Raw genomic sequence first — 113,043 nt, 5'->3', positions numbered from 1 at the left:
CAAGACTCTCTGCGCCGATGGTACTGCAAGGGGGACCTTGTGGGAGAGTAGGACACCGCCGGACTCCTATTACACGAATGGCCACCCCCTAGGGGTGGCCATTCGCTGTTTAAGCATCCATTCACTGCTACGACACGCGTGACCGTGTACCGTGTGTGAAGCATTGGATGAACCAATCAACTACACAGCATTCAGAGCACGCCGCGGAGTCCGCGTCAGCGTGGGGAGATATTTTCGATGACCGATTCACCTGATCGAGGTCCGCAGCGACCTGGCCGACGAGACGATGCTCCCCGCCAGAACCGGGGTCCGCAGTCCGGACGTCCGTCGGGGTCGGATCGTCCCGATCGACCGAACCGCGCCGACCGTCCGAATCGCCCCGACCGACAGGGTGGTACCGACCGCCCTGCACGCGACGGCGATCGACCTCAGCGTGATCGGCCTGTCCGCGGCGGGCGTCCCGACAGGGGCTCCGACCGCAAGCTCTGGACCAGTGGCGGTAAGCCGGCTCGGAACGACCGCGACGCGCGTTCACGCGAGGTGGAACTCAGCGAAGAGGAGAAGCAGGCTCGAGCTCTCCGCGCCGTGCGGCCGCGCCATGACGACCCGGAGATTCCCGAGGGTGTCACCGCGCGGGATCTCGACAAGGGTGCGCGCAACGAGTTGAAGACTCTCAGCAAGGAGAACGCCGAGGGCGTCGCTCAGCATCTCGCCATGGCTGCGAGGCTCATCGAGTCCGATCCGGAGCTTGCCCACCGGCACGCCATCTCCGCTGCGCGTCGCGCCGGCCGCATCGGCATCGTTCGAGAGACCCTTGCCATCACGGCCTATGCCACGGGTGATTACGCTCTGGCTATCCGGGAGCTGAGGACCTACCGTCGTATCTCGGGATCGAACGAGCAGCTCGCCCTGATGGTCGACAGCGAGCGCGGCGTCGGGCGCCCCGATAGGGCCCTCGAGGTAGGCAGGTCTGTTCAGCGATCCGAGCTGTCGTCGGCCACCCAGGTCGCCGTCGCGATCGCCATGAGCGGTGCGCGCCTCGACCTCGGTCAGACCGAGGCGGCGCTCGACGAGCTCGACATTCCCCAGTTGAACCCCGACGTGGCCTACTCGTACAGTGCCGATCTGTTCTCGGCTTACGCCGATGTGCTCGAAGACCTCGGCCGGGTCGATGAGGCGGAGTCGTGGCGTGAGCGAGCAGCACGCGCCGACGCGGCTCTCGGCGGTGATGACGGCGACCTCGTGGAAGTCTACGAAGAGGACATCGTCTTCGATTCCGTCGACGACGTGATCAGCGATGCCGCTCAGCGTGCGCCCGAAGAACAGCGTGCGCCGGAAGAGGAGAACGGCAGTGAGCCTGTTCGCCCGTCGGACTCGTAGCGTGGCAACCCCTCTCGACGGGGTCGACGTGGTCCTCGCGGATCTCGACGGTGTCGTCTATCAAGGGCCCACAGCGATCCCCTTTGCGGTCGACGCGCTGTCTCGTGTCTCGGCATCCGGAGCCCGGGTGGGCTACGTGACCAACAACGCGTCGAGAACCGACACCCAGGTGGCAGAACATCTTTCTAGCTTCGGGTTGAACGTCTCGCCGAGCGACGTCGTGACCAGCCCGCAGGCCGCCGTCAGGCTTCTGGCCGGCCTCGTCGAACCGGGTTCCCTGATTCTCGTCGTCGGCGGCGACGGCCTCATCGACGAACTCGGCAAAGCCGGGTTCCGCGTGACGCGCGATGCCGCCGATCAGCCGGCCGCAGTCATCCAGGGCTTCTCGCCCGACGTGGGGTGGAAGCAGCTGGCGGAGGCGAGTTTCGCACTTCACCGGGGCATCCCGTGGGTGGCGACGAACACCGATTGGACCATTCCCGTGGCCGGCGGAATCGCCCCGGGCAACGGCACACTCGTGTCTGCGGTGCACACGGCGGTCGGACGACTGCCTGTGGTCGCGGGCAAGCCCGAAGTGCCGATCTTCGAGGAGGCCCAGCGCCGCTTCGATGCTGTGTCACCTCTCTTCGTCGGAGACAGGCTCGACACGGACATCATCGGAGCGAACCGCGCGGGAATGCCCGTGGTGCACGTTCTCACTGGCGTCGATAAGGCCAAGCAGCTTCTGTCGGCGAAGCCCGACGAGAGGCCGCAGTTCATACTCGACGACCTGCGCGGCCTGTTCGAGCCCTATCCCGAGACGACCTTCTCCAAGGACTCGCAGAAAGCGACGGTCAATCGCGCTACAGTCCTCATCCGCGGCAACGATGTCGTGGTGGCCTCGGCCGGAGACAATCCGACCGACCTGCTTCGGGCCGCGTGCGCGGTCATCTGGAAGTCCGGACGCGCCATCTACGGTCTGCAGGTACCCGAGGAGCTCTACGCCGGTTGAGCGATGCAGCGACGGTACTCTAGAAGCTGTGACTGACGCCGAACCCGAGATCTCGAACGCGCTCCTCTCGCGCGTACGTGTCATCGAACAACAACCACTCGACGCCCGAGCCGACGCGTACGTGCAGCTGCACGATGCGTTGCGCGTGCGGCTCGAGGGCGGGGACGCCCTACTCGATGACTGAGTCTCGACTCGACGCCGCTCTGTCTGCTGTCGGGCTCGCTCGGAGCCGTACGCACGCCGCGCAGCTCATCACGGCCGGCCTGGTACGAGTCGACGGAGTGGCCCAGGTCAAGGCGTCTTTCCGTGTGCGAGAAGGCCAGGCGCTCTCCGTCGACGGTGACGACGGCTATGTGAGTCGGGCGGCCGGCAAGCTCGTCGCTGCTCTGGATGCCTTCCCCGACGTGGTCGTGGACGGCCGGCTCGCGCTCGACGCGGGTGCATCGACGGGCGGCTTCACCCAGGTCCTCATGGAGCGCGGGGCCCGGCAGGTGATCGCTCTGGATGTCGGTCACGGACAGCTCGCCTCGGTGGTCGCCGACGATCCGCGCGTTCGCGTCGTCGAGGGTTTCAATGTGCGCTTCGCCACGCCGGAGACACTCGCCGCGGCAGCTCGGGTAGACGAAGCGCCCTCGCTCGTCGTGGGAGACCTCTCGTTCATCTCGCTCACCACGGTTCTGCCGGCCTTGCAGACGGTAGCGACGCCCGATGCCGACTTCGTTCTTCTGGTGAAGCCTCAGTTCGAGGTGGGTCGCACCGGTATCAAGGAGGGCATCGTCAAGAATGCCGGCCTTCGCGGCGAGGCTGTGACGCGGGTGCTGTGGAGCGCCTTCGATCTCGGTCTCGGAACGGCGGGAATCGCATCCTCCCCAATCGTCGGGGCCGCTGGCAACAAGGAGTATCTGATCTGGTTGAGCGCGGTTGTCGGTCGTAATCCGACAGAATGGTTGGATCGCGTGACCAGAATGACGGGAGTCTGAGAATGGTGAACCAGCGCAACATCCTCGTGGTGCTGCACACGGGCCGCCAGGATTCGGTCGACGCCGCTGTGCGGGTCTGCGCTCAGCTGCGTGACGCCGGTGTCACTGCCGTGATCGCCCCCCAAGAGGTCGACGACGTCGGAGCGTACCCCGAGCAGCTCGCGGGCATGCCCGTTCTCGGCGTCGATGTCGACATGGCCGATCTTGAGCTCGTCATCGTGCTCGGCGGCGACGGAACCATTCTTCGCGCGGCCGAGCTCGTGCGCGGGTCTGCCGTTCCTCTGCTCGGTGTCAACCTGGGCCATGTCGGTTTTCTCGCCGAGAGCGAGCGAGAAGATCTCACCGAGACCGTGAGGCGGGCCCTCGCGCTGGATTACCACGTCGAGGAGCGCATGACGCTGTCCGTGCGAGTGAAGGTCGACTCCGAGGTCGTCTACGAGACGTGGGCGCTGAACGAGGCGACCGTCGAGAAGGCGAGCAGGGAACGCATGCTCGAGGTCGTGATGGAGGTCGACGGTAGACCGTTGTCGAGCTTCGGATGCGACGGCGTTGTCATGTCGACCCCGACGGGATCCACGGCGTACGCCTTCTCCGCCGGCGGACCGGTGGTCTGGCCGAGTCTCGACGCGCTGCTGATGGTTCCACTGAGCCCGCACGCGCTGTTCGCGCGGCCGCTCGTGGTCGGTCCGGATTCGGCTCTCGCCGTCGAGGTGCTTCCGCGAACCCAGGGCACCGGAGTGCTGTGGTGCGACGGCCGGAGAACCCACGACCTGCCTCTCGGAGCCCGCGTCGTCGTACGCCGTTCCCCCACCCCCGTGCGGCTGGCGCGCCTGCACCTGGGGCCGTTCTCCGATCGTCTGGTGGGCAAGTTCAATCTGCCGGTATCAGGATGGCGAGGCCCCGTTTCCCGTGATTAACGAAATCTCCATTCGAGACCTCGGTGTCATCGACGATGCTGTGCTGCCGCTCGGCGCGGGCTTCACCGCCGTGACCGGCGAGACCGGCGCGGGCAAGACGATGGTCGTGCAGGCTCTCGGCCTCGTGCTCGGCGCGCGCGCCGACTCCGGAACGGTGCGAAGCGGAAGCAAACAGGCTTCGGTCGAGGGGCGGTGGCTGGTGCCTGCTCAGGGCGACATCGCAACGCGGGTTCAGGATGCCGGGGGAGACCTCGATCCTCAGGGCGACGATCTGGCGGAGCTCATCCTGTTGCGCACCGTCTCGAGCGAAGGGCGCAGCCGGGCCGTCGTCGGTGGCCGGGGTGCTCCCGCGAGTCTCCTCGCCGAACTCGGGGAGCATCTGATCGTGGTGCACGGTCAATCCGACCAGATGAGACTCACCTCGTCGACCGAGCAGCGCGCCGCCCTCGACCGGTTCGCCGGCGAGGCCGTCGCGGGCGTCGCCGCTCGATACGCCGACGCGTTCGGTCGCGCCCGTGCCGCTCGAGCCGAACTCTCGCGGCTCGTCGACGAGCGCGATGAGCGCGCACGCGAGGCCGATGGGCTGCGCGTCGCTCTCGCCGAGATCGCCGAGGTCGACCCGATCGACGGCGAAGACGTCGAACTCGCGGAGCGCGCCGAGAAGCTCACCAATCTCGAAGATCTGCGCCTCGCGGCCGAGGAATCCCGCGACCTCGTGTCGAGCGAGGCCATCGACTCTCATCCCGACATCATCGGGCTCTTAGACAGCGCGCGTCGCCAGCTCGAGCGAGTGGCTCCGCACGATGCGGCCCTGGCCCCCATCGTCGACTCGCTGGCCAGCGCCGGTTTCCTGGTCGCCGAGGTCTCCACCCAGCTCTCCAGCTATCTCGCGTCACTCGATGCGGACTCGGCCGCGGAACTCGATTCCATTCAGCAGCGTCGCGCCTCGCTCGCCGTGCTCGCGCGAAAGTACGGCCCAGAGCTGGCCGACGTGATCCGTTTCGGAGAGTCGGCGGGTCCGCGTCTGCTCGAGCTCGACAACGACTCGGATCGCATCGAGCAACTCGGAGCAGAGCTCGAAGATCTCGATGCGCAGTCTGTCGCTCTCGCCGCGGAGCTCACCGCCGCGCGCACAGAGGCCGCCGTCGAACTCTCGGCGCGGGTCACCGACGAACTCGCCGCCCTTGCGATGCCCACCGCGCGACTCGTCATCGAGGTCTCGCCACGTGACGAGCTGAGCGCCTCGGGAGCCGACGCCATCACGTTCCTGTTGCAACCGCACGGCGGCAGCGCTCCTCGACCGCTGGCCAAGGGTGCATCGGGCGGCGAGCTCTCGCGAGTGATGCTCGCCATCGAGGTGGTTCTGGCTGCAACCGACCCCGTGCCCACCTTCGTCTTCGACGAGGTCGATGCGGGCATCGGCGGAGCGGCCGCGATCGAGATCGGACGTCGACTCGCGCTGCTCGCCAAGACCTCTCAAGTGATCGTCGTGACCCACCTCGCCCAGGTCGCGGCATTCGCCACGAACCACCTCACCGTCGTCAAGGACTCGTCTGGCGCGGTCACCGCGTCGAGTGTCACCCAGCTCGACGGCGATGCGAGGGCGGCCGAGATGGCGCGACTGCTGTCGGGTCTTCCCGACTCGAAGAGCGGTCTCGAACACGCCCGCGAACTGCTGGATCTCGCGGCAGCAGGATAGCTCTACTCGCTCGGCGGACCCGCCGGGCGAGAATCACGGGTCGCACCGCCCACCACGACTGTTAGGATGAAACTCCGTGGCAGATGGTCAAAATCCCCAGGTCCTTTCCGGCTCGTCGATGGCATCCCAGGCGGGCACTCCGGTGACCGGCCTCCCCTCGACCTCGAACACCCCGACGAAGCACATCTTCGTCACCGGCGGTGTGGTTTCCAGTCTCGGCAAAGGCCTCACGGCCGCCAGTCTCGGCAATCTCCTCACCGCACGCGGACTGCACGTCGTGATGCAGAAGCTCGACCCGTATCTGAACGTCGATCCGGGCACCATGAACCCGTTCCAGCACGGCGAGGTCTTCGTGACCGACGACGGCGCCGAGACCGACCTCGACATCGGGCACTACGAGCGCTTCCTCGACATCAACCTCGACCAGGCCGCCAACGTGACGACCGGTCAGATCTATTCGACGGTCATCGCCAAGGAACGCCGCGGCGAGTACCTCGGCGACACGGTGCAGGTCATCCCGCACATCACCGACGAGATCAAGCGCCGGATGCGGCTCCAGGCCGAGCAGCCGGCCGACGGTTCACCGCGTCCCGACGTGATCATCACGGAGATCGGGGGCACGGTCGGCGACATCGAGAGCCAGCCGTTCATCGAGTCGGCCCGTCAGGTGCGACACGAGCTCGGTCGTAAGAACGTCTTCTTCGTGCACGTCTCGCTGGTGCCCTACATGGGCGCATCCGGCGAGCAGAAGACGAAGCCGACGCAGCACTCCGTTGCCGCTCTGCGCTCGATCGGCATCCAGCCCGATGCGCTCGTGCTGCGCAGCGATCGCCCCGTCTCCGAGTCGAACAAGCGCAAGATCGCGCTGATGTGCGACGTCGACGAGGCGGCCGTCGTGAATGCCGTCGACGTGCCCAGCATCTACGACATCCCCACGATGCTGCACAACCAGGGTCTCGACGCCTACATCATCGACAGCCTCGACCTCACTCAGGGTGCCGGAGACGTCGACTGGTCTCGCTGGTCGCCTCTGCTCACCGCCGTGCACGAGCCGAAGCACGATGTGACGATCGGCCTGGTCGGCAAGTACATCGACCTGCCCGACGCATACCTCTCGGTCACCGAGGCGCTGAAGGCCGGCGGGTTCGCGCACAAGACGAAGGTCGCGATCAAGTGGATCCCGTCGGACAACTGCGAGACTCCGGAGGGTGCCGCGCGCGAACTCTCGGAGGTCGACGGAATCTGTGTTCCCGGCGGATTCGGCGTGCGGGGCATCGAGGGCAAGCTCGGTGCGCTCCGCTTTGCCCGCGAGAACGGCATCCCGACACTCGGCCTCTGCCTCGGCCTGCAGTGCATGGTCATCGAGTACGCCCGGCACGAGGCCGGCCTCGAGGGTGCGTCGTCGAGCGAGTTCGATCCCGACACAGAGTTCCCCGTCATCGCCACGATGGCGGAGCAGGTCGACATCATCGCCGGGGGAGACCTGGGCGGCACGATGCGACTGGGGCTCTACGAGGCCAAGCTCGCCGAAGGCTCTATCGTCGAGGCGCTCTACGGGGCTCCGGTGGCCAGCGAGCGACACCGTCACCGCTACGAGGTCAACAACCACTACCGCTCGCAGATCGCGGATGCGGGTCTGTGGTTCAGCGGAACGTCGCCCGACGACTCGCTGGTCGAGTATGTCGAGCTTCCGCGCACGGTGCACCCGTTCTACGTCGCCACCCAGGCGCATCCCGAACTGCGCAGCCGGCCCAGCGACCCGCACCCGCTCTTCCGTGGACTCGTCGAGGCCGCGCTCGAGCGGCACGAGGCATCCAGCCTCTTCTCTCAAGACGAGGCTGCGTCCATCGGCGAGGTCGACGGGGTAGTGTCCGGTGTCTGAGAAGCTGCCCGTCGACGAGCTCGCCGATGAGCGCATCGACCTCCCGATCGTCTCGAGTGAGGTCGTCTTCGAGGGTGCCATCTGGGATGTGCGGCGCGAGACGTTCGACTACAACGGCGATCAGATCACCCGCGAATTCGTCGATCACACGGGAGCAGTCTCCGTTCTCGCCGTAGACGACGAGGATCGGGTGCTCCTCATCAAGCAGTACAGGCATCCCATCCGTTCCCGCGAGTGGGAGATTCCCGCGGGCCTGCTCGACGTCGCCGACGAGGATCCGCTCGAGGCGGCGAAGCGCGAGCTGGCCGAGGAGGTCGACCTCTCCGCAGACTCGTGGAGTGTGCTGAGCGACTACGTGACGACCCCCGGGGGAAACAACGAGGCGATCCGCGTGTACCTCGCCCGTGGCGTCACCGACACCGACGCCTTCGCGCGCGAAGACGAAGAAGCCGACATCGAGAAGCGGTGGGTGCCTCTCGACGAGGCCCTCGACGCGGTCGTGGCCCGGCGTGTGCAGAACCCTTCTCTGGTCGTGGCCGTCTACGCGGCGTTCGTCGCTCGGTCTCGCGGATGGTCGACCCTGGCCCCTGCGGACGCGCCATGGCCTCAGCGGGAGGCGCTGCGCAGCTTTCGGCAGTCGTCGTAGCGCATGGCTCTCGAGCCGCAGGTGAACGAGTACCTGCGTCACCTGACGATCGAACGCGGGCTGTCGGTCAACACGCTCGCGGCCTACCGCCGAGACCTCGGCCGCTACACCGATTGGCTCGCGGCTCAGGGCGTGTCGGATGCCCGGCTCATCACCCCGGCGCAGATCGGTCTGTTCGCTGGGTCGCTGCGCACCGTCGAGAGGCAGGACGAGACTCCGCCGGCACCCCTCGCGGCCTCGAGCGTCGCGCGCGTGCTCTCGTCTGTGCGCGGCTTCCATCGACATCTCGCCGATGAGGGGGCCGTCGAGAGTGATGCAGCGCGGGAGATCAAGCCGCCGAAACTCGCCAGCAGGCTCCCGAAGGCCATCACGATCGACCAGATGAGCACCCTCCTCGGCGCCGTCACCGGAGACGATGTGCTAGCCCTCCGCGACCGTGCCCTGCTCGAGATGCTCTATGCCACCGGCGCCCGCGTGTCGGAGGCCGTGGGGCTCAACGTCGACGACGTGATGGACGACGCCGAGATCGTTCGTCTGATCGGCAAGGGCAGCAAGCAGCGGGTCGTTCCGGTGGGCAGCTTCGCTCGCGAGGCGGTGGATGCCTATCTCGTGCGGGCGCGACCGGTGCTGTCGGCCCGTGGTCGGGCCACACCGGGACTCTTCCTCGGCCAGCGCGGCCAGCGGCTGTCACGCCAGGGGGCATGGCTGGTGATCCAGTCCGTCGCCCGCCGTGCGGGACTCGAAGCACACGTCTCGCCGCACACCTTTCGACACTCTTTTGCAACCCATTTATTGCAGGGCGGGGCTGACGTGCGCGTGGTGCAAGACCTGCTCGGCCACTCGTCTGTGGCCACGACACAGCTCTACACTCTGGTCACCGCCGACACGCTGCGGGACATGTACGTGACGGCTCACCCGCGGGCGCGCTGAGCCGCCTACACGGCCGGGCGTCGCAGGGCCGGTACAGTTGAGTTCGTTCCGGTGACACTTGCCGGGAGGAATGGGAGCAGCGTTCGTGGCGGGCACTAAGAACACCGGTCGGTCCGAGCTTCCGGGACTCGAGACACCGAAGTTCGGCCCCACGGGGCGACCCCTGCGCGAGTTCGCAGATCCTGCACCGCTCAAGTCGCACGGCCCCGCTCGAATCATCTCCCTCTGCAACCAGAAGGGTGGAGTCGGCAAGACGACGACCACCATCAATCTCGGTGCGACGCTCGCGGGCTACGGCCGCCGGGTTCTCGCCATCGATTTCGACCCGCAGGGTGCTCTGTCGGCCGGCCTCAACGTGAACACGCACGACGCGCTGACCATCTACGACCTCCTGCTCGGAAGCGCCAAGGATCCGTCCGCCGCGATCCAGCACACCTCGGTCGAGGGACTCGATGTGATCCCCGCGAACATCGACCTGTCGGCCGCCGAGGTGCACCTCGTGAACGAGGTCGCACGAGAGACGATCCTGGCTCGGGTTCTGCGAAAAGTCAGCGCCGACTACGACGTGATCCTCATCGACTGCCAGCCATCGCTCGGGTTGTTGACGATCAATGCCCTGACCGCGAGCCACGGTGTGTTCATTCCCCTCGAGTGCGAGTTCTTCGCCCTCCGCGGTGTCGCGCTTCTCGTCGAGACCATCGACAAGGTGCGCGACAGGCTCAATCCGGCCATCGAGCTCGACGGCATCCTCGCGACGATGTACGACCCGCGCACGCTCCACTCGCGCGAGGTGCTCGAGCGAGTCGTGGATGCGTTCGGTGACGCCGTACTCGAAACCGTGATCGGTCGCACGGTCAAGTTCCCCGACGCGTCCGTCGCCGGCCGTCCCATCACTCAGTTCGCACCGGAGCACTCCGCGGCGAAGGCGTACAAGCAACTGGCCCGAGAACTGGTCGCGCGTGGCGCGGTCGCCTAGCCCAGACCTCTACGCGGGCGAGAACGCGCCCGCGTTCCAACTCCGCCTCGAGAACTTCGAGGGTCCGTTCGACCTGCTCCTGTCGCTCATCTCGAAGCACGAGCTCGATATCACCGATATCGCGCTGAGCAAGGTCACCGACGAGTTCATCGGCTTCCTCCGAGGTCTCGACTCCGCCGAAGAACTCGATCGTGCCTCGGAGTTTCTCGTCGTGGCCGCCACTCTGCTCGATCTGAAGATCGTCGGTCTGCTGCCGCAGGGCGAACTGGTCGACGCTGAGGACGTCGCGCTCCTCGAGGCCCGCGACCTTCTCTTCGCCCGTCTGTTGCAATACCGAGCGTTCAAGCAGGTCGCCGAGTGGTTCGGCGAGAGCTTCGACGCTGAGTCGACCCGACACGTGCGTCAGGTGCGACTGGAAGAGAAATACCGTCAACAGACCCCGGAACTCGTGTGGACGTTGACGCCGGACGACTTCGCCGCGCTTGCTGCCCTGGCACTTTCCCCGCGCGAGATTCCGACCGTGGGACTGGAGCATCTGCACGCGCCGCTGGTGAGCATCCGGGAACAGGCGGCCCACGTCGTGACCCTGCTGCGTTCGAGCGCGGGCCCGGTGTCGTTCCGTCAGCTCATCGCCGGCATCGCCGAGAAGGGTGTCGTGATCGCCCGGTTCCTCGCGGTACTCGAGCTCTATCGGCACGCGTCGATCTCGTTCGAGCAGATCGAGCCGCTCGGAGAACTCACGCTCAGCTGGACGGCCGAGTCGTGGACCGAGGAGAACCTCTCTAATCTGGGAGCGGACTATGACAACTGACACCTCGATCGAGGACCTCCCCGCCGCCGACGACCCTGCCGCGCCCGCGCCCGTCGTGGTCGCCGATGTCGACCGCGCGCTCGAGGCAATCCTCATGGTCGCCGACGAGCCGCAGAGCCTCGTCGCTCTCGCCACGGTGGTCTCACGCCCCGTAGCCGTCGTGCGGCAGGCCATCGAACGACTCGTCGATGATTTCGACGGCGTGGGCGGATCGATCCGGCGTGGCTTCGAGTTGCGCGAGGTCGGTGGCGGGTGGCGGCTCTACGTCCGCGCCGATTACGACTACGTGGTCACCGACTTCGTCTCGACGCAGAACCCGTCACGGCTGAGTCAGGCCGCCCTCGAGACTCTTGCCGTGATCGCTTACAAACAGCCGATCTCTCGCGGGTCCATCGCCTCGATCCGTGCGGTGAATGTCGATTCCGTCGTGCGAACCCTGCTCGGCAGAGGGCTCATCACCGAGGTCTCGACCGATGCCGAGACGCACGCGATCCTCTACGGCACGACCGATCTCGTGCTCACCCAGTTGGGCCTCAACTCCCTCGATGAACTCCCACCGATTTCGCCGCTGCTCGCAGACGGCGCGGAAGGCTTTGATGAACGACTTTGACGATGCACAGGCGCCCGCCACACCCGACGAGACGGGCATCCGTCTGCAGAAGGTGATGGCGGCTGCCGGAGTGGCCTCGCGTCGCGCCTCCGAGGAGCTGATCGCCGCCGGCCGTGTGCGGGTGAACGGCCAGGTCGTGCGCGAGCCGGGGCGACGGATCGATCCGGCCGTCGACAAGCTGGCCGTCGACAATGTCGCCATCCAGCTCGATCAGTCGAAGCGCTACGTCATGCTCAACAAGCCCGTCGGGGTCGTGTCGAGCCTCGCCGACGAGAACGGCCGGCCGGATCTGCGCGAGTTCACAGAGCAGTACGAGGAGCGACTGTTCAACGTGGGCCGCCTCGATGCCGAGACGTCTGGTCTGCTGATCCTCACCAACGACGGTGATCTTGCGCATGTTCTCGCCCATCCCTCGTTCGGCGTGATGAAGACCTACATCGCCAAGGTCCGCGGGGCCATGACGCCGCAGACGGTGCAACGACTGACGAGCGGTCTCGAGCTGGAGGATGGCCCGATCGCGGCCGACAAGGCGCGATTGCTCGAGACCTCGAACGGGTTCAGTCTGATCGAGATCACGTTGCACTCCGGTCGCAACCGGATCGTGCGGCGCATGCTCAAAGAGGTCGGTCACCCTGTGGTCGACCTCGTTCGGCGCTCGTTCGGCCCCCTTCACCTCGGCAACCTCCGATCCGGGGCGATGAGGGAGCTCAGCGGTGCAGAGTTGGGCCAGATCCTCACCCTGTCACGCTCCAACGACTCGATCCCGCCCGCTGCGTCGCCGGAATCGGGGGAGTAGACCATGGTCGAATCGCGCCTCGACGGCCAGGTCCGCGTCGTCGGCGTCGGACTGCTCGGCACCAGTATCGGCCTCGGGCTGCGCGCCCGGGGCGTCGACGTGATCCTCGCCGACGCGTCTCCGACGAACCTCAGCATCGCCATCGACTATGGAGCCGGTCGCGGTGCCCGTGCCGACGATGCGCCCCGGATCATCGTCGTCTGCGTTCCACCCGACGTGACCGCGCAGATCATCGCGGCGGAACTCCTCGCCTACCCCGACGCTCTCGTGACCGACGTCGCCAGCGTCAAACTCGCGCCGCTCGAGGAGCTGCGTGCATCCGGAGCCGACGTCTCGCGGTACATCGGCTCGCACCCGCTCGCCGGACGCGAGCGGGGCGGCCCGCTGTCGGGTCGGGCCGATCTGTTCCTCGGGCGGCCCTGGGTGGTCGCCGATCACGGGGGAGTGTCTTACCAGCGGGCGGCGCTGCTCGACGACCTGATCCTCGATCTCGGTGCCACCCTGGTCGAGATGAGTCCCGAGCAGCACGACGCATCGGTCGCTCTGGTATCGCACGTTCCCCAGGTGATCTCGAGCGTGATGGCCCGCAGACTCTCCGATGCGCCCGACGCCGCAGTGAATCTCGCGGGGCAGGGCCTGCGCGACGTGACGCGGATCGCAGCAAGCGATCCCGAGCTCTGGGTGCAGATCCTCGGCGCCAACGCGGGCCCCGTGCTCGACGTGCTGCGCGACTTCCGTGCCGACCTCGACCGCTTCATCGACGCCCTCGAGCACCCCTCGCAGGGCGCGTCGCGGCGCCGCATCAACGAGGAGCTCGCCGGAGGCAACGTGGGAGTCGCTCGCATTCCGGGCAAGCACGGTCTCGACCGGCGATACTCGTCGCTCGTGGTGATGGTCGACGACAAGCCGGGCGAACTGGCGAGGCTGTTCCTGGAGATCGGCGAGGCGAACGTGAACCTCGAGGATCTGCGCCTCGAGCACTCGCCCGGAGCGCAGATCGGCCTCGCCGAGATCTCGGTGCTGCCCGAAGCGGTGCAGCGCCTCACCGATGAACTGTCGCAACGCGGCTGGAGGATTGCAGGATGACGATGCCAGATCGTACGAACACGCAGCACGAGAATGCCGATGTCAACGAGAGCACGACGTTCGTCGTCGCCGTCGACGGCCCGGCCGGCAGCGGCAAGTCGAGTGTGAGCAAGGCCGCCGCCGCCGCACTCGGATACGCCTACCTCGACTCGGGTGCCTGCTACCGCGCCCTGGCCTGGAGTCTGCTGGAGCGCGGCATCGACCTCGAGGACCCGGCCGCCGCCATCGAGGCGCAGAAGACGTTCGACCTCGACATCGGCACGGAGCCCGACGACTACTTCGTACGGGTAGGCGAGATCGACGTCACCGACGCCATCCGGGAACCGCGGGTGACGAACGCCGTGCGCCATATCTCGAAGGTTCCCGAGGTGCGGGCGGGGCTCACGGCTCTGTTCCGGCACATCATCCGTGCGACCCCGAATCCCGGGATCGTGGTCGAGGGTCGCGACATCACAACGGTGGTCGCGTCGGATGCGCCCGTCAGAATCCTGCTGACGGCGTCAGAAGAGGCTAGAATGGCGAGGCGTTCCAAGGAACTGACCGATCAGAGTGCTGCCGTCGTGGGTGAACAGCTCCGGTCCAGAGATCAGGCCGACTCCCGAGTCGTCGATTTCATGAACGCCGCCGATGGTGTTCTCACCCTCGATTCAACCGAACTCGACTTCGACCAGACCGTTCACGCGGTGGTCGAGATCGTCCACACTCAAACAGCGAGGATCTCGCATGGCCGATAAAAAGGCTCCCAACCCGTCCAGCCCGATGACCGACTCCGAAGACGACTTCGAGGGCACCGATCCGACCCTGCTCGACAGGCTCGGCACCCTCGACGACGAGCTGATCTCGGCGCGCACCGAGACGCTGCGCGCGGGTCTCGCCGACTTCGACCTCGATGACGACGACCTCGAGATCCTCGAGGCCGCCACCGACGACCCCGACGCCATCACCTACCTGCCGGCGCTGCCTGTGCTCGCGATCGTGGGACGGCCGAACGTCGGCAAGTCCGCGCTCGTGAACCGCATCCTCGGACGCCGCGAGGCCGTGGTCGAGGACACCCCCGGTGTCACGCGCGACCGCGTCTCGTACAAGGCGGAGTGGGCCGACCGCTTCTTCACGATCGTCGACACGGGCGGCTGGGAACCCGACGCCAAGGGCATCAACGCGTCCGTGGCCATGCAGGCCGAGATCGCGATCGACCTGGCCGACGCCGTTCTCTTCGTCGTCGACGCGAACGTCGGTGCCACGTCGACCGACGAGCACGTCGTCCGCCTGCTACGCAAGGCGAAGAAGCCGGTCTATCTCGCTGCGAATAAGGTCGACGACCTGCGCCAGGAACCCAACGCCTCTGTGCTGTGGTCGCTGGGCCTCGGAGAGCCGTACCCCGTGTCGGCTCTGCACGGTCGCGGTGTCGCCGACCTGCTCGACATCATCATGAAAGACCTGCCTCAGGTCTCCGCCGTCGCGAAGCAGGAGGTCGGCGGCCCGCGTCGTGTGGCCATTCTCGGTCGCCCCAACGTGGGCAAATCGTCGCTACTGAACAAGGCCGCCGGCGAGGAGCGCGTCGTCGTCAACGAGCTCGCCGGAACCACGCGCGACCCGGTCGACGAGCAGGTCGAGATCGCCGGGCGCATCTGGCGTTTCGTCGACACCGCCGGCATCCGCCGTCGGGTGCACCTGCAGCAGGGTGCCGACTTCTACGCGTCGCTGCGCACCTCGGCGGCGCTCGAGAAGGCCGAAGTCGCTGTCGTGATGATCGATGTGACCGAGCCCATCAGCGAGCAGGATGTGCGGATCATCGACCTCGTCCTCGAGTCCGGCCGCGCACTGGTGCTCGCCTTCAACAAGTGGGACATGCTCGACGACGAACGTCGTCGCTACCTCGAGCGTGAGATCGAACAGGATCTGGCGCACGTGTCGTGGGCTCCCCGCGTCAACATGTCGGCCAAGACCGGTCGTCACCTCGAGAAGCTCGTCCCCGCCCTCGAGCTCGCGCTCGACTCGTGGGACACGCGCCTCCCGACGGGCAAGTTCAACGCGTTCCTCGCTGAGCTCACCTCGGCCCACCCGCACCCCGTGCGCGGTGGAAAACAGCCCCGCATCCTGTTCGGAACGCAGGCGTCGAGTCGCCCGCCGACATTCGTGCTGTTCACGACGGGGTTCCTCGACCCGGGCTACCGTCGCTACATCCAGCGCCGACTGCGCGAGGTCTACGGCTTCGAAGGATCGCCGATCATCGTCAGCATGCGCGTGCGTGAGAAGCGCAAGCGCTAGCCGTCAGGCCCCGACGCCGTCACCCGATTCGATTCGGGTGGCGGCGTTTGCGCGTGCGGGGTCAGTAACCGGTGGGCGACGCGTCGCCTTCGAAGAGCGCCAGTGCGAGCGCGAGATCGTGAATGCTGCGTTCTGCTTCGTCTCCGTCGTCATGCGTCCCCCGCGCCAGCCACGCCGCGATGATTCCCCGCATGCCGGCCACGACGAGAACGGCCAACCGTTCTGCCCGGTGATCATGCGTTCCGACCCAGGGAACGAGGTTTTCGCGAACGATCTGCAGGTAGCGATCATGCTCCCAGCCCGGAAGCTGTGCGAGGGCCGGCATGCTGTGTGCTGTGGCGGTGAGATCGAGCATCACGCGTTGTCTGTCGGGGTCTCGCTTCACCCTGTCGAGTTCTGCTCTGAGGGTGAGCTCGAGGCTCTCGCGCAGTGTTCCTGATGTCGGAAGGTGAGAAGCGAGCTGCGTGGCGACGTCGTTCACCTCGAGTCTGAAGAGCTCTTCGAGCAGCTTCTCCTTGGTGCCGAAGCAGTAGTGAAACGAGCCGTGGGGCAACCCCGCCTCCGCCGTGATGGCCCTTGTCGATGCCGCGGCCACTCCGATGCGTCCCATGACCCTGACGGCCGCTTGCAGCAGTTGAGTGCGCCTCGCCTGGATCGACTCATAGGAACGCCGCGTCGATTCTGGGGAAGTCATGGAAGAAACCTACACACTCGTCCTGATTTGGCCAAGTGGCCAAATCAAGACGCTAGCGTCGTTGCATGACCACACCTTCCTCGTCGACTACCGTTATCCCTCCCTCTGACCTGAGCGTCACCGTCAGTCGCGCAGAGGCTCATCACATTGCGAGCGCCGGCCGTGTTCTCGCCGCAGCCTTCGTGGACGACCCCGTGATGAAAAGCATTCTTCCTCCGGGGCCTGGCCCCGAGCGCGAACGTCGGCTCAGGAGTCTGTTCGAGGCGATGATGCTCAGCGGTCCGCTGAAGCACGGCACGGTGGACGTCGCCACCGACGCGACGGGCGACGTGCTGGGCGTGGCGGTCTGGGAATCGCCGTGCGCGGGGTCGCTTACGCTTTTTCCGCTACAGTTGCCACGGTTTGTTCGTGCCCTTGGATTGCTCGGCCTGGTGAATGGTGCCGTGATGTTGCATGCACTCCGCACGTGTCGCCCCGGTATGCAGCACTGGTACTTGGGCGAGATCGGCGTGTCTGTGTCGGCCCGCGGGCGCGGAGTCGGCTCTGCGCTGCTCGCGTATGGACTCGCTCGTGCCGATGCCTCCGGGCACCCCGCCTATCTCGAGTCGTCGACGGAGAAGAACCGCGCCCTCTATCGGCGCAACGGTTTTCACGAGCTCGGCCTCATTCCGGGATTACGCGACGCCGCGCCTGCCGCCATGATGCGACCGGCGAAGACGAACGAGCACTCGGTCGCTTCGTAGACTGATCGTGTGAATAGACCAGCAGGTGCTCCCATGATCGTTGCTCTGGCGGGCGTTGCGGATCTCGTTCTCGTGCTCGTCTTCGTTCTCATCGGTCGAGGCAGCCACGACGAGGGTTTCTCTGTTGTCGGAAGCCTGAACACCGCGTGGCCATTCGTCGTCGGCCTCGCGATCGGCTGGCTCGTCACCCGCGCCTGGCGATTCCCACGAGGCGTGACGTATCCCGGCGTCGTGATCTGGGCATCCACCGCGGTCGTCGGTGTGGCCCTGCGCGCCATCAGCGAGCAGGGGGTCGCCGTGTCGTTCGTGATCGTGACGGCCATCGTGCTCGCTGTCTTCTTGCTGGGCTGGCGCCTGATCGCCGCCGCGGTCTCACGTCGGCGGACGAACCGCTAAGACAGGATGTCTTTGCTCGAGAATCGCCCGTAGGCGAGCGCTCCGACGACGACGACGTAGCCGAGCTGCAGCAGCGCGTTCTGACCGAACGACGACCACTCGATGGGTTGACGCAGCATGTCGGCGAAGTTCAGCCAGTAGTGACTGAAGAGCCACGGATGCAGCCACGCGGTCTGGGAGAGCGAGTCCAGTACCTGGGCCACGATCGAGAGCACGACCGTGGCGGCCATCGCTCCCACTGGCGCGTCGGTGAGAGTCGAGATGAACAGGCCGATCGCCGAGAGCCCCAGCAGCGACACCGTCGCGTAGAGGGCGATGAGCAACGATCGCACGAGGGAGTCGCCGATGCTCACGGTATCTCCCGACAACAGCGTCACCGGTCCGACCGGAAAGAGCGCGATTCCGATGAGAATGCCCGCGACAGCCAGAGTAAGCGTCGCCGCAAGACAGAAGACGGCGGCCGCCAGATACTTCACCACGAGCAGCCGGATGCGCCCGACGGGCGACACCAGCAGATAGCGCAGCGTCGCCGTGTTGGCCTCGCCCGCGATCGAGTCTCCAGACACCACACCGACCGTCAGAGGCAGAAAGAGCGGGATGGCGATCGTGAGCCCGGCGATTCCGACGAAGAGGCCGTTCTGCGTGATGCTGTCGATGAAGGCCGGCCCGCGGCCGCTCGATCCCGACGACGAGAGACGCACCGCGACGGCGATGAGAACGGGAACTGCAGCGAGAGCGAGCAGCATCGCCCACGTGCGTCGGCGGCGAAACAGCACGGCCAGCTCGGAGGCGAGAAAGCCCAGGCCGAGGCTACGGCGGGCTCGGCGCTCTGCGACGCCTCGTCGGGCGGCTACAGCACCGTTATTGGACGACATCGAATCCCTCGCCGGTCAGCGCCACGAAGAGGTCTTCGAGCGACGCGTGATCGACGCTGAAGCCGCGCACGCGCACCTGCGCGGCGACCAGCGCGGCGACGATGTCCTCCGGTGCGACGGCCTCGGGCAGCGTGGCAGTGACGACGGTGCCTGGCAACGCTGTCGAAGCGGGGCCGACGGTTGATCCAGCGACCGGGCCCGACGCATCCGGATGCCCGGTGTCGAGCCCCAGCGCGAGCAGGACTCGGGCGGCGGCCTCGGCATCGGGCGTCGTCACGCTCACGCGGGTCGTGCCGGCCGAGCGCAGCTCATCGAGCGTTCCCTGCGCCATGAGTCGGCCCGCACGCATGACCGCGGCATGGGTGCACATCTGCTCGATCTCGGCCAGCAGGTGGCTCGACACGAAGACCGTCGTTCCCTCGTCGGCGAGCGACCGGATGAGACTGCGCACCTCGCGGGTGCCCTGCGGGTCGAGCCCATTGGTCGGTTCGTCGAGCACGATCAGATCGCGCGGGGCGAGGAGTGCGTTGGCGATTCCCAAGCGCTGCTTCATTCCGAGTGAATACGCCTTCACCTTCTTGTCGGCGGCGTGGCTCAATCCGACCCTCTCGAGGGCCCGAGCGACGCGATCGGAGCGCGTTCGACTCGGGGCGAAACCGTCTGCGGAATCCAGACGACGCAGATTGGCCGCACCGGAGAGAAACGGGTAGAAGCCCGGACCTTCGATCAGGGCACCGACCTGCGGCAGCACTGCTCCTAATCGCTGCGGCATGCGCTCGCCCAGCAGAGAGATGTCGCCGGCGCTGGCCTGGGCCAGGCCGAGCAGCATGCGGATCGTCGTGGTCTTGCCCGAGCCGTTCGGACCGAGAAAGCCGAAGACCGACCCACGAGGAACCGACAGCGCCAGGTCGTCGACCACCGTCTGACGCCCGAACCGCTTGGTCAGCGCTGTGGTCTCGATCGCGAGCTCAGACGGGTTCGCGATGGAACGTGAGGTCACTGCGCGGCTGCAGCCAGGAGGCTGTCGACCGGCACTGCGCCGGCGAGAACGCGGCCGTCATCGGTGATGAGCACGGTGAGCAGCGTGGTCTGCAGCACGCGACCGCCCTCGACCGGAGTCAGCAGCTGGGACAGCATCGACGAGTCGCTCGGCGCGGGTGCACCGGCTGTCGCGGGCAGTTCGACGATGGTGTCCCATCCCGTTCCCGTGACGGTCGGCTGCGGGTGCGAACCGGCATCCGGTGTGGCGCCATCGTGTGAGGCCGCCTCATCGCGGCTCGGGAGCGTCTTCTCTGCGACATCGGTGCCGGCCGGGGGAGTGAAGTCGAACAGGTCGGCAGAAGGAGTATCGAGCGAGAGCGAGCTGAAAGCTACGCGGAATGCCGGGTCGGACGAGCCCTGCGCGAAGACGTCGACGCTGAGCGGAAGCCCGGTGTCGGCATCGACGGCGATGTCGACGCGCGAGACGAGAGTCGCCGAGCTGTCGGGGGTGAGGATCAGGTCGTAGGCGGCGCGGCCGGCGACCTTCACCGGATCTCCGACCGTGACATCGGTGCTCGGGTCGACCGCGTCGAGGAATCTCGTGGCGAGTTCTGCGGGGGTGAGCTCTTCTGAGGGCGTCTCGGGCGACGTGGATGTGTCGGCCGGCAGAGTGGAATGCGCGGCCGAGGCGTCACTCGAGTCGTAGAGCCAGAGATCGTCGCCATTGCGGATCGCGTCGCGCTCCGCCATGTCGTCAAGGATCTGCACCCGGCTCTTGGTGGGGCCGTCGACGTAGACACGCAGCGTGTGCGAGGCGGTGAGCAACTCGAGTGCTGAGGAGAGTTCGCTGTCGTCGGATGCTCCAGACGAGCCGGCGCCGCCGAGCCCGGATGCGTCGGGCAGGCCGAGGTTCGACGACTGCTCGATCGTGCCCGAGAACGTCTCCACCGTGCTCGAGGCGGCGAGCTCGAGAACCTGCTGCGGCGTCTTGTCCGCCGGATCGGCGGACGCACTGCTTGCGAAGACTCCGCCCAGGACGACGGCGCCCACCACGACGGGAGCTGCTGCTGCGGGGATCCAACGGTGCCAGGTGCGAGGCATGGCGTGCCACCTTTCGGGTGAAGCGAGCGTCGGAGTCGAACACCACGGCGCGTTCTCTTCACGGTACGCCGAAAGTCCGTGAATTGCGTCCGATTCCTCGGACGGGCCGCTGTGTTCGCGGGAGGGTGAAAGTCAGGCTAATATGGACAAGTTGTCTTCGCGGGCAACAAGCCACGGGCTGTGGCGCAGCTTGGTAGCGCACTTGACTGGGGGTCAAGGGGTCGCAGGTTCAAATCCTGTCAGCCCGACAGATAAGCCCTGATGAGAAGCAATTCTTGTCAGGGCTTTCGTCGTCTGCGGACTGCGCGTTGCCCCGGCTTCGCGTGCCGAACCTGTGCTGGAAGGAGTCGACCATCATGACCGACACCGCGCCGAACGGCCGATGGCGCACCTGGGCGTCCGCCATCCGCACGGCGACCCGCCAGGCAACCGCGCCCGCGCGACTTCTTCTCGTGGCCAAGACGGCCTTGGCGGTGGGCATCGCCTGGCTGGTGGCGCCTCATATGCCCGGTGTCGTCAACGACTATCCCTACTACGCCCCGCTCGGCGCGCTGATCAGCATGTACCCGACGCTGATGGGGTCGGTGCGATCGGGGCTGCAGACCATCCTCGGTCTGGCCGCCGGCATCGGGCTCGCGACACTCGTCATTCTGACGGTGGGCCCGACATGGTGGAGCATCCCGGCCGTGGTCGGCGTCGCCGTGCTGGTCTCCGGAACCGGATGGTTCGGCGCGGGGCGCGAGTACGTTCCCATGGCCGCCCTGTTCGTTCTCATCATCGGCGGGCAGAAGGCCGACGACTACTCGCTCGGCTACCTGGTGCAGACGGCGGTGGGGGTGACGATCGGCCTTCTGGTCAACGTGCTGATCGCTCCCGCGCCGCTCACCGCTCAGGCCTCTGCGCGCGTCGACGCGTTTCGCGCTCAGCTCTCCTCGCATCTGCGTGACATCGGCGACGCCGTCTCGGCGTCCTGGCCGCCCGAGCGAGACGGCTGGGCCGGCGACGCGGCATCCCTCGCCGACACGACCCGGGAGATCCGTGTCGCCCTGCTGGAGGCGGACGACAGCCGTCGCGGCAACCCGCGAGCGCTGCTTCGTCGCGCCGATCCGAGAGACGTCTGGGCCGAGATGGACGCTCTGGACACGATCGCGCATCACATCCGAGACATCTCGGTCACCATCGCCGACACAATCTGGGACGGCCCGGCAGCCCTCGACCTGGACCCTGCGCTCCCGAAACCGCTGACGGCGGCCTGCCGCGCGGTAGCCGATGCGCTCCCCGTCGGCGCGGACGACGGCGCCCAGGCGCATCGCCTGCGGGCCGAGGCTGCTCGAGCCGTGCGACACCTGCTCGAGACGGTCGACGACCGCACTCTGCAGCAGGGCCGATCCATGGGGCCGGGCGTCCTCACCGCGATGCATCTGCGCCGCATTCTGATGCTCGCCCGACCGGAGTCGATCAGCGCGGAGTGATCTGTTCGGCGTCGGCCTCGGGTCGGGGCGCCCACGACCGGTGGCTCAGTCGATCGAAGACACTGCGGGCTGCTGCTGGGTGATGCAGTGGATGCCTCCACCGCGGGCGAAGAGCTCGCGGGCGTCGACAGTGACGACCGTGCGACCGGGGTAGGCGTCGGAGAGGATGCCGCGAGCGCGGGCGTCGGCCTGTTCCTCGCCGAAGCCGCAGGCGATGACACCTCCGTTGACGACGAGGTGGTTGACGTAACTCCAATCGACGAAGTCGACATCGTCGCGGAGCGCCGTGGGCGCGGGAAGGTCGGTGATCTCGACGGAGCGGCCCAGACTCGCGAACGCCCGCTCGAGTTCGCCGCGCAGCAGATCGCTCACCTCGGCGTCAGGGTGTGCGGGGTCCTGTTGGGCGTGCAGCAGGACCCGGTCGGGCGACGCGAAGGTCGCCACGATATCGACGTGGCCATTGGTGCCTAGCTCGTCGTAGTCACGGGTGAGCCCCCGAGACAGCCAGATGGCCTGCGTCGAGCCGATCGTGCGATTCATCTCCGCCTCTACCCGCGCCCTGTCGGCGTACGGGTTGCGTCGAGGGTCGAGTTGAACGGTGTCGGTCAGGAGAACGGTGCCGGAGCCGTCGACGTGCAGGCCTCCACCCTCGGCGACCAGCATCGAGCTGAGAATCTCGGCGCCGACGTGCTCGCCGACGATCCGCGCGATCTGAGCCGACTTCGTCCACTCGGCCCATTCGGGCGCGCCCCAACCGTTGAAGATCCAGTCGACCGCGCCGAGTACCCCGGGCCGCTCGTCGTCGAGAACGAACGTCGGGCCCATGTCGCGCATCCAGAACTCGTCGAGCGGCGCCTCGACGATCTCGATCGACGAGTCGAGCATGCGACGTGCTCGAGCGATCTCGGTCGGATCGACGACCATCGACACGGGTTCGAAGGGGAGGATCGCGTGCGCGACCGCGGTCCAGGCGGCGTAGCCAGCCTCCCGCTCCGATGCTTTCGAGCCGAGGGTGAAGCCCTCACGGGGGAAGGCCATCCAGGTGCGCGTGTGTTCGGCTGTCTCAGAGGGCATGCGCCACATGACGGGCTCCTTATAGTGGTGTTCGTAAGGGGAGAGGAAGGGGAATGAGGTGGAGCGTCACCATCCCGTTGCGAGCACCCGGGCGAACTGGTCGGCGAAGTAGTCGACCGACTCGCGGGTGATGCACAGGGGAGGCTTGATCTTCAGGACGTTCTGGTGATCGCCCGTGGGCTGCATGATGACGCCGAGATGGAGCAGACGATCGCAGATCGCGGCGGTCTCCTCTGTCGCGGGCTCGAGCATGTCGCGATCCCTCACGAATTCGAGACCGAGATACAGGCCCGAACCGTGCACGGTGCCGATGATGTCGTGCTCCGCGCCGAGGGCCTCGAGCCGGCTCTTGAGATGTGCGCCGACCGTTCGAGCGTTCTCCTGCAGGTTCTCGTCCTCGATGACATCGAGCACGGCCATGCCGATGACGGCAGATACCGGCGAGCCTCCTGTCGACGAGAAGAAGTACCCCTGCGTGCGGTAGCGGTCGGCGATCTCGCGACGGGTGATCACGGCCCCGATCGGCTGCCCCGCTCCGATCGATTTCGCTACGGCGACGACGTCGGGCACGACGCCCTGCTGTTGGAAACCCCAGAACCACTCGCCGAGCCGACCGAATCCCACCTGTACCTCGTCTGCGATGGTGATTCCCCCGTGACTGCGGATGGCCTCGTAGACCTCGGCGAGATAGCCATCGGGCAGCGCGACGCCGCCCGCGTTGCCGAAGTACGGTTCGCCGATGAATCCGGCTGGCGGTTTTCCCCGTGCGGCGAGTTCGTCGATGACCCGAACGGCCTCGCATGCGTAGCCGGCCGCGTCGGCGCCGCGCAGTTCGCCGCGGTAGGAATTCGCGGCCGCGACGGTATGCACCCAGTCGGGGCGGGTCGAGAGGGCGGCCGGGTTGTCGGCGATGGATGTCGACACGGCGTCGCTCGCGAACGTCCAGCCGTGATACGCCTCGCGCATCGCGACCATGTCGGAACGCCCCGTCGTGGCCATGGCGAGCCTGATCGCGAGGTCCGCGGCCTCGGAGCCGGAGTTGACGAAGAATACGGTGTCGAGCTCGTCGGGCAGCGTTGCGGCGAGACGCTCGGCATAGTCCGCGATCGCGCGGTAGTTGAATCGAGAATTGGTGTTGACCAACCGCAGCTGCCGGGTAGCAGCCTCGACGACGCGCGGATGGGCGTGCCCGACGGACGCGACGTTGTTGACCATGTCGAGATACACCCGGCCGTCGACGCTGACGAGGTATTCCCGCCACCCTCGTTCGATCTGCGGTGGTGCCGAGTAGTAGTGCTCCTGCACCTCGGCCAGCACGGCTTCCCGGCGCGCGAGGACGTCGTCGTGCGACGGCGATTCGGCGACCGGTAGTCCGAGTGCGGGGGCGGGATCGCCCAGCACCGCTCGCCATGCCGCCGCGAGGTCGGCGGAGACGGCGTGCGGCGCATCCGGTGTCTCTCGGCGCCCACGCTGAGCGAAGAGTCGGGTTCGTGGGGGCAGCATGCCGACCGTCGTGTCTACCCCGGAGCCGGAGATCGTGAGCGTCTCGTCACCGACGGTCAGCGCGATCACACCGGGGCGGACGACCGAGATCTCGACCGATCCGATAATCGGCGTCTCTGACGAGAGCCAGAGAGTCGTTCCGGTGGGGACGGTGTCGGGTGCCGACGGCGTGCGAGTCGGAGCCCCGGCGAGCACGGCGTTCCACGCCGGCAAATACACGGCCTCGGCTCCGGAGCCGAGGTGAGCTATCGCTTCGTCGTCGATGCTGCTCGCCCTCAGCCAGGCGCCGTCGTCGTTCACCGGCGAGACGGTGCCGCCGTCGAGCGCAACGGCTCGATCGAACGAGCGGAGGACGGGGGCAGCGCTCCACGATCGAACCGGACTGGGGCCGAGCCCCAGGGCGTCGCGAATAGCGCCGGCCATGACCTCCGAGGGCACGGATGCCGCGACCGTCAAGACGCGGAACTCGCGGTCGAGCGCGGCGTCGGCATAACTGTTGGCCTCGTCGAGTCGCACCTGCTGGCGACCGCTCAGTACGAGAACGGCGCCGCGCAAGATGACGAGTGGCCAGAGCGCCGTGATCTCGTCGTCGTCGAGCGGGCGCAGAGCGTGGAACGCCCGAACCGCGGGCAGGGCGGAGGCGGGAGTCGCTCCGTCGTGATGCAGCAGCGACGAGACGGTGATGGCGATCTCACCGACGCGCCACGAGGCTGACACGTCACCGAAATCGATCACCGCGTCGGGCAGTCGCTCGCCCTCAGGGCGCAGCATGTTGTCGTCGGTGATGTCGAAGTGGCCCGCCTGCACGGGAAGAGCGTCCTTTACATCGTCGAGAGCGCGCAGCGCCCGCCGCGCCGCGTGCTGCACGAACGTTCTCACGGATGCGTCGGGTTCGAGGGGCAGGAGGGTCTCGATGACGCGTCCTGCGTATCGGAGGTCCCATTGCAGCACTCGACTCGTCGCGACATGCTCGAATGTCTCGAGCGCGCGACTCACCCGGGCCGAGAGCTCGCCCATGCGCTCGACCACGTCGGGTGCCAGGTAGTCCGAACCCATGAGCGTGCTGCCGGCGATGTTCTCGATCACTCTGGCGTGGAAGCGTCCCTGCGAGGTGTCCCACCAGCCGGACATCGGGCCGAGGGGTCCCGTGACGATGCGGGGGATGCGCAGCGTCGGGTCGTGGTCGGCCACCACCTCGGCGGCGCGATCCTGCATGTCGATTTCGGTCTCGCTGAACGCGGGGTTGCTGATCTTGAGAATCCCCAGCGCTCGGCCGGATTCGGGGGAGAGCAGGCGGAAGTTCTGATCCTGCTGGCTGCCGAGCGATCGGGCGTCGGCGTCGATGCCGAAGTGGGTGGAGACGAGCCCCAGCACTTCGTCGACCTCGAGGGTGGGCGTCGGCAGTTCGACCTGCGCGAAGTAGTCGAAGATCGTGCTCGACATGGGTGCTCCTTGAGTGGTGATGAGAACGGCGGTGCCAGAGTCAATGCTCGGGCGTCAGAGCGGCGCGGCGGCAGTCGTCGCGATCGCCCCGGCGACCGACCCGTCGGCGCTGCGCACGACGACCGTCACGAGGGGGCCGTAAGGCGGTCTCCATTCGCTGTGGGGCTGATCGTACGTGTCCGCATCCACCCGCCGACTGCCGACGATGCGATCGCCCTGTCTCGTCGCGGTGATCGAACGACCGTCGACGAACGCAGCGCACAGGTCCGCCGCCCCATCGGTGACGGTCGCCACGAACCGGACCGTGGCGTGGTCGTCGTGTCGCTCGACGTCGACCGAGTCGATGCGTACCGCGAGCGCGCTCGCGGAGGGCGCACTCTGGCTGGAGAACAGGGCCTCGTCATCAAGAGCGGGTGTTCTCGGTGGGGCGACCCGGCGCGGTCGGAGATTCTCGATGGCAGAGGCCAGCTGAAGGATCCGGGGATCGGTATGAGCCGAACCGGCCACCGTGACCCCGACCGGCATGCCGGTGTCGGTCATGCTGCCGAGCGGAACGGTCACGGTGGGGATACCGAGGTGACGGGGCACGAGATTGCCATTCGACACCCACACGCCGTTGCGCCAGGCGATGTCGGCGGAGGCCTCGGTGAGGTCCGCGTCGGCAGGGCCGACGTCGGAGGCGGTCGGAAAGATCACCGCGTCGAACATCTCGTTCGTCAGCCACTCCTCGACGTCGACCTGTCTGGTCTTCTCGAGCCCCCGCAGTCCCGCCTCGAGTGTCTCGATCTCCGTCCAGGGGGCGACGCCCTCGTGCGCGTCTGCGACGACATCCGACATGTCGTAGGCGATGTCGAAGTCGAAGACGCCGTAGCGGTCGCGGAGTGCCCCGCGGGGGTGGGGGAAGACGAGCGAGGCATCCGCATCGGCGAGCCGGTCGAGCGCCGGATCGCCGTTCTGGCGCAGGAAGTCGTCGAGTGCCCAGGCCGACAGCCTTCCGAGTTCGTCGCGCAGAAACTCTTCGCTCACCCACCCTCGATCGACGAAATCGCGGTCGCCCTCGTGAAGCTTCTCGTAGTTGTCGACTGCCGGGAACGACGTCTCGACGACCTCGGCGCCCGCCTCCTCGAGATCGTCGCGCAGCTGCGCCCACAGGTCCATGATCGACTCACGTGTCTCGATCGGGTATCTGCTGTCGGGGTCGGCATTGACGTAGATTCGCGGAACCGCGAGGCGAACGCCGGCGAGGGGAAGATCGGGAAGGGCCACGAACGACACCGGTCGTATGTCCGACGGCCGCGGCAGGGTGATCCAGGGTTGGATGCGCCACAGGTCGCCGTCCGAGCGGGGATCATCGGCGACGACAGCGTCGAGGACGTGCTTCAGGTCGTCGATCGATCGTGTGTGCGGAACGACCACATCCATCGTCGGAACGAGGGGCCAGTTGCCGCGAACCGAGATGACTCCGCGCGACGGGGTGTAGGCCACGAGCGAGTTGTTCGACGCGGGCGCGCGACCGGACGACCAGGTCTCCTCGCCGAGTCCGAACGCCGCGAAGCTCGCCGCCGTCGCCGTGCCGGACCCGTTGGACGAGCCGGATCCGAAGGCCGACGTCAGATACTCGGCGTTATACGGCGACTCGGCGCGTCCGTAGACACCGCGCTGCATGCCGCCCGCTGCCATCGGCGGCATGTTGGTGAAGCCGAGGAAGATCGCCCCAGCCTCACGGAGACGTTCGACCGCGAAGGCGTCGTCGTGAGCGATCAGCTCGGCGAAGGCCGGCGAACCGGAGGCGACGGGCAGACCCTTGACCCGATAGCTGTCCTTCGCGGTGAACGGGATTCCGTCGAGAGGCCCGCGGGTGGTGCCGAGCGCACGTCGGACGTCGGACTCCCGGGCCTCGTCGAATACCGCGGGGTTGATGATCGGAACGGAGTTGAGCCGGATGCCCGACCGGTCGTAGAACGCGATGCGATTGAGATATCGAGCCACGAGCTCGACGCTCGTGACCTCGCCCGACCTCAGAGCGGCGTGCAGCCGGTCGATGTCCGCTTCGACGACCGTGAAGTCCCGCGATTCCATGTTTCTCGCTTTCAGGGGAGACCTGTCAGGGGAGACCTGTCGGTGCTACGCCGGTGGCGCGACACCTGAAACATACACTGTTTGTTTTAGCTGCGCCAGAGACGGGTTCGACGGCAGGTGGCGTCGTGGTCTCGTCCAGTGTTCAGCGGCGCTGGTGATGCTCCGGCCTCGCCGACGAGACGAGCATGGAGAGTCCCAGTTCGAACGCGCGGGAGGCGACCGGATCCTCCGGATCCTCGTGCTCCAACGAGGAGAATGCCGCCGCGAAGCGCGGAAACCGCTCTTCCTGGCCGGTGGGATCGAAGACGACCTTCGGCCCGGACATGTCGAGGACGCTGCCGAGGATGAAGGACTCGAAGGCGGTCAGGAGTGGCAGCACGTCCGCGCTCGTCCACCCGACGGACTCTGCGGCGAGGGCGAAGTCCTCGTATTCGGCGAGAAGAACCGGTGCCGAAGCCCGTGTCGTCATCAGGAGTGGAATGGCGCGGGGGTGGCCGGCGAATGCCGAGCGATACGAGCGCGCCCACGCTCGGAGGCCGTCCTCCCACACCAGTTCGCGAAGGGGCCCCGAGTCGATGTTGGCCGAGACCATCGCTCGCACATCTTCGATGATGGCTGCCCGGTTGGGAACATGGTTGTAGAGAGAGGTCGGATTGACGCCGAGCTTCGCGGCGATTCGGCGCACACTCGCGCCGTCTGAGCCCTCTCGGTCGATGAGACCGAGGGCGGTGCGACCGATCAGTTCCCGGTTGAGCAGGGGGTGAGGAGGGCGAACGATGGCGGGCCTCCTTCTTCAGTCGTCGAGGGCATCGATGTAGCGGAGCACGATTCCCTCGCGCAGGGCCCACGGCGAGATCGTCATGGTCTGAACGTCGAAGACCTTCATCGCGGTGCGAAGCACGACGGCCCCGGCGAGGATCTGATATCCCCGCTCGGGGGTGATGCCGGGCAGATGCTCTCTCGTCGATCCGGTCATCGCCCTCAGCGTCGGCTCCCATTCGCGAAGGCCCGCGTAGTGCAGCTGCGCCAGGTCTCCGGTGACGGGATCGGACGGACCGCCCACCAACCGAGCGAGCGAGCGGATGGTCTTCGAGGTGCCGACGACCCGCTTCGGTCGAGGGCGGTCTGCGAAGAGCTCGTCACGCAGCTGCGTCAACTCGGCGCGGGCGTGCGCTCGCAGACGCGAGATGTCCGAACGCTGCGGCGGGTCCTCCGCGAGAAACCCGACGGTCGTTCGTCCCGCGCCGAGGGGGAGCGAGGCTTGCACATCGGGGTACTCGTCCGCGCCCTGGGCGATCTCGAAGGAGCCGCCACCGATGTCGAACAGCAGGATCTCGCCCGCCGACCAGCCGAGCCACCGTCGCACGGCGAGCATGGTGATCCTCGCCTCGTCTTCTCCCGACAGCACGACCAATTCGACGCCGGTCTCGTGCGCGATCCGGCGCAGTACGTCATCACCGTTCGTGGCCTCACGGATCGCGCTCGTGGCGGTCGAGATGAGATCGTCGACCCCGATCGTGCGGGCGGTGTCCGCCGATTCCTTCACCGCGGCCACGATGCGCAGCACGCCCTCCTCGGCGATGGCACCATCGGCATCCAGGTAGCGCATGAGACGCAGCGTCGAGCGTTGGGAGTGGTAAGGCACCGGGCTCGCGCCGGGGTGGGCATCCACGATCAGAAGATGAACAGTGTTGGATCCCACATCGATGACGCCAAGTCGCATGACGCGGAGTCTATTGGGTGTTCTGCTGTGCCGGACGACCCCGACGGCGGGCGCGCCACGCCTGCCATGCCCCGCTCGACCACAGGGCCCAGATCACCAGTACCGGTTGGAAGAGCAATCGGATGGACCGGGCCAGGTCTGTGTTCAGGCCGAAGGAGTCGGTGTGCGTCACGAGCTGGGAGATGTTGCCCGGGAAGATGGCGACGAAGAACGCGGCCACGATCCAGCCCACCTGAACGCGATAGCGGCCCAGAACGACGAGCGAGAGACCGAGCACGATCTCGACGATGCCGGATGCCACGACCACGACATCGCCGTCGATCGGCAGCCATGTGGGCACCTGCGCCAGGAAGGCCTCACGGTTGACGGTCAGATGACTGATACCGGCAAGCAGGAGGAACAGGCCGAGTGCGATGCGGAACACCGTTCGCACGAGGGAGGTTCGAGCGGGGCGCGGGGGAGTCGTGGCAGGGGTAGTCATGGAACAGCTTTCGAAAGAGTGGAGAATCACGGTGAGCGACCTCTCAAGACTCTCATCGATCCCTGATCGCCGATCGAGCACTCCCCGGCAGATCACAGCTTCGACGATATATCGTTGAGTATCGTTCGCGATCAATCCAGGAGGTCATCATGGGCAACTCATTCCCCGCAGGCGGATTCAACTTCGGCAATCTCGGCTCGCACACCGACGGCATGTGGCAGGCGATGGAGCAGCTCCGCGCCTCGTTCGACAAGAAGGCCGGTGCGGGAACCCGGATGGGCAAGGGCGACGTGCGCGCGGCGGTGCTCGCGCTGCTCGCCGAGCAGCCCATGCACGGGTATCAGATCATCCGCCAGATCGAAGAACGTTCGGGCGGCAGCTGGAAGCCGAGTGCCGGCAGCGTCTACCCGACCCTGCAGCTCCTGGCCGACGAAGGTCTCGTGAGCGCGGAGGAGTCGAACGGTCGCAAGACCTACGCGCTCACCGACACGGGCCGGCAGGTCGTCGACGCAGACGGTACGTCGACGCCGTGGACGTCGACCGACACGAAGGAAGACGCCCCCGCGTTCGGCGCCCTTCCCAAGGCCGGAATCGAACTCGCACAGGCCGCCGCACAGGTGGGTCGCACCGGAACGCCGGAGCAGGTGCAACAGGCCGTGGCCGTTCTCGAAGACGCTCGCCGACGTCTGTACTCGATCCTCGCGCAGGACTGACCGGAGTGTCGTCACTCAGGCCGGCCCGGGCAGATTTTTCGTCCGGCGCCGGCAACACGCGCGCGCGCTATCGCCGCATCCTGCGTTTCTCGGCCTGGCACCTGGCGGTCACGTGGTGGTACGAGCTGTTCCTGCCGCGCATCGGGCTCCTGAAAGTCGCCGAACGCACGCGAACCAGGCGCATGCGCCGATTCGCTCGAAGCTTTCACGTGCTCGCCGTCGATCTCGGCGGGCTCATGATCAAGGTCGGCCAGTTCATGTCGTCGCGCCTCGACGTTCTCCCTCCCGAGATCACGAAAGAACTCGAGGGTCTGCAAGACGAGGTGCCCGCCGTGCCCTTCTCGGCCATCCGGGCGCTCGCGGAGGCCGAGCTGGGTGTGTCGCTCGACACGGCGTTCGCGCGAGTCGACGAGACGCCGGTCGCCGCAGCATCCCTCGGCCAGGCCCACCGTGCCCTTCTCGCACCGGCCGCGGCGGCGGACACCGGCCTCACGGCAGTGGTGCTCAAGGTGCAGCGCCCCGGCATCGACGAGATCGTCGATGTCGACCTCGCCGCGCTGCGCAAGGTGGGCGGCTGGCTGAGCCACGTTCGACTCGTGTCGGATCGTGTCGACATGCCCTCGCTCGTCGAGGAATTCGCGGCCACGAGCCTCGAGGAGATCGACTACCTGCACGAGGCGGAGAGCTCCGAGAGATTCGCCGCCGACTTCGCGGGTGACGAGCGCGTCTCCGTTCCCGCGATCGTGTGGGAGCGCACCACGCGCCGCGTTCTGACGCTCGAAGACGTGACCGCGATCAAGATCACCGATGCGGCTGCTTTGCACGCGGCGGGCATCGATCCCGCCGACGTCGCCCCGGTCTTCGCCGCGGTCATGTTCGACCAGATGTTCACGAACGGCTTCTTTCACGCAGATCCGCACCCAGGCAACATCTTCGTGACGCCGACCGGCCAGGTATCGGATGCGACGGGCGGGGCGGGCTTCAGGCTCACCTTCATCGACTTCGGCATGATGGGCGAAGTCCCCTCGAACACCCGCAGCGGGCTTCGCAAGCTGCTCATCGCCGCCGCGTCGCGCGACGGCAAAGGCCTGGTGGATGCGATCCGCGACGTGGGCGTGCTGCTCCCGTCGGCAGACACGAGGGAACTGGAGCGCGCCATGACGCAGCTGTTCGCTCGATTCGGCGGCATGGGATTCGCCGAGCTGCGCGAGGTCGACCCGCGGGAGTTCCGCGAGTTCGCAGATCAATTTGGACATGTCGTCAGATCACTGCCGTTCCAGCTGCCGGAGAACTTCCTCCTGATCATCCGCGCGATGTCGCTCACGTCGGGGGTCTGCAGTGCGCTCGACGCGTCGTTCAACCTCTGGGATTCCGTCGAGCCCTACGCGGCCCAGCTGATCCGTGACGAACGCGGCAACGTCGTGAGCGACCTGGGTCGACAGGCGCTCGACAGCGCAACCATCGCGTTGCGACTCCCGAAACGCATCGACGGCCTGGTGACGCGAATCGAGGACGGCTCCATCGCCGTCTCCAATCCGGGACTCGAGCGGCGGGTGATCCGGCTCGAGCACGCGGCGCGGAGGGTAGTCTCTGCCCTTCTGTTCGGGGCACTGCTCGTCGCGGGCGCGTTGGTGCGGTCGGACGACACGGTATTCGGCACGGTGCTGATGGCGATCTCGGCGATCCCGCTGCTGCATGCGCTGTTCTCCGGGCGCCGCGCCGGCTGATCGGCTTCGCTCAGGTCACCTGTGCGGGCGGCGCGGTCGTGGCGCGGGCGACCAGTCGAGTGGGCAGCAGCACGTGGGTCGATGCGAGCGTCTCCCCATCCATCAGGCTGGTGAGCATGCGCGCCGCCGCCTGACCGATTCTCTGCATCGGCTGGCGAACGGTCGTGAGAGGCAGAGCCAGTCGGGATGCCTCGGGCACGTCGTCGAAGCCGACCACCGACAGATCGCGGGGCACCTCGAGGCCCAGCGACTGCGCGACGTCGATGATCGCGATCGCCGAGAGGTCGTTGGCGGCGAAGACCGCGGTGGGCCGATTGCCTCGTGTCAAGAGATCCTGGGCCGCGCGACTCGCGGTGTCGGCCTCGTAGAATCCGACGCGCACGAGAGCTGGATCGAATGGGATGGATGCGGCGGCGAGAGCCTCGCGATATCCCGTGTCACGCAGACGCGACGACTTGAGGTCGGGCCGACCTGATACGAAACCGATGCGTCGATGCCCCAGGCTGATCAGATAGGTGGTCGCCTCGAAAGCGCCACCCCGGCTGTCGGCTTCGACCGTCGGCAGATCGGCTCGACCGGTGTGTGGATCGACCGCGACGATCGGCACATCGGCGGCGACATTGACGATCGTCGGCGTCACGATGATGGCGCCATCGATGAGGGTGCCGCTCAGGCGGCTGAGTGATCGCCGCTCCCACCCGTCACCTTCTCCGCGCCGTGATCCGCTGTAGGCGAGCAGGTCGTACCGCGAGTCGCGCAGGCCGGCGGCGACGCCCTTCAAGACCTCTGCGCTGAACGGTTCGAATCCGGCGACGAGCACCCCGATCACGCCCGTGCGACGCGAGCGCATGCTGCTCGCGACGAGGCTCGACTCGTATCCGAGAGCCGCCACCACCTCGAGAACCCGGTCTGTCGTGACCGCGGATACGCCGTACCTGCCGTTGACCGCCTTCGACACGGTGGCGACGGAAACACCCGCCGCCGCCGCGACGTCGTGGATCGTCGCCCTCGCCATCATGGGCCGAGCATAGTCGCCGCGAGGGGCGTGCGAAAATGATTTCGAAAACGTTTGACGGTCTACAAGGGCTCACGCACACTGATCACGCCCGACCAGACAGCGTTGCCTCGGATGACGATCATTCCGGGTACTCGGTGGGACGGCACGACGCACCACCCGTGCACCAGCCAAGCGCCCGCACTGCCGCGGACGCCCCTCAATGAAGAGAGCAGGTACGAATCACATGAGACTCACCAAATTCGTCGCTGGCTCGGCCGCCATTCTCCTGAGTGCGCTCGCACTCAGCGGATGCAGCGCCGGATCGAGCGATTCGTCCGACGGAAAAGTCACGCTCACGATGTGGCACAACTCCACGACCGGAGACGGAAAGAAGTACTGGGCCGACACTGCCGCGGCGTTCGAGAAAGCGAACCCCAACGTCACGGTCAAGATCCAGTCGGTGCAGAACGAGGAGATGGACGGCAAGCTTCAGACCGCCCTCAACTCCGGCGACGCGCCCGACGTCTTCATGGCTCGCGGTGGTGGCAAGCTCGCCGACGTGGTCAAGGCCGGCCAGGCCATGGACATCAGCTCCGGTCTCACCGACGCGACCAAGACGGCCGTCGGAAACAGCCTGTCGGCCTTCGAGGTCGACGGCAAGAACTACGGAGTACCCGTCGCGGTGCTGCCCTCCGGCTTCTTCTACTCGTCGGATCTCTTCGCTCAGGCGGGGATCACCGAGACGCCGAAGTCGATCGCCGACCTCGAGGCCGCCGACGAGAAGCTCAAGGCCGCCGGCATCGACCCCATCGCGGTGGGCGCGAAGGACGCCTGGCCAGCAGCGCACTGGTACTACAACTTCGCGCTGCGAGCCTGCTCGCAGGACGTTCTCAACGACGCAGCGACGAGCCGCAACTTCGACGACGACTGCTGGTTGAAGGCGGGCGAGAACCTCCAGTCCTTCATCGACACGGAGCCCTTCAACAACGGCTTCCTCACGACCGCTGCCCAGCAGGGCGCTGGTTCCTCAGCCGGTCTGTTGGCCAACAAGCAGGCCAGCATGGAGCTGATGGGTGCATGGGATCCCGGAGTGATCGCGTCGCTCACCCCCGACCAGAAGCCTCTGGCCGACCTCAAGTGGTTCCCCTTCCCCTCGGTCGAGGGTGGCGACGGTGAGGCCGGAGCCATGATGGGCGGCGTCGACGGCTACAGCTGCTGGGTGAACGCTCCCAAGGAGTGCGTCGACTTCCTCAACTTCATGGCCGAGAAGAGCAATCAGGAGGCATACGCGACGGCCTTCCAGACTGTTCCCGCATCGACCGAAGCTCAGTCGACCGTCTCCGACCCTGCACTGAAGGACGTTCTGACGGCATACAACGACGCACCCTACGTGAGCGTCTGGCTCGACACCCTCTACGGACAGAACGTGGGCAACGCGCTCAACGTGGCCGTGGTCGACATGTTCGCCGGCAAGGGCGACGCACAAGGCATCGTCGACGCAGTGAACGCTGCGGCAGCGAAGTCGTAGGGAAGAACCGATGGCTGTCCTGCGCGAAGAAACGCACACACAAGACGCTGCGCGGGGCAGCCGTAGTCCTGCCGGGGGAGGCGCTCCAGCGCTGCCCCCGGTGGGGACACCCCCACGGGCACGATCCCGCTGGCCCAAGCGAGCAGAACTCCTTCTGCTCATCGGGCCCGCCCTGGTGGTCTTCGTGGCTTTCGTCATCCTGCCGGTGGTACTCGCCGCCTACTACGGATTCTTCAGCTGGTCGGGGTACGGAGCGGCGACCGACTTCGTCGGTCTGCGCAACTACGTCACGATTCTCACCGACCCGGCCTTCCTCGAGGCTCTCAGCCACAACGCGTTCATCGTCGTGATGTCGCTCGTGCTGCAGGGCCCCCTCGCCCTCGGCATCGCTCTGCTCCTCAACCGCAGACTCCGCTTCCAGTCGCTCATCCGGGTGCTGATCTTCGTGCCCTACGTCATCTCCGAGGTCGTGGTCGGTCTCGGCTGGAGCCTGATGCTCCAGTCCAACGGCGCACTGAACGGTCTTCTCGAGAAGGTCGGTCTCGGTGGCCTCGCCACCGACTGGCTGAGCGACCCGAGTGCGGCGATCTGGACTCTGCTGGTGATCATCACCTGGAAGTACGTCGGCTTCGCCGTGATCCTGTTCCTCGCCGGTCTGCAGGGCATTCCCGATGAGATCACCGAGGCCGCACGCATCGACGGTGCCAGCTACTGGCAGGTTCAGCGCTACATCGTTCTGCCGCTGATGGGACCGACGGTTCGCATCTGGGCGTTCCTGTCGATCATCGGCTCGCTCCAACTGTTCGACCTGGTCTGGATCGTCTGGGGCCAGTACGTCGCAGGCACGGCGGGCACGTCGACCATGGCGACGTACATGGTGGCCAACGGTCGCAACGCCGGCAGCTACGGCTACGGCAACGCTGTCGCGGTCGTCATCTTCCTCATCTCACTCGTCGTCGCGCTGCTCTATCAGCGCTTCATCCTGCGCCGCGATTCAGCGGTCACCACTACCGGAGGCGCACACTGATGGCCATCGCAGCACCGGTCGCATCGCGACCTCGCCGTAACCGGCGCGTCTCGGAACAGACCAGGCGCTCGAGCCTCGTCTCCTACTTCGTGGCCCTCGTCCTCATCGGATTGATGCTGGCGCCCGTCGCGTACATCATCCTCGGCGGCTTCCGCACGAACTCCGAGATCACGGTCGATCCCTCCGGATTCCCTCAGGCCTGGGCGTGGTCGAACTTCGGCGATGTGCTCGCCAGCGGTTCCTTCTGGACGCAGGTTCTGAATTCGACGGTCGCCGCGGTCTGCACCACGGCGTTCGTCGTCGCCTTGGGGCTCATGGCTGCATACGGTCTGTCGCGCTACGCGTTCCGCGGTCGGGCGGTCGTCTATGCGCTCTTCACCGCCGGGCTGATGTTCCCCCTCACGGTCGCCATCACGCCGCTGTACATCCTGGTTCGCAACCTCGGCCTGACGAACTCGCTCGCCGGCGTCGTCATTCCCCAGATCGCGTTCGCGCTTCCGTTGACCATCATCGTGCTGGTTCCCTTCCTCGCGGCCATTCCGAACGAGCTTCAGGAGGCCGCCGCCATCGACGGGCTCGGCCGTCTCGGTTTCTTCTTCCGCATGGTTCTTCGGCTCTCGCTGCCCGGTGTCATCACCGTCGGAATCCTGGCGTTCATCGGCAGCTGGAATGCCTATCTCCTTCCCCTGTTCATCTTGAACGGCGAGGCGTCGTACACGCTGCCGCTCGGAACACAGGCCTTCGCATCGCAATACGCGGTCGACACGGCCAAGGTGCTCGCCTTCACGTCCCTGTCGATGATCCCGGCGCTCATCTTCTTCAGTCTGTTCGAGCGCCGCATCGTCGGCGGTCTCACCGGCGCGGTCAAGGGCTGAGGGCATGAGCGTAGAACACGTGGAGATCGCCATCGCGACTCCCGAGGCATCGAGTCGCGTGCTCGAGCTGCTCTCGCAGATGACCCTCGAAGAGAAGCTCGCGCAGTTGGTGGGGTTCTGGGTCGACCAGGGCGACGAGGTCGTCGCGCCGATGGCCGGCGAGATGGCGTCGTCGACGAGATACGAGGATGCGACGGTGCACGGGCTCGGGCATCTCACCCGGGTCTACGGCACGCGTCCGGTCGACCCGGTCGAGCGCGCCTCCTGGCTATGGTCCGAGCAGCGTCGGCTGCAGACGGAGACCCGGCTCGGCATCCCCGCTCTCGTTCACGAGGAGTGTCTGACCGGACTCGCCGCCTGGAAGGCGGCGACCTTCCCGACGCCGCTGGCCTGGGGAGCGGCGTTCGACCCGCAGCTCGTCGAGCGTATGGGGCACGCGATCGGCCGCTCGATGCGCGAACTCGGTGTGCACCAGGGTCTCGCCCCCGTGCTCGATGTCATCCGCGACCCGCGCTGGGGACGGGTCGATGAGTGCATCGCCGAAGATCCATACGTCGTCGGCACGATCGGCACCGCCTACGTGCGGGGCCTGCAAGACGCCGGCGTGCACGCGACCCTCAAGCACTTCGTGGGGTACTCGGCCTCGCAGGCGGGCCGGAACCACGCCCCGGTCCACGTGGGTCGACGCGAACTCGAAGACGTGCTGCTTCCGCCCTTTGAGATGGCGGTGCGCACAGCGGGTGTTCGCAGCGTGATGAACTCCTATGCCGAGATCGACGGAGTGCCCGTCGCGGCGACTGCCGAGTACCTGACGGGCATCCTGCACGACCGCTGGGGTTTCGACGGCGTCGTCGTCTCCGACTACTTCTCTGTCGCTTTCCTCGAGACGATGCACGCCGTGGCGACGGATCGCGGCCACGCCGCCCACCTCGCCCTCGAGGCCGGAATCGACGTCGAGTTGCCGGGAGGAGACGCATATCTCGAGCCCCTGGCGCAGCGCGTCCGAGACGGTCGCACGCCCGAATCTCTCGTCGATCGCGCCGTAGCCCGCGTGCTGGCGCAGAAAGAGCAACTCGGCCTGCTCGACGCGACCTTCGACTCGCCCCCCGCATCCATCGATCTCGACGACGACGAGCACCGGGAGATCGCCCGCGAGCTGGCGGAGAAGTCGATCGTGCTGCTGTCGAACGATTCGACGCTGCCTCTCGGCGCTCCAGCGAGCATCGCCCTGATCGGCCCGAACGCCGGCAGCGCAGAGGCGCTGATGGGCTGCTACTCGTTCGCCAACCACGTGCTCGCGCACCACCCGGGCGTTCCTCTCGGATTCGAGATTCCGACGGTCGCCGAAGAGATGCGTGCACGGTATCCGGATGCCCGCATCGCCCTCCAAGAAGGCTGCGCGGTTGAAGGAGACGATCGCTCCGGTATCGCAGCCGCCGTCGAATCCGCTCGATCGAGCGATGTCGCCATCCTGGTCGTGGGCGACCGCGCCGGACTCTTCGGGAGGGGAACCGTCGGCGAGGGAAACGATGTGGAATCGCTCGAGCTGCCGGGTGTCCAGCGCGAGCTGGTCGAGGCGGTCATCGCGACGGGGACCCCCGTCATCGTCGTGGTCCTCTCGGGCAGACCATACGCGATCGGCTGGGCGCTCGACGGAGAGGGCGCCGCGGCCGCGGTCGTGCAGTCGTTCTTCCCCGGCGAGGAGGGAGGAAGGGCCCTCGTCTCGGTCCTTTCGGGCGACAGCGATCCGTCTGGCCACCTGCCGGTGTCGCTTCCGCGCTCGGCCGGAGCTCAGCCCTTCAGCTACCTGCATCCGCTTCTCGGCGGCCCGAACGAGGTGACCAGTTCAGACAGCACCCCCGTGCGCCCCTTCGGCTTCGGGCTGGGCTACACGACATTCGATCGCACAGAGCTGCGGGTCGAGGAGAGCGTTCCGACCGATGGCGTCATTCGAGCGAGCGTGCTCGTGCGCAATACCGGCCACCGGGCGGGCAGCGACCTGGTTCAGCTCTACGGGCACGATGTGGTCGCGAGCGTCACCCGCCCGGTCGCCCAGCTGCTCGGCTACGCGCGACTCGATCTCGAGCCCGGTGAGCAAGCGCGCGTTGTGTTCGAGGTTCCCTCCGCGCGGCTGGGCTTCAGCAACCGCGACTTCGTTCGAGTCGTCGAGCCCGGCGACGTGGAGTTGTGGGTGGGAGGATCGTGCGCCGAGAAGCAGGCCACAGCCACCGTGCGTCTGACCGGCGGCGACTACCTGTTCGGTTCGGATGCGCCGGCCGTCTCGGCAGTGACGATCGCCCGCGATCGGTCGTGAGTCGACGGGTCAGCCATGCGCCGCGAGGTGCTCGCTGACCCAGAGACTGTAGTCGTTCCATGGATCGTCGGCTCCGTGGCGGAGGCCGTCGATGTGCGCGAGCAGGTCGTCGTTGACGTCGAACCACTCGCCCACGCCGATGCGATGCTCGGCGAACTGCCGGTGGCGCCGCTGCTCGAGAACGCGCGTGCCGCGTTCGAACGCCAGAACCTCGTCGAAGCTCAGCTGGGCCAGTCGGGCGCGCGGATTCGCCGAGGTGCCGATCTTGATGCGATCGCCAGCCCGCAGGTAGTACACGACATCGAGGCGAGTGGATGCGACGACCCCGTCGGGCAGTTCGCCCACCTTCCACTCGCACACGCCGCACAGCCAGCCCGACGGGTAGCGTACGCCGAGCCGGGAGCCGCACGCCATGCAGGGCGAGGGGAGCACATCGGTGACGCCGACATCTCGGGCGACCCAGTCGTAGGCCGCGAGGTGATGGCGCAGGCACAAGCTCAACTCGGCGTGCGGAGGAACGGCGGCTCCGCACGTGCCGTGCGAGTCGATCGCGCTGCACGACAGGGGGATCGGCGAGGAAGCCTGTGGTCGGGATGCCGCATTCATGGCCACACGGTATCGCGTACCGGCGACATCCCGGCTAAGTTAGGGTTGCCTAAGTCGAGCGTCGACTCGGCACGATCGGAGAAGACGACACGATGAAACGAGCCTCGACCGCGTACCTGCTCACCTGCGCCGTCCTCGGTGTGGCGGGCGGACTGCTTCTCGCGCCCGCCAACTGGCTGTCGACGGCGCTCTACGCCTCGGTGCCGTTCTTCTCCGTCGCCATCGCCGGCCTCTGGCTGCTGCCGGCCGTCATCGCTTTGAGGTTGATCCAACGTCCGGGTGCCGGCCTTCTTGTGGGCGTCATCTCCGGGCTCGTACTCGCCCCGTTCTCGGGCTACGGCTTTGCGACCGTCGCGACGAACGTCTGGTGGGCGTTCTTCGCCGAGGTCGGCTTCCTCCTCGTGGGCTATCGGTTCTGGACGATCTGGCAGCACTACGCGGGTGCCGTCGTCGTCGGAGTGGCGTATCCGATCCTCGCGCGCCAGTCGTTCAACCTCGAGGCCTATCCGTTCGGTGTGCAGGCCGCCTTCTTCGCCTTGACCCTCGCCAGCTGCCTCGCCGGTACGGCGATGGGCATCGGAATAGCGTCGGCCCTTCGCCGCGCGGGTGTCGGAGCCGCTGCGCGCCGGCGCCCGGGCCCGGGCCCGGGCCCGGTCGCGGCCGCGGCCGCGGCCGAAGTCGCTTAGCGGACGGGATCTTTGTCCGTCGTCGCTGATGAGCTGACACGGTCTGTAGAACGCGACCTGATCTGCTCGAGTAGTTCGTCGTGTTGCACGCAGGCGCCGCAGGGGCAGCCGGACCACGCGTGCGGTCCCGCGAAGGACGCTGCCCGAGGCAGGTGCCCGAGACTGGGATAGTCGCGAAAGCTGTGGCGCGGAACCGTCGAGAAGTACCCCGTCGGGTCGAACACGATATGACCGAGAAGCTCGTGGCCGGCGAGAGCGGGATGATGCGTGATCACCTGGTCGAGCTGGAAGAGCCAGTCGTCATCGTCGCATCTCTCCACCGTGGTGGTGTGTGCGAGAACGTCGTAGCGCGAGCAATCTGGCTCTTCGTTCAGCGTCCACGCGATCTCGTCGATGAGCAACTCCACGATGTCGTATCCCGCCTCGATGATCATGCTCGACGGTAAATCGGCCGCCTTCGTATCCGGGTTTGGTCTAACTCGACGGGGGAGAAATGGAGCCGTCCCTCGCCTGGGGAGGACCGCTTGTGTTCTGCCGTGGCAGAACAAATGCCCGACCCCCTCCCGATCGCGCGGAGGAGTGTCGGGCATTCGTCAGTCGCCGGTGGCGTCGATCAGCCCAGCGTCGACACGTCGATCACGAAGCGGTAGCGCACGTCTGAGGCCAGGACCCGCTCGTACGCCTCGTTGATGTCGTCGGCGCCGACGAGTTCCGTCTCGGGTGCGATGTCGTGCTCCGCGCAGAAGTCGAGCATCTCCTGGGTCTCGCGGATGCTGCCGATGCCGGAGCCGGCGAACGAGCGGCGGTTGCCGAACAGGCTGAAGACCTGAACCGGCAGGGGCTCGGGCGGGGCTCCCACGCTCACCAGCGTTCCGTCGAGACGGAGCAGCGAGAGGTAGGCGTTGATGTCGATTTTCGCGCTGACCGAGTTGACGATGAGGTCGAAGGTGTTCTTGAGCTTGTCGAAGGTCTCGGGATCGCTCGTGGCGTAGTAGTGGTCGGCGCCGAGGCGCAGGCCGTCCTCCTGCTTGCTGAGGCTCTGAGACAGCACCGTGACCTCCGCGCCCATGGCATGGGCGATCTTCACGGCCATGTGGCCGAGTCCGCCCATGCCGACGACGGCTACCCGCGATCCGGGCCCGACCTTCCAATGAGCGAGGGGAGAGTACGTGGTGACACCGGCGCACAACAGCGGCGCGGCCTTCTCGAACGGAATGGCCTCCGGCACGCGCAGCACGAAGTCCTCGACGACCACGATGTGGGTCGAGTAGCCGCCTTGGGTGATCGAGCCGTCGCGGTCGACGGAGGCGTAGGTGCCGGTGTTCCCGTTGAGGCAGTACTGCTCCTCGCCGGCGAGGCAGTTCTCGCATTCGCGGCACGAGTTGACCATGCAGCCCACGCCGACGCGGTCGCCGACCTTGTGCAGAGTGACCTCTGAGCCGACCTCGGTGACGGTTCCGACGATCTCGTGACCGACAACCTGCGGATACGTGATGTCACCCCACTCGCCGCGGACGGTGTGGATGTCGGAGTGGCAGATGCCGGAGTAGGCGATCTCGATCAAGACGTCTTTCGCGCCGACGTCTCGGCGCTCGATGGTGGTTCGGGACAGGGGTTCGCTGGCGGAGGTCGCGGCGAACGCATTCACTGTAGGCATACTTGATTATCTCCCGCCGTTCCCGTGCTCGGGCTGGGCGCGAGACTGTGCTAGTCGGCGTCCGGCGGCGTCCGCCGGGCGTCTATGCCTCGAAGTGCGCCAGCCACGTGGTCAGCAACGATTCGAGCTGGGCGAGTTGCTCATCCGTGAGCCCGTCGAGCAATCGCCGCTCGTTCTCCATGTGCTCGGTGAATGCTCTATCGATGACCTCTCGGCCGGCCTCCGTGAGAGCCACCACCCGAGAACGGCTGTCGTGCTCGCTGACTCGTCGGGCGACGAGCCCGGCGCGCTCGAGGCGGTCGACCCGTTTGGTGATCGCTCCCGTAGTGACCATGGTGTGAGCGGCAAGCTCGCCCGGCACACGTTCGTAGGGGGCGCCCGCGCGACGGAGAGCGGCGAGCACATCGAACTCGCCCTCGCCCAGATCGTGCTTCGCGTACACCTCGAGGATGGAGTCGGTCAGGTGCATACCCAGGCGATGCACACGCCCGATGACTCCCTGTGGCCTCACGTCGACATCGGGTCGCTCACGAGCCCACTCCTGCTGGATGCGGGCCACATGATCGTGGGTGGGGAGCGGCTGGCCTACTGACATGATCCCCATCTTACCTTCCGTGGAAGCTATACTAGCTTCCATGGAAGCTAAATCATCGATGAGCGATCGAAACGGGCCAGGCTCGTGGGCCCTGCTCACGGCGATCGCTCCGATCGCCTGGGGCACTACCTACTTCGTCACTCGGGAATTCCTGCCCGACGGGTACCCGCTGTACGGCGCCCTCATTCGAGCGCTACCGGCCGGAATACTCCTTCTTTTGCTGGCTCGGCGGCGGCCGAGAGGATCGTGGTGGTGGAAGTCGGTGGTCCTGGGCACGCTCAATATGGGCGCGTTCTTCGTGCTTGTCTACCTTGCCGCGCAGCTCTTACCGACGAGCATCGCGTCGACGGTCATGGCGGCCGGGCCGGTGGTCATGCTGATGCTCGCCTGGGCCATTCTCGGCGCGCGACCGCGTGTCGTCCAGGTCATCGCGTCGGCCATCGGCATCCTCGGTGTCGCTCTTCTGCTGCTGACCGGAGCCCAGGCTGTGAATCCCGGCGGCGTCGCGGCATCCGTCTCTGCCCTGCTGATGTCGTCGCTCGGCTACGTGCTGGCGAAGAGGTGGGGGGACGATGTCGACGCGCTCTCGTCGACCGCCTGGCAGCTCATCGCAGCCGGTGTGCTTCTCGCCCCCGTCGCCGTCATCGTCGAGGGTGCGCCGCCGACGATGGATGTCACGATCATGCTCGCCTACGGCTACATCTCGATTGTCGGCACGGCGGTGGCGTTCGTCGCCTGGTTCACCGGCCTGCGGCATCTCGGCGCGGGAACGGTGGGACTGATCGGTCTGTTGAACCCGGTAACCGGGGTGCTGCTCGGAACGCTCGTCGCCGGCGAGCTCCTCACGCTCAGGCAAGCCGTGGGAGTCATGATCATCCTCGCCGGGGTGCTGCTCGGGCAGCCGACATTCTCAGGCGCCCTGATGTCCGCGCGTGCTTGGATGAGGACATGACTGACATCATCCCCACCGGCTACGCGGAGCTGCTCGAGAACCCGAACTACGGTCATCTAGGAACGGTTCGACCCGACGATACGGTGCAGGTGAATCCGATGTGGTTCCTGCGCGACGGAGACACGCTGAGGTTCACGCACACCACGAAGAGGGCCAAGTTCAGAAACCTCCAGCACAACTCCTCGATGAGCCTGTCGGTCATCGATCCCGATGAACCGTTCAGATATCTCGAAGTGCGCGGGCGTCTCATCGCCGTCGAACCCGACCCCACGGGCGCGTTCTATGTCGTGCTGGGCAAGCGCTACGGCAACCCGGCGCAGACGCCGCCGCCCGACTCTGCGGATCGTGTCGTTCTCGTGATGAGTATCGAGAAGACCACGAAGCAGTAGCCGGGGGCGACAGCGGCAGGGTTCGCTCAGTCGCGGCCGTAGCGCGGTCGATCTTCGCGCTTGGCCGAGTTACCTGCGCGATCAGGGCGCAGCTCGATCAGCTTGCCGCTGATGCGGGTGTTCTGAAGGCGGTCGAGCACGTCGCCGGGCAGGTCGCTCGGCAGTTCGACCAGCGAGAAGTCGGGCCTAATCTGGATGGCACCGAAGTCTCCGCGGTTCAGGCCGCCCTCGTTGGCGATGGCACCCACGATCTGCCGGGGCTCGACCTTCTGCCGCTTGCCGACCGCGATGCGGTAGGTGGTCTTGGGTCCACCGGAGCTGCGCGGCGCACGGTCGGGGCGATCGCCGCGCTCGGGGCGCTCCCATTTGTCGCCGTGGGTTCCTCGCTCGGCGCGAGCGGGACGGTCGTCGCGGAACCGATCGTTTCGCTCGGGCCGCTCCCGCGAATCGCGCTCGAATCGCGGCGTGCGCACCGGCTCGGGGTCGAGCAGCAGGGGAGTGTCGCCCTGCGCGACCACGGCGAGCGCCGCGGCCACGTCGGCCTCGGGTACGTCGTGGTGCTCCACGTAGTGTCCGACGATGTCTCTGAACTGCTGGATCTGCTCCGGCTGGCTGAGGGCGGCGGTGATCGCGTCATCGAAGCGCGTGAGGCGCGTCGCGTTCACATCGTCGACGCTCGGCAGCTTCATCTCTGTCAGCGGCTGGCGGGTCGCCTTCTCGATGGCCGTGAGCATCCGGCGCTCACGCGGGGTGACGAAGCTGATCGCGTCGCCGGTGCGCCCCGCTCGCCCCGTACGGCCGATGCGGTGCACATACGACTCGGTGTCGATGGGGATGTCGAAGTTGACGACGTGGCTGATGCGCTCGACGTCGAGACCGCGCGCGGCGACATCGGTCGCGACCAGGATGTCGAGCTTGCCCGACTTGAGCTGGTTGACGGTTCGCTCACGCTGAGCCTGGACGATGTCGCCGTTGATGGCCGCTGCGGAGTAGCCGCGAGCGCGCAGCTTCTCTGCGAGTGTCTCTGTCTCGTTCTTCGTGCGGGTGAAGACGATCATCCCCTCGAAGTTCTCGGTCTCGAGAATGCGTGTCAGAGCGTCGACCTTCTGGGGGTACGACACGATCAAGTAGCGCTGCGTCGTGTTGACCGACGTCGTGGTCTTGTTCTTGACCGTGATCTCTTCGGGGTCGTGCAGGTACTTGGCCGAGATACGCCGGATCTGGGAGGGCATCGTCGCGGAGAACAGAGCGACCTGCTTGTCTTCGGGCGTGTCCGCGAGGATCGTCTCGACGTCTTCGGCGAAGCCCATCTTGAGCATTTCGTCGGCCTCGTCGAGAACCAGGTACTTCAGCTGCGAGAGGTCGAGCGTGCCCTTTTCGAGGTGGTCCATGATGCGACCGGGCGTGCCGACGACGATATGCACGCCGCGGCGCAAAGCGGAGAGCTGCACGCCGTAGCCTTGGCCGCCGTATACAGGCAGCACGTGAACTCCCCGCAGGTGTGAGGCGTACTTCTCGAACGCTTCGCAGACCTGCAGGGCGAGTTCACGGGTGGGTGCCAGGACGAGGGCCTGAGGGGTCTTTTGCGCGAGATCGAGGCGCGACAGAATCGGCAGGGCGAACGCCGCGGTCTTGCCGGTACCCGTCTGGGCGAGTCCGACGACGTCGCGGCCGTCGAGAAGAAGGGGGATCGTTGCGGCCTGGATCGCGGACGGGGTCTCATAACCCACGTCTTTGAGTGCCTTGAGAACCGCGTCGTCGAGCCCGAGATCGGAGAATGTCTGCTCGACCTGCGCGGTGTCGGCCTCGGTCGGGCCGGAAATTGTAGAGGATGCCATCCTCCAACGGTAGCCCAACGAGTGGGCGCGGGCGTCAGGCGGGCCGTTTGTCGCGGGGGAGCCCTGCGACGACGAGCTCGTACGAGTTCACGATCAGGTCTGTGACGAGCTGGGGATCGACGTCGGGGCCGATGGTCACGGTCACCCAGTGACGCTTGTTCATGTGGTAACCGGGGGTGATCCATCCGTAGTCCCTGACCAACGCCTCGGCGTGCGGCGGATCTGCCTTCAGCGTCACCGTGACAGGCTCGCCGTCGAGGTTCGTGATGGCGAACACCTTGCCGACGACCTTGTACACGCTCGTCTCAGGCCCGAAAGGATTCTCGTCGCGCGTGGCCGGCAGCGCGTCGCACACGGCGAAAATGTCCTCTCGTGCGAAGTGCTGCTGCATGATCCGAGCGTACAGTTGGCGTAGTCGCCATGAACAGCTATCACCAGCCCCCGTCGAGGCCGGTCGCCCGGCCCGCCTCCCGACGCTCACGAGTGACGCGTCGCGTCCTCGGCGTCGCCGCGGGCGCTGCGGTTCTCGCTCTCGCCTCGCTGACGGCGCTTGCTCCTCCGCCTGCACCGGCTCAGGATGACCTGGCGGCCGCGAGCTCCGCGTCTGGATACTCGGCTTCGGAGCAGGTGCTGGACCTGCCCGCTGGGCTCAGCCAGGCATCCGTCACGCGTGATTCGTTCGCCACGGTGGCCGGGGTTCAGGGTCTGGCCAAGGGGAGCACGAACCGCGATTGGGCAGAGCTCGTGCTGCTGCTCGGCGACTTTCCGCGCACCGACGACAACATCACGGTCATGATGCGATGGATGAGGCAGGAGAACGGCCCCGACGACTGGTGGAACCGAAACAACCCGCTGAACAACGGCTGGGGATCCGGGGGCAACAGCGGTCTGGGAAGCTACGACAACCTCGTCATCGCCGCCGAGAATGCGGCCGAGGCGCTGCACGGCAACCCGGGCTATTCCGCTATCGTCGCCGGCTTCTCCTCGTCGGCTCCCACTGCCCAGATCGAGCAGGCGATTTGGGCGTCTCCCTGGGCCACGAGCCACTACGCGAACGGTGGCCACTGGTCGTATGCCCCGGTGCCGGTGATCGAATCTCCCGCCGGCACCTGGTGATCGACGTGCGATCGGCTAGACGGACACCCTGTTCATCGCTTCGGCCGTGAGTTCGATAGAACGAAGCCGCCCGCGCAACTCGGGGGACTGGTGCGCGATGATCAATTCGTCGGCCTGCGAGTGGCGAGCGAAGTCCTCGAGGTAGTCCCGCACCTCTGAGGGGGTGCCCACTGCGGAGTAGGTCATCATCGAGGCGAGCTGGCGACCGTTCGGCGTGGTGAGGAACTCGTCGATCTGAGCGTCGCTGTAATCGGGGGTCGCGGGGCCTCGGGAGATCATGCCGCGCACTCGGGCGCGCCGCGTCGTCGCGGCCTGCTCGACCGCGTCATCGTGATCGTCGGATGCCACGACATTGACTCCCGCGATGACGTGCGGCTCGGCGAGTTGCTCCGAGGGTCGGAATCCGCCGCGATATGCGGCGACGGCCTCGTGCAGCGCGTCGGGCGCGAAATGCGACGCGAACGCGTAGGGCAGCCCGAGCTGCGCTGCGAGCTGCGCGCCGAAGAGAGACGAGCCGAGGATGTAGAGCGGCACGATGCCGCGAGCGCGGGGCACGGCTTGCACGCCCGGGATGCGCGAGTCGCCGCTCAGGAATCCCTGGAGTTCGACCACGTCCTGGGGAAAGGATTCCGCCGACATGGGGTCACGACGGAGAGCGCGCATCGTATTCTGATCGCTTCCGGGTGCGCGCCCCAGGCCCAGGTCGATGCGCCCCGGGTAGAGCGTCTCGAGGGTACCGAACTGTTCGGCGACGGTGAGAGGCGAGTGGTTCGGAAGCATCACCCCACCCGACCCGAGCCTGATCGACGACGTGTGCGCCGCGACGTACCCGATCAGAACGCTCGTTGCGGACGACGCGATGCTGGCCATGTTGTGGTGCTCGGCGTACCAGACCCGACGGTATCCCGTGCGTTCGGCCGCCTGGGCGAGGGCGACGCTGCCCTCGAAGCTCTCGCGCGCGGTCTGGCCGGGTGCGATGGGGGCGAGATCGAGAATGGACAGCGGAATCGACATGGTGTGACAGCTTTCGTTTCGAGTTCTCGGATGGTGCTTGGAGCTAGCCATCCTGTTCACTCAACGACTCTCAGGCCCCGGACATTCCATGGGTGATGAAGATGATCACGGTGACGGTGATCGCGATCAGGTAACCGAGCAGAGTGAGGTAGCCGATGACGAGCCCGATGATCGCCATGACGCGACCCTGTTCCCGGGTGCGTCTGATCTGCGCGATCGAGACGTGCCCGAGGATGATCGGCACGATGGCGAAGCCGAGGATGCTCGTGACGAGCGTCACGATGGAGAGAACGTTCGTGCGGGGATTCTCTCCGTGTGCATCCATGGTCCACACGTTACCCGAAGGTAACGAAACGGCATCGTTCGCAATCGCTGTCGTGTAGCGGATCGCGGCGTATCGTTCGTGCCATCTCGAGCAGAATACCCCCGTTCGAGGGTGGCATGAGTTTCAACGGGCATCGGATAGCTGTTACCGTTGTGCCCGGTCCATTGGCCAATCACCCCCAAGACGCGCACCCTCAGGCCACTTGCCGTGGGTTCGTACGGTAAGCCGTGACAGCGACTCTCGGTGGCTTCCGCCCGCGCTGTTTGATGCGTCGAGAGCGATCACGGCAACCCGTCTGCGAGTACGGAACACGTCTGGCGACCGCCTTTAAGCTGCGCTGCGCTGCCAGTCGTGATGGAGATTCCTCACGTGACACTGACAACCCCGGCATTGAAGGCCGAACACCTCTACAAGGCATTCGGTCGCCGATCATCCGACATCGTCGACAGGCTGAAGGCCGGCAGTACCAGAGCGGAGCTGTCGTCTCTCGGAACAGCCGCCGTCATCGACGCGTCCTTCGACGTACAACCCGGCGAGATCTTCGTGGTCATGGGCCTGTCCGGCTCTGGCAAGTCGACGCTCATCCGCATGCTCAACGGACTGCTCGACGCCAGCAGCGGCAGCGTGACCATCGGCGGCTCTCCCATCACGGGCGTGCCGAAGGCCAAGCTGCGCGAGGTCCGTCGCCAGAAGGTGTCGATGGTGTTCCAGCACTTCGCGCTGCTTCCCCACCGCACCGTCATCGACAACATCGCCTACGGCCTCGAGATCCAGGGCGTGTCCAAGGCCGAGCGCACTCAGCGCGCCCGTGACATGGTCACGACCGTCGGTCTCGACGGCTGGGCCGACTCCCTGCCCGGCGAACTCTCGGGCGGCATGCAGCAGCGCGTCGGTCTGGCCCGCGCTCTCGCCGCCGATACTGATGTCCTGCTCATGGATGAGGCGTTCTCAGCCCTCGATCCGCTGATTCGCCGCGAGATGCAGGAGCAGCTCATCGAGCTGCAGCAGAAGCTCGGCAAGACCATCGTCTTCATCACCCACGACCTGAACGAGGCGATGTTCCTCGGCGACAGGATCGCGGTCATGCGCGACGGTCGCATCGTGCAGATCGGTACGCCGGAAGAGATCCTCACGGATCCGGCGAACGACTACGTCGCCCAGTTCGTGCAGGACGTCGACCGGGCCCGAGTGCTCACTGCCTCGAGCGTGATGGAACAGGCGAAAGCAGTCATCCCCCTGTCGGCCGGACCGCGCGCCGCTCTCCGCATCATGCGCGACCTCCAGACCTCCGCCGTCTTCGTCACACGACGGGACCGCAGCCTCGCAGGGGTCGTGCGCGACCGCGACGTGCTTCGTCAGGTCAAGTCAAACCAGAACGACCTCGAGGCGATCCTTCGTCATGAGGCCACCGTCGTCCCCACCGACGCACATCTCGTCGACTTGGTCGAGCCATCCGTCGGCAGCGACCTCCCGATCGCGGTCGTCGGCGACGACGGACGGCTGCTGGGTGTCATCCCTCGCGTGACCCTGCTTGCCGCGCTCGGCAATGTGTCGACCGGCACGGGAGATGTCCCCGTGCAGCTTCCGCCGACGACCCTGACGATGGAGGTCATCGCGGAGACTCTCCGCGAGCCCACGACGGAAGGGGCTGTCCTATGAGCGACTTCCGTCTCGACCTCGGAACCTGGGTCGCCGGGTTCATCTCGTACGTCACCGACACCTTCGGTGGGGCATTCGATGTGGTTCGCGCCATATTCCTGGCCGCATACGATGTGGTCGACCTGCTGCTCGCGTCGCCGCCCTTCTGGGCGGTGATCCTGATCGCCGCCATTCTCGGATACTTCGCCCGAGGCTGGAAGTTCGCACTCGGCACCGCCGTCGGCCTGCTCGTCATCGTGAGCGTGGATCAGTGGGAGAACGCGATGGATACGCTCGCGCTTGTTCTCGTCGCGAGTGTGCTGGCGATCGTGGTCAGCATCCCGTTGGGCATCTGGGCCGCAACCTCGTCGGTGGCGTCGAGGATCATCCGCCCGGTTCTCGACTTCATGCAGACGATGCCCGCCTTCGTCTACCTGATCCCCGCGCTCATCCTCTTTCGCGTCGGTGTCGTTCCGGGAATCGTGGCGACCGTCATCTTCGCCCTCGCCCCCGGTGTGAGACTGACGGAGCTGGGCATCCGTGGTGTCGACAAGGAGATCGTCGAGGCCGGTCAGGCTTTCGGCGCATCGCGCTGGCGCATCCTCAGGCAGATTCAGTTGCCCCTTGCCCGTCCCACGATCATGGCCGGCGTCAACCAGGTGATCATGCTCTCGCTCTCGATGGTCGTCATCGCGGGCATGGTCGGTGCCGGGGGACTCGGTGCTCAGGTCGTCGCGAGCCTCAACCGGATCGACGTCGCATTGGGCTTCGAGGCGGGCCTCTCCGTGGTCATCCTCGCGATCTTCCTCGATCGTCTGACCGGCGCGCTCGGTGACGGCGACACGGTGCTCGGCCGGATGCTGGGGGCCCGTGCCGCACGACGACGCGCCTCGGCCGCGCCCGCGGCGCCAGAGCACCACACCGAACCGGCGCCGGAGCGCGCCGACCCGGCCCTCGTCTGACCGGCGGCGGCTCGCACACCTCTCTCACCCGACGGGTGGCCCATCCGGTCGCCCAGAACAGGAACACTCATGAAGAACAGCACCCGCATCATGTCTCTGCTCGCCCTCTCGACCGCGGGAGTCCTCGCGTTCGGAGGCTGCGCGGCCGTCGAGGCCGAGACCGTCGGAGACGGCAACGACGACAAGAAGGAACTCAGCCTCGCCGTCTTCAACGGCTGGGACGAGGGCATCGCCGCCTCGGAACTGTGGAAGGCCATCCTCGATGAGAAGGGCTACGACGTCGAACTCGAGTACGCCGACGTCGCACCGGTCTTCTCCGGCCTGTCGACCGGCGACTACGACCTCACCCTCGACGTCTGGCTGCCCGACACCCACGCGTCATACCTCGACGAGTACGGCGATGACATCGTCGACATCGGGGCATGGAACAACGAATCCAAGCTGACCATCGCGGTCAACGAGGACGCCCCCATCGACTCGCTGGCCGAACTGGCAGACAACGCCGACAAGTTCGACAACCGGATCGTGGGTATCGAGCCAGGAGCCGGCCTCACGAAGGCCACCACCGAGCGGGTCATCCCCGCCTACGGTCTCGAGGACATGGAATATGTGACGAGTTCGACGGCCGCGATGCTGACCGAGCTCAAGAGCGCGACCGACAAGGACGAGAACATCGTCGTGACCCTGTGGGAACCGCACTGGGCATACTCCGATCTGCCGATCAAGACCCTCGAGGACCCCGAGGGAACGCTCGCGTCCGTGGAGAGCCTGCACGCGTTCGCGCAGTCGGACTTCGCGAAGGAGTTCCCGCAGGCCGCGAAGTGGATCGGCGACTACAAGATGGACCTCGAGCAGCTGTACTCGCTCGAGAAGGCCATGTTCGTCGACTACGACGGCCAGGACTTCGGCCCCGTCGTCGAGAAGTGGATCTCGGAGAACCGCGACTACGTCGACTCGCTGACGGCCGAGTAGCCATCACGTCGTTCGGGCGGCGGGGGAGTGACTCCCCGCCGCCCGGACGAGTAGCCTGCCCCTATGGCGAGCGAAGCGGCAAGCATCACTGTTCCCGGCCCTCACGGCGATCGGGAGGTGCGGATCTCCAGCCCTTCCCGGGTGATCTGGCCGGAGCCCGGCATCACCAAGCTCGATCTGGCGCACTATCTCGTCGCCGTCGGTGAGGCCTTCATCGCCGCGAACGGCGATCGACCCGTGTCATTGCAGCGATTCTCCGGCGGCATAGACGGCGAGCAGTTCTTCTCGAAGAACCCTCCGAAGGGCGCACCCGACTATGTACGCAGTGAGATGGTGGTCTACCCGAGCGGTCGAACGCATCCGCAACTCGTGCTCGATGAGCCCGCGGCGGCCGTCTGGGCCGCGCAGATGAACACCATCGTGTTCCACCCGTGGGCGTCGCGCGCCACATCGAGCGACTTTCCCGACCAGTTGCGCATCGACCTCGATCCTCAACCGGGCACCGACTTCGACGATGCGAAACCCGTGGCGCTCGAGTTGCGGGCCGTCCTTGCCGAGGCGGGGCTGGAGGCATTCATCAAGACCTCGGGAAATCGCGGGCTGCACGTGTTCGCGCCCATTCGACCCGATCACGAGTTTCTCGACGTCAGGCACGCGGTGATCGCCGCGGCCCGAGAACTGGAACGGCGCATGCCACGCCAGGTCACCACCAACTGGTGGAAAGAGGAGCGCGGTGAACGCATGTTCGTCGACTACAACCAGGCCAATCGCGATCGAACGATGGCCGGTGCCTACAGTCCACGAGCGCTCGCCCACGCACCGGTCTCGTGTCCCCTCGCCTGGAGCGAACTCGACGCGGCCGACCCGACGGCTTTCACGATCCTGACCGTGCCCGAGCGCCTGTCGACGACCGGAGACCCGTGGGCGCAGATGCAGTCGTCGCCCGGCTCCATCGAGGTTCTCCTGGAGTGGTGGGCGCGCGACATCGAGAGCGGTCTGGGCGAGCTGCCCTTTCCTCCCGACTATCCCAAGATGCCGGGAGAGCCGCCGCGGGTGCAGCCGAGCAGGGCGAAGAAGCAGCCGTGACGCGTCTCGTCGGTGTAAAGATCGGGTAACAACCCGATACCCCCTCTTGGGGGCACGCGGCTGTCTCCATAGGCTGGCGCAACCGGCCCCAGCGAATCCAGCGGGGCCAGATCCGGGGGGATTTTCCGATGACACAACGACGTACATTTTCGCGCTCCGCCCTTGCCGGAGTCGCCGCTACAGCGCTCACCGGCGCGATGGTGTGGGGCGGCTCTTCGGGGGCGTGGGCCGCCCCGCCGCTCGAGTTCGCCGACACGGTCACCGTCGAGGCGATCATGGAGCGCCTCGGTGCTCTGCAGAGCATCGCCGACGCCCCCGGCAACGGCGGCAACAGGTCCGCCGGCAGCCCTGGCTATGAGGCCAGCGGCCAGTACGTGGAGAGTGTCCTCCAAGAGGCGGGCTACGTCACGACGAGACAGGTCTTCGATGTCACGACGCAGACCATCGTGTCGCAGTCGGTCGCGGTCGACGGCGAGACGCTGACCGCGGAGCAGGCGATCCCCATGACCTACACACCGGGCACCCCGTCGATCACCTTCGATGCGGTCGCACCCACCGTGAGTACGGGCTGCACCGCCGACGAGTGGGCGGGCGTCTCGGCTACGGACCGGATCGCCGTGGTGAGCCGGGGAGTCTGCTCGTTCACCGAGAAGTCTCTCGTGGCCGCCGCGGCAGGCGCGCGGGCCGTCCTCATCTACAACTCGGAACCGGGACCGCTGAACGGCACGTTCGGTGAGGTGACCGCGGGTACCGTGCCGACCTTCGGCATCGAGGCAGACAGAGGAGCCGCGCTCCTCGCCGAAATCGGAGAAGGGCCCGTCCCCATCTCCGTAGCGCTCGAGCAGACCGTGGATACCGTCTCCACATTCAACGTCATCGCCGAGACCGGCACAGGGCGCCCCGACAACGTCGTGATGCTCGGCGCCCACCTCGACAGTGTTCCGGAGGGGCCGGGGATCAACGACAACGGAAGCGGCTCGGCCACACTCCTCGAGGTCGCCGTGCAGCTCGCGAAGCAGGGCGAGCTCAACAACATGGTGCGCTTCGCCTGGTGGGGCGCTGAAGAACTCGGGCTCGTCGGATCGACTCACTACGTGGACGACCTCGCCGTGAACGACCCTGATGCGCTCGGCCGAATCGCGACCTACCTCAACTTTGACATGGTCGGTTCGCCCAACTACATCATCGGAACCTATGACGCCGATGAATCGAGCGTGCCTGCCGACGTGGAGATCCCGGAAGGGTCCGCCGAGACCGAGGACGTCTTCGAGAACTACTTCACGTCTATCGGCCAGCCGTTCGTCGGAACGTCGTTCGACGGCAGAAGCGACTACCAGGCCTTCATCGACAACGACATTCCCGCGTCGGGCCTGTTCACGGGTGCCGACGACGTGAAGACCGAGGAAGAGGTCGCTCTGTTCGGTGGCATCGCCGGCGAGACCCACGATCAGAATTATCACCAGGCCGGTGATGACCTCGCCAACATCAACCAGGAGGCGTTGGGGATCATGTCGCGCGCGATCGCCTTCGCCACGGCATCGCTCGCGAATGACACCGTTCTGATCAACGGTGTCGCCGCGCCCGTCGATGAGACGCCCGGCCCGCCGACTGCACCTGCGCCCGCTCCGAAACCCCAGCCGGCGCTCGCCGCCACGGGATCGAGCGAAACCGTTCCGCTGGTGATCGCGTCAGCCCTCACCCTGCTCCTCGGTGCGACGATCGTCACCGTCCGAGCGGGCCGCCGCTACGAGAGGACGTCTCCGAGGTCGTAGGCCACGGGCGTCTCGAGCTGGTCGAAGGTGCACGAGCTGGCGTCCCGATCGGGGCGCCAGCGGTAGAACTGCACCGTGTGACGGAATCGAGAGCCTTCCATCTGGTCGTAACGCACCTCCGCCACCATCGTGGGCTCAAGCCGTATGAAGGACACGTCTTTGCCCGACGAGAACCGGCTGCGTTCGCCTTCGCCCCTCACAACCGCGCCATCGGCGCTCCGCATGACGGCATGGTCGAGCTCGGCGACGAGCTCGAGGCGTCGGGCGGCGGTGAAGGCCGATGCGCCACCGACGCTCCGGAGCTCGCCCGTGTGGTCGTAGAGCCCGAGGAGAAGGGAGCCCACGCCCTCGCCGCTCGCGTGCACGCGATAGCCCAGTGCGACCACATCGGCCGTGCGGTGATGCTTCACCTTGAGCATGACGCGCTTGCCTGGGGCATACGCGGCCGACAAGGGCTTGGCCACGACACCGTCGAGCCCGGCCCCCTCGAAGTCGACGAGCCAGCGCCGGGCGACCTCGACAGAGAGCGTGAGTTGGCTGAGGTGAAGGGGCGCGACGGCCGTACTGAGCAGCTGCTCGAGTGAGCCTCGACGATCGGCGAAAGGTGTCTCGAGCAGCGATTCTCTGTCGCGGTCGATCAGATCGAAGGCGATGAAGCTCGCCGGTGTCTCCTCTGCGAGGCTCCGGATGCGGCTCGCGGCCGGGTGGATCCGTTGCGAGAGCGCATCCCAGTCGAGCCGTTCCGCCCCGGCGGAACCTCGACGCACGACGATCTCTCCATCGATGACACAGGGCTCCGTGAGCTGAGAGCCGAACGCCTCGACGAGTTCCGGGAAATATCGGGTGAGGGACTTGGCTCCGCGGCTGGAGATCTCGACGGATTCTCCGTCGAACGACACTATTCCGCGGAACCCGTCCCACTTGGGCTCGTAGCCGAGACCGCCGACGACGCTGGCCGGGTCGGGAAGAGAGGTGACGGCCTTCGCGAGCATGGGCGAGGGAGCGGGAGGATGTGCCATAGCAACGATCCTGCTCCGCCGTCGACGTGCAGCCAACCCCTTGCCGGGATGGAGGGCAAGCCCCATGTAGGGCGAGACGGCGTCCCTACCATGGAGGAATGACGAACGACGATACGCCCGACAACAGTCACCGACGACCCGACGGGGTCGACGACGCCACGGTCGAGGCCCTGGGCAAGTTGTCGGAGGCACTCGAGACCGTCGAGCACGCACGAGGCCAGCTGTACGCCTTTCACCGTCTGACCGGAGCGGCCGATCTGGCCTTGGGTGAGGCCGTCGACCTTCTCCGTGCAGCAGGGCACGACGAGATCGCCTCAGAGCTGAACGAGGAACTCGTCGGTCGAAACGTCATCGAGGGCCGGTGGACGTTTCAGATCGTCGAGGACTACGACGACGGGTACTACTCCGCCTTCCGTCAGGCGGAGGCATCTGCTCGAGCGCTGCTCGCCGACGGGCGCCGCCACCTCTTCGAAGCGGAGATGAAGGAAGACAGGCGCACTCACGGTCGACGCGGGCACGAAGCGCGACCGTCGGGCACGTGAGTCAGTTCTCGACGTCTTCTTCGTCTGCCAGAGCGAAGTCCTCGAGTTCGACTCCCTCTGCATCCGCCGCACGGTCGGCGCCCGGTGTGCCTGCAGTGCCCTCGTCGAGCGTTCCCGTCCCGTCGGGGTAGCCGGCGGCGTCCGGATACTCTTCGTCGGCGCCGGGGCGAGCCGCGGATTCGTTCTGTGACATCGATGATCTCCTTCGTCTGCACACTCAGAATGCCACGTCCGCGTTCCCGAGAACAGGTCGCTCGAGAAACGCCATGCACGTCTTGCACAGAGGTTTAACCGAGAAATCTCAGGGTGGCTTCGCATACTGTCGGCTTCGCCCGCGCGCAGGATCAGGCCGCGGGCGCACCCGACACCGATCGTCACGCCACGAGGCCGCGCCCCCGCTTACCCGGTTGCGATGATGGCCTCGTCCCCTCCGGACAGACAGAGAACCACGGGGCAACGCGAGCACCTGCCACGAGCGCGCTCGTTTTCGGCGTGCCGGTCGTAGATCCATTGGACGACATGCACCAGGCTCCACAATCCGTTTCCACCCGAACTGCGTCTACTCGACGTGAGCTGGCGAAGAACCGCCGGCAGACCACCCGCAAGCGGTACCTCGCCGCGACCGCCATCGTGGCCGTCGCAGGCTCGCTCGTCGGCACAGGTCTCATCGTCCAGTCCAACTCCGCGTCGGCCGAACGCGCCGCGGCGACAGCGCAGCTGTCGAGCGGCACCGGCCTGCAGCACGAGCAGTTGGGCGTCTACGCGACCATCGCCAAGGCGCAGACCGACCAGAAGGCCAAGGCGACCATCGACGACGCGAACCAGGTGATCGCATCCGTTCAGAACAAGGTCGACACGACCCCGCTGTCGACCACGGTGGCGTCGCTGGCGTCGTATCAGACCCTCGACAGGGACACGGTCTTGTCGCTGATGAAACAGGCCTCTGAGGCGAAGGCGAACGTGCAGGCGGCCGCCAGTCAGGCCGACCAGGCTGCCGCCGAGGCGGCTGCCGCAGCGGAGGCCGCTGCCGCCGAGGCTCTGGCCGCGGGCAACACCGTGGCGGGTGCGAAGGCGACCGCCCAGTCTCTCGCCGCCTCGAAGTACGGCTGGGGCGACGACCAGTTCTCGTGCCTGGTCTCGCTCTGGACGAAGGAATCCGGCTGGAACTACCAGGCCGAGAACGCATCGAGCGGAGCGGCAGGAATCCCTCAGGCTCTTCCGGGAAGCAAGATGGCCTCGGCCGGCTCCGACTGGGAGACGAACGCGGCTACGCAGGTGAGCTGGGGACTGGACTACATCAAGCGTGGCTACGGAACGCCCTGCGCTGCCTGGTCGCACTCGCAGTCGGTGAACTGGTACTGACCCTCTCCGTCGCAACCCCCGGGTTGCCCTAGACTGGCGACACCCACTGTCGATCTCGTCGAAGGAGTGCTTCGTGGCCCACGATCTCGAACATCTGAGGCAGGTCTGCTCGGCACTCGGCGAGGCCACGAGATGGCAGATTCTCGGCAGGGTGGCGGGCGCCGAACTCTCGGCGTCGGCCCTCGCCGAATCGGTTCCGGTCAGTCGGCAGGCCATCGCCAAGCACCTCGCCGCCCTCGACGCCGCCGGATTGGTGTCGTCGAAGCGGGTAGGCCGTGAACTGCGGTATTCGGCGCGACCCGATGTGCTGAGAGAAGCATCCCGGCACCTCGGCGAAATCGCCGCCGCCTGGGCTCAGCGAACCGCGGAGTGACCGTCGGCGTCCGCCGAGATCACGATGAGCGGATCGCGAGAAGACTCTTCATGTACTCGATCTCGCCGGACTGAGCGAACACGATCGCGCGGGCGAGCGTCGTGACGAGCGGATGCGTGCTTCGCTCGAGGACCGCGTCGGCCATGCCGACACCACCACGATGATGAGCGATCATCAGGCTCAGAAAGAGCGACTCGGCCTCGGCCCCGTTCGCTGCGCGCAGCCGCTCGAGATCGGATTCGCTCGCCATGCCCGGCATGGCGACGGATGAGGAGGAGGTCTGCTCGGGCGAGACGGAATCGGTCGTGGCCGGTGTTTTATGGTCGTGGCCCTGTCCGGCACCACCTGCCAGCGTCGGAGCAGACATCCACTCCATGATCTCGCCGGGACGGGCCTGGGGAACGCCCCAATCGTTCAGCCATGCGTACATCTGACCCGACTGCTGAGCCTGGCTGGTCGCGATGTCGTATGCCAAGCTTCGGATGTCGGGGTCATCGGTGCGATCCCGAATGATGAGAGCCATCTCGACGGCTTGATCGTGATGCGTCTGCATGTCACGAGCGAAACCGGCCTCGACACTCGACGAGGTCGGGTCGGCGCCCCGAGCGGCGAGCATCCAGCCCCCGGCCAGACCTACCGTGAGAACGAGCGCGCCCGCGATGGCGCCGGCTGCGATGAGGCGCCAACGACCATTCCCGCTCGCGCGCTCCATGGCGGTCACGCCACGCGGCCCGGCGCGTTGATGCCGCCCGTGCAGGCGGCTCCGGGTTCCGGAGCGTCGTTCGAACGCCAGAATCTGTCGAGGAACGATCCGAGGCGCACATCTGAGGGATTGTCGAGGGCGACCTGGGCACCCCACGCGCTGGCGACGATGGGGGAATCGAGTCCCTCGACGGGGGATACCACGATGTAGGAATCGGGCAGCTCGGAGCGGAGAGCGTCGACACCCTCGGCGTCGAGCTGCGCGGGGTCGTACGCGAGCCAGACGGCACCGTGTTCGAGCGCGTGCACGGCGTTCTCGTTCGGCACGGGCTCAGCGTAGACGCCGCAGTTCAGCCAGGCGGCAGCGTGGTCGCCGCCGACCGGAGGATTCTGGGGGTAGTCGACAGGCGTCGTGACGTGGTTCGCGGTGAGCCCCGGGTAGGTCTGCAAGCCTTCGATGGCGATAGTCGACGGATCGGGCTTAGGAGTCGCCGAGGTGACGACGAATCCGATCAGGAGTCCGATGACCGCGACGGCTGCCACAGATCCCGTGACGATGCCGATCACGCGATTGCGTTTCTGTCGAGCCTGCGCCTGGCGGAATGCCGCGAGCTTGGCGTCACGATCCGCGGCGCGCTGCTGCTTCTCCGTCAACTTCTGAGGGCGGTCGGATGCTCGGGCGTCTTCGGGCGGCGGGGTCACGTCTCTCGATTCGGTCGGATTTTTCGGTTGTAGCTACAACCTGTCACGAGCGGGCTGGATGAAGACTGTGAATGGGGGATCATCAGGCTTCGTCGTGGGCGAGGCTGGTCGCATCGGCCCACGCGGGAGAGGTGAAGGTCGAATTGCGAGCGAGGAGCGCATCGACGACTTCGACCGAGTAATCGAGGCGAACCTGGTGGGCGCCTCGGAGAAGGACCCAGGGGAGACCGCGGGCGGTCAGACCGTCGATGATCCATCGGGTCATCTCGGGGCGTATGTGCTCGCCGTCTCTCCAGCCGTCCTGATCGAACGGCACGTCGACATGATCGGTCACGAGATAGAGATCGCGACGGGGGAGATCCGTCGTCGCCGCGTCGAGCGCCGCATGGCTGTGCGTGCCGACATAGCGGCGCTCCCATAACGAAGTGGCGAAAGCATCGGTATCGGCGATCACGAGGGCACAGTCGACGGCGGCCGCGTGCTCCATGCGTGTCTGCTCCCTGGCGATGTGCGCGAAATGCTCGGGCAGCCAGACGAGGTCGTCGACTGCCGGAACCGGCTCGCCGGTCGCCCGGGCCTCCGCCATGGCGCGGGCGTGCAGCTCATAGGTGAAGCGCCGACCGTACTCGTCGACGTCGGCGATTCGCTCGAAGCCCGGCCGAGTACGGTAGTGGCGTCGGAGTGCCTCAGCGAGGGTCGTGGTGCCGGTCGACTCGGCGCCGATGACGACGATGCGAGTCGCGAGCTCGAGACGTGCCGGTTCGACGATCTGAGTCCAGCGTTCGGCGAGGTTCTCTCTCGCCGCGGTTCCGCTCATCGGAACGCGACGCCGTTCGGGGTCATCGAGCACATGCTCAGCCGATAGCCGGGTGGCCAACTCTCGTCCGTAGTTCTCCGAGCTGAAGACCACATCGATCGCGTCGATCCCGGCGTTGCGAAGAGCGGCGACGGTGACCTCCTGGTGGGCCACCCAGGCGATCTCGCTCTCGTAGTGCACGGGCGCGTCGTCGAGCACGCCGAGAATCGTCACACTCGTCAGGTGCCTCGTCGCGTCGGTCAGCCAGGCCACGCGGCGCTGGAGCGGGATGGTCTCGATCTGCGTCGCCATCACCAGCACCACCAGCCGGTCGGATTCTCTGGCGGCGCGCTCGATTAGGGCCAGGTGCCCGAGGTGAGGGGGGTAGAACTTGCCGATGATCAGGCCGGTGCGCGTCGTCACGTGGCCGACACCCGACGATCGGCGACATCGCTCGAGCCGCGCTCTGCTGAACCTCGCCGCAACTCGATCCTCCATCGACGGAGGCCGTCGATGCACAGCGCGAGGAAACCGGTGTACAAGATCGCGGTGAGCCAGAGGCCTTTCGAGGCGTAGAGAGGAATCGACACCGCATCGACGACGATCCAGACCCACCACTGTTCGATGATCTTCCGGGCCTGCCCCCACGTCGCCAAGAGAGAAGCCGCCAAGACGAAGGCGTCAGGCAGGGGCACGTTCGAATCCGTCGCTGCACCCAGGAGCAGCGCCGCGGCTGCGGTGAGCGCAACCGTGCCTCCGAGCCCCCAGTACCGCTCGCCCCGCGTGGCTCGACGTATCTCGACGACCGTCCGGGACGTGCTCGACGTCCGGCGTGTCCAGAGAACCCACCCGTACACGGCGATCGCAGCGAAGATCACCTGCAGAACGGCATCGGCGTAGAGGCCGGCGCCCACGAACAGGATCAGAAACGCGACGTTGTTCGCGATACCGACCGGCCAGTTCCACACGAATTGACGCGTGACGGCCCACACACAGAGTGCCCCCGTGACGAATCCGATCACCTCGATGACGGTCACGTCCTCGCCGAAGACGGAGAAGGCCGTGGCCTGGAAGACGTCGAGCAGATCGAACATGACGAAGCGCGGCCTTTCTCGGGCATTGGACAAGCGGGGAGAATTCAAGAGTAACGATCGCGCGCACCGCGGAGGATTTGGCCTGCACGGCCCGGCTTGCGAGCATGGATGAGGTCATTCGGCCCGATCAGCCACATCCCGGTCGCACCATCAAAAGGGGAACACGAATGCTCACCGATATCCTGCAGTCCGAGGTCGTGCGAAGCATCCTCGGTGCGCTCATCGCGGTGGCGGCCGCCGTCGTCATCGTCGTCGTCACCGCGATCGTGTTCCGAGTCACCGCTCGCCGCCGGCCATGGGCGGGGCAATTGATAGACACCGCACGGAGGCCGTTCAGGGCTGCCCTCGTCGTGGGCTTCGTCTGGGCGTCATTGGTCATCACCGTGACAGATCAACAGCTCGCCTCCGCCCTCGGCCTTGTGATGCGGATCCTCACCATCGTCACCGTCGCGTGGCTGGTCGGCGCGATCATCGTGTTCCTCGAGAATCTCGGGCTCGCGCGCTATCGCATCGACACTCCCGACAACCGTGTCGCTCGGCGGGTGCGCACGCAGGTGCTCATTCTCAAGCGGCTCAGCATCGTGGTCGTGGTGGTGGTCGCTCTCGGCGCCGTCCTCCTCTCCTTTCCCGGTGCTCAGACCTTCGGTGCCAGCCTTCTCGCGTCTGCTGGACTGCTCTCGATCATCGCGGGCCTCGCAGTCCAGTCGAGTCTCTCCAATGTGTTCTCGGGAATGCAGTTGGCCTTCAGCGACGCGATCCGCGTCGATGATGTCGTGATCGTCGAAGGCGAGTGGGGCCGAGTGGAGGAGATCACCCTCACCTACGTCGTCGTCCACATCTGGGACGACCGGCGCATGATTCTGCCCTCGACGTACTTCACCTCGAAGCCCTACCAGAACTGGACGCGGCGCAACTCCGAACTCCTCGGCTCCGTCGAGTTCGACCTCGATTGGCGGGTCACTCCGCAGCACATGAGAGAGGAGCTCGACCGGGTCCTGTCACGCACCCCGCTCTGGGACGAGCGGGTGAAGGTGCTGCAGGTGACGGATGCGGTGGGAGGCTACGTGCGGATCCGCATCCTGGTGAGCGCGGTCGACGCTCCCACGCTCTTCGACCTGCGCTGCTTCGTGCGAGAGGAGCTCGTGACCTGGTTGCACGAGCAGAGCCCCGTCTCGCTTCCCCGCGTGCGTGTGCAGGACACGAAGGACGCCGACATGCGCCGTCCCTCGCTCGACCCCGAGCCGAACCCGGGAACGGGTGGTCTCTTCTCGGGCGATCCCGATGCGGTGGACAGAGCGAACCTCTTCACGGGCCGGATCGACGTGATCCGCCCGCCCGAGGTCGACTAGGAGTCAGGATGAAGTCCTAGCACCGTCTCGCGGGGCGATCAGTCCGGCGGCGCCGCGTCGCAGGTGAACCGCGACGACGATGAACATCACACCGAAGATGATCGCGTAGACGCCGACGATCCAGACGAGGCTCAGCACGGTGGCACCGGGGGTCACGAGAGTGACGATGGCGAGCAGGATGCCGAACACCAGGGTCAGCACACCGGATACGATTCCGATCGTCCTGCCCCGACCATGGTGCAATCCTGCGGCGGATCGGAGTCCGATGGCACCATGCACCACCGCGTAGATCACGATCGTCCACAGGGCGAACAGGCCGCCGACGAGCCCGGCGAGAGCCGGCACGACGAGAGCCACCAGCCCCGCGATGATCGAGACGGCGCCCTGGAAGACCAGCCATCCCCAGCCGCTGCCCGGAACGCGCATCTGCAGGGCGTGCGCGACCGCCGTCACACCATCGACGATGGCGTAGGCGGCGAACACGATCACGATGCCTGTCAGCGCGGCGCCCGGGGCAGCGATGGCGATGATGCCGAAGATCACGGCGAAGATACCGCGGAGAAGCACGGCCCACCAGATGCCCTTGGCGACGGTGGCGAGCGGATTATTCGTCATGCCGCATAACGTAGTCCCGCACGTCCCCGTTGCTCAAGAGGGCTGCGTCAGGGCGTGAGGACCACCTTGATGCATCCGTCTTCCTTCTTCTGGAACACGTCGTACATCGCCGGTGCTTCTTCGAGCGACACGCGGTGGGTGGTCAGGTCGAGCACCCCCAGGGGATCCCGAGAGTCTTCGACGAGGGGGAGCAGATCGTCGATCCAGCTGCGCACGTTGCACTGCCCCATACGCAGCGAGACCTGCTTGTCGAACATCGACTTCATCGGCATCACATCGGCCTCTCCGCCGTAGACGCCACTGAGCGACACCGTTCCCCCTCGACGCACGACGTCGAGTGCCGTGTGGAGTGCGGCCAACCTGTCGATGCCCGCCTTGTCCATCGCCGGCCTCGCGAGCGCGTCAGGCAGGATGCCCACCACGGCCTGGGCGAATCCGGCACCCGGCGACCCGTGCGCCTCCATGCCGACGGCATCGACGACGGAGTCAGGGCCGCGGCCCTCTGTCTGATCGCGGAGGACGTCGACGATGTCGTCGTCGAGATCCCAGACCTCGGCACCGTAGCGAGCGGCCAGCTCACGCCGCTCGGGCACGGGATCGACGGCGAGCACTCGATAACCGAGGTGGGTGCCGACGCGCGCGACGAACTGGCCGACCGGCCCCAACCCGAGCACACCCAGGGTGCCGCCATCCGGCACATTCGCGTACTTCACGCCCTGCCAGGCCGTGGGCAGGATGTCGCTCAGGAACAGGTAACGGTCGTCCGGCCCTTCCGGCGAGACCTTCACGGCGTTGTAGTCCGCCAGGGGAACGCGCAGGAGTTCCGCCTGCCCTCCCGGTACCTGTCCGTACAACTTCGTGTAACCGAACAGCGACGCCCCGGATCCCTGGTCTCGGACCTGAGTTGTCTCGCACTGCGACTGCAGGCCGCGTCGACACATGTAGCAGTGGCCGCAGGCGATATTGAAGGTCACGACGACGCGATCCCCGACGGCGATGTTCCGCACGTCGGACCCGACCTCCTCGACGATGCCCATGGGTTCATGACCGAGGATGTCGCCGCGGTCGAGGAAGGGCCCGAACAACTCGTAGAGGTGCAGATCGGAGCCGCAGATCGCTGTCGACGTGATGCGGACGATCGCATCGGTCGGGTCCACGATCTTCGGATCGGGGACCGTCTCGACGTGCACGTTTCGTTTTCCTTGCCAGGTGAGTGCTCTCATGTATCCATCGTGCACAGAAACTGCCGGGTCGAGTCGACGGGTGGACAGGCGTGGAGCGACCGTGTACCGGGCGGGCCGCCACGGGGCGCGGCCTCAGGATTGGCCGGTATTCTCGTGCTCGGGGGGGTGTGAGTCACACCCTGATCAGGAAGGTTCACGAGCGGCATGTCTGACAGTCCGGCCTCGGCCACTCCTTACGAGGTGCTGGGGATCACACCCGCGGCGAGCGTCGACGAGATGCGCCGCGCTTACCGGCGGCGTCTGCGCGAGACGCACCCCGATACGGGTGGGTCTCCGGCGAGATTCCACGCGGTTCAGGCGGCCTGGGAGGTGCTGGGCGACCCTTCCTCTCGCTCGGCCTACGACCGGGGATCGTCGGCGACATCGGCCCGTAGTGGCTCCGCCCGTCCTGCGGGCTCGTCCTGGACCGCCCGAGCCTCGGCACCGTCCAGCGCATCCAGTTTGAAGGCGCGCTCGTATGGGCACCCCGGGGGACAGGCCAGGGAGCGTTTCCTCACTCTCATCAGGGAGTGGGCGGGGCGTGGAGCGGATCTGGCGGATCCCTATGACGCAGCTCTCGTGCGAAGCGCACCGCGCGAGATCCGCTGGCTTCTCGGCAAGGCGCTCGCGGAGGAGCAGACGGCTCGCGTCCTCTCCGACCTCGGAATGGGATTCACCGTCTGGAACGACGTCGCGACCCCCACGGGCAACAAGCTCGATCACATCGTCCTCGGACCCGCCGGTCTCTTCGCCGTGATGTCGGAGGACTGGGGCGAATCCGTGCGCCTTCACCGGGGAGAATTGTCGGGCGACGCGATTGGCGACGGGGAACAGCCGGTCCGTGATCTCGTTCGGTCGGCGCGCAAACTCGGTAGATCGCTCGGCGTGCGATTCGATGGCCAGGTGATCGTCGTTCCCGACGGTGCGCTCACCGACGCGTCGGCAGAATCGATCGAGCGAGGCCGCAATGCGGGCACGGTCGTCATCGAGCGATCGCGGCTGTCGGACGTGATGCGTTCCGGTGTGTCGAACGGAGATGCGCGCCGCGGTGACGTCTTCGAGGTTCGAACGCGACTGCAGCAGGGTGTGCAGCTGGTCTGACGCTCGGCAGCAACCGAGGAGCTCCTCGACGGCGTCAGTGGCCCCGGAGCTTCTCAATGTCTCGTCGCTCGCGCTTGGTCGGTCGTCCGGCTCCTCGATCGCGGATCGGCACGAAGGGCACGTCCTCGCGCGCGGGCGGCGGGGGAGTGTTGTCGGTCATGCTCTCGGCGGCGACGGTGGCGCTCACCCGCTTGGCGAGGATCCTCGTGACGACGACGATCCGCTCGGCGTCGGGCGTTCGGAGCCTGACCTCGTCGCCCACGCGAACCGCGTGTGCCGCCTTCACCTTGTCGCCGTTCACTCGCACGTGCCCGGCACGGCAGGCCGCGGTGGCGAGGGAGCGTGACTTGATCAGGCGAACGGCCCAGATCCAGCTGTCCACGCGGATCGACGAACCTGCTTCCATGCCTCGACTCTACGAGACCCGGACCGCAGTGAAGGTCGACTAGAACATATGTTCGAATATCCGTATGCTCGAGATATGACTCTTGCGTACCAGGCCTCACTGTTCGATGATCCGGGCGCCCCGCCTGTCGTGGGTGCGCTGGGTGACGAGGTTCGCCGCATCTCGCTCGAATCGGGTGCGTGGATCGATGTGAGGCCGGGGTGGGTCGCCAACTCCGACTCGCTCTTCGAAGATCTCGTCAGCGCGGTCGAGTGGCGAGCCGACACCCGCGAGATGTACGACAGGGTCGTCGAGGTGCCGCGGCTCGTGAGCTGGTTCGGTGCTCGGGATCGACTGCCGCACCCGACGCTCGACGAATCGATGCGTGTGCTGAACGAGCACTACTCCCGTCTCGATGCCGAGCGATTCGCGACGGCGGGCCTGTGCTTCTATCGAACCGGCGACGACAGCGTCGCCTGGCACGGTGATCGAGTGGGCAGGTCGGTGCAGCGCGATACCCGAGTGGCGATACTCTCTGTCGGCGCCGAACGTGTGCTGTCCGTGCGTCCGGTCGGCGGCGGTGAGATCTCCCGCTTCCCGGTTGGCCACGGTGATCTCATCGTCATGGGTGGCAGCTGTCAGCGCACCTACGAGCACGCGATTCTCAAGTCGGCCAAGGCCGTGGGTCCTCGCATCAGTGTGCAGTTCCGCCGGGCCTGAGCGACCGCTACGCCGAAACGGCGAGGTTCGCTAGCTGCTGCGCGAACGGGATGACGGGTTCGTCGACGGGGCGCGTCGCGGGGCGTCCGTCGACGATCTCTGCCAGTTCGCCGGCCGCCCTCGTGATCCGTACGGCGAGATCCCCGTGCGTGCCGCCGGTGCTTCCCCAATCCTCAGACGCGGCGAAGACCGATGTGGGCACGACGACGGACTGCAAGTACGCGAAAAGCGGGCGGACCGAATACTCCAGGGCGAGCGAGTGTCGAGCCGTGCCGCCGGTCGCCGCGATGAGCACGGGCTTGCCGGCCAGGCTGCGGGGCTCGAGGATGTCGAAGAACGACTTGAAGAGTCCGCTGTACGACGACGAGAAGATCGGAGTCACGGCGATGACGGCATCGGCCTCGACGATGGTCTCGATGGCGGAGGCGAGCGCACCCGAGGCGAAGCCGGTGAGCATCGTGTTCGTGATCTCGTGCGCCAGGTCGCGCAGTTCGATCGCCGTGACCTTCGCGTCCGAGCCGGCGTCTGCCAGCGCCCGTGCGGTCGCCTCGCCCAATCGGTCGCCGAGCAGGCGGGTCGACGAGGCCTGGCTGAGTCCCGCCGAGATGATTGCGATCGACTTGTTCATGATGATCTCCACTCCGACATTTCTATGCGTTTGCATCTACATTGATTCGAAACCCTACGGGCGCGCTGAATATTCCCGGCAGGTGGTGGCGGTGGCTTCTCGTCGAGATGAGGCAGAATCGGGTCATGGATACCCTCGAGCCCGGTGCGTACATCCACTACAAGGGCGGCCGCTACGACGTCGTAGGCGATGCGCGGCACAGTGAGACAGAAGAGAGGCTGGCCGTCTACCGATCGGCGGACGGTTCGCTCTGGGTCCGGCCGCTCGACATGTTCCTTGGCGAGGCCATCGTCGATGGCGTAGCGGTGCCGCGCTTCACCAAGCTGTGATGGCGACGAACCCGCTCGATGCGGCAGATCGTCGGCCCCACGGGAGCGGAGACGCGTGGGTCACCGCCCCCGATGGTCGGAAGTTCTGGGGGACCTTCGGCGCAGCAGGTCTTCTCGTGCACGACGACCGGGGTGTTCTCCTGCAACTCCGAGTCGAGTGGAGTCATCATGGTGGAACCTGGGGCCTGCCCGGGGGAGCGCGCCACGAGGGCGAGTCGGCTGTGCGCGGTGCCCTCCGGGAGGCCTCCGAGGAGGCCGGGGTGCCGGCCGACGCGCTCGTGCTCGAATTCACGAGTGTGCTCGATCTCGGGGTGTGGAACTACACGACCGTCGGCGCTCGAGCCACTCGCCCGTTCGAGGCTGTCATCGGTGACGCCGAGAGTATCGAGCTTCGCTGGGTCCCGATCGACGAGGTCGACGCGCTGCCCCTGCACCCCGGTTTCGCCGCGCGCTGGCCTGTGCTCAAAAGCCTTGTAAAGGAATCGACCACTGTTGTCGTCGACGCGGCCAATGTGGTCGGCTCGCGTCCTGACGGCTGGTGGAAGGATCGGGCCGGGGCAGCCACGAGCCTGCTCGAGTCCCTGGCCGTTCGGATCGACAAGGGAATCCCGGGCGAGTATCTCGGTCTCGACGTCGACACGTACTGGCCGTCGATCGTCGCCGTCCTCGAAGGGCGGGCGAGAGAGGCGCACGGTCCGCCCGTCCGGAGTTCGGTGCGCGCTCTCGCCGACGGCGTTCGTGCGCCGGAACTCGTCGTCGCCCGAGCCGAGGGTGAGGGAGACGATCTGATCGCCGACGTCGCTGCATCGCTCAGGGGTTCCGGTGATTCCGTTCTGGTCGTGACGGCCGACGCGGGTCTTCGACGTCGCGTTGAATCGTCGAGCTGCGTGACGAGAGGCCCGCGATGGTTGACCGACATTCTCGAGAGACCGACGGACGCGCCCACGTGACCGGCGATCCAGTCGTTCGACGCGCCCACTCGTGCAGTCGTACGGCGGATTCCCTGCTCGCGAGCAGACTCGCATCGGCTACGCTGGACACCCTAGGAGGTCACGAACTTGGCTGATGACACGAACGCACACGAGTCCGCGAACCGCGCACGCAATGAGACTGACACGACCCTGCACTTCACGGCGGAGTTCGCGGCCCAACTGGCCGCCCTCGAGGGCGGAGTCACGGCAGAAGAACTCGAGGCGATCGCTGCATTGCCCTCGGGTTCAGCGCTGCTGATCGTTCGCCGCGGGCCGAACAACGGCGCTCGCTTCCTCCTCGACTCGGACAGCACGATCGCCGGGCGTCACCCTGAGGCGGACATCTTCCTCGATGACGTCACGGTGTCGCGTCGGCACGCGTCGTTCACCCGCCGCGCGAATGCATTCGAGGTGACCGACCTGGGTTCGCTCAATGGAACCTATTTCGATGGCGTGCGGGTCGACCGGGCGCTCCTCAGCGACGGAGCCGAGGTGCAGGTCGGCAAGTTCCGCCTCACGTTCTACCCGTCGCGACTCGACGTCGTCACCGCTCCCGGCGAGTAGATGGCGGCCACACCCGCATCGGCGCGCGGATCGGCATCGGCTCAGCTTCTCAGCATCGGCCAGGTGCTGGCGCGGCTGACGCCCGAGTTTCCTGATCTCACTCCCTCGAAGCTTCGTTTTCTCGAAGAGCGGGGTCTGGTGCGGCCCGCTCGAACCGAATCGGGCTACCGCAAGTTCTGTCAGCAGGATCTCGAACGGCTTCGACTCATCCTCACGATGCAGAGAGATCGCTACCTGCCCCTCGTCGTCATCAAGTCCTATCTCGACGACGTCGACGCAGGTCGAGGTCCGGTTCTTCCTGGTTCGACGGCCGAACACGGCCCATCCATGCTGCCGAGCGGACGCCGCCTGAGTCGCGACGAACTGATCCGTGATGCCGGAGCAACCCCGATGCTGCTCCAGGACGCCGTCTCGGCCTCGGTCATCACTCCTGGTGAGACCTTCGGAGACGACACCCTCGCCGTCTTGAAAGCTCTCGTCGAACTGCAGCGCTGCGGCATCGAACCGCGCCACCTGCGCGGCTTCCGCGTCGCCGCCGAGCGTGAACTCGGACTCATCGAGAGCGCCCTCGTGCCGGTGTCGAGACGCAACGATGCCTCGAGTCGAGCGCGGGCGGCAGAGCTCGCCGTCGAGATTGCCGGCCAGCTCGAAATCGTCAGGGGAAGTCTGATCAGATCTGCCCTGGGGCGACTCGTTCCCTGACGGATGCGCGCCGTAGACTGACTGCAGCTCGTCTCTGCACGACACGCCGACTCTTAAACGCGGATGTCATTGCCGCCGGTCGATCCCCTCGATAGCGTGGACTGAGTAGACACACACGGTTTTCACCAGCCGACAATTTTTCTGGAAGAGGCGCGTTTCTTGAGCGAGAACATCGGGACCGGTGCCGGACCAGGCACCAAGCGCAGCGACGATGCTCGCTTCGACGGCCTTCTCTTCACCGACGGTATGGCCGAACTCGACGCCGACTCCGGATACCGTGGGGCAGTTGCCGCTCGTGCAGCGGGCATCACCTACCGCCAGCTGGACTATTGGGCTCGCACTGCGCTGGTCGAGCCCACAGTGCGTGGCGCGGCCGGGTCCGGCTCGCAGCGTCTCTACGGATTCCGCGACATCCTCGTACTCAAGCTGGTCAAGCGACTGCTCGACACGGGCATCTCTCTTCAGCAGATCCGAACGGCGATCGAGCAGCTCCGCGAGGCCGGCATCAACGACCTCGCCCAGACGACTCTGATGAGCGACGGAGCAAGCGTCTACCTCTGCACATCGAACGACGAGGTCATCGACCTGGTCAGTCGCGGCCAGGGCGTCTTCGGCATCGCTGTCGGCAAGGTGCTGCGAGAGGTCGAGACAACGCTCGTCTCGATCGATTCAACCGTTCCGGATCCGATGGATGAACTCGCCGCTCGCCGAGCGAACCGCAAGATCTCCTAGATCCGACCCCACAAACACCACAAGCTCAGCGAACGGTTCCCGTTCTCTGAGCTTGTTTGTGTCGGTGCTTGTGTTCGGTGAGGCTTGTTTGTGGTGGAGCGTCCTCTAACCGCGGGAGGTCTTGGCCTCGGCGTATTCGCCGAGTCGACCTGTGCGCATTACGCGCTCCAGAAGGAGGTCGAAGTTGCGAGCCATCTCCTGGGCGCCCTCGCCCGGCCAGACATGCAGAGGCTTAGCGGCTCCCTGCGCCTGCTGGAGCGACGTGCGCTCGGGCAGCTGAGGACTCAGAACCAAGGGGCCGAACATGTCGCGCAGCTCCTTGATGCGGAACTGGTGCTCGAGTGACTGCGAACGCACGCGGTTGACGATGATGCCGAGGGGCTGCAGGCGCGGACTGAGGCCGCGACGAATCTCCTCGATCGCTCGGAGCGCTCGGTCTGCCGCGGCGACGGAGAAGAGGCCGGGCTCGGTGACGACGCTGACACGGTCGCTCGCGGCCCACGCGGTTCGCGTGAGGGCATTGAGCGAGGGCGCGCAGTCGATGAGCACGAGGTCGTAGTCGGCCTCGACGGTGGCCAGGGCCTCTTCGAGCTTCCAGATGTCTCGGATGCTCGGGTGGGGCCCGTCGAAGTTGAGCGCAGACGGGCTGCCGATCAACACATCGATCTTGCCACCGCGATCCTTGGTCCAGCCGCTCGGAGCGATGGCCGCGCGAACGACCTTCTCCTTCGGGCTGGCCAGAACATCGGCCACATTGAGGTGACCGGCGACACGGATGTCCATGCCGGTCGAGACATCGGACTGGGGGTCAAGATCGACGACGAGGGTACGCAGGCCCTTTGCAAAAGCGGCCGAGGCGAGCCCGAGCGTCACCGTGGTCTTGCCCACTCCTCCCTTGAGGGAGCTGACGCTGAGTACATGCACGGACACCACGTTACCTTTACTAGGCTGAGACAACCTAACCGTGCGCTGTATGCGCGCGTATTTGTGAAAGGCCCCCATGTTCTCCAAGATCCTCGTCGCCAACCGTGGAGAGATCGCCATCAGGGCATTCCGCGCCGCGTATGAACTCGGTGCTAAGACCGTCGCGGTCTTCCCCTACGAAGACCGAAACAGTATGCATCGGCTCAAGGCCGACGAGGCGTATCAGATCGGCGAGATCGGTCACCCGGTGCGCGCTTACCTCGACGTGGCCGAGATCATCCGCGTCGCCGTCGAGAGCGGCGCCGACGCCATCTACCCCGGCTACGGCTTTCTGTCGGAGAACCCGGATCTCGCCGAGGCTGCTCGTTCCGCGGGCATCACGTTCATCGGGCCTGGCTCCCACGTGCTCGAGATGGCCGGAAACAAGGTCACGGCGAAAGACCACGCAATCGCAGCCGGTGTTCCCGTACTCCGATCCACGCCGGCATCACGCGACCTCGACGTGTTACTGGAAGGCGCTGACGAGATCGGCTTTCCTCTGTTCGCCAAGGCGGTCGCCGGTGGCGGAGGACGCGGCATGCGCAGGGTCGAGTCGAGAGGAGACTTGAGAGAGGCGCTCGAAGCAGCGATGAGAGAGGCCGACAGCGCGTTCGGCGACTCGACCATGTTCCTCGAGCAGGCCGTCCTCCGCCCCCGGCACATCGAGGTGCAGATCCTCGCAGATTCGACGGGGGAGACCCTTCACCTCTTCGAGAGGGACTGCTCCGTTCAACGGCGCAATCAGAAGGTCATCGAGATCGCCCCCGCGCCGAACATCAGCGACGAATTGCGCGAAGCGCTGCACCGCGACGCGATCGCGTTCGCCCGATCGATCGGGTACGTGAACGCCGGAACGGTCGAGTTTCTCGTCGACACCGTGGGGGAGCGCGCGGGCGAGCATGTCTTCATCGAGATGAATCCGCGCATCCAGGTCGAGCACACCGTGACCGAAGAGGTCACCGACGTCGACCTGGTGCAGTCGCAGATGCTCATCGCTGCCGGGGCGACCCTTGCCGAGATGGGCCTGTCGCAAGAGAGCATCGTGCTTCGCGGCGCCGCCCTGCAGTGCCGCATCACGACAGAAGACCCGACTGCCGGGTTCCGGCCCGACACGGGCAAGATCACGACCTACCGCTCCCCGGGTGGCGCCGGTATCCGGCTCGACGGCGGAACCATCAACCCGGGCGCACAGATCAGTCCCCACTTCGACTCGATGCTGGCGAAGCTCACCTGTCGCGGACGTGACTTCTCGGCCGCTGTGCGGCGTTCGAAGCGAGCCCTTGCCGAGTTCCGCATCCGAGGCGTCGCCACGAACATTCCGTTTCTGCAGGCCGTGCTCGAGGATCCGAGCTTCGAGGCGGGTGACCTGAGCACCTCCTTTATCGACGAGCGACCCGAACTGCTTCGAGGGCATGTCTCGAAAGACCGCGGAACGAAGATACTCAACTGGCTCGCCGATGTGACGGTCAACCAGCCCAACGGGCCCCGCCTGTCGAGCGTGAACCCTCTCGACAAGCTTCCCTCGATCGATCTCGACGCTCCTGCGCCGAGCGGCTCGCGGCAGCGGCTCCTCGAGCTCGGCCCGCAGGGTTTTGCGAGCGCCCTTCGCGCCCAGACCGCCCTCGCCGTGACAGAGACAACGTTCCGAGACGCGCATCAGTCGCTGCTCGCCACCCGCGTGCGCACCCGTGATCTGCTCGCCGTCGCCCCCTACGTGGCTCGTATGACCCCCGAGTTGCTCTCCGTCGAGGCTTGGGGTGGCGCGACCTACGACGTCGCGCTCCGATTCCTGGGGGAGGACCCCTGGGAGCGCCTCGCTTCGCTGAGGGAGGCGGTTCCCAACGTCGCCCTGCAGATGCTTCTGAGAGGACGCAATACCGTCGGCTACACCCCCTATCCGACGGAGGTCACCGATGCGTTCGTGCGCGAGGCGGCGAAGACGGGCGTCGACATCTTCCGCATCTTCGACGCGCTCAACGATGTCGGCCAGATGCGTCCCGCCATCGACTCGGTGCTCGAAACGGGTCATTCCCTCGCCGAGGTGGCGGTCTGCTACACCGGAGACCTGCTCGACCCGGCCGAAGATCTCTACACGCTCGACTACTATCTGAGGCTCGCGGAGCAGATCGTCGCCGCCGGCGCGCATGTGCTCGCGATCAAGGACATGGCCGGCCTACTGCGTCCGGCCGCGGCCGAGAAGCTGGTCACGGCATTCCGAGCCAACTTCGATCTGCCCGTGCACGTGCACACGCACGACACCCCCGGTGGTCAGCTCGCGACGCTCCTCGCGGCAAGCCGGGCGGGTGCCGATGCCGTCGACGTGGCGAGCGCCCCCATGGCTGGCACGACGAGCCAGCCGTCGGCATCCAGTCTTGTCGCCGCCCTCGCGCACACCGATCGGGACACGGGTATCTCGCTGCCCTCGGTGCTCGACCTCGAGCCGTACTGGGAGGCAGTGCGTACCGTGTACCGCCCGTTCGAATCGGGCCTCGCCGGGCCCACCGGCCGGGTGTACAGCCATGAGATCCCGGGCGGGCAGCTGTCGAATCTGCGCCAGCAGGCCATCGCGCTCGGTCTCGCAGACGACTTCGAGCGCATCGAAGACCTGTATGCGGCCGCGAACAAGATCCTCGGCCGGGTGCCGAAGGTGACGCCGTCGTCGAAGGTGGTCGGTGACCTCGCTCTGCATCTCGCGGCTGTCAAAGCCGATCCGAAGGACTTCGAGGAGAATCCTCAGAACTACGACATCCCCGACTCGGTCATCGGGTTCATGGCGGGCGAGCTCGGCGAGCTGCCGGGCGGATGGCCGGAGCCGTTCCGCACCAAGGTCTTGGAAGGCCGCGAGGTCAAGATCGGGGTCACCCCGATCGACCAGACAGACGCCGCGACCTTGGCGGGAGACGACAGTGCGGCAATCAGATCGACGCTGAACAGGCTGTTGTTCGCGGGGCCGACGAAGACATTCGAGCAGGTGCGCGAGCAGTACGGAGACCTGTCCGTCGTCGACACGGTCGACTATCTCTACGGCCTGCGCGAGGGCGTCGAGAACGTCGTCGAGATCGACAAGGGCGTCAAGCTCTATGTGGGGCTCGAAGCCATCGGCACGGCCGACGACAAGGGCATGCGCACCGTCATGACGATCCTCAACGGTCAGCTCCGCCCGGTGTTCGTGCGAGACCGCAGCATCACCGTCGACACCACATCGGCTGAGAAGGCCGACCTGTCGAAGCCGGGGCAGGTCGCTGCTCCGTTCTCGGGTGTCGTCACGCTGAAAGTGTCCGAGGGCTCGATCGTTGCGGCGGGAGAGTCGGTCGCGACCATCGAGGCCATGAAGATGGAGGCTGCCATCACGGCCCCGATTGCCGGGCGCGTGAGCCGTGTCGCCATACCGGTGACGCAACAGGTCGAAGCGGGCGATCTGCTCGTCGTGGTGGTCGCCCCGTGAGCGCTCGTGAGATCCGCCTGTTCGGCGACCCGGTTCTGAAGACCGTGTCCGATCCGGTGACCGAGATCGACGATCGCATCCGTGGTCTCGTCGAGGATCTACTCGACAGCGTGCGCCTGCCGGGCCGCGCCGGAGTCGCCGCATCGCAGATCGGCGTCAACCTGCGCGCCTTCAGCTACAACGTCGACGGCCGAATCGGCTACATTCTCAACCCGACGATCGTCGAGTTGTCGGGTGAGCCCGAACTCGTCGACGAAGGGTGCCTCTCCGTACCCGGGCTCTGGTTTCCCACGCTCCGGCATCCGTTCGCCCGGGCCACGGGCATCGATCTCGACGGCAATGAGATCGAGGTGTCGGGCACGGGCGTCATGGCGCAGGCGCTCCAGCACGAGACCGATCACCTCGACGGCCTGCTCTACCTCGATCGGCTGGACAAGCCGGCGCGGCGAGAGGCCATGAAGCAGGTTCGGGAGTCCGACTGGTTCTAGAGCTCTTCGGTGTCGGGCGCGGGGTGGCCGACCAGGGAGGTGTCGATCGCACTCACCCGCTCGACCCGCAATGCCGCGTCGGCGATTCCCCAGGACTCGAACAGCGGCGCCCACAGCGTCTTGAGCCGGATCTCGAACTCCTCGGCGCTCACGGTCAGCGATCCGCCCAGAAGGCCGAACGTCGCACTGAGCAGAAGACCGACCGTTCGTTCGGGCAGATCATCGGGGTTGCCGCCGGAGTCGCGAATGGCTACCTCGAGTTGCTCTCGCACGGTCGATGCCCAGTCGAAGTCTCGTGGAACCTCGATGCCCGCCTCCAGGAGCTCGTGCAGCAGCCGGGTCGCGCCTCCCGCAATGGGGCATGAGCGAGCGTCGAGAGACGTCGTCAAGAGGAATGCGGTGAGTCGCTCGAGACCCGGCTGCTGAGGCAGCTGTTCGTACAGGCTCCTCCACCGGTGCTGCTGCTGTTCGATCACAGCGGTGGCGAGGGCGAGTTTCGAAGGGAACAGATGGTAGCCGATGGCGGATTTCGGCTTTCCCATGGCCTCGGCTACACGAGAGAAGGTCGTCGCCTCGTAGCCGTAGGAGCCGAACTGTAGACCCGCGGCCTCGATAATGGCCGCCTTCGAGGCTTCCATCGCCTGTACTCGCCGGTTCATTGCCCTCCTCTGCCGCTGCTGTGGCACTTCGCAAAAGACCAATTATACGAAAGATGGAGTGTCTCTACCAGCTCGAGGACATGGTCGCGGACCGAGGGGTCAGCGGGCGCAGAAAGAACCCCAGGCTGCTTTGACGGCCTTCCGTTCGAGGGAATCCATGCCCGGGTAGGTGCGATCGCGCTCAGAGTCGACGGCGTGTGAGCAGCGCGCGTCACTCGCGACGGAGGATGCGTCGCCGATGGCCGTCACGAGCGCCGTATCGATGGAGTCGAGCTGAGACCGGATCGTCGCCAAGTCGGGCGCCGTGGTCGGAGCCTCCTGCGCGTTGTGCGTCCATTCCGTGAACAGGCCGTTCTGCACTACTTTGCTGGCACTGATCTGAGCCCGCACGACCCTCGCCACCAGGTCTGTGTCGACGCCGTCCTTCGTCGCGAGCGCGACGGCCTCGTCGACCACGGCCTGCTCGCGAGCGGGGTCGGTGATGGGCTTGCCGCTCAACCACTTGGACTGGGCGACGGGGGTCGCGAGCGCGAGCCGCTGGGCCACGAGGGTGCCGATCGGATCGAGCCTGGAGGCGTCGTCGATCCGGTGCTGCGCAGACGCGGAGGACTGTTCGACGGGCGAAGACATGTCGGCGGCCATGGCACCCGGCCCTGAGCCGACGATCGCTGTGAGGGAGAGGCCGATGATGACCGCCCCGGCGAGCGAGCGGGGGATGGCGCGGTGAGGCGCCGAGGACGGTGTCGTCGAGTGTGTGCGTGGCATGGTGATCTCCCTGGTCGAGTGGGTCAACCGCGTCGGCGACGTGCCGCTGCGGTTCGTCGGATGAAGCTCGCCAGGGAGTGAGCCAGGTCGGCGCTGAGTGAGTAGCTTCCGAGATGGTCGTGACCGATCAAGCAGTCGCACTCCATCACGAGCGGTTGATCGACGTACGCGACGTGACAAATCGCGTTGTGCGTGACTCGGGTCTCGAGCTCGTCCATACCTGTACCCACCTCCCTAGACGATCGTCTATGAAGATGATTCCCGAGCTGCACCGCACCCGTCGTGCAACGGGGCAAGTTGCCAGCGAACGAGGAGCTAGACGGGAGGTAGCGCGAGCGCGCCCGGGCAGATCACAGGATGAGCGACTGACCCTCGGTCGCTGGAGCAGCCTGATAGATGCGCTCGACGTCGTCGGCGAAGTCTTTCATGATGACGTGCCGCTTGATCGTGAGCTTCGGCGTCAGATGGCCCGAGTCCTCTGTCAAGTCGTCGCTCAGTACGACGAACTTGCGAATCGACTCTGCTCGTGAGACCGCGCTGTTCGCCTCGTCGACGGCCCGCTGGATCTCCGCGAGGACAGCCGGGTTCTGGGCCGCCTCGGCGAGTGACAGGCCGGCCGACTGACCGTTGTTGCCGAGCCAGACGGGCAGCATTTCGGGATCGAGCGTGATCAGAGCCGAGATGAAGGGCTTCTGATCTCCGACGACGATGACCTGCCCGACCAGGGGATTCGCGCGAATCGGATCCTCGAGAACGGCGGGCGCGACGTTCTTGCCGGCGGCGGTCACGATGATCTCCTTCTTCCGACCCGTGATGGTGAGAAAGCCGTCGGAGTCGAAAGCGCCGATATCGCCGGTCTTGAACCAGGCGCCGTCCATGGCCTCGCGAGTCGCCTCGTCGTTGTTCCAGTATCCGGCGAACACGTTGACGCCGGTGACCTGGATCTCGCCGTCGTCGGCGATGCGGACACCGACCCCCGGGAGCGCGGGGCCGACGGTGCCGATCTTGAACTTCGATACGAGGTTGACGGTCGCAGGCGCAGTCGTCTCGGTGAGACCGTACCCTTCGAGGATCTTGATACCGAGGCTGCGGTAGAAGTGGCCCAGGCGGTGTCCGAGCGGGGCCGAGCCCGACACGGCGTACTCCACACGACCGCCCATCGCCTGTCGGATCTTCGAGAGGACGAGGCGGTCGAAGAGGGCGAATCTCAGACGAAGGCCCAGAGAGACCTTTCCCTCATCTAGTGCGACGGAGTGCTCGATCGCCGTGGCCGCTGCCTTGCGGAAGATCGCGCCCTTGCCGCCCGTCTCGGCCTTCTGCTCCGACGAGTTGTAGACCTTCTCGAAGACACGGGGCACAGCGAGCAGGAACGTGGGTCGGAAGCTGCCGAGCGAGGTCAGCAGCTTCTTCGTGTCTGGTTGGTGCCCGACCTTGACGCCGGCGTGCACGCAGAGAACGGAGATGAACCGCGCAAAGATGTGCGCCGTCGTGATGAACAGCAGGGTGGATGCTCCGGGCTCGAGCATCTCTTTCATCGCGACCCCGGCGTTGCGGCTGAGCTCCACGAAGTTGGAATGCGTGAGCATGCACCCCTTCGGTCGGCCCGTGGTTCCGGAGGTGTAGATGAGTGTGGCGAGGTCGCTGCCCGACGCGCTCGATCGTGCGGCCTCCAGAGCCTCATCACTCACGGCGGCTCCCGACGCGACGATCTTGTCGAGATCGCCGAGGTCGATCTGCCAGACCTGGTTGATCAGGGGCAGGTCGGGGTGCACCTCATCGAACTTCGCGAAGTGGTCGGCGGTCTCGAGGATGACCGCGACCGCGCCGGAATCGCTCAGGTTCCACTGCACCTGGCTGGGAGCCGATGTCTCGTAGATCGGCACGAGAATCGCGCCGGCGAACCACGTCGCGAAGTCGACCACGGTCCACTCGTAGCGCGTCTTGCACATGAAGCCGATCTTGTCGCCCGGCTTGATGCCGTTGGCGATGAGGCCCTTCGCGGTCGCTCGAACGCGATGCAGGAACTCGGCGACGGTGATCTCGCTCCATCCGTCGTCGCCATCGGGAACGGCGAACAAAGGGGCATCCGGCGTGGCCGCGGCTCGAGCCAGCAGCAGGTCGGTGGCGTTCGCGTCAGGGTCAGCTTTCACGACGGCGGGTACAGAGAATTCTTCCACGTCAACTCCTTCGTCAACAGGTCTATGTGCTCGTCGGCGCTTGAGGCCGATGCTCCGGCCAAATGGTGCTGATCGGCGCCGGATAACTACACTCTACTTGGCGCATTCGATCCTTTGTCGGAACGCGCATCGTAAGCGACGTCTTCGCCGAGCGGCCGGCGACGTGGAAGGGCACGGATTCAATGCACGCCATCGGCATCGACATCGGCGGAACCAAGATCGCCGGCGCGCTGGTCGACGACCTCGGACAGATCGTGCGCTTCGACCGTCGCCCCACCCAGGCCGTCGACATCCAGAACATCGAGGATTCGGTGGTCGCGATGATCACCCAACTGGCCGAGGGCTACGACGTGGCAGCCGTGGGCGTGGCCGCGGCCGGATTCATCGACGCAGCGCAGTCGACCGTGTACTACGCACCGAACATCAGCTACCGCAACGAGCCGTTCCGCGAGAAGCTCGAGCGTCGGGTGCCCTACCGCGTCATCATCGAGAACGACGCGAATGCCGCCGGTTGGGCGGAGTTCCGCTACGGCGCGGGCCGACTCGTGAGCGACATGTGCATGCTCACCATCGGTACCGGAGTGGGAGGAGCCATCGTCTCGTCCGACCGCATGTTCCGAGGCGGATTCGGCGCCGCCGCCGAGCTCGGGCACATGAGAGTCGTTCCCGACGGCTTGCCCTGCGGCTGTGGCGCCCGTGGCTGCATCGAGCAGTACGGCTCGGGCCGCGCGCTCCTGCGCTACTCGAACGACTTGGCGGATGCCGGGGGCATCGGCATCGCGTTGGCGGCCGCGCGGAGTCGCGTGGGCGTGCTCACCGGCCACGAGGTGAGCGAGCTCATCCAGGCGGGCGACCCCGGCGCCCTGGCGGCCTTGCGCGAACTCGGCCACTGGATCGGGCAGGCGAGTGCCAGCCTCGCCGCGGTGCTCGATCCTCAGCTCTTCGTGATCGGCGGGGGAGTCGCTCAGGCCGGGGATCTGCTGCTCGATCCCATCCGGCAGTCGTTCTTCGACAATCTGCCCGCTCGTGGGTACCACCCAGAACCGGAGTTCAGGATCGCCGAACTCGTCAACGATGCGGGAGTCGTCGGCGCCGCCGACCTCGCACGTCTCTACGCCGCGCAGATCTGAGCCGAAGGCACACGATGTTCTACTGGATCATGAAGAACCTGATCGCCGGGCCGATCGTGCTCACGGTGTTCCGCCCCTGGATCAGAGGACTCGAGAACGTGCCCCGCACGGGCGGAGCGATCCTGGCGAGCAATCACCTGTCGTTCATCGACTCGGTGATCCTTCCCCTCGTGCTGTCCCGGCGCGTGTCATTCCTCGCCAAGAGCGACTACTTCACGGGCAAGGGAATCAAGGGCGCCCTGGTTCGCGGCTTCTTTCTCGCGACCGGACAGCTGCCGATCGACCGTTCCGGAGGTAAGGCCTCCGAGGCCTCTCTGAACACGGGGCTGGGCGTGCTGGGCAGAGGCGACCTCCTTGGCATCTACCCCGAGGGCACGCGGAGTCCCGACGCGAAGATGTACCGAGGCCGCACGGGCGTGGCGCGGATGGTGCTCGAGGCGGGCGTTCCGGTCATTCCCGTCGCCATGATCGACACGCACAAGGTCATGGCCATCGGCACGAAGGTCCCCAAGATCAGGAGAGTTGGCGTGATCATCGGCGAGCCGCTAGATTTCTCTAGGTTCGAGGGGTTGGAATCCGACCGATTCATCCTTCGAAGCGTCACCGACGAGATCATGTACGAACTGCAGAGGCTCTCGGGCCAGGAATACGCAGATGTCTACGCGACTTCGGTAAAGGAGAAGCGGACGAACGTCGTCCGTTGACGCGGCCGGCCCGTGATGGCCGGATTCGCACCCGAAAAGAAACAGATACGGAAACCCTCACGTGGTAGATCCAACCGAACTGGTCGTTCAAGCAGATGAGTCTGTGATCGCCGGGTTGGACTATTGGCGAGGACTCCCGGTCAAGCAGCAGCCGAGCTGGCCCGACAGCATGGCCGTCGAGTCGGCCTCGGCCGAGATCGCGGGTCTGCCCCCTCTCGTCTTCGCGGGCGAGGTCGACAACCTGCGCGACAGACTGGCCGTGGCGGCCCGTGGAGAGGCCTTCCTCCTCCAAGGAGGCGACTGCGCCGAGACCTTCTCCGGCGCTACGGCGGAGCAGATCCGCAACCGGGTCAAGACGGTGCTGCAGATGGCCGTCGTGCTCACCTACGGCGCCTCGATGCCCGTCATCAAGATGGGGCGCATGGCGGGGCAATTCGCCAAGCCGCGCTCGAGCGACACCGAGACGCGAGGATCCGTCACGCTGCCTGCGTACCGTGGCGACATCGTCAATGGATACGACTTCACTCCTGAGTCCCGCGAGGCAGACCCTCGTCGACTCGTGCAGGGGTACCACACGGCGGCGTCGACCCTCAATCTGATCCGCGCCTTCACCCAGGGCGGCTTCGCCGACCTCAGGCAGGTGCACGACTGGAACAAGGGCTTCACGTCGAACCCGGCCAACGTCAGATACGAACACCTCGCCCGTGAGATCGACCGCGCCGTCAAGTTCATGATCGCTTGCGGAGCGGACTTCGAGGCGCTGAAGCGCACCGAATTCTTCGTGAGCCACGAGGCGCTGCTGTTCGACTACGAGCGCCCCATGACGCGTATCGATTCGCGCACGGGCACTCCGTACAACACCTCGAGCCACTTCCTGTGGATCGGTGAGCGCACCCGCGACCTCGACGGGGCCCACGTCGACTTCCTCAGCCGCGTGCGCAACCCGATCGGTGTGAAGCTCGGCCCCACCACGAGTGGCGACGACATGCTCCGTCTCATCGACAAGCTCGACCCGAACAGAGAGCCCGGCCGCCTCACATTCATCACACGCATGGGCGCCGGCAAGATCCGCGATGCGCTGCCGCCCCTGCTCGAGACGATCAAGTCTGCCGATGCGACGCCGCTGTGGGTCACCGATCCGATGCACGGCAACGGACTCACGACTCCCACGGGATACAAGACGCGCCGTTTCGACGACGTCGTCGACGAGGTGAAGGGCTTCTTCGAGGCCCACCGTGCCGCGGGCACCCACCCCGGTGGCATCCACGTCGAGCTCACGGGCGACGACGTCACCGAGTGCCTCGGTGGTTCGGAGCACATCGACGAGGCCGATCTGGCCACCCGGTACGAGTCTCTGTGCGACCCGCGCCTCAATCACATGCAGTCTCTCGAGCTCGCGTTCCTCGTAGCCGAAGAACTCGGCGAGGCTCGCAAGGCCTAGTCGCGCCAGACGGCGGCGACGCGCCCGCCCGGATGCCCCACGCATCCGGGCGGGCGCGTCGCGTTAACGCCGCCGATGTCGTGTCAGGCCGAGTGGCCTAGAAGCTGACGCTGACCGTCAACTTGGATCCACGCGGAACGCTCGTGCCGGCGACCGGGTTCGTCGCCGTGACGGTCACGAGCGCCGGGACGATGTCCGCGCCGGCCGGGTAGCTGAGATCGAAGCCGGCTGCGACCAGAATCGATTTGGCGTCGATCCACGGTTTGCCGACGACGTCGGGAACGGTGACCGGCTCGGGACCTCGGGAGATCTGGAGCGACATCGTATCTCCGGGGCGCACGGTGTCGGAGGGTGCGATCGCCTGGATCACCTTGCCCTCCTTGATCGATTCGCTGTAGACCTGCTCGCCTGCGGCGGCGGCGAGACCGACCGCCTGCAGGGTCGCCGTGGCTTCGTCGACGGTCTTGTCGGAGACGTCGGGGATCGCACCGGCGGACACTAGGAGTGAGATCGGTTGTGCCTCGCTGTAGAGCACTCCCTCGGTCGACCCGTTGGTCGCGAGGCTCGCGCCATCGACGTTGTACGCGTCGAGGACTATTCCGGCCGCGGCATCGCTGGAGAAGACCTGCGACTCGCTTCCGAGGGTGAACTTCGCCTGCTCGATGGCCTGTTGCGCGGCGGCCTTATCGGCGCCGATCAGCTGGGGGAGCGGTAACTGCGCTGGACCGGTAGACACGATGACGCTGACCGTCGAGTCGCGCGCCACGTGAGCACCAGATGAGGGATCCGTGCCGATGACCGTGCCCGCAGGAACAGTCACGCTCGACTGATCGGCCCGGGTCACCACGACGCCGAGCTCCTCGAGGGTGGACTGCGCCGCGTCTGGCGCTTGACCGGCCACGTCGGGGATCGTCAGCTGCGCCCCCGGACCGATGCCGAAATACCACCCGGTGCCGCCGGCCAGGGCGACGAGGAGGATCACGATGCCGACCAGCCAGAAACCACGGCGGCGGCGAACGGCGGATGAGGCTTTCAGACGAGCGGCGGGTGCCGAGGCGACGGCGCTCTGGGGGGCCGCCGTGCGAGGTGCCCTCTGCGGCGCGGGAGCGCGTGTCGGAGTGGTCAGCGCCGAGGTCATTCCGGTCTTCTGAAAGGCCTGGGTCTGTGCTGAGGTCATGTCGGGGGTGAGAGCCGCGGGCATCACCACGGTGCGCTGGATGCCCGTCGTCGCCGCCTGGGTGGCCGACATGCTCTGCTCGGTGAGGCGAAGCTGTTCGAGCATGGCGCGGCCGTCGGTCGGACGGTCGACAGGGTCTTTCGCCGTCGCCCACAGCACGAGGTCGTCGAGATCGCGCGGTACAGAGGGATTCACGGCGCTCGGCCGGGGAACCTGGTCGTTGGCGTGTTGGAAGGCGATCTGCATGGGCTGATCGCCGACGAACGGCTGCGCGCCGGTGAGCATCTCGTACATCATGATGCCGGCGGCATAGATGTCGCTTCGTGCATCGGCTGTGCCGCGGGTCAGCAGCTCGGGGGAGAGGTACGCGATCGTTCCGAGCAGCGCCTGGCCGGTGGCCGTATTGGCCGAGGTCGCCCTCGAGAGTCCGAAGTCGCCGATCTTGATCCGGCCGTCATCCGCCAGGAGAACGTTCTCGGGTTTGAGGTCGCGGTGCACGATACCGGCCTTGTGCGCGGCGGCGAGCCCGCCGAGAACGGCATCCATGATGTCGAGGGTCTGCTCGGTGGTGAGCGTTCCATAGTCTTTGAGCAGGTCGCGGAGCGTCATGCCCGGCAGGTACTCCATGACGAGGTACGCCATGTCCGAGTCCTGTCCCTGATCGAAGACGTTGACGACGTTGGGGTGCGCGAGCCGCGCCGCGGAGCGAGCCTCCTGCACGAAGCGCTCTTTGAAGTTGGACTCGTCGGCCAGGTGGCCGTGCATGATCTTGATGGCGACGCGGCGCTCGAGTCGGAGGTCTGTCGCGAGGTAGACGGTGGCCATGCCTCCGCGAGCGATCCGCGACCGCACCTGGTACCGACCGTCGATGAGACGTCCGATCATAGGGTCAGTGGGCGCGGTGGTCACGAATGAAGTTTAGAGAGCAGTGGCCGAGGAAGTCGGCATAGACACCACGAAGATCGAGACCCGCCGTTCTGGTTGCGCGGGTGATCAGTCGACGCGCGGGTCGCGTTTGTCCGAGGCTTCCGCGGCCGGCCATTCGAGATCGTCCGGGATCGGCTCGAGACGGAGCATCTGGCCGGGGAAAATGGGGGTTTTCCAGCTCAGGCCGTTCTGGGCAAGCACGTGGGCGGTCGGCAGGCCGTGGCGAATGGCGATCTCGCTGACGGTGTCACCCAATTCGACGCGATACGACGGCTCCACCGATGGTGATTGCGTCGCTTCTGCACTCTTCGCGGCTGACTCCTCGACCGGGGTCCGGTCTCGACGGCGATTCGACGATGCAGCGACCTTCGAGGCGGCAAGACCCAGGAGAACGAACGGAACGGCGACCAGCGCGATGAGCGACCGAGGTTGGGGCCGTGCTCGTCCGCCAGGGCGGCTCGGCAACCTCGTCATAGCGGCCGTGCACCTCGCAAGTCTCGTTTCGTCCGTGCGTCAACAGTTCCACGGATGCCCGTGATCGTCAACGATCTGATCAAGCGTCGATCGTGTCGTGGATAACGATGCGATATCGGCGCCAGGGTGCCGGGCGCGGCCCCGATCGTGGCAGGCTTGGTACGTGAGTGAAAACACCCCCGCAAGAACCTGGTTGACCATTCCCGACGTGGCCGAGATCTTCGGCTCAACCCCGGGTCGCGTCCGCAAGATGATCGAAGAGCACTCGCTGCTCGCAACCCGGCGCGACAAAGTCCTCGTCGTGCCGGATGTGTTCATTCGCGACGGCGAGCCCCTTCCCGAGTTGAAGGGCACGATCATCGTGCTCCTCGACTCCGGATTCGTGCCCGATGAGGCGATGCAGTGGTTGCTCGAAGAAGAGGAGTCGCTGGGTGTCGCTCCCATCGATGCCCTGCTCGCCGGCCGCAAGGCCGAAGTGCGTCGGGTGGCCCAGGCTCTCGCCTGATCCATGGATGCTCAGGACGAGCGCTCGGTGAGAAGCCGAGCCAGCTCCTCCAGTTCCTCCGTGGCGTGAGCGTCGAGGTGTGCGGCCTGAAGCGCCTTCAACGCCTCGGCGGTGTACGCCGAGATCGATCGCTCGGCGCTCTCGAGTGCCCCCGTGAGCTCGATCTGCCGCTGCAGGTCGGCGATGGCGGCGTCGTCGAGTTCCGGTCGACCGAGCGCGTCGTCGAACGCCTCTCGCTGAGAGGCAGTCATGCCCTGACGGGCAAGCGCGACCAGAACCGTGCGCTTTCCCTCGCGCACATCATCGCCAGCGGGTTTTCCCGTGATGGCCGCGTCGCCGAAGACTCCCAGAACATCGTCTCGAAGCTGGAACGCGAGCCCGAGCGGGAGTCCGAACGCCCGTAGCGCCGAGACGTGCGTCGCAGAGCCGCCACCGATCAGGGCACCCAGCGCGAGGGGTGCTTCGACGCTGTACTTGGCCGACTTGAAAGTCATCACGCGTTCCGCGCGACGAATCGTGTCGCTCTCCGGCACGGTGGGCCAGGCGTTCTCCTCCAAGATGTCGAGGTATTGGCCGACGGTGACCTCGGTGCGCATGCGATTGAACTCCGCGCGCGTCGATCGTGCGTCGTCTTGATCGACGAGGAGGTCCAACGCGGCGTCGACGAGCTCGTCACTCCATCCCAGAAGAAGGTCGCCGTGCAGGATAGCGCTGGCGCGGCCGAACGTGTCGGCCGAGCCGACGAACTGCTGATCTCGGTGAAGAGCGGCGAATCGCACATGCGCCGCGGGCATGCCTCGGCGCGTATCCGAGTTGTCGATGATGTCGTCGTGCACGAGTGCCGCGGCGTGGAAGACCTCGAGGGCTGCCGCCAGGGTGATCACCGCTCGTTCCTGCGCGGAATCAGTGCCGTCCGACGTCGCCTGCCACCCGGCGATGCAGAATCGTGCGCGGAACCGTTTGCCGCCGCTGAGAAGATCCCGGGAGAAATCCGTGAACGCGGACAGTTCGTCCGCGACAGCGGCGAGAATAGGTTCACGAGAGGCGAGAAACTCGGCGATTTCGGTGTCGACCCGGCTTACCAGGTGCGTGCTTTGTATCACGCACCTAGCCTAGCCAGATGCTGGGCACTACAATCGCTTCAAGAACGACGCGTGTGACAGAGCCTGAGGTGAATAGGATGCCGCTTTCCGAGCAGGAGCAGAAGCTTCTAGATGAGATGGAGCGCAGTCTCTATCACAACGATGCCGATTTCGTCTCGGCGGTCAACGCCGGTAGAGGCAGACTCAACTACGGCGCGCTCGTTCTGGGCATCCTCCTCGCCATCGCGGGCCTCGTCGTCGTCATCGTGGGCGTCATCACCCACCTCCTGATCGTCGGCCTGGTGGGCTTCGTGGGAATGTTCGCCGGGGTGCTCCTGGCTCTCCGGCCCTCGACGTCATCAGCAGCCCGTCCGGCCTCGGGCCCACGCACCGGTTCATCGCCCAACGCTTCCGCATCCAACAAGACCAATCTGATGGACAAGCTCAACGATCGTTGGGATAAGCGCCAAGATCGCGAGGAGTAGGCCCAGAGCCGCTTCTCCACACACCTCCACACAAGGGGGCCGACCTTCGGGTCGGCCCCCTTTTTTTTGTCGTTCCTCTCCTATGGGCACGAGTTTTCCTCCTGCGCGCGGCATGAATCGCTCTCGAAACGCCGAAAGCCCTCCATTTCCCTCCACTCAGATAATTCCCGTAATCCCGCCGGAGTCTGGGCCGATTCACGGCTTCGATCGGATAATTCCGTTGTTTGGTGGTGTGAAGTGGAGTAACGTGGAGGAACACCCAACACCTGGCCGGATTCGAGGGGGAGAAAGGACGATGTTCCTTGGCACGTACGCTCCCAAACTCGACGACAAAGGTCGCATCATCCTCCCGGCGAAATTCCGAGACGAACTCGAAGGTGGAGTCGTGTTGACACGGGGGCAGGAGCACTGCGTCTACGTGTTCAGTTCGTCCGAATTCGAAGAGCTCCACAACAAGATCCGACAGGCTCCCGTCACCAGCAAGCAGGCCCGCGACTACATGCGTGTCTTCCTGTCTGGCGCCGATGCATCCGTGCCCGACAAGCAGAACCGGGTCAGCATTCCTGCCCACCTGCGCAGCTACGCAGGACTCGAGCGAGAACTGGTCGTCATCGGCGCCGGATCGCGCGCCGAGATCTGGGACGCCGAAGCATGGAACACCTACCTGGCGGCCCAGGAGGCCGCGTTCTCCGAAACCGACGAGGAGGTGATTCCCGGCCTCTTCTAGTCGTTCCGCGTGACTCCCAGCCGTTCCTCGCCCTGACACACTTCCCCGGTGCCAGGTCGGAATGGATGGGGATCAGGCAGAACGAACAGGTCGATACACCATGGACGACGTCACGCGCATCCACACCCCCGTCATGCTCGAGCGCTGCATCAGCGTCCTCGGCCCGGCGCTCGAACGACCCGGAGCCGTTCTTGTCGACACCACGCTCGGCCTGGGCGGTCACGCAGAGGCTTTCCTCACGCGTTTTCCCGAACTGACGCTCGTCGGTCTCGACCGCGATCTCCAGGCTCTCGCCCTTGCCGAGGGCAGACTCAAGCCCTTCGGCGATCGGGTGCGCCTGGTTCATTGCGTCTACGACGAAATCGCCTCGGCTCTGCAGAAACTCGACATCGACTCGGTCGACGGCATCCTCTTCGATCTCGGTGTGTCGAGCATGCAGCTCGATAGAGCCGAGCGCGGGTTCGCCTATTCCAAGGACGCACCGCTCGACATGCGCATGGATCAGGACGCGCCGCTGACGGCGGAGATGATCCTGGCCGAGTACTCGGAATTCGACCTCCGCCGCATCTTCCGTGACTACGGAGAAGAGAAACTGGCCGACCGCTATGCGCGACGCATCGTGCAGCGGCGCGCAGAACAGCCGCTGGTACGCTCCGCCGATCTCGTCGATCTTCTTCAGCAGGCCACGCCGGCCGCCCTCTCTCGGGCGGGTCATCCGGCCAAACGCGTCTTCCAGGCTCTGCGCATCGAAGTCAACCAGGAACTGAGTGTGCTGGAGCGTGCGGTGCCCGCGGCCATCAGCACGCTCCGGGTCGGCGGTCGCATCGTCGTCATGTCTTACCAGTCACTCGAGGACCGCATCGTCAAACGCGCGCTTCAGGCGTTGAGTGTGTCGACCGCACCTCCGGGCCTTCCTGTAGAGCTGCCGCAGCACAAGCCGGAGCTGTCGCTTCTCGTGCGTGGCGCCGAACTGGCGACCGATGAAGAGAAGGCCGAGAACCCTCGCGCCACCCCTGTCCGTTTTCGAGCTGCCGAACGCATCAGGAGTGCCTCATGACGAATCTGGCCACCGTGCCCATCGCGCGACTCGGTGCGCCGGCCTCCGCCCCCGAGGCGGAGCCGCGGCGCCGCTGGCTCAGGCCGGCACCCGACGCGGTGCCGCGCGCTCGTCGCCGACCGCGGATCGTCTACGCGGCGGTCGCCATCGGTGGAATCGCGATCATTGCGCTCGCGCAGCTCCTGCTCACGATCGGCCTCTCCGACGGTGCCTACCAAGTCTCGGCGCAGCAGGCGAAGCTGAAAGATCTGTCGCGAACGAATCAGGCCCTGAGCGAGCAGCTGACGGCCTTCTCCTCACCGCAGAACCTGGTGCAGAACGCACAGGCACTCGGGATGGTCGCCAACGGCAACACCGTCTATCTTCGACTCTCCGACGGCGCGGTTCTGGGCTCGCCTGCCCCTGCGACCTCCGCCAACGCACCGATCACCGCCAATCAGGCGCTCGTCCCGAACTCGTTGCTGCAACCCGAACCCGTGAAGGCCGCGCCCATTCCCGATGCGTCGAGCGCGCCTCCGGCGGCCGCGCCGGACCCGAGCGTACCGTGGCAGGGTGCTCTTCCTTCTCCACAGACGCACTAACCGACCGGTGAGCTGCTCATCAGCCGAATGAAAGGCCGCACGTGACCCCGACGACAGCCAGAACAACTCGAGGACGCGTGACCATCGCGGTGCTCATCATCGTCGCCGTGGTCTCCGTCTTCTGTGTGAGGCTCGTCGACATACAGATCGTGCAGGCAGACAGCCTGAACGCGATCTCTCTCGCGAGCAGGTCCGACAGCACGGTCACCTTGGGAACGCGAGGCGACATCGTCGACGCCAACGGCGTCGTCCTGGCCACCAGCATCCTGCGGTACGCCATCGAGGCCGACCCGTCGGCCGTCGCCGAGTTCGAACGCCCGGGCCCTGACGGCACCGGCGAAGTGAAGGTCAGCGCAGAACAGGCCATCGGCGAACTCGCGTCGGTCATGGGATTGGAACCGTCTGTGGTCACCGCCATCGTCACCGCGGACCCGACTTCGCGCTACGCGCTGATCTCCAAGTCGGTCGATGTCACGACGTACAACGCGATCCGCGCCCTCGACATCCCGTGGCTCTACTACAAGGCCGATCAGTCGCGCACCTATCCCGATGGAAGCGTCGCCGGCAACCTCGTGGGCTTCGTGGGGGCGGATGGATCGGCCCTGGCCGGTACCGAGCTGACGCAGAACGCCTGTCTCGCCGGCAGCGATGGCAGCGAGGTGACCGAGACCGGTGAAGACGGAGTGGCGATTCCCGGGTCGACCGTGACCCTCAAGAAAGCTGTCGACGGCGGCAAGGTGCAACTGACGATCAACGCCGACCTGCAGTACTTCGCGCAGGAGGCTCTGGCGCAACGCGTCACCGAGGTCGGCGCCGAATCGGGCACCGTGGTCGTGACCGAGGCCAAGACGGGCAAGATCCTGACGGCGGCCGAGTACCCCACGGTGGATCCGAACAACGTCGACGCCACCGACCCGGCCTTCCGCGGAGCGAAGGTGTTCAGCGACCCCTTCGAGCCCGGATCGACGTTCAAGTCGATCACTGCCGCCTCGCTGATCGACGCCGGAGCGGCGACTCCCTCGAGTCAGGTCATGGCTCCATACGAGTACAAGTCCGGCAGCGCCGTCATCCATGACTCGTTCTTTCACCCAGACATGCCCTGGACCTTGACCGGTGTCATCGAACAGTCGTCGAACACGGGCATCTCCATGCTCAGCAACAACATGTCGGTCGATCAGCGCTGGGACTACATGAACAAGTTCCATCTGGGAAAGCCGACCGAGGTCGGCTTCGTCGGCGAGGACTCGGGCGACATTCTTCCCGGAGGTGTCAGCGGGCCCACCCAGCTCGACGATCAGACGATCTACAACACGACCTTCGGCCAGGGGCTCACCGTGACCGCCGTGCAGATGGCGAGTGCCTACCAGGCGATCGCGAACAACGGCGTGCGTATGCCCGTGCAGCTCTTCGAGGGGTGCAAGCACGAAGACGGCACGGTGACGGATGCTCCGCCCACGTCGACCGGCGAGCAGGTCATCTCGCCTCAGGCGGCTCAGGACACGGTGCACATGATGGAGTCGGTCGCCACCACCGGTTACGCCGCAGACGCCCTGAAGATCCCGGGATACCGAGTGTCGGCAAAGACCGGAACGGCCGAGATGAGCAATGGTTCGGGTGCATATGGCGGGGCATACCTCACCTCGATGGCCGGTATGGCACCATCGGACGATCCTCAGTACGTCGTTTCGGTGACCATCAGGAAGCCCGTTACCATTACATCTGGACTGGCCGCCGCGCCGGTCTTCCAGAAGGTGCTGTCGCAGGCGCTGAAGACGTATCGGGTGCAGCCCTCCACGGTTCCCGCCCCCGATCTACCCACTACTTACTGAATGAAGGAGTCATCTGTGCCGGATCGGGTTTCGCAGGGACTGCGCCCGGAACATCCGATCGCACGATCGCTTTCACAGCTCGTCGCAGACTTCGAGCTGGAGCAGATCGGCGAATTCGCACCCGACTCCGTCACCGGGATCAGCCTGACGTCGCGAGACATCGTGCCCGGTGATCTCTATGTCGGTCTGCCCGGACGCAATGTGCACGGAGCGACGTTCGCCTCGGCCGCCGCTCAAAGCGGCGCGGTGGCGATCCTCACCGATGCGCAGGGCGCCGAGCTAGCCGCAGACAGCGGACTCCCGGTGATCGTCACGCCGCAGCCTCGCGAGGCTCTGGGTGCTGTGTCAGCCTGGATCTATCGCACGCTCGACGACCCGCCCACTCTCTTCGGGGTCACAGGCACCAACGGCAAGACGAGCGTCACGTACATCCTCGACGCGATCCTGTCGCAACTCGGCATCGTGGCGGGCTTCAGCACGACGGCCGAGCGCGGCATAGGCGAGCTCCGAATCACGAGCACCTTGACGACGCCGGAGGCGACCGAGGTGCATGCTCTACTCGCTCGCATGCGCGAGGCGGAGGTGCGGTCGGTCATCATCGAGGTCTCGGCGCAGGCTCTGACTCGTCACCGCGTCGATGGCATCGTCTTCGACGTCGTCGGGTTCACGAATCTCACGCACGACCATCTCGACGACTACGGCCGCATGGAAGACTACTTCGAGGCCAAACGCGCCCTGTTCGAGCCCGATCGGGCTCGGCGCGGAGTGGTGCTCGTCGACGGCGAATGGGGTGCCCGCCTCGCTGACGAGTCACGGATTCCGGTCGCGACGATCTCGACCAAGACCGGCGTCCCCGCAGACTGGCAGGTCACGATCCTCGAAGAGACCGTCGACTTCACGCGGTTCAGCATCGAGGGCCCCGATCACCGTTCCCTCACCACGAGCATTCCCATCCTCGGCCGCTTCATGGCCGAGAACGCGGCACTCGCGATCGTGATGCTCGTCGAATCGGGGTACGACCTCGAGGCCATCGCGCATGTGCTCGATCGAGACGGAGGAATCGACGCCTTCGTGCCAGGTCGTGCCGAGAAGGTGTCCGCCGACGCGGGACCGCGGGTCTACATCGACTACGGGCACAGTCCGGATGCGTTCCAGAGTGCGCTCGAGGCGCTCCGGCGCGTCACCGATGGCCGGGTCATCATGGTCTTCGGTGCCGACGGAGACAGGGACACGACCAAGAGGGTCGACATGGCGTCGATCGCCGCCAGGCTCGCCGACGTCGTCGTCATCACCGACTACAACCCGCGGTTCGAAGACCCGGCGTCTATCCGATCGGTTCTTCTGGATGCCGCGCGAGCGGCCCGAGGCGACGTCGAGCTCTACGAGGTTCCCGACCCCCGGCTCGCGTTCCGCAAGGCACTTTCCGTGGCCGGCGAGGGCGACGTGATTCTGCATGCCGGTCCGGGCCACGAGGACTATCAGGAAGTCGCGGGCGAGAAGATTCCCTATTCCGCGCGCGACGAGGCACGGCTCGCCCTGCAGGAATACGGATGGCTCTGACCCATGCTCCAACTCACACTTCAAGACATCGCCGGCATCATCGGCGGCCGACTGGTCATTCCCGACGCCATCGCGGCTGCGGGCATCTCGTCCGACACCGTCGTCTCCGGGGTCATCGACACCGACTCTCGAGAGATTCGCGACGGCGGCATCTTCGTGGCGAAGCCCGGCGAATTCAGCGATGGATTCCTGTTCATCGACAAGGCAGTGTCCGCCGGTGCGGCCCTGGTGATCGCCGAGCGCACGTCTGATGCGCTCGTCGCTCAGATCGTCGTCGATGACGCCGTGCTAGCGCTGGGAGCACTGGCGACCGAGGTGGTACGCCGTGTTCGGCAGCACGGACTGCTGCGCATCGTGGGCATCACGGGATCGAACGGCAAGACCACCACGAAGAACCTCCTCCGCTCGATCCTCGATGCCGAGGGCGAGACGGTCGCGCCCCGCGACTCGTTCAACAACGAGGTGGGCGCTCCGCTCACCATGCTCAAACTGACGCCGTCGACCAGGTACCTCGTCGCCGAGATGGGCGCATCCGGCCCGGGGGAGATCACGCGGCTGGTCCGCATGGCCAAACCCGATGTCGGTGTGGTGCTCACAGTGGGGCTCGCCCACGCGGGAGAGTTCGGCGGGATCGCCACGACGTTGGCCACGAAGACCGAGATGGTCACCGATCTCGACGACACGGATGTCGCGGTGTTGAACATCGATGACCCTCGAGTCGCGGGGATGGCCGACAAGACCGCGGCGCGAGTCGTCTGGTTCGGCCTCGACGAGCGGGCCGCCGTGCGGGCGCACGACGTGTCCGCGCACGCCGGCGGCACGGAGTTCACGTTGACTCTCGCGTCGGGCGAGAGCCGAGCTATGCGGTTCAGAGTGCTCGGCGAACATCACGTCATGAACGCTCTGGCCGCCGCGGCTGCAGCAGAGAGCCTCGGCGTCGGCATCGACCGCATCGTCGATGGACTGCAGGCGGTGACGCGTGCGGAGCGTTGGCGCATGGAGGTGCTCGGAGGACGCGACAATGTGACCGTCATCAACGACGCCTACAACGCGAGCCCGGACTCGATGGTCGCGGGGCTCAAGACGCTTGCCCAGATCGCGACGCCGACATCGCGCAAGATCGCGGTCCTCGGCGAGATGAGCGAGCTCGGTGAATTCTCGCTCGAAGAACACGACCGCATCGGTCGCATGATCGTGCGGCTCGGCATCGAGAAGCTGATCGTCGTGGGAGAGGGCGCACGAGCCCTGCACCTCGCTGCGACGCACGAAGGATCGTGGGATGGCGAGTCGCAGTTCGTCGACACCGCCGACGAAGCCTACGACGCGCTTGCTCCCGAGCTGAGACCGGGTGACATCGTGTTCGTCAAGTCGTCGAACTCCGCGGGGCTCAGGTTTCTCGGAGACCGACTGGGGGAGCTCTTCGCATGAAAACCCTTCTCGCAGCCGGGGCCATCTCCATGGTTTTCACACTGCTCATGACCCCCGTCTTCATCCGGCTCTTCAAACGGCTGGCGTGGGGCCAGTTCATCAACATGGATGGCCCGGAGACGCACCACGTGAAGCGCGGAACGCCGACGATGGGCGGAATCGTCATCGTGCTGGCGACCCTGTTCGGCTACTTCGTCGCGCTGCTCCTGACTCAACGCGGCATCTCGATCTCCGCACTCCTCGTGCTCTTCCTGATGGTCGGTCTCGCCGTCGTGGGATTCATCGACGACTTCATCAAGACGCATCGGAAGCGCAGCCTGGGTCTCGGCCCGGCGGCCAAGCTCATCGGCCAGATCGTGGTCGGCGTCGCCTTCGCGATCCTCGCGTTGAACTTCCCTGACGGCAACGGCGTGACACCGGCCTCGACGGCGATCTCGATCGTGCGCGACACGCACATCGACTTCGACATGCTCGTCATCCCCGCCGTCATCGTCATCGCCTTCGTCGTCTGGGTCTGTGTGATCGTCATGGGCACGTCGAATGGCGTGAATCTGACAGACGGTCTCGACGGTCTGGCGCCCGGATCGAGCATCCTCGCCATCGGAGCCTTCATCTTCATCGGGTTCTGGCAGGACAGTCAGAACTGCTTCAACCCGAATCTCGCCTCCGATGTGCTCGGCAAGTGCTACGAAGTGCGGGACCCTCTAGATCTGGCGATCGTCGCCGCCGCCATTGTCGGCGCTCTCATCGGATTCCTGTGGTGGAACACCAACCCGGCGAAGATCTTCCTCGGCGACACCGGCTCGCTCGCACTCGGTGGCGCACTCGCTGCGCTGGCCATCCTCAGCCGCACGGAACTGCTCCTCGTCGTCATCGGCGGTATCTTCGTGATCGTCGCCGGTCAGGTCGTCATCCAACTCACGTACTTCAAGCTCACCAAGGGCAAGCGCATCTGGCTCGCCAGCCCGCTCCATCACCATTTCGAGGTGAAGGGGTGGGCAGAGGTCACCATCGTGGTGAGATTCTGGATCATCGCCGGAATTCTCGTCGCCGCCGGCGTCGGGTCCTTCTACCTCGAGTGGATCTCGCGATGACCGATCCCGCTTCCGGCAGGGCGCTCGATCTCACCAGCTGGCACCACGACTGGTCCGGACTCCGTGTCGGAGTCCTCGGACTCGGCGTCACGGGCTTCTCCGTTGCGGACACGCTCGCCGAACTCGGCTCGCGCGTTCTCGTGGTCGCAGAGAAGGTCGACGACCGCTACCGGCTCATGCTCGAGGTGATCGGCGCCGAGCTCGTGCAGGCCACGTCGCTGGACTCGGTTCCCGCCGAGCTCGAATCGCTCGATCCCGAACTGCTGGTCGTCTCGCCGGGGTTTCACCCGGACCACTCGGCGATCACCTGGGCGATCGAACGGGGCATCCCCGTATGGGGCGACGTCGAGCTGGCGTGGAGACTGCGAGACAAGGTCGGCGTCTCGGGCGCCGGCAGCGCTCCGGCTGAATGGATCGCGGTCACCGGCACGAACGGCAAGACGACCACCGTCCAGCTGACGGCCGCCATGCTGGCCGCCGGTGGGCTGCGCGCGGCGCCGTGCGGGAATATCGGAGTGCCCGTTCTGGATGCCGTGCGCGATCCGCAGGGTTTCGACGTCTTCGTGGTCGAGCTGTCGAGCTATCAGCTCCACTCGACATCGAGCATGTCGCCGTGGGCAGCCGTCTGTCTCAACGTCGCCGAAGACCATCTCGACTGGCACGGATCGATGGAGGCCTACGTCGCCGCCAAGGCTCGGGTCTACACGAACACTCGCAGCGCCTGCGTCTACAACCGCGCCGACGAGCTGACCCTGAAGATGGTGGAAGGCGCAGAGGTCGTCGAGGGTGCTCGCGCCATCGGATTCGACCTCGGTGTGCCCGGCCCCAGCGATCTCGGTATCGTCGACGGCATCCTGGTCGACCGGGCTTTCCACGACGACCGGCACAGCTCGGCTCTCGAGGTCACCACGGTCGCCCGCTTGGCCGCTGCCGGTCTGGGCGCTCCGCACACGGTGGCCGATGTCCTGGCCGCTACGGCGCTCGCACGCAGCGTGGGCGTCACGATTCCTGCGATCCGCTCGGCCCTCGACACGTTTCATCTCGACCGGCATCGCATCGAGGTCGTCGAGATCCGCAACGACATCACCTGGGTCGACGACTCGAAGGCCACGAACCCGCACGCGGCCGCCGCATCGCTCTCGGCGTATCCGTCGGTGGTCTGGATCGCGGGAGGACTCTTGAAGGGCGTCGACATCGAGCCGCTGGTGCGCGCACGCGCGGCCAAGATGCGCGGAGTCGTGCTGGTCGGCGAGGATCGAACCGCGCTTCGGGAGGCATTCCAGCGACACGCGCCGCACCTTCCCGTGCGAGAGGTGACGGGCACGGAGACTAAGAGTGTCATGTCGGTCGCCGTCGAACTGGCTGCTGCTCTCGCGGTGGCTGGCGACGTGGTGCTTCTGGCACCGGCGGCCGCGTCGATGGATCAATTCACCGACTACTCCGACCGTGGCGACCGCTTCGCACACGCCGTGCGAAACTACCTGGGAGGCGATCCGACTGACGACGACACGACCGGGCGTTCGGCCTCACACGCTGCGCCCGCAGACGCTGAGACCGACCACGACGCCGGCCTCGACGGTGAAGCCCCGAACGAGCGCCCCCACCTCCTCGACTGAGCAGGCTCGTTCTGCCCGCACCGCGCGGATCTCCCTCGGCCGGGCCTTGCAGCCCGAATCGCGGAGCTACTTCCTTCTTCTCGGAACGACCCTGTTCCTTTTGCTCTTCGGCCTCGTTATGGTGCTCTCCTCGAGCTCGGTGTCGTCGTACGCGGGCTCGCAGGGATCGTTCGGGGTGTTCTGGCGCCAGGCCATCTTCGCGGTCATCGGCGTTCCCCTCATGCTCATCATTTCCCAACTCCCCGTCCGCGTCTGGCGGCGCTGGGCCTGGCTGCCGTTGGTGGCGGGGATCGTTCTCCAGCTGCTCGTCCTCTTCACTCCGCTCGGCATCGAGGTCGGCGGCAATCGCAACTGGATCGGCATCGGCGGATTCAATGCGCAACCGTCGGAGCTCATCAAGGTCGGTCTGGTCGCCTGGCTCGGAGTGATCCTGTCGAAGAAGGAGCCGCATCTGCATCGGTGGGGCCACGTCTTGATTCCCGCGTTGCCCGTTGCCGGGCTGGGTATCTTCGTCGTGATGCTCGGAGGCGACCTCGGCACCGTCATGATCATGACGGCACTCGTCTTCGGTGCGCTGTTCTTCGCGGGCATCAAGTTCCGTCTCCTCGTCATCCCCGTGCTCATCGGGATCGCCCTGACCCTCGTGATCGCTCTCACGAGCTCGAACAGGTTGTCGCGCATCGAGAACTTCCTCGGCATCGGTTCGGGTGACCAGACGGGTCTGTCGTACCAGAACCAGCACGCCGACTGGGCCATGGCCGCCGGGGGAGTGTTCGGAGTCGGTCTGGGTAACAGCAAGGCCAAGTGGCTCTGGCTGCCCGCCGCGGATAACGACTTCATCTTCGCCATCATCGGTGAGGAGCTGGGGCTCGTCGGCGCGATCGTCGTGCTCGCACTCTTCGTCGTCCTGGCCGTGTCGTTCCTGCGCATCGTGAGGTCGTCGACCGACCTCTTCTCGAGAGTCGTCACGGGGTCGGTCATGGTTTGGCTCATCGGCCAGGCGTTCGTGAACATCGCGGTGGTCCTGCAGGTCGTCCCGGTCCTCGGTGTGCCCCTACCGCTCATATCGTCGGGAGGCTCGGCGCTCGTGACCACCCTGGTGGCGATCGGCATCGTGCTCTCGATCTCGAGGCACAGCGAGGCCACAGCCGACGGGCTGTCTCAGAAGAAGGTCCGATGACCACGTATCTCCTTGCCGGCGGCGGAACGGCCGGGCACGTGAACCCTCTCCTCGCGACCGCCGACGAGTTGATGCGCCGCGAGCCGGATGCATCGATCATCGTGGTCGGCACGGCGGAGGGACTGGAAGCGCGTCTCGTCCCGTTGCGCGGCTACGAGCTCGTGACCATTCCCAGACTTCCCTTTCCTCGCAGGCCGGGAAAGGCTGCAGTCGCCTTCCTTCCCCGCCTCCTCGGTGTCATCACGCAGCTGCGCTCGCTCATCGCCGAGAGATCCGTCGATGTCGTTGTGGGGTTCGGGGGTTACGCGGCGGCGCCCGCCTACCTGGCGGCACGTCGCGCCGGCGTTCCCATCGTCATCCACGAGGCCAACGCGCGGCCAGGCTTGGCGAACAAGCTCGGCGCCCGGTTCACCCCCTACGTCGGCGTCGTCTTCGCGGGCACGCCCTTGCCCCACGCCCAGCTCACGGGGCTGCCTCTCCGAAGCGAGATCGCCACACTCGACACGACCGCGGCGGCGGAGCCCGCCAGGCGGAATTTCGGCCTCGACGCCATGGCACCCGTGCTCCTCGTCACCGGCGGATCGCTCGGGGCGCAAAGACTCAATCACACGATTCGGGATGCCTACGGCCAGGTTCTCGACGCGGGGTGGCAGATCCTTCATATCTGGGGCGACAAGGCAGACCTCGTCGATCCCGGTGTCGACGGCTACGTGGTCGTGAGGTATTCCGACCGCATGGATCTCGCGTTCGCCGCGGCCGACCTGGTCGTCGCACGAGCGGGGGCGGCGACGGTCTCCGAGCTGGCGGTGCTCGGTCTGCCGAGCGTCCTCGTTCCCTACCCGGTCGGCAACGGTGAGCAGAAGGTCAACGCCCACGACCTCGTCGAGGCCGGCGCGGCCATTCTCGTCGACGATGCCCGGTTCACTCCGAGCTTCGTCGCCGACGAGCTGCGTCGCCTGCTCGCCGATCGTTCGCGTATCGCGACGATGGCTCAGGCCGCCCGCAGCGTCGGCATTGACGATGGCGATGCTCGCCTGGCCGAATTGATCCGGCGCGCAGTGGCGAGAGCGTAACCTTGTTCACTGATCCGGCGCACTGTGCCGGGTTCCGTTCGAAGAGATGAGTCGTACCCGTGATCAAGCCAGACCTTAGTCAAGAGATACCCGCCGAGCTCGGTGCGGTGCATTTCGTGGGCATCGGCGGCTCCGGCATGAGCGGCATCGCACGGCTCATGATCGACGCCGGCATCCCTGTCTCCGGGTCCGATGCCAAGGAGTCGAAGGGCACGAAGGCTCTGCGGGAGCGCGGCGCGCGCGTCAGCATCGGTCACGCGGCCGAGAACCTCGGTGACGCAGACACCCTCGTGGTCACGAGCGCGCTGTGGCCCGACAACCCCGAATACCTCCTCGCCAAAGAACGCGGCATCCCCATCCTCCACCGCTCTCAGGCGTTGGCCTGGGTAGCCGGCCGGCATCGCCTGATCGCGGTCGCGGGCGCGCATGGAAAGACCACCTCGACGGGCATGATCGTGACGGGACTCATCGAGCTCGGTCAGAAGCCCGGCTTCGTCAACGGCGGAGTGATCTCGGCGCTCGGCACGAGCTCGGCGAGCGGGGAGGGCGAGATCTTCGTGCTCGAGGCCGACGAGTCCGATGGATCGTTTCTTCTATACGACAAGGTCGTCGCGCTGATCACGAACGTCGATCCAGACCATCTCGACCACTACGGCTCGGTGCAGGCCGTCGAGGATGCGTTCGTGACATTCGCCGACGAGGCCTCGGAACTCGTCGTCATCTCCGCCGACGACGCCGGCGCGATCCGGGTGTCCGAGCGGCTCGGCGCTCACCGTGTGTTGAGCTTCGGCGAAGACGTCGACGCCGACGTGCGCCTGCATTCGGTCGAGACCGGCGACAACGTCACGTTCCAGGTGCGGTATCTCGGCAATGACTATGCGGGATCGCTGCTCGTCCCCGGTCGGCACAATGCGTTGAATGCAGCGGGGGCCTTCGCCGTTCTGGTCGGCATGGGTTTCGCGCCCGCCGAGACACTGGATGCGATCGCCCGATTCGGCGGGACCGGTCGCCGATTCGAATTGCACGACACCGTGAGGGGAGTCAGCGTCTACGACGACTACGCCCATCACCCGACCGAGGTCGAGGCGGCGCTCACCGCCGCGCGCACCGTAGTGGGGGAAGGTCGCATCATCGCCGTGCACCAGCCCCACCTGTACTCACGCACTCAGCTGATGGCCGGCGAGTTCGCCGAGACTCTCGAGCGCACGGCTGATTTCACCATCGTGCTCGACGTCTGCGGAGCGCGTGAAGATCCGGTGCCCGGCGTGACGGGAGCTCTGGTCTCCGAGAGGTTCGCCGATCCCGAGACCGTCCGTTACATCGACGACTGGCAGACGGCTGCCGACTTCATGGCGTCGATCGCCCGACCCGGCGACTTCGTCGTGACCCTCGGATGCGGTGACGTGAACTTGATCGTGCCGCAGCTGCTCGACGCGCTCGCCCGTGAGACGCAGGCGCCCCCGGCGGCATGAAAAGACCTCCTGGCGTGACCCCGCCGCCTGCCGGGCCACCGGAGGCCGAGCAGCCGTCGGCATCCCGCGACGCCGGTTCTCGCAGGCGTGCGCCGGGTGGCGTGCGTCGTTCGAAGAAGACTCCGGCATCCGGCGTCGAGGCGATCACCGAGCCGATCGCTGTCGTCCCGACGTCAGCAACGCCGCCTGCCCAGTCTCCGGCCGCATTCCGCCCCCTGCCCCCTCTGCCCGAGGTATCGCCTCTGCCCGAGGTATCGCCTGGCGACGACCGCGGACCGGTGGGCGTCGACGGCGACGAGTCGGGCTCCAAACCGTGGTGGCTCACCCGGCGAACCGACCCGACCGTCGAGAAGGCGGCCGAAGCCGAGAAGAGTCTCGCCCACGCCGAGAGGCGTCGTCGAAAATACGAGCGGGCTGAGGCTCGGCGGTTCACGCAGGCGACCCGCTCGCGTCGCCGCAAGTATCTGGTGGGTTTTGCCGCGACCGTGGCGCTGGTTCTCGTCGTGGTTCTGACCGCCTATTCCCCCCTGCTCGCCGTGCGCACGATCACGGTCGAGGGCGCATCGCGTGTCGATGCGGGCGCGGTGTCGACCGCGCTCGGCGATCAGCTCGGTCGGCCGCTCACACTGGTCGATTTCGGTGAGGTCAAAAAGACTCTCGAGACGTTCCCTCTCATTCAGAGCTACGTCACCGAGGCTCGCCCGCCGGACACGCTCGTCATCCGGATCGTCGAAAGGCGCCCTGTCGTGACCGTCGCCGCCGACGGCGCCTTCAATCTGGTGGATGCCGCCGGCGTCGTCGTCGAAACCACGCCGGCCCGGGCGCCCGGGTACCCCACCATCGATGTGGCGGCCAACCCGATCGATTCGCCCGGCTTTGCCGCCGCGAGCCAGGTGCTCCTCGCCCTCAGCCCTGAGTTTCTGGCCCAGGTCGACTCGGTGAGCGCGGCGACACCGGATTCCGTGACGCTCGCTCTCACGAATGGGCAGAGGGTCGTGTGGGGGAGCGCCGAGGATTCGGCTCTGAAGGCGCGCATCGTCGCGAGCATGATCTCGAATCCGGGCATTCCCGACGTCACCGAATACGATGTGTCCTCGCCCGAGGCTCCGATCACCCACTGAGCGCGCGGTCGACCCTCGGCATCCCGTCATTGCGCGCTCAGTTCGCGACACGCGGGGCGTGTGGAGGAGCAGGACCCAGCCACGCCCTTAGGTTCGAAACAAAGAAATGCATACTCGATATAACTTTAAGTCTCAGCTAGAGGTTTAGGGTTCCAGCGGAGGCCGGACGTGACAACCAACCAGAACTATCTCGCAGTCATCAAAGTTGTCGGAATCGGCGGCGGTGGCGTCAACGCCGTCAACCGCATGATCGAACTCGGACTGCGGGGTGTCGAGTTCATCGCCATCAACACCGATGCTCAGGCGCTGCTGATGAGCGACGCCGATGTGAAGCTCGACGTCGGTCGCGAACTCACCCGCGGACTCGGCGCCGGCGCCGACCCCGAGGTGGGCCGTCGAGCCGCCGAAGACCACGCGGAGGAGATCGAGGAGGCCCTGTCCGGCGCCGATATGGTCTTCGTCACCGCGGGCGAGGGTGGAGGAACGGGAACGGGCGGTGCTCCCGTCGTCGCGCGCATCGCGAAATCGATCGGCGCGCTGACCATCGGTGTCGTCACGAAGCCCTTCGGTTTCGAGGGCAAGCGCCGCGCGGCTCAGGCAGAAGACGGTGTCGCGACCCTGAAGAACGAGGTCGACACTCTCATCGTCGTTCCGAACGACCGCCTGCTCGAGATCAGCGACCGCGGTATCAGCATGCTCGAGGCCTTCTCGACGGCAGACCAGGTTCTGCTCGCCGGTGTCCAGGGCATCACCGACCTCATCACCACTCCCGGTCTCATCAACCTCGACTTCGCCGACGTCAAGAGCGTTATGCAGGGTGCGGGCTCGGCTCTGATGGGCATCGGGTCGTCTCGCGGAGCCGACAGGGCCATCAAGGCTGCCGAGCTCGCCGTTGCTTCGCCTCTTCTCGAAGCGAGCATCGAGGGAGCCCATGGGGTGCTCCTCTCGATCCAGGGCGGATCGAACCTCGGAATCTTCGAGATCAACGATGCTGCCAAGCTCGTTCAAGACGCCGTGCACCCGGAGGCGAACATCATCTTCGGTGCCGTCATCGACGACACGCTGGGCGACGAGGTGCGTGTCACCGTCATCGCCGCCGGTTTCGACGGCGGCGACGCCACGGAGCAGAGGCGTGGAAGCTTCGTCGCATCGGCAGACGAGAAAGATCCATACGGTGCAGGTGGAACCGCCATCTCGACCCTGGCCCCGGTGCGTCACGCCGAGGAGCCGGCCACCGAGACTCCGTCGTGGTCGCAGACCGGCGAGCACCACCTCACCGGTGCCGTCGCCTTCGACCCCGCGTCCGAAGACGACGACACCGACCTGGACGTTCCCGACTTCCTCAAGTGACGCTCGAGGAACGCCTCGCCGAGGTCACCGCTCGGGCCGCAGCAGCTGCGGCCCGAGCCGGGCGTACCCTCGACGACCTCACGATCATTCCCGTGACCAAATTCCATCCGGTCTCCCTCGTTCGCAAACTCTACGAACTGGGAGTTCGTGACGTCGCAGAGAATCGCCACCAGGAGGCTCGCGAGAAGGCTCTCGAGCTCGCCGACCTCGCCGATCTCCGATGGAACTTCGTGGGGCAGCTGCAGGGCAAGAAGGCCAGGCAGGTGCGATCCTACGCCCACATCATCCACTCCGTGGACAGGGCGTCGCTCATCGATGCCCTCGCCTCCGACGACACACAGACGTCGATCTTCCTGCAAGTGAATCTCACGGAAGATCCCGCGCGCGGGGGAGCGGCGGCCGACCAACTCGACGAGCTGACCGAGCACGCACTCCGAGCCCCCGGCATCCGGCTTGAAGGGCTGATGGCCGTGGCGCCCCTCGACGTGGAGCCCCAGGCCGCCTTCGCTCGGGTCCGAGCACTGTCGGAGCGCATCCGGCTGATCGCGCCCGCCGCCCTGTCGATCTCGACCGGCATGTCGGCCGACTTCGAATCGGCCATCGCGGAAGGGGCGACACACCTACGAATTGGAACCGCAATCACTGGAAATCGTCCGACGGACGGTTAATCTTGCGACTAGGCACCTGAATCACATACCGGAGGAACACAATGGCCAACCCGCTTCGCAAGACGATGGTGTACCTGGGCCTGGCGGACGAAGAGCTGGAGTACGAAACTCCTGCCCCCGGTCCCGTCGCCCCGGTCCCCGCTCCCCAGTCCCACTCGGCGCAGACGCACGCCGCACCGGCCGCAACGCGGGCACCGGTCACTCCGCTGCGCAAGACGCACATCCAGAAGAACGTGGCACCCACTGAAATGAACGAGATCCTCACGGTTCACCCGAAGCAGTACAAAGATGCCCAGGTCATCGCCGAGAACTTCCGCGAGGGCATCCCTGTGATCATCAACCTTTCGCAGATGACCGATGCCGACGCGCGTCGTCTCATCGACTTCGCAGGAGGCCTGTCGCAGGGGCTGTACGGAAAGATCGAGCGCGTCACGAGCAAGGTGTTCCTGCTCTCTCCCTCGCACGTCTCGGTGTCCGGTGACACCTCGACGGACACGCGCGCGGAGTCTTCCTTCTTCGTCCAGTCATAATTGACGAGTGGATCTACTCGTCATCATCCTTGCGACAGTCGCGTACTACGCGCTGCTCGTGTACTTCTTCCTCATGTGGGGACGGTTCGTTCTCGACCTGGTGCAGAGTTTCCAGCGTTCCTGGCGACCCACGGGTTTCGTCCTGTTCATCGCGGAAGTCGCGTACACGGTGACCGATCCTCCGATCAAGTTCTTCCGCCGCATCATCCCACCGCTTCGACTCGGACCCGTGGCGTTCGATTTCGGGTGGAGCATCGTGATGCTGCTCGTCATCATCGCCATGTCCATCCTGAACTTCGTCAGGTATCCGGCGTAGCTGGCTGTAGTGTGTGTCATGCACAATCGAGACACGTGTCTGTGGGCCATTCGGCCTGCCGCCGTGTTTATTGCTAGCGTTGGTTAGCGATATCCCCGTTCGTCGAATGTAATAAAGGTGGAAGAACATGGCGTTAACTCCAGAAGACGTTGTTAACAAGCGCTTCGCGCAGACCAAGTTCCGCGAGGGCTACGACCAGGACGAGGTCGATGACTTCCTGGACGAGGTCGTCGTCGAACTCCGTCGACTGACCCAGGAGAACGAGGAGCTTCGCGCTCAGCTCTCCTCCGGTGGTTCCGCTCCGTCGGCCGCCGCCGACGCGCCTGTCGTCTCCGAGCCCGTCTCCGACGCGCCCGTTGCCGACGAGGTCGTCCCCGAGCCCGTCGCGGCCGCTCCGGCCCCGGTCTCCGCTGTTCCGGCCACGTCTGTCGAAGACGACGCCGCCTCGACCACGAACCTCCTCCAGCTGGCCCGCCGCCTGCACGACGAGCACGTCAAGGAGGGTGCGGACAAGCGCGATTCACTCATCGCCGAGGGTCACGCCACCGCCGCGCGCATCGTCGCTGAAGCCGAGACCAAGCAGCGCAACGATCTCGCCCGCCTCAACCAGGAGAAGGCTGCCATCGAGCACCGCATCGACGAGCTCCGTTCGTTCGAGAAGGACTACCGCGTGAAGCTGAAGAGCTACATCGAGGGCCAGCTCCGCGACCTCGACTCGTCGGGCACCGAGGGCGGATCGAACTCGTCCGCTCCGAGCTACACCGGCTTTGGAGGCTAGGACTGCCGCGAAGGCCAGTCCCAGGGTCCTGATCGTCCTGGTTCTCGTTGCAATCGCTGCGTTTATCCTCGATCAAGGCTCCAAGTACTTCGTTGTCACAACGCTGAAACCGGATGAGGTCGTCCCTGTGCTGGGCGACCTCCTCCAGTTTCAGTTCGTCAAGAACCCGGGCGCTGCCTTCTCTATAGGCAACGCCTACACCTGGATCTTCTCGATCCTCGCGTCAGCGGTCACCGTCTTCATCGTCTGGTTCTCGCGGCGCATCCGCTCGCTCGGTTGGGCGATCGTCTTCGGTCTCCTCCTCGGCGGCGTGCTCGGCAATCTCACGGATCGTCTGTTCCGGGAGCCGGGCTTCGGAGTCGGGCACGTGATCGACTTCCTCCGTATCCCGCTGCTGCCGGCCATCTTCAACATCGCCGACACGGCGATCGTCGTCAGCATGGGGCTCTTCCTCGTCCTGACTCTGCGAGGCATCGGCCTCGACGGCTCTCGACCGGTTCGCCCGGGCGACGAGGAGTCGGACGAGCTCCAGGGATCGTCTGCGGCATCGCCCGGCGAGACCTCCTGATGGCAGAGAACCGGTCATTCCCGGTGCCGGATGGCCTTGACGGCAGTCGGGTCGACGCGGCTCTGGCGAAGATGCTCGGATTCTCGCGCACCTTCGCGGCCGAGATCCTCGATGCCGGCGGGGTGACGGTCGACGGAGTCGAGGTCGGCAAGTCCGATCGGCTCAGGGCCGATTCATGGCTCGAGGTCACATGGAGCCCCAAGACCGAAGTCCAGATCGTGCCGATCGACGTTCCTGACCTGGGAATCGTCTACGACGACGACGATATCGTCGTCATCGACAAGCCTGTCGGTGTCGCGGCGCATCCCTCCGTCGGCTGGACCGGTCCGACGGTGCTCGGAGCCCTGGCGGGTGCGGGCTACCGCATCTCGACGAGCGGTGCCGCCGAGCGCGCCGGTATCGTGCATCGACTCGACGCGGGCACCAGCGGACTCATGGTCGTCGCGAAGAGCGAAGAGGCCTACACCTGGCTCAAGAGCGCGTTCCACGACCGCGAGGTCGACAAGATCTATCACGCTGTCGTGCAGGGCCATCCCGACCCCCTCGCGGGTACCATCGACGCTCCCATCGGTCGCCATCCCCGCTCAGACTGGAAGTTCGCGGTGACCGCCGGGGGCAAACCGAGTGTGACGCACTACGAGACGCTCGAGGCCTTCCCCTCGGCTTCTCTGCTCGAGGTGCATCTCGAGACCGGACGCACACATCAGATCCGTGTCCATATGGCGGCACAGCGGCATCCGTGCGTCGGAGACGCGATGTACGGCGCCGACCCGACCATCTCTGCGCGTCTCGGTCTCACCAGGCAGTGGCTGCACGCAAAGCGTCTGGGCTTCATCCACCCGAGAAGCCGCGAGTACGTGTCGTTCGAATCGCCGTACCCGCTCGATCTGCAGAACGCGCTCGACATTCTCCGACGAGACTGAGGTCGTCTGTCGGGGGAGCCGACGTAAACTTGAGACCTCTCACCCCAGCTTTAGTCGGAGTCATCTGTGCCTTCTCAGGATTCATTCGTTCACCTCCACGTGCACAGCGAGTACTCGATGCTCGATGGTGCCGCACGGGTGAAACCCCTGATCGAAGCCGCTGTAGAGCAGGGGATGCCGGCCGTTGCCGTCACCGACCACGGCAACGTCTTCGGGGCGTTCGATTTCTGGAAGACGGCCACGGATGCGGGTATCAAGCCCATCATCGGGACCGAGGCCTACATCACGCCGGGAACCGCTCGCGGCGACAAGACGCGAGTGAAGTGGGGCGGGCCGAACTCCGGGCGAGACGATGTCTCCGGATCGGGTGCCTACACCCATATGACGCTGCTCTCCGAGACGACGGAGGGTATGCACAATCTCTTCCGGTTGTCGTCGCGCGCGTCGATCGAGGGCTATTACTTCAAGCCGCGTATGGACCGCGAGCTGCTGAGCATGTACTCGAAGGGGCTCATCGCCACCACCGGCTGCCCGAGCGGCGAGATCCAGACTCGTCTGCGCCTCGGGCAGTACGACGAGGCGCGTAAGGCTGCTGCGGACTACCGCGACATCTTCGGCAAAGAGAACTACTTCGCCGAGATCATGGATCACGGGCTCGGCATCGAGCGGCAGATCATGCCGGACCTGCTGCGGCTTGCCAAAGAACTCGATCTGCCGCTGGTCGCGACCAACGACTTGCACTACACGCATGCCCACGATGCGACGAGCCACGCGGCGCTGCTGTGCGTGCAGTCGGGTTCGACGCTCTCCGATCCCAACCGGTTCAAGTTCGACGCAGACGAGTTCTACCTGAAGTCAGCGGCCGAGATGCGGCACCTCTTCCGCGACCACCCCGAGTCGTGCGACAACACGCTGCTCATCGCCGAGCGTTGCGAGACCGTCTTCAACACGTCGGCCAACTACATGCCCCGTTTCCCGGTCCCCGAGGGCGAGACCGAGGACACCTGGTTGGTCAAGGAGGTCGAGACGGGCCTCATGGCCCGCTACCCGGGCGGCATCCCCGACGATGTGCGCGCGCGTGCGGAGTACGAGACCGGAGTCATCCTGCAGATGGGGTTCCCGGGCTACTTCCTCGTGGTCGCCGACTTCATCAGTTGGGCGAAGAAGAACGGAATCCGGGTCGGTCCGGGTCGTGGTTCGGGAGCGGGCTCGATGGTCGCGTACGCGCTGAACATCACAGGCCTCGACCCCATCAGACACGGCCTCATCTTCGAGCGATTCCTCAACCCCGACCGCGTCTCCATGCCCGACTTCGACGTCGACTTCGACGACCGTCGCCGCGGCGAGGTCATCAAGTACGTCACCGATAAGTACGGCGACGAACGCGTGGCCCAGATCGTCACCTACGGAACGATCAAGGCCAAGCAGGCGCTGAAGGACTCCTCCCGGGTGCTCGGCTTCCCCTTCGGCATGGGCGACAAGCTCACCAAGGCGATGCCGCCGCCCATCATGGGCAAGGACATCTCGCTCTCGGGCATCTTCGATACGAAGCACCCGCGCTACAAGGAGGCGTCCGACATCCGGGCCGTCATCGAGAGCGATCCCGAAGCGCGCACCGTCTTCGACACCGCCGTCGGCATCGAGAACCTCAAGAGGCAGTGGGGTGTGCACGCGGCGGGCGTGATCATGTCGAGCGAGCCGCTGATCGACATCATTCCGATCATGAAGCGTGAGCAAGACGGGCAGATCGTCACGCAGTTCGATTACCCGGCCGCCGAGGCGCTCGGCCTCATCAAGATGGACTTCCTGGGTCTTCGCAACCTGACGATCATCGATGACGCGCTCGACAACATCCAGTCGAACCGTGGGCACCGCCCCGTCCTCGAAGAGCTCGAGCTCGACGACGTGCCCTCCTACGAACTCCTGGCACGCGGCGACACCCTCGGTGTGTTCCAGCTCGATGGAGGGGCCATGCGCTCGCTCCTGCGTCTGATGAAGCCCGACAACTTCGAAGACATCTCGGCCGTGATCGCCCTCTACCGGCCCGGCCCCATGGGTGCCGACTCGCACACGAACTACGCGCTGCGCAAGAACGGGCTGCAGCCGATCACCCCGATTCACCCCGAGCTCGAAGAACCTCTTTTCGAGGTGCTGGGAACGACACACGGCCTGATCGTGTACCAGGAGCAGGTGATGTCGGTCGCGCAGAAGCTCGCCGGCTTCACTCTCGCCCAGGCCGATCTGCTGCGCCGTGCCATGGGAAAGAAGAAGAAGTCCGAACTGGACAAGCAGTTCGAGGGCTTCTCCGCCGGCATGAAGGCCAACGGCTACTCGATGGAAGCGGTCACGAAGCTGTGGGACATCCTTCTGCCGTTCTCCGACTACGCCTTCAACAAGGCGCACTCGGCGGCGTACGGTGTCGTCTCGTATTGGACGGCCTACCTCAAGGCGCACTACCCGGCCGAATACATGGCGGCGCTTCTCACCAGCGTCGGCGACTCCAAAGACAAGATGGCGCTCTATCTCAACGAGTGTCGTCGCATGAACATCAAGGTCCTTCCGCCCGACGTCAACGAGTCGATCGGCTTCTTCGCCGCTGTGGGGGAGGACATCCGCTTCGGCCTCGGCGCGGTGCGCAACGTGGGCTTCAACGTCGTCGACGGCATCAAGAACGCCCGCGAAGAGAAGGGCCGCTTCGAGTCGTTCCATGACTTCCTGCGCAAGGTTCCTCTGCCCGTGACCAACAAGCGGGCCATCGAGTCGTTGATCAAGGCCGGCGCATTCGACTCGCTCGGTTCGTCGCGTCGTGCTCTGATGGAGATCCACGAGGATGCGGTCGAGAGCGCGGTCAGCGACAAGAGGGCCGAGGCGAACGGCCAGGTCGGATTCGACTTCGACAGTCTCTGGGATGAGCCTCAGACCGAGAGTCAGGTTCCGGAGCGGCCCGAATGGACGAAGCGCGACAAGCTCGCCTTCGAACGCGAGATGCTCGGGCTCTACGTGTCAGATCACCCCCTGGCCGGGCTCGAGATCCCCCTGGCGAAACACGCCTCGACCTCGATCACCGACCTGCTCGCGAGCGAGCACACTCAAGACGGCGACCAAGTGACGGTGGCAGGTCTGATCACGAGCGTGCAGCACCGCACGGCGCGCAACAGCGGCAACCAATACGGCATGATCCAGATCGAGGACTTCGGCGGCGAGGTCACGGCCATGTTCATGGGCAAGTCCTACCAGGAGTTCGCGCCCGCACTCACGAACGACGCGATCGTCGTCGTTCGTGGTCGCGTCAGCATGCGCGACGACGGTCTCAATCTGCACGCGTTCAGCCTGTTCTCACCCGATCTGGGTCAGGCCGGCGGTTTCGGGCCTGTCGAGATCTCGATGACAGAGGCCAGGGCGACGACAGATACAGTGCAGGCGCTCAACGACGTCCTGATCCGGCATTCCGGAGACACCGAGGTGCGCCTGAAGCTCGTCAAGGGGCAGACGGCGCGCGTCTTCGAGATTCCGTATCCGGTGCGGGTCTCGGCTGATCTCTACGGAGAGTTGAAGTCACTGCTCGGACCGAACTGTCTGGCGTGACGCACGCGCCTGCGGTCTGATCCGCGCTCAGGCGTGATCGCCGAGCAGGCGGTACGCGCGCTCGTGGTAGAGGAGTGCCTCGTCGTCGTCACCGAGGCCACCCTGCTCCACCTGCACGGCGACGACGGCGTTGTTGTGCAGCGGCATCCGTCCGATGATGCGGCCCACCATCCACGCGGTCACGTCGTTCAATACGGCAAGCCCGTGCGGGCCGACGTGCCAGTGGTCGCCCGAGAAACGAAGCGCGTGGTCGCCGGACATGATCTCGGCCACGGGCCTGTTTCGCGCTCCGAGCATGTGGATCGCCACGTAGTCGGTCTCGGCGATCGCTCGCCATGCGCTGGCCGAGCGGGCCATGTTGAAGGTCGCCATCGGAGGCACGGCAGAGAGCGACGACAACGACGTGGCCGTGAAACCGACCGGCGAACCCTCAGGCGAGAGGGCAGTGACGACGGCGACCCCTGCGGCGTGCCGTCGAAACGCCTGTTTGAACGCGAGAAGATCGTCGGGGGTCTGCGGCTGAGAAGATGTGCCCTCGGGGGCGTCCGGCTGCGTTGTATCGGTCACACTGTCCTCCAACTCGACACTGCGTGTGAGCTATTCCCGACGGCGGCCGCCGATGATGATCGGCCAATACAATGGACAGGCCATGATTCAGACGATCGACCTTCGGGGTCACAAGCCTAGCCCTTCAGAACTCATCGACCTCGTGCCTCGGTCGCTTACCGACGTATCGGTAGCGCGGGTCGCAGCGCAGCAGCTGATCGATGACGTCATCGAGAGGGGAGAGCAGGCGATCCTCGACCAGGCCCAGAAATTCGACGGTGTCGCACCGCAGTCGATCCGCGTCGCGCAGTCGGAGATAGACGAGGCGGTGGCCCAGCTCGATCCCGATGTACGCAGTGCCCTCGAGGAGGCGATCGAGCGTGTGCGTCAGGCGACCCGCGCTCAGGTTCCGCCGGCCACGACCACGACCCTGGGCGAGGGTGCCGTCGTCGAGCAGCGCTGGCACCCTGTCGAGCGGGTCGGTCTCTACGTGCCCGGAGGCAAGGCCGTCTATCCGTCGAGCGTGGTGATGAACGTCGTTCCCGCTCAGGTGGCCGGCGTCGCATCGATCGCCCTGGTGTCGCCCGCGCAGAAGGAATTCGGCGGTTCGGTGCATCCGACGATTCTCGGCGCCGCCGGACTCCTGGGCATCACCGAGGTCTACGCGATGGGCGGAGCTGGCGCCATCGGTGCACTCGCCTACGGCATCCCGGCCCTCGACCTCCACCCCGTGCAGGTGATCACCGGTCCGGGCAACGTCTACGTCGCCGCGGCGAAACGCATCGTCGGCGCACGAACGGGAATCGACTCCGAAGCGGGCCCCACAGAAATCCTGGTCATCGCCGATGCGAGCGCCGATGCCGCATTCGTCACGGCCGACCTGGTGAGCCAGGCGGAGCACGACGAACTCGCCGCAGCGGTGCTCGTGACCGATTCTGCCGATCTCGCAGATCAGGTGCGCTCGCTCCTCGACCAGGTCGCACGGTCGACCAGGCACGCCACGAGGGTCGCTGTCGCGCTCGACGGAGTGCAGTCGGCGATCGTGCTCGTCGACGACCTGTCGGCGGCCGCCGAGTTCAGCAACGCCTACGGTCCCGAGCACCTCGAGATCCAGACGACCGATCCCGATACGGTCGTGTCGAACATCCACAACGCCGGAGCCATCTTCATCGGGGCGTATTCGCCGGTGAGTCTCGGCGACTATCTGGCGGGTTCCAACCACGTGCTTCCGACAGGGGGCCAGTCGCGATTCTCCTCCGGCCTCGGTGCGTACACCTTCCTGCGTCCCCAGCAGCTCATCCGCTACGACCGTGCCGCCCTCGGCGAGGTCAAGGATCGTATCCACGCTCTCGCCGAGTCAGAGAACCTCCCGGCGCACGCCGAG

The 113,043-nt window shown here is 66.0% G+C and carries 109 protein-coding genes, 1 tRNA gene and 1 pseudogene (1 of these 111 cut by a window edge); 74 read left to right on the top strand and 37 right to left on the bottom strand.

The window, feature by feature from the left end:
- Nucleotides 1-540 precede the first annotated feature (540 nt).
- The 16 genes from ASE64_RS14490 (at nt 541) to der (ending at nt 15,972) form a co-directional block, all read left to right on the top strand.
- The gene (locus tag ASE64_RS14490) at nt 541-1,380 is read left to right on the top strand and encodes a hypothetical protein (protein ID WP_235480629.1); all 840 of its coding nucleotides are present in this window, start codon (nt 541-543) and stop codon (nt 1,378-1,380) included.
- A complete protein-coding gene (locus tag ASE64_RS14485) occupies nt 1,352-2,371 on the top strand; it encodes an HAD-IIA family hydrolase (RefSeq protein WP_055781850.1) in 1,020 nt (339 codons plus the stop codon). The genes ASE64_RS14490 and ASE64_RS14485 overlap by 29 nt, the downstream gene beginning before the upstream one ends.
- A 28-nt stretch (nt 2,372-2,399) precedes the next feature.
- Complete coding sequence (locus tag ASE64_RS17670; protein ID WP_200920251.1) at nt 2,400-2,555, top strand: hypothetical protein; 156 nt, start codon at nt 2,400-2,402, stop codon at nt 2,553-2,555.
- Complete coding sequence (locus tag ASE64_RS14480; protein WP_055781848.1) at nt 2,548-3,351, top strand: TlyA family RNA methyltransferase; 804 nt, start codon at nt 2,548-2,550, stop codon at nt 3,349-3,351. Before ASE64_RS17670 ends, ASE64_RS14480 begins: the two co-directional genes overlap by 8 nt.
- A gap of 2 nt (nt 3,352-3,353) precedes the next feature.
- On the top strand, nt 3,354-4,268 hold the full coding sequence (locus tag ASE64_RS14475) for an NAD kinase (protein WP_055781845.1): 915 nt from the start codon (nt 3,354-3,356) through the stop codon (nt 4,266-4,268).
- Complete coding sequence (gene recN / locus ASE64_RS14470; protein ID WP_055781842.1) at nt 4,261-5,967, top strand: DNA repair protein RecN; 1,707 nt, start codon at nt 4,261-4,263, stop codon at nt 5,965-5,967. The genes ASE64_RS14475 and recN overlap by 8 nt, the downstream gene beginning before the upstream one ends.
- Before the next feature lie 118 nt (nt 5,968-6,085).
- The gene (locus ASE64_RS14465) at nt 6,086-7,849 is read left to right on the top strand and encodes a CTP synthase (protein ID WP_055781839.1); all 1,764 of its coding nucleotides are present in this window, start codon (nt 6,086-6,088) and stop codon (nt 7,847-7,849) included.
- Complete coding sequence (locus ASE64_RS14460; RefSeq protein WP_055781837.1) at nt 7,842-8,495, top strand: NUDIX domain-containing protein; 654 nt, start codon at nt 7,842-7,844, stop codon at nt 8,493-8,495. The genes ASE64_RS14465 and ASE64_RS14460 overlap by 8 nt, the downstream gene beginning before the upstream one ends.
- Before the next feature lie 3 nt (nt 8,496-8,498).
- Nucleotides 8,499-9,425: a site-specific tyrosine recombinase XerD gene (xerD, locus tag ASE64_RS14455; RefSeq protein ID WP_055781834.1), complete on the top strand. Its 927-nt coding sequence runs from the start codon at nt 8,499-8,501 to the stop codon at nt 9,423-9,425.
- Nucleotides 9,426-9,495: 70 nt separating this feature from the next.
- The gene (locus ASE64_RS14450) at nt 9,496-10,401 is read left to right on the top strand and encodes a ParA family protein (RefSeq protein ID WP_055781831.1); all 906 of its coding nucleotides are present in this window, start codon (nt 9,496-9,498) and stop codon (nt 10,399-10,401) included.
- The gene (locus ASE64_RS14445) at nt 10,385-11,212 is read left to right on the top strand and encodes a segregation and condensation protein A (RefSeq protein ID WP_055781828.1); all 828 of its coding nucleotides are present in this window, start codon (nt 10,385-10,387) and stop codon (nt 11,210-11,212) included. The genes ASE64_RS14450 and ASE64_RS14445 overlap by 17 nt, the downstream gene beginning before the upstream one ends.
- A complete protein-coding gene (gene scpB, locus ASE64_RS14440; protein ID WP_055781825.1) occupies nt 11,202-11,822 on the top strand; it encodes an SMC-Scp complex subunit ScpB in 621 nt (206 codons plus the stop codon). The genes ASE64_RS14445 and scpB overlap by 11 nt, the downstream gene beginning before the upstream one ends.
- Nucleotides 11,809-12,618, top strand: a complete 810-nt coding sequence (locus ASE64_RS14435; RefSeq protein ID WP_055781822.1) for a pseudouridine synthase — start codon at nt 11,809-11,811, stop codon at nt 12,616-12,618. Before scpB ends, ASE64_RS14435 begins: the two co-directional genes overlap by 14 nt.
- Before the next feature lie 3 nt (nt 12,619-12,621).
- Nucleotides 12,622-13,704: a prephenate dehydrogenase gene (locus ASE64_RS14430; protein WP_055781819.1), complete on the top strand. Its 1,083-nt coding sequence runs from the start codon at nt 12,622-12,624 to the stop codon at nt 13,702-13,704.
- Between the two features lie 2 nt (nt 13,705-13,706).
- Nucleotides 13,707-14,438, top strand: coding sequence for a (d)CMP kinase (gene cmk, locus ASE64_RS14425; RefSeq protein WP_156351954.1), 732 nt, complete (start codon nt 13,707-13,709; stop codon nt 14,436-14,438).
- A gap of 25 nt (nt 14,439-14,463) precedes the next feature.
- On the top strand, nt 14,464-15,972 hold the full coding sequence (der, locus tag ASE64_RS14420; RefSeq protein WP_055781817.1) for a ribosome biogenesis GTPase Der: 1,509 nt from the start codon (nt 14,464-14,466) through the stop codon (nt 15,970-15,972).
- A gap of 61 nt (nt 15,973-16,033) precedes the next feature.
- Here the strand turns inward: der and ASE64_RS14415 are convergent, their stop codons facing one another.
- A complete protein-coding gene (locus ASE64_RS14415; RefSeq protein ID WP_055781814.1) occupies nt 16,034-16,666 on the bottom strand; it encodes a TetR/AcrR family transcriptional regulator in 633 nt (210 codons plus the stop codon).
- A 65-nt stretch (nt 16,667-16,731) separates the two neighbouring features.
- Between ASE64_RS14415 and ASE64_RS14410 the strand changes: the two genes are divergently transcribed.
- Nucleotides 16,732-17,409 (top strand): GNAT family N-acetyltransferase, encoded by a 678-nt coding sequence (locus tag ASE64_RS14410; RefSeq protein WP_055781812.1) that lies wholly within the window; start codon nt 16,732-16,734, stop codon nt 17,407-17,409.
- 9 nt (nt 17,410-17,418) lie between these two features.
- Entirely contained in the window at nt 17,419-17,805 is a 387-nt protein-coding gene (locus ASE64_RS14405; protein WP_235480628.1) for a DUF3054 domain-containing protein, read from the top strand.
- Here the strand turns inward: ASE64_RS14405 and ASE64_RS14400 are convergent.
- The 3 genes from ASE64_RS14400 to ASE64_RS14390 are packed head-to-tail and all read right to left on the bottom strand — an operon-like array spanning nt 17,802 to nt 20,762.
- Nucleotides 17,802-18,680, bottom strand: a complete 879-nt coding sequence (locus ASE64_RS14400) for an ABC transporter permease (protein WP_082466330.1) — start codon at nt 18,678-18,680, stop codon at nt 17,802-17,804. The two genes, ASE64_RS14405 and ASE64_RS14400, sit on opposite strands and share 4 nt — an antisense overlap.
- A complete protein-coding gene (locus ASE64_RS14395; RefSeq protein WP_055781806.1) occupies nt 18,667-19,680 on the bottom strand; it encodes an ABC transporter ATP-binding protein in 1,014 nt (337 codons plus the stop codon). Before ASE64_RS14395 ends, ASE64_RS14400 begins: the two co-directional genes overlap by 14 nt.
- Nucleotides 19,677-20,762 carry a LolA family protein gene (locus ASE64_RS14390; protein WP_055781803.1) on the bottom strand — a complete coding sequence of 362 codons (1,086 nt, stop codon included), beginning with the start codon at nt 20,760-20,762 and terminating at the stop codon, nt 19,677-19,679. The genes ASE64_RS14395 and ASE64_RS14390 overlap by 4 nt, the downstream gene beginning before the upstream one ends.
- Nucleotides 20,763-20,936: 174 nt before the next feature.
- Between ASE64_RS14390 and ASE64_RS14385 the strand changes: the two genes are divergently transcribed.
- Both ASE64_RS14385 and ASE64_RS14380 read left to right on the top strand, forming a co-directional pair.
- Nucleotides 20,937-21,010: transfer RNA gene (locus ASE64_RS14385), tRNA-Pro, on the top strand.
- 108 nt (nt 21,011-21,118) lie between these two features.
- Nucleotides 21,119-22,234, top strand: a complete 1,116-nt coding sequence (locus ASE64_RS14380) for an FUSC family protein (protein WP_055781800.1) — start codon at nt 21,119-21,121, stop codon at nt 22,232-22,234.
- Between the two features lie 45 nt (nt 22,235-22,279).
- On the opposite strand, the gene ASE64_RS14375 is transcribed toward ASE64_RS14380, so the two are convergent.
- The 6 genes and pseudogenes from ASE64_RS14375 to ASE64_RS14350 all read right to left on the bottom strand — a co-directional run bounded on the left by ASE64_RS14375 (nt 22,280) and on the right by ASE64_RS14350 (nt 30,537).
- The gene (locus tag ASE64_RS14375) at nt 22,280-23,308 is read right to left on the bottom strand and encodes an agmatine deiminase family protein (protein ID WP_082466380.1); all 1,029 of its coding nucleotides are present in this window, start codon (nt 23,306-23,308) and stop codon (nt 22,280-22,282) included.
- 66 nt (nt 23,309-23,374) lie between these two features.
- On the bottom strand, nt 23,375-26,254 hold the full coding sequence (locus ASE64_RS14370) for an aminotransferase (protein ID WP_055781794.1): 2,880 nt from the start codon (nt 26,252-26,254) through the stop codon (nt 23,375-23,377).
- Between the two features lie 405 nt (nt 26,255-26,659).
- Nucleotides 26,660-28,333, bottom strand: a pseudogene (locus tag ASE64_RS14365) (amidase); the annotation flags it as partial.
- Nucleotides 28,334-28,475: 142 nt separating this feature from the next.
- Complete coding sequence (locus tag ASE64_RS14360; protein ID WP_268750587.1) at nt 28,476-29,072, bottom strand: TetR/AcrR family transcriptional regulator; 597 nt, start codon at nt 29,070-29,072, stop codon at nt 28,476-28,478.
- A gap of 54 nt (nt 29,073-29,126) precedes the next feature.
- Nucleotides 29,127-30,056 carry a Ppx/GppA phosphatase family protein gene (locus ASE64_RS14355; RefSeq protein ID WP_055781786.1) on the bottom strand — a complete coding sequence of 310 codons (930 nt, stop codon included), beginning with the start codon at nt 30,054-30,056 and terminating at the stop codon, nt 29,127-29,129.
- Between the two features lie 10 nt (nt 30,057-30,066).
- On the bottom strand, nt 30,067-30,537 hold the full coding sequence (locus tag ASE64_RS14350; RefSeq protein ID WP_055781782.1) for a DoxX family protein: 471 nt from the start codon (nt 30,535-30,537) through the stop codon (nt 30,067-30,069).
- A gap of 149 nt (nt 30,538-30,686) precedes the next feature.
- Here ASE64_RS14350 and ASE64_RS14345 point away from each other — a divergent pair, with 149 nt between their 5' ends.
- Together ASE64_RS14345 and ASE64_RS14340 are read left to right on the top strand one after the other, a co-directional pair.
- Nucleotides 30,687-31,250 carry a PadR family transcriptional regulator gene (locus ASE64_RS14345; protein ID WP_055781778.1) on the top strand — a complete coding sequence of 188 codons (564 nt, stop codon included), beginning with the start codon at nt 30,687-30,689 and terminating at the stop codon, nt 31,248-31,250.
- Between the two features lie 5 nt (nt 31,251-31,255).
- Entirely contained in the window at nt 31,256-32,977 is a 1,722-nt protein-coding gene (locus tag ASE64_RS14340) for an ABC1 kinase family protein (RefSeq protein ID WP_055781775.1), read from the top strand.
- Between the two features lie 10 nt (nt 32,978-32,987).
- Here the strand turns inward: ASE64_RS14340 and ASE64_RS14335 are convergent, their stop codons facing one another.
- Entirely contained in the window at nt 32,988-33,995 is a 1,008-nt protein-coding gene (locus ASE64_RS14335; protein ID WP_055781772.1) for a LacI family DNA-binding transcriptional regulator, read from the bottom strand.
- Nucleotides 33,996-34,218: 223 nt separating this feature from the next.
- Between ASE64_RS14335 and ASE64_RS14330 the strand changes: the two genes are divergently transcribed.
- The 4 genes from ASE64_RS14330 to ASE64_RS14315 are packed head-to-tail and all read left to right on the top strand — an operon-like array spanning nt 34,219 to nt 39,718.
- On the top strand, nt 34,219-35,502 hold the full coding sequence (locus ASE64_RS14330; protein ID WP_055781767.1) for an extracellular solute-binding protein: 1,284 nt from the start codon (nt 34,219-34,221) through the stop codon (nt 35,500-35,502).
- A 10-nt stretch (nt 35,503-35,512) separates the two neighbouring features.
- Complete coding sequence (locus tag ASE64_RS14325) at nt 35,513-36,529, top strand: carbohydrate ABC transporter permease (RefSeq protein WP_082466328.1); 1,017 nt, start codon at nt 35,513-35,515, stop codon at nt 36,527-36,529.
- Nucleotides 36,529-37,404, top strand: a complete 876-nt coding sequence (locus ASE64_RS14320; protein WP_055781765.1) for a carbohydrate ABC transporter permease — start codon at nt 36,529-36,531, stop codon at nt 37,402-37,404. Before ASE64_RS14325 ends, ASE64_RS14320 begins: the two co-directional genes overlap by 1 nt.
- Nucleotides 37,405-37,408: 4 nt before the next feature.
- Complete coding sequence (locus ASE64_RS14315) at nt 37,409-39,718, top strand: glycoside hydrolase family 3 N-terminal domain-containing protein (RefSeq protein WP_055781763.1); 2,310 nt, start codon at nt 37,409-37,411, stop codon at nt 39,716-39,718.
- A gap of 9 nt (nt 39,719-39,727) precedes the next feature.
- Here the strand turns inward: ASE64_RS14315 and ASE64_RS14310 are convergent, their stop codons facing one another.
- A complete protein-coding gene (locus ASE64_RS14310; RefSeq protein WP_156351900.1) occupies nt 39,728-40,324 on the bottom strand; it encodes a GIY-YIG nuclease family protein in 597 nt (198 codons plus the stop codon).
- Between the two features lie 92 nt (nt 40,325-40,416).
- Between ASE64_RS14310 and ASE64_RS14305 the strand changes: the two genes are divergently transcribed.
- On the top strand, nt 40,417-41,010 hold the full coding sequence (locus ASE64_RS14305; RefSeq protein ID WP_055781760.1) for an ECF transporter S component: 594 nt from the start codon (nt 40,417-40,419) through the stop codon (nt 41,008-41,010).
- Here ASE64_RS14305 and ASE64_RS14300 read toward each other — a convergent pair.
- From ASE64_RS14300 to ASE64_RS14290, 3 genes are all read right to left on the bottom strand, one after another.
- Nucleotides 41,007-41,444 carry a hypothetical protein gene (locus tag ASE64_RS14300; protein ID WP_055781757.1) on the bottom strand — a complete coding sequence of 146 codons (438 nt, stop codon included), beginning with the start codon at nt 41,442-41,444 and terminating at the stop codon, nt 41,007-41,009. The two genes, ASE64_RS14305 and ASE64_RS14300, sit on opposite strands and share 4 nt — an antisense overlap.
- A gap of 179 nt (nt 41,445-41,623) precedes the next feature.
- Entirely contained in the window at nt 41,624-42,667 is a 1,044-nt protein-coding gene (locus tag ASE64_RS14295; RefSeq protein ID WP_055781754.1) for an NAD(P)-dependent alcohol dehydrogenase, read from the bottom strand.
- Between the two features lie 82 nt (nt 42,668-42,749).
- The gene (locus tag ASE64_RS14290) at nt 42,750-43,262 is read right to left on the bottom strand and encodes a MarR family winged helix-turn-helix transcriptional regulator (RefSeq protein WP_055782127.1); all 513 of its coding nucleotides are present in this window, start codon (nt 43,260-43,262) and stop codon (nt 42,750-42,752) included.
- 40 nt (nt 43,263-43,302) lie between these two features.
- Here ASE64_RS14290 and ASE64_RS14285 point away from each other — a divergent pair, with 40 nt between their 5' ends.
- Together ASE64_RS14285 and ASE64_RS14280 are read left to right on the top strand one after the other, a co-directional pair.
- Entirely contained in the window at nt 43,303-44,214 is a 912-nt protein-coding gene (locus ASE64_RS14285; protein ID WP_235480627.1) for a DMT family transporter, read from the top strand.
- The gene (locus ASE64_RS14280; protein WP_055781748.1) at nt 44,211-44,603 is read left to right on the top strand and encodes a PPOX class F420-dependent oxidoreductase; all 393 of its coding nucleotides are present in this window, start codon (nt 44,211-44,213) and stop codon (nt 44,601-44,603) included. The genes ASE64_RS14285 and ASE64_RS14280 overlap by 4 nt, the downstream gene beginning before the upstream one ends.
- 26 nt (nt 44,604-44,629) lie before the next feature.
- Here the strand turns inward: ASE64_RS14280 and ASE64_RS14275 are convergent, their stop codons facing one another.
- Nucleotides 44,630-46,441, bottom strand: coding sequence for a DEAD/DEAH box helicase (locus ASE64_RS14275; RefSeq protein ID WP_055781745.1), 1,812 nt, complete (start codon nt 46,439-46,441; stop codon nt 44,630-44,632).
- A gap of 34 nt (nt 46,442-46,475) precedes the next feature.
- Complete coding sequence (locus ASE64_RS14270; protein WP_082466324.1) at nt 46,476-46,832, bottom strand: MmcQ/YjbR family DNA-binding protein; 357 nt, start codon at nt 46,830-46,832, stop codon at nt 46,476-46,478.
- A 92-nt stretch (nt 46,833-46,924) separates the two neighbouring features.
- Here ASE64_RS14270 and ASE64_RS14265 point away from each other — a divergent pair, with 92 nt between their 5' ends.
- Nucleotides 46,925-47,557 (top strand): hypothetical protein, encoded by a 633-nt coding sequence (locus ASE64_RS14265; RefSeq protein WP_055781743.1) that lies wholly within the window; start codon nt 46,925-46,927, stop codon nt 47,555-47,557.
- Nucleotides 47,558-47,572: 15 nt separating this feature from the next.
- On the opposite strand, the gene ASE64_RS14260 is transcribed toward ASE64_RS14265, so the two are convergent.
- Together ASE64_RS14260 and ASE64_RS14255 are read right to left on the bottom strand one after the other, a co-directional pair.
- Nucleotides 47,573-48,571 (bottom strand): LLM class flavin-dependent oxidoreductase, encoded by a 999-nt coding sequence (locus ASE64_RS14260; protein WP_055781740.1) that lies wholly within the window; start codon nt 48,569-48,571, stop codon nt 47,573-47,575.
- Nucleotides 48,572-48,641: 70 nt separating this feature from the next.
- On the bottom strand, nt 48,642-48,896 hold the full coding sequence (locus tag ASE64_RS14255) for a DUF4190 domain-containing protein (protein ID WP_055781738.1): 255 nt from the start codon (nt 48,894-48,896) through the stop codon (nt 48,642-48,644).
- Between the two features lie 354 nt (nt 48,897-49,250).
- Between ASE64_RS14255 and ASE64_RS14250 the strand changes: the two genes are divergently transcribed.
- From ASE64_RS14250 to ASE64_RS14230, 5 genes are all read left to right on the top strand, one after another.
- Nucleotides 49,251-50,555, top strand: a complete 1,305-nt coding sequence (locus tag ASE64_RS14250) for a quaternary amine ABC transporter ATP-binding protein (protein WP_200920247.1) — start codon at nt 49,251-49,253, stop codon at nt 50,553-50,555.
- Nucleotides 50,552-51,496: an ABC transporter permease gene (locus ASE64_RS14245; protein WP_082466322.1), complete on the top strand. Its 945-nt coding sequence runs from the start codon at nt 50,552-50,554 to the stop codon at nt 51,494-51,496. Before ASE64_RS14250 ends, ASE64_RS14245 begins: the two co-directional genes overlap by 4 nt.
- 69 nt (nt 51,497-51,565) lie before the next feature.
- Nucleotides 51,566-52,468 carry a glycine betaine ABC transporter substrate-binding protein gene (locus ASE64_RS14240; protein ID WP_055781735.1) on the top strand — a complete coding sequence of 301 codons (903 nt, stop codon included), beginning with the start codon at nt 51,566-51,568 and terminating at the stop codon, nt 52,466-52,468.
- Between the two features lie 63 nt (nt 52,469-52,531).
- A complete protein-coding gene (gene ligD, locus ASE64_RS14235) occupies nt 52,532-53,554 on the top strand; it encodes a non-homologous end-joining DNA ligase (protein ID WP_055781732.1) in 1,023 nt (340 codons plus the stop codon).
- 128 nt (nt 53,555-53,682) lie between these two features.
- Complete coding sequence (locus ASE64_RS14230) at nt 53,683-55,326, top strand: M28 family peptidase (protein ID WP_082466320.1); 1,644 nt, start codon at nt 53,683-53,685, stop codon at nt 55,324-55,326.
- Here ASE64_RS14230 and ASE64_RS14225 read toward each other — a convergent pair.
- A complete protein-coding gene (locus ASE64_RS14225) occupies nt 55,299-56,345 on the bottom strand; it encodes an ATP-dependent DNA ligase (RefSeq protein WP_055781729.1) in 1,047 nt (348 codons plus the stop codon). The genes ASE64_RS14230 and ASE64_RS14225 overlap by 28 nt on opposite strands.
- Before the next feature lie 98 nt (nt 56,346-56,443).
- On the opposite strand from ASE64_RS14225, the gene ASE64_RS14220 reads away from it, so the two are divergent.
- A complete protein-coding gene (locus ASE64_RS14220; RefSeq protein WP_055781727.1) occupies nt 56,444-56,887 on the top strand; it encodes a hypothetical protein in 444 nt (147 codons plus the stop codon).
- A 1-nt stretch (nt 56,888) separates the two neighbouring features.
- Here ASE64_RS14220 and ASE64_RS14215 read toward each other — a convergent pair whose 3' ends face one another.
- Nucleotides 56,889-57,080: a hypothetical protein gene (locus ASE64_RS14215; protein ID WP_055781724.1), complete on the bottom strand. Its 192-nt coding sequence runs from the start codon at nt 57,078-57,080 to the stop codon at nt 56,889-56,891.
- Between the two features lie 326 nt (nt 57,081-57,406).
- On the opposite strand from ASE64_RS14215, the gene ASE64_RS17220 reads away from it, so the two are divergent.
- Both ASE64_RS17220 and ASE64_RS14205 read left to right on the top strand, forming a co-directional pair.
- Nucleotides 57,407-58,249 (top strand): hypothetical protein, encoded by an 843-nt coding sequence (locus ASE64_RS17220; RefSeq protein WP_082466379.1) that lies wholly within the window; start codon nt 57,407-57,409, stop codon nt 58,247-58,249.
- A 73-nt stretch (nt 58,250-58,322) separates the two neighbouring features.
- A complete protein-coding gene (locus ASE64_RS14205) occupies nt 58,323-58,622 on the top strand; it encodes an ArsR/SmtB family transcription factor (protein ID WP_055781721.1) in 300 nt (99 codons plus the stop codon).
- A gap of 19 nt (nt 58,623-58,641) precedes the next feature.
- Here the strand turns inward: ASE64_RS14205 and ASE64_RS14200 are convergent, their stop codons facing one another.
- The 4 genes from ASE64_RS14200 to pnuC form a co-directional block, all read right to left on the bottom strand.
- Nucleotides 58,642-59,334, bottom strand: coding sequence for a DUF305 domain-containing protein (locus ASE64_RS14200; RefSeq protein ID WP_055781718.1), 693 nt, complete (start codon nt 59,332-59,334; stop codon nt 58,642-58,644).
- Between the two features lie 5 nt (nt 59,335-59,339).
- Nucleotides 59,340-60,026, bottom strand: a complete 687-nt coding sequence (locus ASE64_RS14195; RefSeq protein WP_082466318.1) for a DUF3105 domain-containing protein — start codon at nt 60,024-60,026, stop codon at nt 59,340-59,342.
- Between the two features lie 82 nt (nt 60,027-60,108).
- Entirely contained in the window at nt 60,109-61,245 is a 1,137-nt protein-coding gene (locus tag ASE64_RS14190; protein ID WP_055781714.1) for an AAA family ATPase, read from the bottom strand.
- The gene (pnuC, locus tag ASE64_RS14185) at nt 61,242-61,916 is read right to left on the bottom strand and encodes a nicotinamide riboside transporter PnuC (protein WP_055781712.1); all 675 of its coding nucleotides are present in this window, start codon (nt 61,914-61,916) and stop codon (nt 61,242-61,244) included. The genes ASE64_RS14190 and pnuC overlap by 4 nt, the downstream gene beginning before the upstream one ends.
- 167 nt (nt 61,917-62,083) lie before the next feature.
- On the opposite strand from pnuC, the gene ASE64_RS14180 reads away from it, so the two are divergent.
- Nucleotides 62,084-63,265 carry a mechanosensitive ion channel family protein gene (locus ASE64_RS14180; RefSeq protein ID WP_055781708.1) on the top strand — a complete coding sequence of 394 codons (1,182 nt, stop codon included), beginning with the start codon at nt 62,084-62,086 and terminating at the stop codon, nt 63,263-63,265.
- Between the two features lie 3 nt (nt 63,266-63,268).
- Here ASE64_RS14180 and ASE64_RS14175 read toward each other — a convergent pair whose 3' ends face one another.
- Together ASE64_RS14175 and ASE64_RS14170 are read right to left on the bottom strand one after the other, a co-directional pair.
- The gene (locus ASE64_RS14175; RefSeq protein ID WP_055781705.1) at nt 63,269-63,880 is read right to left on the bottom strand and encodes an HdeD family acid-resistance protein; all 612 of its coding nucleotides are present in this window, start codon (nt 63,878-63,880) and stop codon (nt 63,269-63,271) included.
- A 47-nt stretch (nt 63,881-63,927) separates the two neighbouring features.
- On the bottom strand, nt 63,928-65,103 hold the full coding sequence (locus tag ASE64_RS14170) for an alcohol dehydrogenase catalytic domain-containing protein (protein WP_055781704.1): 1,176 nt from the start codon (nt 65,101-65,103) through the stop codon (nt 63,928-63,930).
- 165 nt (nt 65,104-65,268) lie between these two features.
- On the opposite strand from ASE64_RS14170, the gene ASE64_RS14165 reads away from it, so the two are divergent.
- The gene (locus ASE64_RS14165; RefSeq protein ID WP_055781702.1) at nt 65,269-66,204 is read left to right on the top strand and encodes a DnaJ domain-containing protein; all 936 of its coding nucleotides are present in this window, start codon (nt 65,269-65,271) and stop codon (nt 66,202-66,204) included.
- Between the two features lie 34 nt (nt 66,205-66,238).
- Here the strand turns inward: ASE64_RS14165 and ASE64_RS14160 are convergent, their stop codons facing one another.
- On the bottom strand, nt 66,239-66,610 hold the full coding sequence (locus tag ASE64_RS14160; RefSeq protein ID WP_055781700.1) for an RNA-binding S4 domain-containing protein: 372 nt from the start codon (nt 66,608-66,610) through the stop codon (nt 66,239-66,241).
- 75 nt (nt 66,611-66,685) lie between these two features.
- Here ASE64_RS14160 and ASE64_RS14155 point away from each other — a divergent pair, with 75 nt between their 5' ends.
- Nucleotides 66,686-67,309, top strand: a complete 624-nt coding sequence (locus tag ASE64_RS14155) for an alpha-ketoglutarate-dependent dioxygenase AlkB (RefSeq protein ID WP_055781698.1) — start codon at nt 66,686-66,688, stop codon at nt 67,307-67,309.
- Nucleotides 67,310-67,316: 7 nt separating this feature from the next.
- Here ASE64_RS14155 and ASE64_RS14150 read toward each other — a convergent pair whose 3' ends face one another.
- Nucleotides 67,317-67,940, bottom strand: coding sequence for an FMN reductase (locus ASE64_RS14150; RefSeq protein ID WP_442853842.1), 624 nt, complete (start codon nt 67,938-67,940; stop codon nt 67,317-67,319).
- A 122-nt stretch (nt 67,941-68,062) separates the two neighbouring features.
- On the opposite strand from ASE64_RS14150, the gene ASE64_RS14145 reads away from it, so the two are divergent.
- The 5 genes from ASE64_RS14145 to ASE64_RS14125 all read left to right on the top strand — a co-directional run bounded on the left by ASE64_RS14145 (nt 68,063) and on the right by ASE64_RS14125 (nt 71,235).
- Entirely contained in the window at nt 68,063-68,266 is a 204-nt protein-coding gene (locus ASE64_RS14145) for a DUF1653 domain-containing protein (RefSeq protein WP_200920231.1), read from the top strand.
- Entirely contained in the window at nt 68,266-69,216 is a 951-nt protein-coding gene (locus ASE64_RS14140) for an NUDIX hydrolase (RefSeq protein WP_055781693.1), read from the top strand. The genes ASE64_RS14145 and ASE64_RS14140 overlap by 1 nt, the downstream gene beginning before the upstream one ends.
- 108 nt (nt 69,217-69,324) lie before the next feature.
- On the top strand, nt 69,325-69,801 hold the full coding sequence (locus ASE64_RS14135) for an FHA domain-containing protein (protein ID WP_055781690.1): 477 nt from the start codon (nt 69,325-69,327) through the stop codon (nt 69,799-69,801).
- The gene (ftsR, locus tag ASE64_RS14130; protein WP_055781687.1) at nt 69,802-70,503 is read left to right on the top strand and encodes a transcriptional regulator FtsR; all 702 of its coding nucleotides are present in this window, start codon (nt 69,802-69,804) and stop codon (nt 70,501-70,503) included. It abuts the gene before it with no gap.
- Nucleotides 70,504-70,749: 246 nt separating this feature from the next.
- The gene (locus ASE64_RS14125) at nt 70,750-71,235 is read left to right on the top strand and encodes a MerR family transcriptional regulator (protein ID WP_055782105.1); all 486 of its coding nucleotides are present in this window, start codon (nt 70,750-70,752) and stop codon (nt 71,233-71,235) included.
- Between the two features lie 105 nt (nt 71,236-71,340).
- On the opposite strand, the gene ASE64_RS14120 is transcribed toward ASE64_RS14125, so the two are convergent.
- Nucleotides 71,341-72,159, bottom strand: a complete 819-nt coding sequence (locus tag ASE64_RS14120) for a ParA family protein (RefSeq protein WP_055782104.1) — start codon at nt 72,157-72,159, stop codon at nt 71,341-71,343.
- A gap of 76 nt (nt 72,160-72,235) precedes the next feature.
- On the opposite strand from ASE64_RS14120, the gene ASE64_RS14115 reads away from it, so the two are divergent.
- Both ASE64_RS14115 and def read left to right on the top strand, forming a co-directional pair.
- A complete protein-coding gene (locus tag ASE64_RS14115) occupies nt 72,236-75,643 on the top strand; it encodes a pyruvate carboxylase (RefSeq protein WP_055781684.1) in 3,408 nt (1,135 codons plus the stop codon).
- The gene (gene def, locus ASE64_RS14110) at nt 75,640-76,131 is read left to right on the top strand and encodes a peptide deformylase (protein WP_055781683.1); all 492 of its coding nucleotides are present in this window, start codon (nt 75,640-75,642) and stop codon (nt 76,129-76,131) included. The genes ASE64_RS14115 and def overlap by 4 nt, the downstream gene beginning before the upstream one ends.
- Here the strand turns inward: def and ASE64_RS14105 are convergent.
- The 3 genes from ASE64_RS14105 to ASE64_RS14090 all read right to left on the bottom strand — a co-directional run bounded on the left by ASE64_RS14105 (nt 76,128) and on the right by ASE64_RS14090 (nt 79,732).
- Entirely contained in the window at nt 76,128-76,790 is a 663-nt protein-coding gene (locus ASE64_RS14105; RefSeq protein WP_082466314.1) for a TetR family transcriptional regulator, read from the bottom strand. The genes def and ASE64_RS14105 overlap by 4 nt on opposite strands.
- Before the next feature lie 99 nt (nt 76,791-76,889).
- Complete coding sequence (gene aroQ, locus ASE64_RS14100; protein WP_156351897.1) at nt 76,890-77,555, bottom strand: gamma subclass chorismate mutase AroQ; 666 nt, start codon at nt 77,553-77,555, stop codon at nt 76,890-76,892.
- 350 nt (nt 77,556-77,905) lie between these two features.
- Complete coding sequence (locus tag ASE64_RS14090; RefSeq protein ID WP_055781672.1) at nt 77,906-79,732, bottom strand: AMP-dependent synthetase/ligase; 1,827 nt, start codon at nt 79,730-79,732, stop codon at nt 77,906-77,908.
- A gap of 182 nt (nt 79,733-79,914) precedes the next feature.
- On the opposite strand from ASE64_RS14090, the gene ASE64_RS14085 reads away from it, so the two are divergent.
- From ASE64_RS14085 to ASE64_RS14075, 3 genes are all read left to right on the top strand, one after another.
- Nucleotides 79,915-80,862 (top strand): ROK family glucokinase, encoded by a 948-nt coding sequence (locus ASE64_RS14085; RefSeq protein WP_055781669.1) that lies wholly within the window; start codon nt 79,915-79,917, stop codon nt 80,860-80,862.
- 14 nt (nt 80,863-80,876) lie between these two features.
- Nucleotides 80,877-81,566, top strand: a complete 690-nt coding sequence (locus ASE64_RS14080) for a lysophospholipid acyltransferase family protein (RefSeq protein ID WP_055781667.1) — start codon at nt 80,877-80,879, stop codon at nt 81,564-81,566.
- Nucleotides 81,567-81,627: 61 nt separating this feature from the next.
- Nucleotides 81,628-83,007 (top strand): class II 3-deoxy-7-phosphoheptulonate synthase, encoded by a 1,380-nt coding sequence (locus ASE64_RS14075; protein ID WP_055781663.1) that lies wholly within the window; start codon nt 81,628-81,630, stop codon nt 83,005-83,007.
- A gap of 97 nt (nt 83,008-83,104) precedes the next feature.
- On the opposite strand, the gene pknB is transcribed toward ASE64_RS14075, so the two are convergent.
- Both pknB and ASE64_RS17895 read right to left on the bottom strand, forming a co-directional pair.
- Nucleotides 83,105-85,093 (bottom strand): Stk1 family PASTA domain-containing Ser/Thr kinase, encoded by a 1,989-nt coding sequence (gene pknB / locus ASE64_RS14070; RefSeq protein ID WP_055781660.1) that lies wholly within the window; start codon nt 85,091-85,093, stop codon nt 83,105-83,107.
- A gap of 84 nt (nt 85,094-85,177) precedes the next feature.
- Nucleotides 85,178-85,390, bottom strand: a complete 213-nt coding sequence (locus ASE64_RS17895) for a LysM peptidoglycan-binding domain-containing protein (protein WP_326939950.1) — start codon at nt 85,388-85,390, stop codon at nt 85,178-85,180.
- A 358-nt stretch (nt 85,391-85,748) separates the two neighbouring features.
- Between ASE64_RS17895 and ASE64_RS14060 the strand changes: the two genes are divergently transcribed.
- Nucleotides 85,749-86,090 (top strand): Rv2175c family DNA-binding protein, encoded by a 342-nt coding sequence (locus ASE64_RS14060; protein ID WP_055781654.1) that lies wholly within the window; start codon nt 85,749-85,751, stop codon nt 86,088-86,090.
- Nucleotides 86,091-86,101: 11 nt separating this feature from the next.
- Here the strand turns inward: ASE64_RS14060 and ASE64_RS14055 are convergent, their stop codons facing one another.
- The gene (locus ASE64_RS14055; protein ID WP_055781650.1) at nt 86,102-87,193 is read right to left on the bottom strand and encodes a polyprenyl synthetase family protein; all 1,092 of its coding nucleotides are present in this window, start codon (nt 87,191-87,193) and stop codon (nt 86,102-86,104) included.
- 77 nt (nt 87,194-87,270) lie between these two features.
- Here ASE64_RS14055 and ASE64_RS14050 point away from each other — a divergent pair, with 77 nt between their 5' ends.
- The 21 genes from ASE64_RS14050 (at nt 87,271) to dnaE (ending at nt 111,113) form a co-directional block, all read left to right on the top strand.
- Entirely contained in the window at nt 87,271-87,657 is a 387-nt protein-coding gene (locus ASE64_RS14050; protein ID WP_055781647.1) for a DUF3040 domain-containing protein, read from the top strand.
- Nucleotides 87,658-87,952: 295 nt separating this feature from the next.
- Nucleotides 87,953-88,384 (top strand): division/cell wall cluster transcriptional repressor MraZ, encoded by a 432-nt coding sequence (gene mraZ, locus ASE64_RS14045; RefSeq protein WP_044443213.1) that lies wholly within the window; start codon nt 87,953-87,955, stop codon nt 88,382-88,384.
- 100 nt (nt 88,385-88,484) lie between these two features.
- Complete coding sequence (gene rsmH, locus ASE64_RS14040; RefSeq protein ID WP_055781644.1) at nt 88,485-89,441, top strand: 16S rRNA (cytosine(1402)-N(4))-methyltransferase RsmH; 957 nt, start codon at nt 88,485-88,487, stop codon at nt 89,439-89,441.
- Nucleotides 89,438-90,022, top strand: coding sequence for a hypothetical protein (locus ASE64_RS14035; RefSeq protein ID WP_055781641.1), 585 nt, complete (start codon nt 89,438-89,440; stop codon nt 90,020-90,022). The genes rsmH and ASE64_RS14035 overlap by 4 nt, the downstream gene beginning before the upstream one ends.
- A gap of 77 nt (nt 90,023-90,099) precedes the next feature.
- Entirely contained in the window at nt 90,100-91,851 is a 1,752-nt protein-coding gene (locus ASE64_RS14030; protein ID WP_235480626.1) for a peptidoglycan D,D-transpeptidase FtsI family protein, read from the top strand.
- Nucleotides 91,852-91,866: 15 nt separating this feature from the next.
- On the top strand, nt 91,867-93,411 hold the full coding sequence (locus ASE64_RS14025; protein ID WP_235480625.1) for a Mur ligase family protein: 1,545 nt from the start codon (nt 91,867-91,869) through the stop codon (nt 93,409-93,411).
- Nucleotides 93,412-93,414: 3 nt separating this feature from the next.
- Nucleotides 93,415-94,839 (top strand): UDP-N-acetylmuramoyl-tripeptide--D-alanyl-D-alanine ligase, encoded by a 1,425-nt coding sequence (locus tag ASE64_RS14020; RefSeq protein ID WP_055781634.1) that lies wholly within the window; start codon nt 93,415-93,417, stop codon nt 94,837-94,839.
- A complete protein-coding gene (mraY, locus tag ASE64_RS14015; RefSeq protein WP_055781630.1) occupies nt 94,836-95,933 on the top strand; it encodes a phospho-N-acetylmuramoyl-pentapeptide-transferase in 1,098 nt (365 codons plus the stop codon). The genes ASE64_RS14020 and mraY overlap by 4 nt, the downstream gene beginning before the upstream one ends.
- Nucleotides 95,930-97,549, top strand: a complete 1,620-nt coding sequence (gene murD / locus ASE64_RS14010; RefSeq protein ID WP_082466310.1) for a UDP-N-acetylmuramoyl-L-alanine--D-glutamate ligase — start codon at nt 95,930-95,932, stop codon at nt 97,547-97,549. Before mraY ends, murD begins: the two co-directional genes overlap by 4 nt.
- Nucleotides 97,512-98,729, top strand: coding sequence for a putative lipid II flippase FtsW (gene ftsW / locus ASE64_RS14005; protein ID WP_235480624.1), 1,218 nt, complete (start codon nt 97,512-97,514; stop codon nt 98,727-98,729). Before murD ends, ftsW begins: the two co-directional genes overlap by 38 nt.
- The gene (locus ASE64_RS14000) at nt 98,726-99,802 is read left to right on the top strand and encodes a UDP-N-acetylglucosamine--N-acetylmuramyl-(pentapeptide) pyrophosphoryl-undecaprenol N-acetylglucosamine transferase (protein ID WP_055781627.1); all 1,077 of its coding nucleotides are present in this window, start codon (nt 98,726-98,728) and stop codon (nt 99,800-99,802) included. Before ftsW ends, ASE64_RS14000 begins: the two co-directional genes overlap by 4 nt.
- 59 nt (nt 99,803-99,861) lie before the next feature.
- Complete coding sequence (murC, locus tag ASE64_RS13995; RefSeq protein WP_055781625.1) at nt 99,862-101,274, top strand: UDP-N-acetylmuramate--L-alanine ligase; 1,413 nt, start codon at nt 99,862-99,864, stop codon at nt 101,272-101,274.
- Nucleotides 101,271-102,395, top strand: coding sequence for an FtsQ-type POTRA domain-containing protein (locus ASE64_RS17215; RefSeq protein WP_082466308.1), 1,125 nt, complete (start codon nt 101,271-101,273; stop codon nt 102,393-102,395). The genes murC and ASE64_RS17215 overlap by 4 nt, the downstream gene beginning before the upstream one ends.
- Before the next feature lie 168 nt (nt 102,396-102,563).
- A complete protein-coding gene (ftsZ, locus tag ASE64_RS13985; protein WP_055781624.1) occupies nt 102,564-103,745 on the top strand; it encodes a cell division protein FtsZ in 1,182 nt (393 codons plus the stop codon).
- Nucleotides 103,742-104,413 carry a YggS family pyridoxal phosphate-dependent enzyme gene (locus tag ASE64_RS13980; protein WP_055781621.1) on the top strand — a complete coding sequence of 224 codons (672 nt, stop codon included), beginning with the start codon at nt 103,742-103,744 and terminating at the stop codon, nt 104,411-104,413. Before ftsZ ends, ASE64_RS13980 begins: the two co-directional genes overlap by 4 nt.
- A gap of 41 nt (nt 104,414-104,454) precedes the next feature.
- Entirely contained in the window at nt 104,455-104,943 is a 489-nt protein-coding gene (locus tag ASE64_RS13975) for a cell division protein SepF (RefSeq protein WP_055781618.1), read from the top strand.
- A gap of 7 nt (nt 104,944-104,950) precedes the next feature.
- On the top strand, nt 104,951-105,259 hold the full coding sequence (locus ASE64_RS13970; protein ID WP_055781614.1) for a YggT family protein: 309 nt from the start codon (nt 104,951-104,953) through the stop codon (nt 105,257-105,259).
- A 127-nt stretch (nt 105,260-105,386) separates the two neighbouring features.
- Entirely contained in the window at nt 105,387-106,037 is a 651-nt protein-coding gene (locus tag ASE64_RS13965) for a DivIVA domain-containing protein (protein WP_055781612.1), read from the top strand.
- Nucleotides 106,027-106,605, top strand: a complete 579-nt coding sequence (gene lspA / locus ASE64_RS13960) for a signal peptidase II (RefSeq protein WP_268750583.1) — start codon at nt 106,027-106,029, stop codon at nt 106,603-106,605. The genes ASE64_RS13965 and lspA overlap by 11 nt, the downstream gene beginning before the upstream one ends.
- Nucleotides 106,605-107,528 carry an RluA family pseudouridine synthase gene (locus ASE64_RS13955; protein ID WP_055781610.1) on the top strand — a complete coding sequence of 308 codons (924 nt, stop codon included), beginning with the start codon at nt 106,605-106,607 and terminating at the stop codon, nt 107,526-107,528. Before lspA ends, ASE64_RS13955 begins: the two co-directional genes overlap by 1 nt.
- A gap of 117 nt (nt 107,529-107,645) precedes the next feature.
- Complete coding sequence (dnaE, locus tag ASE64_RS13950) at nt 107,646-111,113, top strand: DNA polymerase III subunit alpha (protein WP_055782089.1); 3,468 nt, start codon at nt 107,646-107,648, stop codon at nt 111,111-111,113.
- A gap of 27 nt (nt 111,114-111,140) precedes the next feature.
- Here dnaE and ASE64_RS13945 read toward each other — a convergent pair whose 3' ends face one another.
- A complete protein-coding gene (locus tag ASE64_RS13945; protein WP_055781607.1) occupies nt 111,141-111,680 on the bottom strand; it encodes a flavin reductase family protein in 540 nt (179 codons plus the stop codon).
- An 82-nt stretch (nt 111,681-111,762) separates the two neighbouring features.
- Between ASE64_RS13945 and hisD the strand changes: the two genes are divergently transcribed.
- A protein-coding gene (hisD, locus tag ASE64_RS13940; RefSeq protein ID WP_055782086.1) for a histidinol dehydrogenase crosses the window boundary here: on the top strand, nt 111,763-113,043 show its 5' portion. Its footprint extends 36 nt past the window's final position; only the first 1,281 of its 1,317 coding nucleotides appear in the window; its start codon is at nt 111,763-111,765; its stop codon lies beyond the right edge, outside the window.

The sequence above is a fragment of the Agreia sp. Leaf210 genome (genome assembly GCF_001421485.1).
Lineage (GTDB): Bacteria > Actinomycetota > Actinomycetes > Actinomycetales > Microbacteriaceae > Agreia.
The sequence above is the reverse complement of the archived record's forward strand: the minus strand, read 5'-3'. Positions and strand labels throughout refer to the sequence as shown.

Excerpts from the sequence above, each read along its gene's own strand:
- ASE64_RS17220 (WP_082466379.1), top strand. The coding sequence starts at position 57,407 with ATGCACCAGGCTCCACAATCCGTTTCCACCCGAACTGCGTCTACTCGA.
- ASE64_RS14305 (WP_055781760.1), top strand. The coding sequence starts at position 40,417 with ATGAAACGAGCCTCGACCGCGTACCTGCTCACCTGCGCCGTCCTCGGT.
- ASE64_RS14125 (WP_055782105.1), top strand. The coding sequence starts at position 70,750 with ATGGCCGAACTCGACGCCGACTCCGGATACCGTGGGGCAGTTGCCGCT.
- ASE64_RS14480 (WP_055781848.1), top strand. The coding sequence starts at position 2,548 with ATGACTGAGTCTCGACTCGACGCCGCTCTGTCTGCTGTCGGGCTCGCT.
- ASE64_RS14450 (WP_055781831.1), top strand. The coding sequence starts at position 9,496 with ATGGGAGCAGCGTTCGTGGCGGGCACTAAGAACACCGGTCGGTCCGAG.
- der (WP_055781817.1), top strand. The coding sequence starts at position 14,464 with ATGACCGACTCCGAAGACGACTTCGAGGGCACCGATCCGACCCTGCTC.
- ASE64_RS14250 (WP_200920247.1), top strand. The coding sequence starts at position 49,251 with ATGGAGATTCCTCACGTGACACTGACAACCCCGGCATTGAAGGCCGAA.
- ASE64_RS14105 (WP_082466314.1), bottom strand. The coding sequence starts at position 76,790 with ATGAACCGGCGAGTACAGGCGATGGAAGCCTCGAAGGCGGCCATTATC.
- ASE64_RS14000 (WP_055781627.1), top strand. The coding sequence starts at position 98,726 with ATGACCACGTATCTCCTTGCCGGCGGCGGAACGGCCGGGCACGTGAAC.
- ASE64_RS13975 (WP_055781618.1), top strand. The coding sequence starts at position 104,455 with ATGGCCAACCCGCTTCGCAAGACGATGGTGTACCTGGGCCTGGCGGAC.
- ASE64_RS14415 (WP_055781814.1), bottom strand. The coding sequence starts at position 16,666 with ATGACTTCCCCAGAATCGACGCGGCGTTCCTATGAGTCGATCCAGGCG.
- ASE64_RS14345 (WP_055781778.1), top strand. The coding sequence starts at position 30,687 with ATGGGCAACTCATTCCCCGCAGGCGGATTCAACTTCGGCAATCTCGGC.
- ASE64_RS14050 (WP_055781647.1), top strand. The coding sequence starts at position 87,271 with ATGCCGCTTTCCGAGCAGGAGCAGAAGCTTCTAGATGAGATGGAGCGC.
- ASE64_RS14220 (WP_055781727.1), top strand. The coding sequence starts at position 56,444 with ATGACGAACGACGATACGCCCGACAACAGTCACCGACGACCCGACGGG.
- ASE64_RS14260 (WP_055781740.1), bottom strand. The coding sequence starts at position 48,571 with ATGTCGATTCCGCTGTCCATTCTCGATCTCGCCCCCATCGCACCCGGC.
- ASE64_RS14390 (WP_055781803.1), bottom strand. The coding sequence starts at position 20,762 with ATGCCTCGCACCTGGCACCGTTGGATCCCCGCAGCAGCAGCTCCCGTC.
- ASE64_RS14325 (WP_082466328.1), top strand. The coding sequence starts at position 35,513 with ATGGCTGTCCTGCGCGAAGAAACGCACACACAAGACGCTGCGCGGGGC.
- ASE64_RS14315 (WP_055781763.1), top strand. The coding sequence starts at position 37,409 with ATGAGCGTAGAACACGTGGAGATCGCCATCGCGACTCCCGAGGCATCG.
- ASE64_RS14380 (WP_055781800.1), top strand. The coding sequence starts at position 21,119 with ATGACCGACACCGCGCCGAACGGCCGATGGCGCACCTGGGCGTCCGCC.
- ASE64_RS14145 (WP_200920231.1), top strand. The coding sequence starts at position 68,063 with ATGGATACCCTCGAGCCCGGTGCGTACATCCACTACAAGGGCGGCCGC.
- ASE64_RS14370 (WP_055781794.1), bottom strand. The coding sequence starts at position 26,254 with ATGTCGAGCACGATCTTCGACTACTTCGCGCAGGTCGAACTGCCGACG.
- ASE64_RS14430 (WP_055781819.1), top strand. The coding sequence starts at position 12,622 with ATGGTCGAATCGCGCCTCGACGGCCAGGTCCGCGTCGTCGGCGTCGGA.
- ASE64_RS14400 (WP_082466330.1), bottom strand. The coding sequence starts at position 18,680 with ATGTCGTCCAATAACGGTGCTGTAGCCGCCCGACGAGGCGTCGCAGAG.
- ASE64_RS14310 (WP_156351900.1), bottom strand. The coding sequence starts at position 40,324 with ATGAATGCGGCATCCCGACCACAGGCTTCCTCGCCGATCCCCCTGTCG.
- ASE64_RS14170 (WP_055781704.1), bottom strand. The coding sequence starts at position 65,103 with ATGAGAGCACTCACCTGGCAAGGAAAACGAAACGTGCACGTCGAGACG.
- ASE64_RS14180 (WP_055781708.1), top strand. The coding sequence starts at position 62,084 with ATGCTCACCGATATCCTGCAGTCCGAGGTCGTGCGAAGCATCCTCGGT.
- ASE64_RS13965 (WP_055781612.1), top strand. The coding sequence starts at position 105,387 with ATGGCGTTAACTCCAGAAGACGTTGTTAACAAGCGCTTCGCGCAGACC.
- cmk (WP_156351954.1), top strand. The coding sequence starts at position 13,707 with ATGCCAGATCGTACGAACACGCAGCACGAGAATGCCGATGTCAACGAG.
- ftsR (WP_055781687.1), top strand. The coding sequence starts at position 69,802 with ATGGCGGCCACACCCGCATCGGCGCGCGGATCGGCATCGGCTCAGCTT.
- ASE64_RS14465 (WP_055781839.1), top strand. The coding sequence starts at position 6,086 with ATGGCATCCCAGGCGGGCACTCCGGTGACCGGCCTCCCCTCGACCTCG.
- mraY (WP_055781630.1), top strand. The coding sequence starts at position 94,836 with ATGAAAACCCTTCTCGCAGCCGGGGCCATCTCCATGGTTTTCACACTG.
- ASE64_RS14475 (WP_055781845.1), top strand. The coding sequence starts at position 3,354 with ATGGTGAACCAGCGCAACATCCTCGTGGTGCTGCACACGGGCCGCCAG.
- ASE64_RS14275 (WP_055781745.1), bottom strand. The coding sequence starts at position 46,441 with ATGGCATCCTCTACAATTTCCGGCCCGACCGAGGCCGACACCGCGCAG.
- ASE64_RS14320 (WP_055781765.1), top strand. The coding sequence starts at position 36,529 with ATGGCCATCGCAGCACCGGTCGCATCGCGACCTCGCCGTAACCGGCGC.
- ligD (WP_055781732.1), top strand. The coding sequence starts at position 52,532 with ATGGCGAGCGAAGCGGCAAGCATCACTGTTCCCGGCCCTCACGGCGAT.
- ASE64_RS14375 (WP_082466380.1), bottom strand. The coding sequence starts at position 23,308 with ATGCCCTCTGAGACAGCCGAACACACGCGCACCTGGATGGCCTTCCCC.
- ASE64_RS14335 (WP_055781772.1), bottom strand. The coding sequence starts at position 33,995 with ATGATGGCGAGGGCGACGATCCACGACGTCGCGGCGGCGGCGGGTGTT.
- ASE64_RS14240 (WP_055781735.1), top strand. The coding sequence starts at position 51,566 with ATGAAGAACAGCACCCGCATCATGTCTCTGCTCGCCCTCTCGACCGCG.
- ASE64_RS14285 (WP_235480627.1), top strand. The coding sequence starts at position 43,303 with ATGGAAGCTAAATCATCGATGAGCGATCGAAACGGGCCAGGCTCGTGG.
- ASE64_RS14020 (WP_055781634.1), top strand. The coding sequence starts at position 93,415 with ATGCTCCAACTCACACTTCAAGACATCGCCGGCATCATCGGCGGCCGA.
- ASE64_RS14085 (WP_055781669.1), top strand. The coding sequence starts at position 79,915 with ATGCACGCCATCGGCATCGACATCGGCGGAACCAAGATCGCCGGCGCG.
- ASE64_RS14175 (WP_055781705.1), bottom strand. The coding sequence starts at position 63,880 with ATGACGAATAATCCGCTCGCCACCGTCGCCAAGGGCATCTGGTGGGCC.
- ASE64_RS14435 (WP_055781822.1), top strand. The coding sequence starts at position 11,809 with ATGAACGACTTTGACGATGCACAGGCGCCCGCCACACCCGACGAGACG.
- ASE64_RS14155 (WP_055781698.1), top strand. The coding sequence starts at position 66,686 with ATGACTCTTGCGTACCAGGCCTCACTGTTCGATGATCCGGGCGCCCCG.
- ASE64_RS14245 (WP_082466322.1), top strand. The coding sequence starts at position 50,552 with ATGAGCGACTTCCGTCTCGACCTCGGAACCTGGGTCGCCGGGTTCATC.
- ASE64_RS14140 (WP_055781693.1), top strand. The coding sequence starts at position 68,266 with ATGGCGACGAACCCGCTCGATGCGGCAGATCGTCGGCCCCACGGGAGC.
- ASE64_RS14300 (WP_055781757.1), bottom strand. The coding sequence starts at position 41,444 with ATGATCATCGAGGCGGGATACGACATCGTGGAGTTGCTCATCGACGAG.
- ASE64_RS14355 (WP_055781786.1), bottom strand. The coding sequence starts at position 30,056 with ATGCGACTTGGCGTCATCGATGTGGGATCCAACACTGTTCATCTTCTG.
- rsmH (WP_055781644.1), top strand. The coding sequence starts at position 88,485 with ATGGACGACGTCACGCGCATCCACACCCCCGTCATGCTCGAGCGCTGC.
- murD (WP_082466310.1), top strand. The coding sequence starts at position 95,930 with ATGACCGATCCCGCTTCCGGCAGGGCGCTCGATCTCACCAGCTGGCAC.
- ASE64_RS14160 (WP_055781700.1), bottom strand. The coding sequence starts at position 66,610 with ATGGAAGCAGGTTCGTCGATCCGCGTGGACAGCTGGATCTGGGCCGTT.
- ASE64_RS13955 (WP_055781610.1), top strand. The coding sequence starts at position 106,605 with ATGGCAGAGAACCGGTCATTCCCGGTGCCGGATGGCCTTGACGGCAGT.
- ASE64_RS14165 (WP_055781702.1), top strand. The coding sequence starts at position 65,269 with ATGTCTGACAGTCCGGCCTCGGCCACTCCTTACGAGGTGCTGGGGATC.
- ASE64_RS14255 (WP_055781738.1), bottom strand. The coding sequence starts at position 48,896 with ATGGATGCACACGGAGAGAATCCCCGCACGAACGTTCTCTCCATCGTG.
- ASE64_RS14230 (WP_082466320.1), top strand. The coding sequence starts at position 53,683 with ATGACACAACGACGTACATTTTCGCGCTCCGCCCTTGCCGGAGTCGCC.
- ASE64_RS14200 (WP_055781718.1), bottom strand. The coding sequence starts at position 59,334 with ATGGAGCGCGCGAGCGGGAATGGTCGTTGGCGCCTCATCGCAGCCGGC.
- ASE64_RS14225 (WP_055781729.1), bottom strand. The coding sequence starts at position 56,345 with ATGGCACATCCTCCCGCTCCCTCGCCCATGCTCGCGAAGGCCGTCACC.
- xerD (WP_055781834.1), top strand. The coding sequence starts at position 8,499 with ATGGCTCTCGAGCCGCAGGTGAACGAGTACCTGCGTCACCTGACGATC.
- ASE64_RS17215 (WP_082466308.1), top strand. The coding sequence starts at position 101,271 with ATGAAAAGACCTCCTGGCGTGACCCCGCCGCCTGCCGGGCCACCGGAG.
- ASE64_RS14350 (WP_055781782.1), bottom strand. The coding sequence starts at position 30,537 with ATGACTACCCCTGCCACGACTCCCCCGCGCCCCGCTCGAACCTCCCTC.
- ASE64_RS14270 (WP_082466324.1), bottom strand. The coding sequence starts at position 46,832 with ATGCAGCAGCACTTCGCACGAGAGGACATTTTCGCCGTGTGCGACGCG.
- mraZ (WP_044443213.1), top strand. The coding sequence starts at position 87,953 with ATGTTCCTTGGCACGTACGCTCCCAAACTCGACGACAAAGGTCGCATC.
- ASE64_RS14115 (WP_055781684.1), top strand. The coding sequence starts at position 72,236 with ATGTTCTCCAAGATCCTCGTCGCCAACCGTGGAGAGATCGCCATCAGG.
- ASE64_RS14295 (WP_055781754.1), bottom strand. The coding sequence starts at position 42,667 with ATGCCTACAGTGAATGCGTTCGCCGCGACCTCCGCCAGCGAACCCCTG.
- ASE64_RS14280 (WP_055781748.1), top strand. The coding sequence starts at position 44,211 with ATGACTGACATCATCCCCACCGGCTACGCGGAGCTGCTCGAGAACCCG.
- ASE64_RS14410 (WP_055781812.1), top strand. The coding sequence starts at position 16,732 with ATGACCACACCTTCCTCGTCGACTACCGTTATCCCTCCCTCTGACCTG.
- ASE64_RS14215 (WP_055781724.1), bottom strand. The coding sequence starts at position 57,080 with ATGTCACAGAACGAATCCGCGGCTCGCCCCGGCGCCGACGAAGAGTAT.
- ASE64_RS14035 (WP_055781641.1), top strand. The coding sequence starts at position 89,438 with ATGACGAATCTGGCCACCGTGCCCATCGCGCGACTCGGTGCGCCGGCC.
- pnuC (WP_055781712.1), bottom strand. The coding sequence starts at position 61,916 with ATGTTCGATCTGCTCGACGTCTTCCAGGCCACGGCCTTCTCCGTCTTC.
- ASE64_RS14330 (WP_055781767.1), top strand. The coding sequence starts at position 34,219 with ATGAGACTCACCAAATTCGTCGCTGGCTCGGCCGCCATTCTCCTGAGT.
- ASE64_RS14290 (WP_055782127.1), bottom strand. The coding sequence starts at position 43,262 with ATGTCAGTAGGCCAGCCGCTCCCCACCCACGATCATGTGGCCCGCATC.
- aroQ (WP_156351897.1), bottom strand. The coding sequence starts at position 77,555 with ATGCCACGCACACACTCGACGACACCGTCCTCGGCGCCTCACCGCGCC.
- ASE64_RS14080 (WP_055781667.1), top strand. The coding sequence starts at position 80,877 with ATGTTCTACTGGATCATGAAGAACCTGATCGCCGGGCCGATCGTGCTC.
- dnaE (WP_055782089.1), top strand. The coding sequence starts at position 107,646 with ATGCTCGATGGTGCCGCACGGGTGAAACCCCTGATCGAAGCCGCTGTA.
- scpB (WP_055781825.1), top strand. The coding sequence starts at position 11,202 with ATGACAACTGACACCTCGATCGAGGACCTCCCCGCCGCCGACGACCCT.